Raw genomic sequence first — 89,296 nt, forward strand, 5'->3', positions numbered from 1 at the left:
CGATGGCGACGGCGGAGGTACGCAGCCCCTGGGACATGTCGTCGCGGACGGCCGCGGTGTCGCCGTCGTGCGCGGAACGCGCCAGGCGCGGCAGCAGCGCCGCCATCACGGAAACGGTGATGATCGCCTGCGGCATGTTCCAGATCAGCTGTGCGCTGGCGTAGGAGATGAAGCCGGTGCCCGGGTGGCCCTGATGGTCGGCGGTGTTGCCGGCCCAGGTGGAGAGCTGGGTGACGACGAGGACGCCTGCCTGGTTGGCGAGGACGAACAGAACAGTCCACTTGGCGAGCTTGGCGGCCTTGCCCAGACCGTGGCCGCGCCAGTCGAAGCGCAGCCGGAGCTTGAAGTCGGCGTCGCGCAGGTACGGGATCATCGCCAGCGCCTGGACCACAAGGCCGAGGAGGGTGCCGATGCCCAGCAGCCGGATGCCCTCGGAGGGGATGGTGGTGACGCCGATGTGCGACGTGCTGGCCGAGCCGTAGACCCAGATGAACAGGCCGAAGGTGGCGATCATGACGATGTTGTTGAGGACTGGGGTCCACATCATCGCGCCGAAGCGGCCGCGGGCGTTGAGGATCTGCCCCATCACGACGTGCAGACCCATGAAGAAGATCGTGGGCACGCAGTAGCGGGTGAACGCCACGGCGACCTCGTTGGCCGCCGGGTCGCGGGAGATGTCCAGGGAGACCAGCTTCACCAGGAGCGGCGCGGCGACCACCGCCACGACGGTCAGCGCTCCAAGGATCACGATGACGAGCGTGAGCAGGCGGTTGGCGTAGGCCTCGCCGCCGTCGTCGTCCTCCTTCATCGCGCGGACGAGCTGTGGGACGAACACGGAGTTCAGACCGCCGCCGATGGTCAGGATGAAGATCATCGTCGGCAGCTGGTAGGCGACCTGCCAGGAGTCACCGAGGACGGCACCGCCGAGCGCCGCGACGATCAGTGCGGAGCGGATGAAGCCCGTGAGCCGGGACACCATAGTGCCCGCGGCCATCACGGCGCTGGACTTGAGCAGGCCGGAGGCGCGGCCACCGGACTGTTTGCCGGCCTTCGCGGGAGTGGACTCCTGCGAAGGCGCGGACTGCTGCGGTACGGCCTCGGGCACCGGCGCCCCCGCTCCCCCGGCCGCGGCGGTTGCCGCCGGAGCCGGTGCGGGGCGCTGGGGGTCGTAGGGCTGCTGGTCCCGGAACAGATGCGCGAAGGCATCGGATTCCGGGCGCTCGTCGGAGGCCTGGGTGATCAAGTCGTCGACACCCACGAACTGCGCGGTCGCGGCGTCGTCGTACGGGAGATCGCGGTTCTGGCCCTCGGGTCCGGACGGCGGAGGCGCCGCCCAGAACTGCGGGTCCGGGGTGTGCTGAGCCGCAGGCGCCTGCCGGTGGAGAGGCTGAGTGGCCTGACCCGGAGGCGGCGGGTATGCGCCGCGGTTGTACGGCCCCTCGGCGACCGGACCCTGCGCCGTCGGGTGCTGCGCGTGGTGCGGGTCGTTGCGGTAGGCGTCCTGGACGTAGGGGCCGGGAGCTGCGGGCACCTGGGGCGTCGCAGGGACCGGCCCAGCGGGGTCGCCATGGGCGTCCCGGCTGCGGTCACCGTCGTACGGCGCGTTCATCGCTGCCCCATCTCATCCGTTGCGGGCCATCCGGCCCCGCTGCCTATCAACGGTCCACTTTCTCACCTGAGCCGGACCGGTCGGTGTTTTCCGAACCGGTGTCCGGCGCGGGGTCACTCGGCTGCTCGGGCTCGTCGCCGTCCGTGCCGCCGTTGTCGCCGTTCGTGCCGTCTTCGCCGTCCGGGCCTTCGCCGTCGGATCCGCCCTCGGCGGGGGCCGAGGCCATCCGCTTGCGCTGGAGGTAGATCCGCACGCCCGCAAGGACCAGGAGCAGCACACCGCCGGCGATGACGAGCATCACGGTCGCGGTGATCTCGGTGACGTTCACCTGGAACCTCATCGGCTCACCGTAGGGCCGTCCGTCCGCTGTGTAGAGCTGGGCGGTCACCCAGGCGCGGCCGTTGGCGTTCGCCGTGGTGTCGAACTTGAACGACTGGCTGTGCCCGCCGTCCACCTTGATCTCCTGCGGCTTCCCGACGTCCAGGCGGTTGGGCTGGGACGAGGTGAGCTTCAGCGTCATGCCCTCGACGCCCTGGACCAGGTTGTTCTGCACCGTCACCGGAATCGTCGCGCTGCGCCCGGAGAGTGTCGCATCCGACTTCTGGATCAGGTGCACCTTCTTGGTGAGGCCGTCGAGATAGCCGCGCACGGAGTTGCGGAAGGCACCGGCACCCGTGGGGTTGCCCCGCCACTCGGTCGACATCTCACGCATTATGGCCGTGCCGAACGGCGTCACCACACGCTCCGGCTGGGCCAGGATCACCTGGTAGTCGTCGAGTGCGGACTGGGTCTCCTGGATCTTGCGGAAGGCGCCGGCGGGGAGTTCTTCCCTGCGCAGCGAGCCCGGGTAGGCGGCGTCACTCGGAACGCGGCGGGTGGCCGCGGGGTCGGGCTTGGCGACGGTCGCGTCGCTGAGGTCCAGCGGCTCGGTCCAGCGCCCTTCCTCCAGGGCCCGCAGGGCGGTGGCCATCGCATGGGCCTGGGCGGCCGACGGCATGCGCTGCGGTGTCACGACGATGCTGCGCTGCCGGTCCGGGGCCTGGAGGTTGATCATCTGGGTCTGGGCGAGGAATTGCTGGACCGCGCGGGAGGCGTTGTCCGCCTTCGACATATCGCCCTCGAACGCCCGCGAGAGCCGTGCGTCCGCGACGATGGCGGTGTTGCCGCCGCCAATGGGCCGGGCCGCTGTCGGCGTGTAGGGCAGTCCGCCGGTCTCACGCAGGCTGTCGCTGCGGGTGATGACGTTGTGCGCGCCGGCCGAGGTGGCGACATCGACGATGGAGGAGTCGATGGCACCGTCGACGGGCCATGCGAAGTCCGTACGCGGTGTGACGCCCAGCACCGTGTCGACGGTCGTGGCGGCGAGGTCAGTGGCCGGACCGAGGTGACTGAGTGCGCTGGGCACGCTCTTGCCGTGGTGGGCGAGGGAGGCGAGGTCAGGGTCGGCGAACGGCAGGGCGATGACCTCGTGGGTCTTCACCGCCTTCTCGAGGTCGTTCAGCCACTGCTTGGCGACGGCCTGGTTCTTGCCCACTGGGCCGTCCGGACCGTCGACCTTGTACGTCCTCGTCATGGCATCGACGCTGGCCAGCAGATCGGGATCGATGACAAAGGTCACCGGCAGGTTCTTGGAGAGCGCCACCATCTGCTGCAGTCGGCCGCCGGGCGCGATCTCCGCGGCGAGGTCATCGTTGCGGAAGACCGGGGTCTGTGCGGCATCGGTCTCGGCGGTGAGATGCGTCGAGGAGATCAGCGGCCACAGGTAGGTGAGCTGCGTCTTCTTGCCGGCGTTCCCGTCCTGCCAGGGCAGGAGGGTCCGGTCGATGCCGAGTACGCGCTCGACCGGCGCGGCCTGGGTGCGCCCTGACAGGGAGATACCGAGCTGATACACCCCGTCGTCGCCGAGATCGAGGTCCTTCACCGGCACACTGAGGGAGAAGGAGCGGCGGGCGCCGGGATCCAGCTTGTCGATCTTCTCCTTGTGCCCCTTGACCTCCGGTCCGTCCACGCCGGGCACGTAGCCGGTGCGCTGGGCTGCGGTGTCGATGGAGCTACGGCCGCTGAGAGATGAGCCACGGTGCATTCCGACATGGGCGTCGGTGATCACGCTGCTGCCTTCGTTGCTCAGCGTGCCCGAGATCGTGACCGAATCCGCCTTCGTGGGAGCGGACGGCGTCATCGACTCGATGGTGACGTCGACGGTGCGAGAGCCCGTCGGGGCGGCCTGCGCGGAGGACGACTGCGGGACCAGGAGCAGGCCTGCGAGCAGGGGTGTTCCGGTGAACAGTGCCACGGTCCTGCGCAGCCATCGGCCGCGCGGCCGTTCAGTCCCCTGGAACCCTGCCGCCTCGGCCACGCGCTCGCCCGTCCCTCGTCGTCGTCAGTGGTCGTCGGAATGTGCGTCCACGAATGGTAACGAGGCCCGCAGCGTCGTAGTGCCGGGGACTGCTCCACATGATCGCCGGTACAACGGCCGGATATCGCGTCCCCTTATTAAGGTGACGCTTCCTCCAGCGCAGCCACGTACCCTGTTCTGTTGTGCCGAACGCCAACAATGACCTCCCCGCCCCGCCGGCCGAGCGGACGCCGCAGTCGACGAACGCGCTGAACCATGTCCAGCGCCGTGCCGTGAGCGAACTGCTGCGGGTGTCCCCCGTCGCGGATGACCTGGCCCGCCGATTCCAGGAGGCCGGGTTCACCCTCGCCCTGGTCGGCGGTTCAGTACGGGATGCGCTGCTCGGCCGGCTCGGCAACGATCTGGACTTCACCACCGATGCCCGCCCCGAGGACGTCCTGAAGATCGTCCGGCCGTGGGCGGACGCGGTATGGGAGGTCGGCATCGCCTTCGGCACGGTGGGCTGCAAGAAGAGCTCGTTCGACATCGAGATCACCACCTACCGCTCCGAGGCCTACGACCGCACCTCGCGCAAGCCCGAGGTGTCCTACGGCGAGTCCATCGAGCAGGATCTGGTCCGTCGGGACTTCACGGTGAACGCCATGGCGGTGCTGCTGCCGCAGAAGGAGTTCGTCGACCCGCACGGCGGGCTGGAGGACCTGGCTGCGCGGGTGCTGCGGACGCCGGGGACCCCGGAGGAGTCGTTCTCCGACGATCCGCTGCGCATGATGCGCGCGGCGCGCTTCGCGGCCCAGCTGGACTTCGAGGTCGCCCCCGAGGTGGTCGCCGCGATGAAGGCCATGTCGGAGCGGATCGAGATCGTCTCCGCGGAGCGGGTACGGGATGAGCTCAACAAGCTGATCCTGGGCGCGTACCCCCGCAAGGGACTGCGGCTGCTCGTCGATTCCGGGCTGGCGGACCGGGTGCTGCCCGAGCTTCCCGCGCTGCAGCTGGAGAGTGACGAGCATCACCGTCACAAGGATGTCTACGAGCACTCGCTGACCGTCCTCGAGCAGGCCATCGACCTCGAAGAGGACGGGCCCGATCTCGTGCTGCGCCTGGCAGCCCTGCTGCATGACATCGGCAAGCCCAAGACGCGGCGTTTCGAGTCGGACGGCAGGGTCTCCTTCCACCACCACGAGGTGGTGGGCGCCAAGATGACCAAGAAGCGGATGACCGCGCTCAAGTACTCGAACGACATGGTCAAGGACGTCTCGCGGCTGGTGGAGCTGCACCTGCGCTTCCACGGGTACGGGACGGGCGAATGGACGGACTCGGCGGTCCGCCGCTACGTAAGGGACGGCGGCCCGCTGCTGAACCGGCTGCACAAACTGACGCGCTCGGACTGCACCACCCGTAACAAGCGCAAGGCCAATGCCCTGTCGCGCGCGTACGACGGACTGGAGGAGCGCATTGCGCGGCTCCAGGAGCAGGAAGAGCTGGATGCGATCCGTCCGGACCTGGACGGGAACGACATCATGCAGATCCTGGGGATCGGTCCGGGGCCGGAGGTCGGCAAGGCCTACAAGCAGATGCTGGAGCTGAGGCTGGAGCGCGGTCCTCTGGAGCGTGAAGCGGCGATTGCCGCGCTGAAGGAGTGGTGGGCCGCGCAGGGCTGAAGGTTTCACGTGAAACATGCGGTCGATGAGTCGCGGTGTTTCACGTGAAACACGGGGCGGTGTTTCACGTGAAACACCGCCCCGATTGATGTGTGAAGTGCCCGCTGGGCTCTACTTCTCGCTCGTAAGGCAGAGCACAAACTTCGTGTCGGAACCCCTACGGCGGTGCTGGCTCTCCGCGTAGGCCGTGGTGCCGACGGGGCAGACGGACATATCGGTGGTGTCCGAGTGCACCTCCTTCACCTTGAACTTGGCCTCTGCGGTGCCGCAATCCACCACCTCAAGGTCGGGGTTGATCGTGCTGCCGTTGTTCTTCATGCAGTCGCCGACCTCGGCGGTGTCGGCATCGTTCCAACTGCTCACCCAGCCCACAGCGAGAACGATCAAGACGACGACAACGCCAATCGCCTTCAGGATCGCCTTGGGAGACCGGCGGGGACGTGCATACTGCGGCGGTACGGGAGCTCCGCCCTGCATGTAAGGCTGCTGCGGCGTGGGATAACCCGGCTGCGGCTGCTGCCCGTACGGAGCCTGCGGCTGCTGAGGGTAGGCGTAGCCGCCCTGGGGCTGGCCGTAGGGGGCCTGGGGCGCTTGCGGTGCCTGCGGATAAGGATTCTGGCCGTACGGATTCTGGCCCTGAGGCGGCGTGCTCATGGGATTCCCCCGATATTGATGTGTACAGGCTCGTGTAGGACGCCCGTAAGGTATCCGGTCCGGGCGCCTCGCTGCAGGGGCTGGGTCGCCATGAGGCGAGGGGGAGGGTGCCTAATGGTGGCCAAAGCGGATCATTGCCGCGGACACCATCGCGTAGAGCACGGTCACCACGCCGAGCAGGGTGGTTGACCTTCCGTCCGGCGGCAGCATGAGAGCCGCGACCGCGGCCGCTCCAACGAACGCGACGTTGAACAGAACGTCATAGATGGCGAAGATGCGGCCTCGGAAGGCATCGTCGACCGACGACTGGACGACTGTGTCTGTGGAGATTTTGGTCCCTTGTGTGCCGAGGCCGAGCACAAACGCTGCGGCAAGCATCGGCCCCGGCATGAAGAACAGGCCGAGAGCCGGCACCAATACCGCGCCCAACCCGGCGCAGCAGGCGATCCAGCCGAAGGGGCCGAGTCGCCCGACTGCCCAGGGCGTGATGAGCGCGGCCGCGAAGAAGCCGGCTCCGGACACCACCACGGTGATGCCGAGCAGGGCCAGGCCGTCGGATGTGGTGTCGGCCCATGAGTAGCGGCACAGCATCAGCACCATGACCAACAGAGCCCCGTAGCAGAAGCGGATCACCGTCATTGCCGACAGGGCGCGGACGGGGGTGCGCCGCTGCCTGAGGTGACGCAGGCCGTCGACCAGCCCTCGTGCCGTGCTCAACAGGGCTTCCTGCAGATGAGGTTGGAGCCGGGAAGGGTCCGGTCCGAGGAGTTCCGGTGCCATGCGCAGGGCGGTGAGGGACGAACAGAGGTAGAGGGCCGAGGCAAGCAGTATGACGAAGGCGTCGACATGCGGGCCGGCCAGTCGGACGGCGAATGCCAGCCCGCCACCGGCCGTCGCGGCGAGCGTTCCGGCCGTGGGTGCAAGGGAGTTGGCCATCACCAACTGCTGTTCGTTGTCGACCACGCGGGGCAGCGCGGCCGAAATGCCGGCCAGGACAAAGCGATTCACGGCTGTCACGGAGAGGGCCGAGGCATAGAAGAGCCAGTCAGGGACATGGAGCACGATCAATGCGGCCGTCGCGGCGGCCAGCAGGGTGCGCAGCAGATTTCCGTACAGCAGGACCTGGCGACGGCGCCAGCGGTCGAGCAGCACTCCGGTGAACGGACCGAGGAGGGAGTAGGGCAGCAGCAGGACGGCCATGGCGGAGGCGATGGCCGCGGGCGAGGTCTGTTTCTCGGGGGAGAAGACGACGTATGTGGCGAGCGCGACCTGGAAGACACCGTCGGCTGCCTGGGACAGGAGCCGCACGGCAAGGAGAGAACGGAAGTCGCGTAGCCGGAGTAATACGCGGAGATCGCGCACTGCATGCATGGCGCACAGCCTCACACAGCCCGCAGGCCCCCGGGTGGAATTCCCGGGGGCCTGCGAAGGAGGGTGTGGCGAACGTCTTAGCGCTCGACCTCGCCCTGGATGAACTTCTCGACGTTCTCCCGCGCCTCGTCGTCGAAGTACTGCACCGGCGGCGACTTCATGAAGTACGAGGACGCGGAGAGGATCGGGCCGCCGATGCCCCGGTCCTTGGCGATCTTCGCGGCGCGCAGGGCGTCGATGATGACACCCGCGGAGTTCGGGGAGTCCCAGACCTCGAGCTTGTACTCCAGGTTCAGCGGAACGTCACCGAAGGCACGGCCCTCGAGGCGGACGTAGGCCCACTTGCGGTCGTCCAGCCAGGCCACGTAGTCGGACGGACCGATGTGGACGTTGTCCTCGCCCATCTCGCGGTCCCTGATCTGGGAGGTGACGGCCTGTGTCTTGGAGATCTTCTTGGACTCCAGGCGCTCGCGCTCGAGCATGTTCTTGAAGTCCATGTTGCCGCCGACGTTCAGCTGCATCGTGCGGTCCAGGATGACGCCCCGGTCCTCGAAGAGCTTGGCCATCACGCGGTGCGTGATGGTGGCGCCGACCTGCGACTTGATGTCGTCACCGACGATCGGGACACCGGCCTCGGTGAACTTGTCCGCCCACTCCTTGGTGCCGGCGATGAAGACCGGGAGGGCGTTGACGAAGGCGACCTTGGCGTCGATGGCGCACTGGGCGTAGTACTTCGCGGCGTCCTCGGAGCCGACAGGGAGGTAGCAGACCAGAACGTCGACCTGCTTGTCCTTGAGGACCTGGACGATGTCGACCGGGGCCTCGGCGGACTCCTCGATGGTCTGGCGGTAGTACTTGCCCAGACCGTCGAGGGTGTGACCGCGCTGGACCGTCACGCCGGCGCGCGGCACATCGCAGATCTTGATGGTGTTGTTCTCGCTGGCGCCGATGGCGTCCGAGAGGTCGAGGCCGACCTTCTTGGCGTCGACGTCGAAGGCGGCCACGAACTCGATGTCACGCACGTGGTAGTCACCGAACTGCACGTGCATGAGGCCAGGCACGCGGCTCTCCGGGTCGGCGTCCTTGTAGTACTCGACGCCCTGTACCAGCGAGGCGGCGCAGTTGCCCACGCCGACGATGGCTACGCGAACCGAACCCATTCCGGTTGCTCCCTGTGTTCTCGATGAGGACCTGGCACCGCAGGTCCTCATGTGGTGGTGTCATCGGACGGATCCGGCCGGGAACCACCCCGGTGCCGGGGCAGGCCGTCCGCATCTTCTGACTTCTTGTCCTGCTCTACGGGATCCGGTGCGCGCTGATCGCGCCCGGTGCGCTCACTCTCGATGAGCTCGTTCAACCAACGGACTTCACGCTCCACGGACTCCATTCCGTGACGCTGCAGTTCGAGGGTGTAGTCGTCCAGCCGCTCGCGGGTCCTGGCAAGGGAAGTGCGCATCTTCTCGAGGCGCTCCTCCAGCCGGCTGCGGCGGCCTTCCAGCACGCGCATCCGAACGTCCCGTGATGTCTGACCGAAGAATGCGAAGCGGACGCCGAAGTGCTCGTCCTCCCACGCATCCGGTCCGGAGTGGGCGAGCAGCTCTTCGAAGTGCTCTTTGCCCGCTGCGGTCAATCGGTAGACGATCTTCGCTCGGCGCCCCGTCAGTGCCGTTGCGGGCGTGCCGTCGGGGGCATCGCCCGACTCCTCGATGAGCCAGCCGCTCGCGACCAGCGCTTTGAGGCAGGGGTAGAGGGTGCCATAGCTGAACGCACGGAAGACCCCGAGCGAGGTGTTGAGCCGTTTTCGCAGCTCATAGCCGTGCATCGGAGACTCGCGAAGCAGACCGAGGACGGCGAACTCGAGGATGCCGGATCGTCTGCTCATCCTCCGCCTCCTTGGCCTGGCGCGTTCTTTATCTCGTGCTGATGTATCGACTCGATACATCCAGACGATAGAACGGTGCCCCGAACGGAACAAGGGTGGGCACGGTGAACGGCGTCACATCATCAATTCGCACCACGCCGGCTGACTGATTTGGAGTGAATTTCAACACTGGGCAGGTTTTGGCGGTGCGTAGTCTGTGCGGCATGCAGACTGCCGGGAACCGCGGGCCGATATCTGACGTCCCCGTCCTCGGTGTAGTGCGGCCCACACCCGGGGAGCGGGCCGTGCATCGGGGGGACCTGAAGTCAATTGCCGCCTTCAGGCGACGAGAAAGCGCGCCTGCCCGAGGAGTAATCGTTCCATGAGCGAGCACCGTCGCAAACCGCCACAGCCGCAGGGTGGCGGACGGGCTGCGGCCCGACGTGCCGCGCAGCAGTCGACAGGGCGCCGTGCCGCGCCCTCACGTGGGTCTGCTGCCAGTCCTCCGCCCACCTCTGATCCGCATGGTCAGGAACAGTCGTACGGTGGGCGCGCCGAGGCTCGCCGGGCCGCACAGCGAGGAGGGCGTCGGCGGGCACCTGATCCCGCGGCGGCCGCCGGTGGTGGCGCCGGTGGCCGTGGCGGTGGAGGCCGCCGTGGTGGAGGTGGCGGAAACGGCCCCGAAGGGGGCCGAGGGCGCGGGCGCGGCGGCGGGCCGCCCGCCAAGAAGCGCTTCATTGATTATCCGCGTGCCAACCGCAGCGGCTGGCGCCGCTTTGTGCCGTCCTGGAAGCAGGTCGCCAGTCTGTGCGTCGGTTTCGCCGGTCTGGTCGTCGGAGCAGCCGGTGTGGCGCTGGCCGTGGTGACGGTCCCCAATGAAAATGACGCCGCCCGGGCGCAGAACAACGTCTATCTCTGGTCCGATGGCTCGGTCATGGCTCGCGACGGTGAGACGAACCGACAGAACGTCACGATAGACGAAATTCCCTATTCCATGCGTTATGCGGCGATCTCGGCGGAGAACGCCTCGTTCTACCAGGACTCGGGCGTCGACCCCATGGGAATCGCCCGCGCCCTGTTCAACATGGCCAGGGGCGGCGAGACCCAGGGCGGGTCAACCATCACCCAGCAGTACGTCAAGAACGCGATGCTCAACCAGGACCAGACTCTCGATCGCAAGTTCAAAGAGCTGTTCATCTCGATCAAAGTCGGCTGGCAGGTGGACAAGGACAAGATCCTCCAGGGATACCTGAACACCAGCTACTACGGGCGCGGTGCCTACGGAATCCAGGCAGCCGCCCAGGCGTACTACGGCAAGAATGCCAAGGAACTCAAGCCGGACGAGAGTGCGCTCCTGGCGACCGTGCTCAAGGGCGCCAATCTGTACGACCCGGCGGGCGGCACCGGCCCACAGGCCACCAAGGCGGAGAACACCAAGCGCGCCAAGGCGCGGTGGGCCTGGATCCTCGACCGGGAGGTCGCCAACCACCGCATGTCGAAGGCGGGCCGGGCCAAGTACCCGATGAGCAAGTTCCCCACGCCGGATCAGCCCAAGCCGGTGGCCAGCAAGAGCGGCCAGATCGGCTACTTGATGGACACCGCGAAGAAATACGTGCTGAAGCATGCGCAGGGCATGAACGAGCGGCAGTTCGACCAGGGCGGCTACACGATCCGTACGACCTTCGACAGGAAGAAGACCGAAGAGCTCACGGCTGCGGTGAAGAAGGTCAACAAGCGGTACATCGACCCGAAGAAGCGCGCCAAGGACCGATACGTCCAGTTCGGTGGCGCCTCCGTGGTACCGGGAGACGGAAAGATCGTCGCGCTCTATGGCGGCGAGGGCTACGACAAGGGTCACTTCAGCAACAACGCCGACACCTTTGGCGTGCCGGTCGGCTCGACGTGGAAGCCGTTCGTGCTCGCAGCAGCGATGAAGTACGGCACCAGCGAAAGCAACCAGCAGGGGATCTCGCAGGAGAGCCATTACAACGGCAATGACCATCTCAAGGTGAAGAAGGCGGATGGCACCTATGTCCTGAAGCAGGACGGCTCGCCCTTCTATCAGGAGAACGAGAGTAGCCACCGCTGGGGCTATATCCCCCTGACCAAGGCGATGGAGCAGTCCGTCAACACCCCGTTCGTCCAGCTCGCCATGGATGTCGGAATGGACAAGGTCAAGGAAACGGCACACAAGGCGGGTATCTCGCCGGAAAGCTTCGACAAGAACCTCAACCCGTCCTTCGCCCTCGGCACCTCCACACCGAGCGCGATCCGGATGGCCGACGCCTATGCGACCTTCGCCAACTCGGGGACCAAGTACGAGCCGTACTCGGTGACCAAGCTGATGTACAAGGGCGAGGACCAGCCAGGCTTCGAGAAGCCGACGCCGGAGTCGGCGATCGACTCCGACATCGCCAACAACGTGACCAGCGTGCTGGAGAACGTGATCAAGAACGGTACGGCGAAGTTGGCCAGCCGGCTCGGGATGCCGGCTGCGGGCAAGACCGGCACCACCGATGAGAACAAGTCGGCATGGTTTGTCGGCTACACCAAGAAGCTTTCGACCGCCATCACGATGTTCCGCGAAGATGCGCAGAACCCGCGGCAGCTTTCCATGAACGGTGTCGGTGGCTTCGACTCGATCCACGGTGGTGCGCTGCCCACCGAGGTATGGACCGAGTACATGCTGCAGGCGATGAAGGGCGTTCCATCCGAGCCGTTCCCGACTCCCGTAAAGATCGGTGAGCGAGTGGACGAGCCGGGCATGCCCGCTCCGACACCGACCCCCACGCCGTCGCAGGAGCCCTCGGACTCCCCGTCCGAGACGCCCAGCGAGTCCGCTTCCCCGAGCGAATCGCCGAGCCCCAGCCCCAGCGACACCTGCTCCAAGTGGGACATCGGCTGCGGCGGCACCGGCGGTGGTAACGGTAACGGTGGCGGCACCGGCGGGGGTCCGGGCGGCAGTACCGGGGGCGATACGACTCCGACGCCTGATCCCACCGACGGTGGCGGTATCTTCGGCGGCCCCCACGGGGGCTCATAGCGCCAATGACCGCGCAGTGTTTCACGTGAAACATCCAGCAGGTTTCACGTGAAACATGCACCCACGAAGCCCCCGACCCGCGTTGACCGGGCCGGGGGCTTCGCCGTATTCGGCCGTGGACCGTACGGCAGGATGGGGCCATGACGAGCGTGCGAAAGGACGAGCCGGTACGGCCGACGAAGCGGGATGAGGTGGCGGCGGCCGGGAGCGAGCTGATCGGAGGGCCGATCGGCCGGCGCGCGCTGCTCAAAGGGAACTGGCTGACGCCGGTGCGAGTCGTCGCGCTGGTCGCCATCGGCCTGTTCGCGCTCGGCATGGTGCAGAAGCTGCCGTGCTACAACGGCGGGTGGTTCTTCGGGGCCACGACCCAGTACACCCACGCCTGTTACTCCGACATTCCGCATCTCTATGTGGGGCGGGGGTTCGCCGATGGGCTGATCCCGTATTTCCAGCGGCTGCCCGGCGATATGGAGTATCTCGAGTACCCCGTGCTGACGGGTCTCTTCATGGAGGTCGCCTCGTGGATGACACCGCACCCGGGGTCGATCCAGGAGCGCGTCCCCAGCGAGCAGATCTACTGGCTGGTCAACGCCGGAATGCTGATGGTGTGCGCCGCCGTCATGGCGGTCTGCGTGGCCCGTACCCACCGCCGCCGTCCCTGGGATGGTCTCCTTGTCGCCCTGGCACCGGCCTTCGCTCTCACCGCCACCATCAACTGGGACCTGCTGGCGGTCGCGCTGACCGCCGCGGGGATGCTGATGTGGTCGCGCAGCCGCCCGCTGACGGCCGGCGTCCTGATCGGCCTGGCGACGGCGGCGAAGCTGTATCCGGTGCTGTTGCTGGGGCCGCTGCTGGTGCTGTGCTGGCGTGCGGGGGCCTGGCGGGCATACGGCAGAGCCCTGACCGGCGCCGTGGTGGCCTGGCTGGTGGTGAACCTGCCGGTGATGATCCAGCACGATGCGACCGGATTCCACATCCGGGAGGGCTGGGCGAAGTTCTACACCTTCAGCCAGGAACGGCCGGTCGACTTCGGTTCGCTCTGGCTGCTGATCTCGCAGCGCACCGGGAACCCCCTGGAGGACGCCAACACCTACGCCACGCTGCTGATGATCGTCGGCTGCGGCATCATCGGACTGCTGACGCTCTATGCGCCGCGTCGGCCGCGCTTCGCACAGCTCGCGTTCCTCGTCGTGGCGCTGTTCATCCTCACCAACAAGGTCTACTCGCCGCAGTACGTCCTCTGGCTCATCCCGCTTGCCGCGCTGGCCCGTCCACGCTGGCGGGACTTCCTGATCTGGCAGGGCTGCGAGGTCATGTACTACCTGGGGATCTGGATGTATCTCGCCTACACGAGCAACGGCGACAAGCATCAGGGGCTGCCGCCCGAGGGCTATCAGCTCGCGATCGTGCTGCACCTCCTGGGCACGCTGTACCTGTGCGCCGTGGTCGTACGGGACATCCTGATGCCGGAGCGCGATGTGGTGCGCAGGGACGGGGACGATGACCCGTCGGGTGGTGTGCTCGACCGGGCGCCCGATGTGTTCGTGCTCGGGCAGGCCGCACACGAGCCACGGCACGCAGCACACTTCGAAGGGGTGCCGTCGGTGCGCTGGGGCGCCGTACGGAAGTGAGCCGAGCACGGCGGATACGCAGCGGGCCCGGTGCCGCAGACCTCCTCTGCGGCACCGGGCCCGTGGCGTTACGGAGGCCGGTTCAGCGGTCCACGAGGCGGTCGAACTGAGTGGTGGTGTGCCGCAGGTGGGCCACCAGCTCCTCGCCGACCTGCGGCTCGGGTGCATCGCCCGGCACGAACAGAATGGACACCTGCATGTGCGGCGGCTCGGCGAACCAGCGCTGCTTACCGGCCCATACATAGGGCGCCAGATTGCGGTTGACGGTCGCCAGGCCCGCTCGGGCCACGCCCTTGGCACGGGGCATCACACCGTGCAGCGCCTTGGGGGACTCCAGGCCGACGCCGTGCGAGGTACCGCCGGCCACCACGACCAAGTAGCCGTCGGAGGCCGCCTTCTGCTGGCGGTAACCGAAGCGCTCCCCCTTCGCGACGCGGGTCACATCGAGCACCGAGCCGCGGTACTCGGTGGCCTCGTGGTCGCCGAGCCACAGCAGCGTGCCGATCCGCGCACGGAAGCGGGTCTGCGGGAACTGCTGCTGGAGCCGGGCGAGCTCCTGGGCCTTGAGGTGGCTCACGAACATGGTGTGCAGCGGAAGCCGGGCGGCCCGCAGCTGGTCCATCCAGCCGATGACCTCCTCGACCGCGTCGGACCCGTCGGCGCGGTCCAGCGGCAGATGGATCGCGAACCCTTCGAGCCGCACGTCCTCGATGCTCGCGGCCAGCTTCGGCAGGTCCTCCGGCCTGACGCCGTGCCGCTTCATGCTGCTCATGACCTCGATGACCACGCGGGCGCCGACCAGGCCGCCCACACCCTCGACGGAGGAGACCGAGCGGATCGCCCGGTCCGGCAGCGGCACCGGCTCCTCGCCGTGCCGGAACGGGGTCAGGACCAGCAGATCGCCACTGAAGAAGTCCTTGATGCGGGCCGCTTCGTAGGTCGTGCCGACAGCGAGGATGTCGGAACCGAGGAGCGTCGCCTCCTCGGCCAGGCGCTCATGGCCGAAGCCGTATCCGTTGCCTTTGCAGACCGGGACCATCCCGGGGAACTGCTGGAGCACGCTCTGCTGGTGTGCCCGCCAGCGCGCGGTGTCGACGTAGAGGGTGAGCGCCATGGCCGGGCCCGGGACCTTTCTCGTAGCTGGGTGTCTCAGGGTACGAACGGTGCGGTGGAGCTGTCGGCGATGCGCAGGCTATCCGCGGAGCGACATCGCGATGTCGAACGCCTTCTGAAGGACCTTGCTGAGCGGGAAGTCCCACTCGCCGAGGTACTCCGCCGCCTGCCCGCCCGTGCCGACCTTGAACTGGATCAGGCCGAAGAGATGGTCGTTCTCGTCAAGGGAGTCGCTGATGCCGCGGAGGTCGTAGACCGTGGCGTCGAGCTTGTAGGCGTCTTGCAGCATCTGCCACTGCATGGCGTTCGAGGGCCGGACCTCCCGGCCGATGTTGTCGGAGGCGCCGTAGGAGTACCAGACGTGCCCGCCGACGATCAGCATGGTCGCGGCGGAGAGGTTCACGCCGTTGTGCCGCGCGAAGTACAGCCGCATGCGGTTGGGGTCCTCGGAGTTGAGGCTCTTCCACATACGCTGGAAGTAACCCAGCGGCCGCGGCGTGAACCGGTCGCGCTCCGCGGTGATCTCGTACAGCCGCTGCCATTCGGCCAGGTCGTCGTAGCCGCCCTGGACGACCTCGACACCGGCCTTCTCGGCCTTCTTGATGTTGCGGCGCCACAACTGGTTGAAGCCCTTGTGGACCTCTTCGAGGGAACGATTGGCCAGCGGCACCTGGAAGACATAACGGGGCTGTACGTCGGCGAATCCGGCACCGCCCTCCTCGCCCTGCTGCCAGCCCATACGGCGCAGCTGGTCGGCCACCTCGAAGGCGCGCGGCTCGATATGGGTCGCTTCGACCTCGCGCAGACGCTTGACGTCCTGGTTCTGGATGCCGGCCTTGATCGCCGCGGCGTCCCAGCGGCGGATGACCACCGGCGGGCCCATCTTCACGGTGAAGGCGCCCTGCTTCTTGAGATGCGCCAGCATCGGCTCCAGCCAGTCCTTCAGGTTCGGCGTGAACCAGTTGATGACCGGGCCCTCGGGCAGGTACGCGAGATAACGCTTGACCTTGGGAACCTGGCGGTAGAGGACCAGGCCGGCGCCGACCAGCTCGCCGCTCGCGTCGAACCAGCCAAGGTTCTCCGACCGCCATTCGGCCTTGACATCCGCCCAGGCAGGGACCTGCATGTGGCTCGCCGCGGGCAGGCTCTGGATGTATGCCAGATGCTGCTCTCGACTGATGGTCCTCAGGGTCAGGGTCATGCGGGGCGCTCCTCGGCAGGTGTGTCCCCATTGTCGGGGCTCCGGCTCTCGCGCCGAAGCCTACTGTGACCGGGGAGCGCCCTCACTGGGCCGTACGGGCACGGGCCCGATGCGTCCTGATCCGTTGCGCTAACCGATGACGCCGCCGAAGAGGCCGCCATGGGCCAGGCCGAGGTAGAAGCCGAAGGCCGCCGCCCCGAGCCCGATGATCAACAGGAAGCGTTCACCCGTCGTCGACGAGATGAACTGGCCCCAGAGTCCGGTGCCGATACCGACCAGGCCGACCCAGGAGCTGAGCAGGTGCAGCCCTGGGGAAAGGGTGGAGAAGGCGGCGATCGCCCCGAGGACGATCGTCACGATGGCGAGGGTGTTCTCGACGGGATGCGCCTCACCGTCGCTGTTGAGCAGCGAGATGAGGCTGCGCTGGGTCCTTACTGCCTGTGCCATGCGGCACCTCCGATGACAGGGCGGCGCACTGTAACGCCGCTCACACCCGTTGTGTTCCAGATTGAGGGGTGTCCCGCTCGGATTTCAACCGGAAGGCTTGAGGAAGGTACTCTGTACGGTCTGCGCCTATGTCTGTCCGGATACTCCGGCCGGGCTCGGTGCGGAACGCATCATGACCCTCCTGCCACGGAACGACCGTGGCCGCTGAGTCCAAAGGAGGTGGGTTCTACATGCGTCACTACGAGGTGATGGTCATCCTCGACCCCGATCTCGAGGAGCGCGCTGTCTCCCCGCTGATCGAGAACTTCCTCTCCGTCGTCCGTGAGGGCAACGGAAAGGTCGAGAAGGTCGACACCTGGGGCCGTCGTCGTCTCTCGTACGAGATCAACAAGAAGCCCGAGGGCATCTACTCGGTCATTGACCTGCAGGCCGAGCCTGCGGTTGTCAAGGAGCTCGACCGTCAGATGAACCTGAATGAGTCGGTCCTCCGGACCAAGGTCCTCCGTCCCGAGACCCACTGAGCGCGCAAGCGTCCAGCGGTAACCGGGTTCGAGTAGCAGCAACACCAGCAGCCAGCAGCACACCCGCCGAGAGGTTCCCCTAATGGCAGGCGAGACCGTCATCACGGTTGTCGGCAATCTTGTCGACGACCCCGAGCTGCGCTTCACCCCGTCCGGTGCGGCGGTCGCGAAGTTCCGCGTCGCGTCCACTCCCCGCACCTTCGACCGCCAGACCAATGAGTGGAAGGACGGCGAGAGCCTGTTCCTGACCTGCTCGGTGTGGCGTCAGGCGGCGGAGAACGTCGCCGAGTCCCTGACGCGGGGTACCCGCGTGGTCGTTCAGGGCCGCCTCAAGCAGCGGTCGTACGAGGACCGCGAGGGCGTGAAGCGCACGGTCTACGAGCTCGACGTCGAGGAAGTGGGCGCGAGCCTGAAGAACGCCACGGCCAAGATCACCAAGACCGGCGGTCGCGGTGGTCAGGGCGGCGGCTTCGGCGGCGGCCAGCAGGGCGGTGGCCAGGGTGGCGGCGGCTGGGGCGGCGGCCCCGGCGGTGGCCAGCAGGGCGGTGGCGGTGCTCCCGCCGACGACCCGTGGGCGACCGGTGCCCCTGCAGGCGGCGGCCAGCAGGGTGGCGGCGGCGGTGGCTGGGGCGGCGGCTCCGGCGGCGGCTACTCGGACGAGCCGCCCTTCTAGTCCGTAATCCGGTGCGTCCGGCGCGGTGTTTCACGTGAAACACCGCCGTGGAACGACCGGGGCGGCCTTGAGGGCGTCAGCACAAACTTCTTGAACTCACTGGAGAGAGACAATGGCGAAGCCGCCTGCTCGCAAGCCTAAGAAGAAGGTTTGCGTGTTCTGCAAGGAGAAGATCTCCTACGTCGACTACAAGGACACGAACCTGCTGCGGAAGTTCATCTCCGACCGCGGCAAGATCCGTGCCCGCCGAGTCACCGGCAACTGCACCCAGCACCAGCGTGACGTCGCCACGGCCGTGAAGAACAGCCGTGAGATGGCGCTGCTGCCCTACACGTCCACCGCGCGATAAGGGAAGGGTGACCGACACATGAAGATCATCCTCACCCACGAGGTCTCCGGCCTCGGCACCGCCGGCGACGTCGTTGACGTCAAGGACGGGTACGCCCGCAACTACCTGGTCCCGCGTGGTTTCGCGATCCGCTGGACCAAGGGTGGCGAGAAGGACGTCGAGCAGATCCGCCGCGGTCGCAAGATCCGCGAGATCGCCACGATCGAGCAGGCCAACGAGGTCAAGGGCCAGCTCGAGGGCGTCAGCGTGAAGCTGGCCGTTCGCGCCGGCGACGCGGGCCGTCTGTTCGGCTCCGTCACGCCGGCCGACGTCGCCTCGGCGATCAAGGCTGCCGGTGGTCCGGACGTCGACAAGCGCCGTGTCGAGCTCGGTTCGCCGATCAAGACCCTGGGCGCGCACCAGGTCTCCGTGCGTCTGCACGCCGAGGTCGTTGCGAAGCTCGGTGTCGAGGTCGTTGCCGCGTAATCGCAGCATCACAGCACCACGCTGAAGGGCCGTACCCCATCACCGGGGTACGGCCCTTCGTGGTGTCCGGGGCACCGCAGACCGGGGGTCAGTCCACGTCCTGGGCGTGCTTGTACAGCTCGGCGACGTCGTCGTCGAAGTACGCGGCATAGGAGACGTCGTCCTCGTCGCCCCCGCCCTCGTGGCCGCCCAGCACGCCGATGACCGTTCCGGTGTGGCTCTTGGGGTCGTAGTCGGCCAGCCAGGGGCTGCCGCTGGTGCCGCCCTCGAAGTCGGTGCACTGGATGCGCAACTGGGTGTCGCTGAACTTTGTGGTGCGGTTCTGGCAGGAGATCGGGGTGTTGCGGCTGGTGGGATAGCCGGTGATCTTGACCTCGTTGTCGTAGCCGCGGTCGATGCCGAGGGTGTTGCCGCCCAGGACATCCTGGATCTGCTTGCCGTCCTTCTTGTCGAGAAGGAGGAAGGCCATATCGAGATCCTCGTCCTGCGACTTGGCCCAGCGCTTGTCGATGACCACCTTCTTGACCTTCCACAGGCCGCTGGGCTCCTTGCCGTTGCGGTAGTCGGGGGCGAAGACGAGATCGTTCACGGTGGTCCCCGCCTCGGCGTCGAAGGCGCAGTGTGCCGCGGTGATCAGCATGTTCCGGCCGGGGCTCTGGACGACGCTTGCGGTGCAGAAGTGATCGCCGCGGTCGTCCTTCTCGAAGACCACGCCGACCCGGGCGTTCTGCTCCGTTCTGCGCGGGGTGTACGCATTGCCGTCATCGGCCGGGGCCGACGCGGCAGGATCCTGGTCCTGGGGGTCCTGGCCCGCCTCGCCGGACTTGCCGAAACTGCTGCGGCCGCCTGCGCTGAAGCGGGTATCGGCCTCCTCCGTGGCGTAGCCCACCACAGCGGCAGCCACGATGACGATGAACGTCAAGGGCAGAACGGAATTCCTGGCGAACGCGCGCACACGGTCATTATCGACAGCCACTCGCGGTTACGGGACAGTTCAGCGGGAGGCCCCGGTCACAATCCACCGGCCCGAGCGGGTACGGAGCCAGAGCGTCAGCATCCGCACGGTCATCATCAGGGCCATCGCCCACCACAGGGCGACCAGTCCCCCGCCGAGGGCGGGTACTGCCAGTGCCACCGGCGCGAAGAGAGCCAGCGTCACGACCATCGCCCCGGCGAGATAGCGGCCGTCGCCCGCGCCCATCAGAACGCCGTCGAGTATGAAGACGATGCCGGATACCGGCTGGGTGAGCGCCACGACCAGGAGCGTGGTGGTCAGGGGGCGGTGGACCGCAGGGTCGGCGGTGAAGAGCGGGATGAACAGGGGCCGGGCGAGCGCAACCAGCACGCCGAGGACCAGTCCGGAGGCGATGCCCCACTGGACCATGCGGCGGCAGGCGGCCCGGGCGCCGTCGCGGTCGCCCGCACCGAGGTAGCGCCCGATGATGGCCTGGCCCGCTATGGCTATCGCGTCCAGGGCGAAGGCCAGCAGCGACCAGAGCGTGAGCACGATCTGGTGGGCGGCTATCTCGGCGTCGCCGAGCCGGGCGGCGACGGCGGTGGCGATCATCAGGACCGCGCGCAGCGAGAGGGTCCGGACCAGCAGCGGGGCGCCGGCCTGTGCACAGGCGCGTATCCCCGCCGCATCGGGGCGCAGCGAGGCGCCGTTGCGCCGTGCGCCGCGGATCACGACGGTGAGGTACGCGGCGGCCATACCGCACTGGGCGAGAACCGTGCCCCAGGCGGAGCCCGCGATCCCGAGGCCGGCGCCGTAGACCAGGAGGGCGTTGAGCGCGGCGTTGGCGGAGAAGCCGCCGACGGCCACGTACAGCGGGGTCCTGGTGTCCTGGAGGCCGCGGAGCACACCGGTGGCGGCCAGCACGACGAGCATCGCGGGGATACCGAGGGCGCTGATGCGAAGGTAGGTGGTGGCGTACGGGGCGGCGGTACCGGATGCGCCGAGGGCTTCGACGAGCCAGGGAGCGGTGGGCAGCACGGCCGCGATGACCGCGGCGCCGAGGAGAAGGGCGAGCCAGATGCCGTCCATGCCCTGGCGGATGGCAGCGGAGAGATCGCCGGCGCCGACTCTGCGGGCGACCGCGGCGGTGGTGGCGTACGCGAGGAAGACGAAGACGGAGACGGCCGTGGTCAGCAGCGCGGCGGCGACGCCGAGACCGGCCAGCTGCGGGGTGCCGAGGTGGCCGACGACGGCGCTGTCGACCATGACGAAGAGCGGTTCCGCGACCAGTGAGCCGAAGGCAGGCAGGGCGAGTGCGATGATCTCGCGGTCATGGCGGCGGGGGGCGCGCCGTGGCGTCGCGGGAGCCTGTGTCATGCGGGCAATCTAATCTTCCACAGGTAAGAGATGCAATAGCCATGTGATCCTTACTTTCCGCTGTGCGGAGTCGTCGTCCACGCGCCGTTTGTCGTGATCTTGAACAGGTCGCCGAAGTTTTTCTCCCCCACAGCCTATGGATGAGGAACGTGCAGGTCAGCGGCGTGTGGTGGAGCTGATTGTGTGCTTGTCCACAGTAGTTTCCCCCGGCCCGTGCACAGGATCAGGGGACTTCTCCACAGCTGGAGGCCCGTCATCCACACGGCCTGTGGATAACCAGATTGGCGGACGGTGCCCGCGGGCCTACCGTGGTCCGGCACCCGCCGCCTGTTCCGGCCTGAGACATCGTCCGAACTCGACGCGCCGTAACCGGAGTCGGGCGTCTCGATTGTCAGAGCTGTGCCGTAAGAAAGAAGAGCACAGCAAGGTCCGCGTCGCGGACGGGAGGAGGTGCCGGGGTGAGCATGCCCGAGCCCATGGACGACCCCTGGGCGGACTCCGGTCCGAGCGACCGGCTGCCGGCGCCCCGCTCCCGTCACAGCGAAGGAAAGGGCCGCGGCCGCGGCGAACGCCAGGACCGCGGCGAGGATGACGGCGGCTCCTGGGCCGGCGGCTTCGAGCGGGTCCCCCCGCAGGATCTGGACGCGGAGCAGTCGGTGCTCGGCGGCATGCTGCTGTCGAAGGACGCCATCGCCGACGTCGTCGAGGTCCTCAAGGGCGAAGACTTCTACCGCCCTGCCCATGAGCTGGTCTTCCAGGCGATCCTCGATCTCTACGCCAAGGGCGAGCCGGCCGACCCGATCACCATCGCCGCGGAGCTGACCAAGCGCGGTGAGATCGGCCGGGTCGGCGGTGCCTCGTATCTGCACACGCTCGTGCAGTCCGTCCCGACGGCCGCGAACGCCGAGTACTACGCGGAGATCGTCCACGAGCGTGCCGTGCTGCGCCGGCTGGTCGAGGCCGGCACCCGTATCACGCAGATGGGATATGCCGCGGACGGCGATGTCGACGAGATCGTCAACAAGGCCCAGGCGGAGATCTACGCCGTCACCGAGCAGCGGACCAGCGAGGACTATCTGCCGCTCGGCGACATCATGGAAGGCGCCCTCGACGAGATCGAGGCGATCGGCTCACGCCAGGGCCAGATGACGGGTGTGCCCACCGGCTTCACCGATCTCGATTCCCTGACGAACGGCCTGCACCCGGGCCAGATGATCGTCATCGCGGCCCGTCCGGCCATGGGTAAGTCGACCCTCGCGCTGGACTTCGCGCGGGCCTGCTCGATCAAGAGCAATCTGCCGAGCGTGATCTTCTCGCTGGAAATGGGGCGCAACGAGATCGCGATGCGCCTGCTGTCCGCCGAGGCACGGGTGGCGCTGCATCACATGCGGTCCGGCAGCATGACGGACGAGGACTGGACGCGACTGGCCCGGCGGATGCCCGATGTCTCGGCCGCGCCGCTGTACATCGACGACTCGCCCAACCTGTCGATGATGGAGATCCGCGCCAAGTGCCGCCGGCTCAAGCAGCGCAACGAGCTGAAGCTGGTGGTCATCGACTATCTCCAGCTGATGCAGTCCGGCGGCTCCAAGCGGGCCGAGAGCCGCCAGCAGGAGGTCTCGGACATGTCGCGAAACCTCAAGCTGCTGGCGAAGGAGCTGGAGCTTCCGGTCATCGCGCTCTCGCAGCTCAACCGTGGCCCCGAGCAGCGTACGGACAAGAAGCCGATGGTCTCCGACCTGCGTGAATCCGGCTCGATCGAGCAGGACGCCGACATGGTCATCCTGCTGCACCGCGAGGACGCCTACGAGAAGGAATCCCCCCGCGCCGGTGAGGCCGACCTGATCGTGGCGAAGCATCGTAACGGTCCTACGGCGACGATCACCGTGGCGTTCCAGGGGCACTATTCGCGGTTTGTGGACATGGCGCAGACGTGAGGTGGGGGCCGTGGGGAGCCTCATTTTCCGGGTCCGGCCTCGGAACTCCACGGCCGGTGCGGGGGCTCACCTCACGTGGCGCAGCCTCGTTCGATCTTGGCGCTTGAGGGCGCCTAACGGCAATTGCAGGTGTCGGGGTGAGATGCCCAGGCCGGAGCAGTCTCGTCTCGGCTGGCGAGTGTGGTCGGGCGTTCCGGCTGTCCTCCTGGAAGCCTTCGGTACTTGAGGTTTTTGGGCGCTGACGCCGTGTTGGAGCAGTCCCCGGCCGGCCCGAGTTTCGCGATCTTGTTGTCCAGCAGGCTGACTTCGAGCCACACCAGGAGGTTCCGGGAGGCCGTCGAGCAGTGCTGCGTCTGCTTGAGGGAGTACCTGCCGTCCTTGCCGGTGTGGACGGACTGGCTCTTGTGGATGCAGATTCTGTTGCGCTGGGCGTCGCGGGTGCAGTCGTCCGAGGGGCCTCCGGCATACGCCTCGGCGGCACCGGCGAAGGTCACGGCGAGGCCGCTCAGGATCCCTGAGACGACTGCGATCTTCTTCCGGCTGAACATGTGCTGCCTTCCTTGTGATCGACGCCCGGGCGCTGTGCACGGTGAACCGGCCCACGCCCGGGCCTCGCAGAGGGTCGGAAACGGGTCTCGGTGTCCGGGCCTGCGGCTCGGACACCGAGACACCCATGTCCGTTACGTACGTGGCTGCAGGTGCTTACCAGCCGCCGCCGTTGCAGCCCATGCTCGAGCCGACGCCGCCGAACTGGCCGCCAGGGCCGCCCTCGCCGTTGAGGATGTTGCCCGCGATGCCGTTGGCGATCCCGACCTGGCCGAGGACGTCGACGTTCAGGTCGTGCGACCTGCACCAGTTGCCGCCATGCCCGGCGGCGGAGGCGGTGCCTGCGCCGAGGAAGCTGACGCTGCCGAGGACGGTGGCCACGACGGCCGCCTTGCGAAGCTTGCCCATTTCTCCTCCATTGGTTGACCCGATGCGATCTGTAACAGATCCACTTCGTACAGTTACGAGACGATAATATGAAAAATGCCGCATCGCTCATCGAGGCGGCCATCCGGGGTCTCGGGGCTGGTGGGGCGGGGTGTGTGACGCGCGGGGTGCGGCTTCGCGGTCTTGCGGGGCGAGGGTGGTGCGGCAGTGTCGAGGCGATTCGCGGGCGGAGTCGAGTTCTTGACCTATGGGTCCAGAAAGGTGATACAGTTCCGATCATGGGAAGGCCTAAGCAGTTCGATCCGGATGCTGCCGTCGATCAGGCCATGGAGGTGTTCTGGCGCAAGGGGTACGCCGCCACCACGCCGCAGGACCTCGTCGATGCGCTCGGCATCGGCAAGGGCAGTCTCTACAACGCCTTCGGCAGCAAGCGCGCCCTGTTCGAGAAGGCGCTCTGCCGCTACCGCGACAGCCAGGCGCTGGCTCTGATCGAGATGCTCGAGGAGAAAGGGCCGGTGAAGGACCGGTTGCGCAAGGCGTTGCGGTTTCTTGCCGAGACGGACCTTGCCGACCCGGACCGTCGCGGCTGCATGGCGGTGAACACCGCAGCGGAGCTTGCAGGCACGGACGAGGCTGCCGCCGACCTGGTCCGACGCATGTTCGACCGCACCGAAGGCGCCTTTCGGGTGCTGGTCGAGGAGGGGCAGCGTGCGGGAGAGATCGCGCCCGGTCGCGATGCTCACGCCATCGGGAGTCTGCTGCTGAACGCCGTCGTCGGTCTGCGGCTCATGGCTCGCATTGCCGAAGGGCCCGACCGTCTTTCCAGGGTGATCGACGCGACCGTCGACGTTCTCTGACCTGCCGGCGGGCGTGTGCCTCACCGGGGCCTTCATCTGTCCTGATTTTGTACCTACGGTTCAAGAGCGGAGAATCATGAAGCTCAACCTCGATTCCAAGACCGCTGTTGTCACCGGCGCCAGCCGGGGCATCGGACTGGCCACCGTCAGGATGCTGATCGACGAGGGCGTCCGCGTTGTCGGCGCTGCCCGCACGATCACCCCCGAACTCAAGGAATCCGGAGCCCTCCCGGTGTCGGCCGACCTCAGCACCGCTGAGGGAGGGGTCACTCTCATGGAGAGTGCCTTCGCGGAGCTGGGCGGCATCGACCTGCTGGTGAACAACGTCGGTGCCGGCGATGCCGTCGAGCCGGTCGGGTTCCTCGACACCGATGACGCGCAGTGGGAGAGCATCTTCGACCTCAACCTGCTCAGCGCGGTCCGCATCAGCCGAGCCGCGCTTCCCAGCCTGATCGAGCGCCGCGGCGCCATCGTCAACGTCTCGTCCATCAACTCCCGGCTCCCGGCTGTCGGCCCGGTCGCCTACAGCGCGGCCAAGGCGGCACTTACTTCGCTCGGCAAGTCCCTCGCAGAGGAGTTCGGGCCGCAGGGCGTACGCGTCAACACCGTCTCGCCCGGTGTGGTGCGCACCGCCATTTGGGAGGACCCCAACGGCTTCGGCGGCAAGGTCGCAGCGGGCGCCGGCGCTGAGCATGCGGCGTTCCTCCAGCAGATCCCGGACGCGTTCGCCATCACGACCGGGCGGATCGCCGAACCCCAGGAGGTGGCATCCCTGATCACATTCCTTCTCTCCGACGTGGCCGGCAACATCACCGGTGCGGACTATGTCATCGACGGCGGCACGGTCAAGACGGTCTGACACGAGGGCCCCGTGGCCGTACGGCTCGGAGAGTGACGAGCGCTCGGTCGCCAGGTGCCTCTGAGGCACCCCTCCTCGGCTGCTGGATGGGCTACGAGGAGCGGGTTGCGGCACGGGGCTCTGCGGCCGGCAGACCAGCGGAATTCGGGGGCATCCATTTCCGGCCGACGAGGAGCCATATGCTGATCGCGGCCATCGGAATGGTGGGAAGCAGTGTGGTGACGAGGGCGCCCAGGCCGCCTCCGGTGCCCAGCAATTGTCCGGTGAGCAGGAACAGGACCATATTGTTTCCGGCGTGGGCCAGGCTTGCGACCCAGATGCTTCCACTGCGTATGTACAGCCAGGCCAGAATCGATTCCTGGAAGAGGAAGGACAGGGTCCAGGAGGCCAGCCCGGATATCACGTTCGGGAATGCGACATAGCCGGTAAAGGCCAAAGGGTAGTGCCAGACCGCCCAGATGAGACTGGTGGCGATGACGGACGGTACCGTACGGCCGTCGTAGAGGCGCGGACGGAGATAGCTTGTCCAGCCGAATTCCTCGCCGCAGTACACCGGTGTGAGCACGGGGACCACCAGCATCAGAAGGGCCACCGTAACCCAACCGGGTATGCCGGGAACAAGGCTGCTCAGCGGGGAAAGATCCGGTCGCCACAGGCCCAGGAGGGCCGCCAGGCCGCCGGTGGCGCCGGCTGTCAGCAGGGGGCCGAGCCATGCTGCCAGGTAATAGGGCCAACCGTCCTTCAGCCGCAGACGCAGCCCGGCGTCGGCGAACCCTTCCCTGGTTGCCCAGCGGCGGACGATCAGCGCGGCAATAGCCGGCATGCAGCAATAGGGCAGTTGGAGTAGGGGGTTGAGCGCCGATAAGTCGAGGCCGAAGTGCGCGATCAGCAGCCATAGCCATGATCCCGCGAACGTGATGGTGAGGAATGTGGCGAGTCCTTTGTTTTTTGGCGACATGGGGTTCCCGATCGATAGCAGGACGGTTGATATCCGGCGCAGTTAATGTCTCTTGCCTTGCCTTGCCTTGCCTTGCCTTGCCTTGCCTTGTGTTGTGTTGGGTATGGGGTGTTGGGTGTCGATCGGCGATATCTGATTCGTTTTCCATAAGCTCGCACGAAGTGCTGTGTGCGCGCATCGCTACGGCGAGGGGTTTTCGGTACCCCCGGAATCGGGAGGCCGGTCTGGCTCTTTCGGGGGAGGATTACGGCACGGTCCGCTGCCATCATCGGACCGTGCGCAAAATGAATCGCCCACGCTTCGGCAGGGCAGCCAAGCAAGGTATGTCCGATTGGGTTCACGCGTTCCTCGGCGCGATGCTGGGCATGGTGCCGCTGGTGACTGCGCTGTTGTGCGCGCCGCGGGTGTGGCCGACGGGGCTGCGGATCGCGGGCTTCATGCTCGCGCTCGCGGTGGTGATCACGGCGATGGGCTGTCCTCGCGCGGTGCGCCGGGGATCTGTGCGGCTGGCGAATGGTCTGCTGGGGACCGAACTGCCCGCTCCGCTGGAGTCGGCGTCGGAGGAACCCTCCAGGGGCCTGTGGATCAACCGGCTGCGTACGGCGGGGTGGTTGGTGCCGCATATGGCGTTGGGCATGATGGTGACAGCGCTGAGCTGCCTGTTGCTGCTCAGCGCTGTCACCTTCGCCTCGGTATGGCTGGGCGGCGGAGGAGCCGTCGACGCCTTCGGGCAGACCCTCAGGGTGAACTCCGGGCTGCCAGGGCTGTGGGCAGTGGCTGCGGCCGCCGGATGTCTGGCGGTGGCGGTGGCGGTGTGCGCCGGTGCGGCCGCTGTCCTCCGGCTGCTCGCTCCGGTTTTCCTTGACCACACCCCGGCAGAGCGGCTGGCCGCCGTCGAGGAGCAGATGCGTCAGCTGGCCCAGCGCAATCGGCTGGCGCAGGAGTTGCACGACTCCATCGGCCACACCCTTACGGCGTCCACCATCCAGGCCGCCGTCGCGGGCGAGCTGATGGAGCGGGACCCGGACGCGGCGCGCCGGGCCCTGAGCAGCATCGAGGAGACTTCCCGGGCGGCGATGGACGACCTCGACCATGTGCTCGGCGTCCTGAGGGAGGGGCAATCGCCCCGGACACCGCAGCCGACGCTCGGCGATATCGGCCTCTTGGTGGAGAGGGTCCGAAGGGCCGGGGCCGAGGTGAGCGTCGAGACCGTCGGCGCGCTGGACCGGATACCGGCCACCGCCTCCCGGCAGGCGTACCGGATCGTCCAGGAGGGGCTGACCAATGCGCTGCGGCACGGCACGAAAACGGGCATCGCGTTGAATGTCACCGCCCAGGACGGCTGGCTGAGCGTGGAGCTCACCAACCCTGTTGACGCGGCGGCCGGTTGCTTCCGGCCGGGTGAGCGGCGCGGGCAGGGGAACGGCCTGGCGGGAATTGCGGAGCGGGTGCGACTGCTGCGCGGCGAGGTGTCCACCGGGGTGACGGAGAGTGAGGGCGGCGCGGGAGAGGAGCGGAGCGGCAAACGCTGGCGCCTCGCTGCACGGATTCCGCTACGGTCGGCGCCATGAGCACCGCGGGCACCGCGCAGAGCGCGCAGGCCGTCCTGGCCACACCGGATACGTCTCCGGACACGCCGGTGAGTGTGCTCATCGCCGACGACGAGGAGCTCACCCGTACCGGGCTTCGGGCCCTGCTGTCCGCCCAACCCGATGTGGACGTGGTGGGTGAGGCCGCCGATGGCGCAGAGGTGCTCCCCCTGGTCATGCGGCTGAGGCCCGATGTGGTGCTGATGGATGTGCGGATGCCTCAGGTGGACGGAATCGAGGCCACCCGGCGCGTGCGTGCCGAGCTGTCCGATCCGCCCAAGGTCGTCGTGATCACCACGTTCGAGAACGACGAATACGTCTACGACGCGCTCCAGGCCGGGGCGAGCGGGTTCGTCCTCAAGCGCGCCCCGGCGCGGCAGATCGCGCATGCCATCCGGCTGGTCGCCACCAGTGACTCCGTGCTGTTCCCCGAGGTGGTCCGGCGGCTGGCCACGAGCCGGCCGGTGCGCCGCGAAGCCGCGCGCAGGCTGGCCGCACTCACCCAGCGTGAGACCGACATTCTGCGGCGGATGGCGAAGGGTCTGACGAACCAGGAGATCTCCGCCGAGCTGATCGTGAGCCTGGAGACCGTGAAGACGCATGTGGGCAATGTGCTGGCCAAGCTCGGTGCCCACAACCGCACCCAGGCGGTCATCCTGGCGTATGAGGCGGGGCTGGTGGGGCCCGGGGTGAGCGGTCTGTAACTCGGCGCCGGTGAGGCGTCCCACTGGTGCCGAAGCCTTTGACCTTCAGGTTGGTTGAAGCCCGACAATCCCGCTCATGGACGAGGAAGAGCTGTTGGGCATCGGCGCGTTCGCGCGACGGGTGGGGCTGGCGCCGAGCGCGTTGCGTTTCTACGACGACTGCGGGGTGCTGCGGCCGGCCCTGGTGGATGAGGCGACGGGGTACCGGTACTACGGCGCGGGGCAGGCGCCCCGCGGAGTGCGGTTGCGACGCCTGCGGGCTGCGGGGTTGCCGTTGGTGGATGTTGCGGTGGTGCTGGACGGTCCGGAGGAAGCGGCGCGGGGCGTGCTGCGCGCGTATCTGGAGCGGACACGGCGTACGGCGGACGAGGCGCAGGCCGTGGTGGAGGGCTTTCTGCGGGAGGTGTCGGGGGACCCGGGCGGCCGAGGGGTGCGGGCCCGGGTCGACGGTGCCGAGCTCGCCGGTGCGGTACGGCAGGTGATGTCCGCTGCGGCAGTGGGTGCGGAGCGCGAGGAATTTCCGGTGTTGGGGTGTGTGCTGCTGGAACTCATCGACGGCGAGGTGCGGTTGGTGGCCACGGACCGCTATCGGCTGGCCGTAAGGGTGCTGCGGGCCACGGACTTCGAGGGCGGGCCGCGCAAGGCGCTGATCGAGGCGCAGGCAGCACAGGACCTGGCGGAGTGGGCCGTACGGCAGATGGCGGTCGAGGTGGAGTGCGGTGGCGTGGTGGGGGACACCGCGGATTCGACGTATGCGGGAGGTACGACGGATGCGGCAGGGTTTCGGCTTCGGGGAGCCGGTGGAGGCGAGCGCTGGGAGCCACCGCAGGAGAAGGGCCGTCGTCAGAAGTGGGAGCAGGGCAGGCACCCGGGCCCGGCTCCCGAGGAGTTCCCGGACTACCGGCTGATCCTGGAGGGGCTTGAGGCAGGGAGAGACCGGATCATCGCCGACCGGAACGGGCTGCGGGACGCGGTCGCCGGGCGGGGCGGTGTGGTGTCGCTCGTCATGAGCGCGGGGCAGGACGGCGAGCCTGAGCTCGAGGTGACGGGTGGGGAGCGGGAGCCCGTGCGGCTGCGAGCGGTGTTTCACGTGAAACATGGGACGGTTCCACGGATCGCCTTTGATCCGGCGGTCCTTGTGCCCGCGCTGGAGGCCGGGGTGGGGCCCGATGCGCTGCTGGAGATTGCCTCGGCGGACCGGCCCGTTGTGGTCCGGTCCGCTGACCAGGGAAGTTTTACGACGCTGGCGATGCCGGTGAGCGAGCGGTCCGGTGCCCGTACGCCTGCGGGTCGTGCCGATGGCTGACGGGGGGAGCAGGGGGATGGATCCGGAGCTGCCGGTGGTGCGGCTGTGTGTGGCGGGGATGCAGGCGGAGGCGGAGGGGCGGTCCGACGCCGCGTACGAACTCTTTCAGCAGGCCTGGGACGCGGCCGGAGACGACTACGAGGCGTGTATCGCAGCGCACTACCTCGCGCGCCACCAGACCTCGCCCGAGGAGACGCTCCGTTGGAACCAGGAGTGTCTGGACCGGGCCGACCGCGTGGCGGACGACCGGGTGCGGGGGTTCTATCCCTCGCTGTACCTGAATATGGGCCAGGCGTACCGGCAGTTGGGGCAACCGACCGTGGCGTACGGGTATTTCGTACGGGCCGCCGAGCGGGTGGATGAGCTGCCCGAGGGGCAGTACGGCGACTGGAACCGGTTCGCCATCGCGGAGGGACTGCGTGAGACGGCGTCGGAGGCATCGGCTGCCGGGACGGAAGGCGACGCCCCACCGGTGCGGCGGGTCCTCGATGAGGGCGTCGATGCGCGTATCCGCGAACTGCTGTCGCGATGGTGTGCACGCGCCGATCTGACAGCGCTGGGACTGACGCTTCCGGCCTATCTCGGTTACCTGGGGACGGACGGGGACCGGCTGCGGCTGCGGTCCGCGCTGCATATGGTGCACGCGGCGCGTCGGCTGCCGCAGGACGAGCAGACGGCGCTCGGTGCGGTGATCGGGGCCGCCGCACTGGGGTGACCACGCGGTGGAGGGCGCAAAAACCTCGCGTGCGGGGCGGTCGTCGGGAGAGGGTGATCCGCGGCGGGCCAAAGCCTGCCGACCAGCCGTATCGGCCGTTGAGGAGCACCATGACCACAGCTGCGTCCACCGCGTCAAAGAAGCCTGAGCCACAGAAGCCCAGGCCCCGGCAGACCGAGGGCGACGATGCCGCTGCCCAGGAGGCCGAGGCTCTGCCGGAGCCGCGTGCGGGCGAGCCGGGTTCGGCGGCCGGCCGGGCGGGAACGGTCGACACCGGTGACGCCTATGCCGAGCTGCTGCCGGAGACACGGCGGGCGCTGCTGTGCCGGCTGGCGGTCGGCCAGGCCGAGGGGCGGGCGCCGTCGATGATGGGCGCGGTCGTCCGCGCTGGCCGGGCGGTGTGGACGGGTGCCCGGACGTCGGTTCCGGGGGAGGTGCCACACGGCGATGTGCAGTACCGGATCGGCTCACTCACCAAGACCTTTGTCGCGGTGATGGTGCTGCGGCTGCGGGACGAAGGGGTGTTGGGACTGGAGGACCCGGTTGGCAGGCACCTGGAAGGGACGCCGGTGCCCGAGGCGACGATCGCTCAACTACTGGCGCACACCTCTGGGTTGGCGGCAGAAGCACGAGGGCCGTGGTGGGAGCGCACCTCGGGACACCTGCGTCCCGAGCCGGCCGATCTCTTCGGTGAGCGGCCGCAGCGCCTCCCGGCCGGCCGCCGCCATCACTACTCCAACCCCGGCTACGCCCTGCTCGGCGCGCTCGTCGAACGGCTGCGGGACGGTGCGCCGTGGGACGAGATCCTGCGCCGCGAAGTACTGGAACCACTCGGCATGGCGCGTACGACGATGCGGCCCGAGATGCCGCACGCGGGCGGCTGGGCGGTGCACCCCTGGGCCGATGCGCTGCTGCCCGAACCGGCCCAGGACACCGGGCTGATGGGCCCGGCGGGCCAGCTGTGGTCCACGCTGGAGGATCTGTGCCGGTGGGCGGCGTTCCTGCTGCGGGGCGATGAGAGGGTGCTGAGCGCCTCGAGCGTGGCCGAGATGCGGGCCCCGGCGGTGCCGCCGGAGGGCGACGACGGGGCGGCGGGCTATGGCCTGGGACTGCAGCTCGTACGGACGGATCCGCGGCGGGCGGTCGGAGGCGAAGGCGCAGCGGGCGGGCGTCGGCTGGCCGGGCACACCGGCTCCATGCCGGGCTTTCTGGCGGCTCTGTGGGTGGATGCCGAGGAGGACCTCGCCGGGATCGCGCTGGCCAACTGCACGTCGGGGCCCGCAGTCGGGGGGATTGCGGCCGACCTCCTGGAGATCGTGGCCAACCGTGAGCCGAGGATTCCGGAGCCATGGCGTCCGGCGGCCGACCCGCTCGACAAGGAACTGCTGGCGCTGACCGGGCCGTGGTACTGGGGCGCGCGACCGTTCGTACTGCGGCTGAAGGCGGAGCGTGGGCTGGAACTGACACCGCTGTACGGTGCCGGGCGCGGTTCGCGATTCCGGCCGGAGGCGGACGGCAGTTGGACCGGTCTCGACGGCTACTACGTGGGCGAGACGCTGCGGGCGGTACACGCGGAGGACGGATCGGTAAGCCATCTGGACCTGGGGACCTTTGTCTTTACCCGCGGCCCGTACGAGCCCGCCGGGCCGGTGCCGGGCGGCATCGATGCGGAGGGCTGGCGGGTCTGAGGCACGCGGCGGGCCCGGCAGGGGCCCAAGGCCCGTACGGCGGTGGTGCAGCGGCCGGACGTACAGTCGAACGAGACGTCAGGAGCCGCCTGGACCGGGCGGCTCGCTACCGCTGGAAGGCCTTGTGACTGCCGTGTCTGACCCGACCGCGAACCCCGCTGCCCCGGATCTGCTCGACCTGCCGCCGCTCACCGCCGCACACTTCGCGCGGATCGAGGACAAGGTCGCCGCGCTGATGGGCACCCGCTGCGATGTGGTGGCGATGCAGGGCGAGGCGCTGCTGCCGCTGGAGGCCTGCATCCGCTCGGCCGTACGGCCCGGCAGCACCGCGCTCAACATCATCACCGGCCCGTACGGCGAGACCTTCGGCGGCTGGCTGCGCTCCTGCGGCGCCGAGGTCATCACCCTCACCGCGCCGTTCACCGGTGCGGTGAGCCCCCAGCAGGTGGCGGATGCGCTGCGGGAGCACCCCGAGATCGATTTTGTGAGCCTGGTGCACGCCGAGGCGGCGACCGGCAACACCAATCCGGTCGCCGAGATCGGTGCGGTGGTGCGCCGGCACGGGGCACTGCTGATGCTCGACGCGGTCGCCTCGGTCGGCGCCGAGCCGCTGCTCACCGATGAGTGGGGCGTGGACCTGTGTGTGATCGGCGGACAGAAGGCGCTGGCCGGACCGGCCGGGGTATCGGTGGCATCGGTCAGCGCCCGTGCCTGGGAGCGGATCGTGGCCAACGAGCAGGCACCGCGGCGCTCGTACCTCTCGCTGCGGGACTGGAAGGAGCGCTGGATCGACGGCGGCCGCACCGCCCTGCCGCATGCTCCGGCGCAGCTGGAGATGCTCGCCCTGGAGCAGGCGGTGGACCGTATCGCGGCCGAGGGGCTGGATGCGGTCATCGCGCGGCACCGGGCGGCGGCCGCGGCGGTACGGGCCGGTGTGCAGGCGCTGGGCGGCCCGGTGCCCTATGTGATCCGGGACGAGGACGCGGCGCCTGCCGCGACCACGCTGCGCGCACCGCAGGGCGTGGATGCCCGCGAGGTGGTGTCGGCAGCGCTTGCCGCCGATGGCTCGGTGCCGGTGCAGGCCGCCGCGGGTGCGCTGGCCAAGGAGATGATCCGGGTGAACCACTACGGCCGCGCCGCGGACCGGGGCGTGGTGCTGGCCTCTTTGGCGGCGCTGGCCGTCGGCCTGCGGGCGCTGGGCACGGAGGTCGACGAGGCCGCAGCAGCCGGGGCGGCGGGCACGGCATGGGATGAGGCAGTGGCCGCGCGGTGAGGGAGCCCGGGCGTTGCTGACGTTGGCTTGAGGACGGCGCAGGCCATGGGGTGGGTCCTGTTTCACGTGAAACGGGGTCCACCCTTTGCATACGGGTCCACACCTTGTACATGGGGCGTGTTTCACGTGAAACCGAGGGTTTCACGTGAAACACGCCCTCTTTGCGTGGGAGGCCCTGTCGTCGGCCCCCGGCGTGCCCCGGCGAGGCCCTCCGGCCCCCCTCTCAGCCCTCCCATAGAATCGGAACGAACGGCCCGGTTGGAATTCCGGGCGGGCTCGGCGATGGATCCGGGCGCTTCCAGGAGGCTTACGGATGGCGGACAACGGGTCGGCTCCCTCGCGCGCGGACGCCCGGCGCAATCGGGCACTGGTGCTCCAGGCGGCCCGATCCGCCTTCGAGGAACAGGGGTTGGGCGTACCGCTCGGCGAGATCGCGCGGCGGGCCGGCGTGGGGGCCGGGACGGTGTACCGCCATTTCCCTTCCAAAGAAGCCCTGTTCAGGGCATCGGTCGTGGACCGGATACAACTTTTCACGGACACCGCAAGGGACTTGGCCGATGCCGAGGACGCGGGAGGGGTGTTCTTTCGCTTCCTCTCCTCGGTGGTACGGCTCGCCGCGCAGAACAATGCGCTGTGCGATGCGCTGGAGGCGTCGGGCGAGACGGGTGAGGAGATGATGCCGGGCCCCGAGCGGGACTTCGCGGAAGCCCTCGGTGTGCTGCTGATGCGTGCCCAACACGCAGGCGCTGTAAGGCCAGACGTTGATTTGGGCGATGTCCGTGCGGTGTTGGTCGGGTGTATGTCGATGGAGCGGCGACGGTCCGGTGCGGGGGGTGCGGCGGGGGCGCCGGGCCGGATGACGGTGCTGATGTGCGACGGTCTGCGCGCAAGCCGAACCGTAACGAAACTGCCGACGGAGGCACCCGGCCGTAACGAAACCCGGTGCGAGGTGTGTGACGGGCCGGTCGCGGCGGCGCGTACCGGCCGGCCTGCGCGCTACTGCGGCGCCGCTTGCCGGCAGAAGGCGCACCGGGCACGGGAGCGCGCCCGCCGGGTCCCACAGGCGTCGGCCGGGACCGAAAGTGCCCGCCTGGAGGAAAGCGCCTGGCGCGCGTGACGGCCCGATGCGCCTGACGGCCTCAGAGCACGCGCTTGAAGCCCAGGTGAGAGGCCTCGAAACCGAGGCGCTCGTAGAAGCGGTGGGCGTCGACACGGGTCGCGTCGGAGGTGAGCTGGACCAGCGCGCAGCCGAGTACCCGGGATTCCGTGATCGCCCATTCGATGAGCTGAGTGCCCAGACCGCCGCCGCGCTCATCGGCGTGGACCCGTACGCCTTCGATGAGCGAGCGGGACGCGCCGCGGCGGGAGAGGCCGGGGATGACGGTGAGCTGGAGGGTGCCGACCGTACGGCCCTCGCGGACCGCGACGACCAGGTGCTGCTGTGGATCGGCGGCGATCGCCTCGTACGCGGCACGGTACGGCGGCAGGTCGTCCGGCGACTCACGGGTGGCGCCCAGGGGGTCGTCGGCCAGCATGGCGACGATGGCGGGCAGATCGGCCTCGGTCGCGCGGCGTATCTCGATATCGCTCATGTGCCGGACCCTACGCGCGACCGGGAGCCCTGGCCCCGCATCCGCGCTAAGCCGACGGCGCCAGCGTCTCCACGGCTGTGACCAGCGGCGCCAGCTCGGGGCGCTTCGCGGCGTCCTGCAGGGCGTCGCGCAGCGCGCTGTCGTGTGTCGGCCGGGCCTCTTCGAGGAGGGCGAGGCCGTCCGGAGTGACGTTGGTGTAGATGCCGCGCCGGTCGTCCGGGCAGAGATAGCGCTCCAGCAGCCCGCGCTCCTCGAGCCGGGTGACCAGCCGGGTGGTGGCGCTCTGGCTGAGCACCACGGCGTCGGCGACCTGGTGCATCCGCAGATGGCCGCCCGGTCCGCTGTGCTGCTCGCTGAGCACGTTGATGACAGAGAACTCACGGACGCTGAGGTCGTGCTTGGCCTGGAGCGCGCGCTCGATGTGCGACTCGATCCGGCCGTGCAGGGCGGAGAGCGCGCACCAGCCCTGGGCGAGCCCACGGCCGGGCGCCCCTGAGGCTGCTGCCTGCGGCGTCTCATGCGTCTGCTGCGTCATCGGAGACCTCCTCATGGGTCGTACGAACCAGGATAGGACACTTCCGAAATAGCCCGCGCTTGCAAGTAATGCGCGTCTGCAATTATTGTGGACGCTCGTTAGCGACGGACGCAATGAACGTCGCACAGGAACGACGCAATCCACGGACGCAATCTTTCGAAGGGATCCGTCATGCCTCTCGCACTCCTGGCGCTCGCCATCGGCGCCTTCGGGATCGGAACGACCGAGTTCGCGGTCATGGGCCTGCTGCCCGACATGGCGGACGGCTTCGGCGTCTCCATCCCGCTCGCCGGATACGCGACCACCCTCTACGCCATGGGCGTGGTGGTCGGGGCGCCGTTGATGACAGCGCTCGGCACGCGGTTCACCCGCAAGCAGATGCTGACGCTGCTGATGGGCCTGTTCATCGTGGGCAACCTGCTCACCGGCCTCGCACCGAACTTCGGTCTCATGCTGGCCGGGCGGATCGTCGCCGCCTTCACCCACGGCGCGTTCTTCGGCATCGGCGCCCTGGTGGCCGCCGACCTCGTCGCGCCCCACAAGCGCGCCACCGCCATCTCGCTGATGTTCAGCGGTCTCACGGTTGCCAATGTCGTGGGCGTTCCGGCGGGCACCCTGCTCGGCCAGCAGTTCGGCTGGCGGACGACGTTCTACGCCATCACCGCGCTCGGCGTGCTCGCCCTGCTGGGCGTCGTCAAGCTCGTCCCCGCGCAGCGGGCGAAGGCCGCCGCACGCATCGGCAGTGAGCTCGCGGTCTTCCGCAACCCCCAGGTCGGGCTCGCGATGCTGATGACGGTCCTCGGCTTCGGCGGCGTCTTCGCGGCCGTCACCTACCTCGCCTCGATGATGACCGAGGTCGCCGGCTTCGCACCGTCCTCCGTCATCTGGCTGACGGCTGTCTTCGGGCTCGGCATGGTCGGCGGCAACCTGATTTCCGGCCGCTTCACCGACCGCGCCATGATGCCGATGCTCTACGTGGCCCTGGGCGGTCTTGCGCTGGCGCTCGCCGCGTTCGCCTTCACCGCGCACAACAAGGCCGGCGCCACCCTCACCATCGCGCTGATCGGCTTCTTCGGCTTCGCGACCGTACCGCCGCTGCAGAAGCGGGTGATGGATCAGGCCGCCTCCGCCCCCACGCTCGCCTCGGCGGGCAATATCGCCGCCTTCAACTTCGGCAACGCGCTGGCCTCCTGGCTCGGCGGGCTCGTCATCTCGGCCGGACTCGGCTACGCCGCGCCCAACTGGGTCGGCGCGCTGATGACCGTCGCGGCGCTCGGTGTGGCGGTCTTCGCCTCCGCGCTGGAGCGGCGTACGGGGCGCCGTGGCCAGGTGGTGGCCGGCGGCGGGCCCGCCACGGTTGCCGATCAGCCGGTGGCCAACCAGGCGGCGTAGTGGGCGAAAACCTCCCAAGCCGCCTGATATCTGGGAGTCCCACACCCCGTTCGCCTCCCCCCCCGCAACCCATCAATCGCACGACCCCCCTCGCGCACACCCCCTCAAGGAGCACCACCCCCATGACCACCACCTCCGCCCCCACCCCCACCGTCCGCCCCCTGACCACCTGTGACGCCGAGGCGCTCATCGAGGCCGCCGTACGGGCAGCCGAGGGTCTCGGCGTACGGGGCAGCGTCACCGTGCTGGACGCGGGCGGCCACCTTCTCGGCTTCCGGCGCGATGACCAGGCCGTGCTGATCTCCGGGGAGACCAGCACCCGCAAGGCGTACACCGCGCTCCAGCTGGACGCGCCGACCGCCGACCTCGTCGATCTCGTACGGCCCGACGGGCTTTTCCACACGCTGCCCACCGCGCTGGACCGGCCGCTGCTCTTCATCGCCGGCGGGGTGCCGCTCCACCGGGACGGCCGGCTGATCGGCGCGATCGGCTTCGGCGGCGGCGCCCCGGAGCAGGACCACCGGATCGCCGCCACGGCGACGGCCGGGGCAGAGCTCGCCTGAGGGCGATGAGGCTCCACTAGGCCGACTGTGCCCGGCGGCGCAGTCGGCTGCCGCGTTTGGTGCGGCCCCAGGGCTTGAGCACGGACACCGCGGTGATGAAGAAGTACGTGGCGGTGGCGACGGCCGGTGCGATGAGGAGGCCGATGTCGGGTGCCGGTGTGCCCGCGGCGGCCTGTGCCGCCAGGCGATCGATGCCCGGCCGCAGTGAGAAGACCGACAGCAGCACGGTGACGAGGGTGAGCCAGAACTTCACGTAGACCCAGCGGTGGCGGGCCAGTCCCCATGCCGTACCGAGGGACAGCACCAGCCCGCTGACCAGCGCAATCAGCGCCACCGGGAGGACCAGCCAGTCAGCAAAGATCTTCATTGCCCGGTAGGCGACCGCCGCCGTATCGGGGGAGGCGGCGGTGTAACCCGTGATGCTCAGGGCGAGCAGCCCGAGCGTGAGCCCGAGCCAGCCGACGGAGACGGCGACATGGACGACAAGGACGGCCCGGCGGGCGGGGCGGCTGAGCTGAGGCATACGTCCCACGGTGGCGGGCGGCGCCGCGGCATACATCTGACGGCGGGAGTATCCGCGCGTACGCGGCCTTGAGTACGGGGGCGCGCACGGCGTTTGCGTACGGAGGGCGTGCGCAGCGCACCCCGCCGGAGCGAAGGGATGCCCCGACGAACTCCCGGCGTACTCCCGAGGCACTCCCGATGTGCGCCCGACGTACCCTCCGACGCATGACCAAGCTGCATCTGTTCGACATGGACGGAACCCTGCTGTACGGGTCCGCCGCCGCCGTCGAGATCTCCCGGCAGCTCGGGCTGGGCCGGGAGATGGCCGAGTTGGAGCGCGGCTTCGCCGCGGGCGAGCTGACACCGGCACGGTTCGCGCAGCTGGCGGCCGATCTGTGGGCCGCCGAGCTGACCGAATCTCATCTCGAGGCGGCGTTCGACAACGCACCCTGGCTGGCCGGGATCCGGGAGGTCTGGGCGGACATCCGTTCACATGGCGAACGGTGCGCGGTGATTTCCCTGTCCCCGGACTTCTTCGTCGAACGGCTGCTGCCCTGGGGCGCCGATGCGGCACATGGTTCGCGCTGGCCCGTGGTGCCGATCCGGCAGCCGGTGGAGCCGGCCGGCATTCTCACCTCGGCGGCGAAGGTGCGGATCGCGGATGAACTCTGTGTGCAGTACGGGCTGACCCGCGCCGACTGTGTGGCGTACGGCGACTCGATGTCGGACACCGACCTGTTCGCTGCGGTTCCGGCGTCGGTGGCCGTGAATGCGGACCACCATGTCCGTGACGTCGCCTCATATGCCTATGTGGGGCGTGATCTGCGTGAGGCGTACGAACTGGTGCGTACTCGCGGGTAATTCTGATCTTTCTACGGCGGCATTCGTCCAGGATATGTGCGGAAAACGCGCTCTGTGGGGAGTGTCACTGTTATCGAAGGGGGCGCGCTGAGTGCTCCCAGATCAGGGCTTGTGGTTTCAACCGGTGCCGGTATGGTCGAGTCCGGCTTGGCGGGGGTGAGGGCTTCCGCGAGCGCGCTCAGGGGCGAGCAAGTCCGCCAGGCTACCGGTGAAGCGGGTGCGACGACCGAACTTCCGGCTGTTTGTCCGATGTGCCGAGCCGGGATGGCATGCTGCTGAGTCGGCATCCGAGTTGATTGCTGCGAGGAAGTGAAAGTTGTCCGCTTTGGGGGGTGTTGCCGGAATAGCTTGAGTGGATTAAGAATTCCGGGGCAGGGCGGGGGGAATTCCGGGCAGTTCCGATCAACGGAAGTGCGAAGACGACCGAAAGACGTTCGAGGCGAGGCAGACCATGGACGCTCCGACCACCACATCGGCCGATAGCGGCTCTTCTGGCGGCAGCAGTGGCGATTGGGGTTGGTTCACTCCGCCGTCGAAAAAGTCTCCCGACGAGCAGCGGGACCAGCACCGAGGTCAGGACGGCCGAAGCGATCAGGGCGATCCACGTGGTCAGGGCGGTGCCCGTGGCCAGGAGGAGCAGGTCCGGGAACAGGACGGCCGGGAACGGATACCCAGCCGGCCGGTCAGTCCGATCAGACCCGTAGGCACGGCCGCCGAGCGTGAGCGCGTACCGGAGCCGCGGCCGGAGTCACAGCCGCATCAGGATCCCCAGCAGCTCTGGGGGTCTCATCCGTTTGGGGATCCCCAGCCGCGCCCGGATCCCCAGCCGCGCCAGGAGGCTCGCCCCAGGCAGGAGCCTCGCCCCCACCAGCAACCTCGCCCGCCCGAGGAGACCCGGCCGCGCCGGGAGCCCGAGCCCGTACACCAATCGGTGCGCGCCACGGGGGTAGCCGGCGGCCCCGTGCCCACGACGGCACCGGACGCCCAGCCCGCCCCCCGCCCCTTCTTCACTCCCCCCGAGCGCCAGGCGGAACGCCAGCCGGAGCGACAGGCCGAGCGTCAGGCGGAACGACAAGCAGCACCCCAGCCGGAGCGTCCGACAGGGCCCCGGCCCGAGCGTGAGACCGTCGTGCGCCATCCCGTAGCCGCGGAGCCCACCCTGGAGGCAGTGGAAGCAGCCGCCTCCAGTGCCCCGCCCGCCTCCCCCGACGCGATTCTCATCCGTCGCACCATGGCGGAGATCGAGCCGGTCGCCGACAAGGTGACCTCGTACTTCTACGCGCTGCTCTTCGTCCAGCACCCCGATCTGCGGGCGCTGTTCCCCGCGTCGATGGACACCCAGCGCGACCGGCTGTTCAAGGCGCTGCTCACCGCCGCCAAGCATGTCGACGACGCCGACATCCTCACCGAGTACCTCTCCCACCTCGGCCGCGGCCACCGTAAATACGGCACCATGCCCGACCACTACCCCGCAGTCGGCGAATGCCTGCTCAGCGCGCTCTCCCGGTATGCGACGTCCAGTTGGAGCAAGGAGACGGAGGAGGCCTGGGTACGTGCGTACACCGCGATCTCGCAGATCATGATCGACGCGGCCGCCGAGAACGAGGCGGTCGCCCCCGCCTGGTGGCAGGCCGAGATCGTCTCGCACGAGCTGCGGACGCCGGACATCGCGGTGGTGACGGTCCGCCCCGACCAGCCGTACCCGTTCCTTGCCGGCCAGTACACCAGTCTGGAAACCCCCTGGTGGCCGCGGGTCTGGCGGCACTACTCCTTCGCCTCGGCGCCGCGTTCGGACGGCCTGCTCTCGTTCCATGTGAAGGCGGTCCCGGCGGGCTGGGTCTCCAATGCGATGGTGCACCGCGCCCGCCCAGGTGACGTCATCCGCCTCGGTGCCCCGTCCGGCTCGATGACCGTCGACCACGCCACCCGCAACGGCCTGCTGTGCGTGGGCGGAGGTACCGGCATCGCGCCCATCAAGGCGCTGGTCGAGGATGTCGCCCAGCACGGCATCCGCCGCCCCGTCGATGTCTTCTACGGCGCCCGCAGCGATCACGACCTCTACGACATCGACACCATGCTGCGCCTCGAGCAGGAACACCCCTGGCTCTCGGTCCGCCCGGTGGTCGCCAACGGGCCGACGGGTCGCGGCGGGGCGAGCAGCGTGACCGGCCAACTACCCGACGCAGTACGTCAATACGGCCCATTCCGGGAATACGACGCCTATCTCTCCGGTCCGCCCGGACTGATCCGCAGCGGTGTGGACGCGTTGGTGGGGGTCGGCATCCCGGCCGACCGCATACGGCATGACTCCATAGAAGAGCTGGTCTCGGCAGGAGATTGAGGTCTTGGCAGTACAGGGTGATTTCGGTCGTACGGGGGGCGAACGGGGCATGCGCGGACAGCGCCCGGGGAGCGATGGCGAGCACTTGGTGCAGCAGAGACTCGGCACGACCCGGCGCGCCGACCGTTTCTACGACGACCAGGTTCTGGACCACCTCAACGTCCGGATGCGGGAGTTCGTGGCCCGGCAGGAGATGTTCTTCCTGGCCACGGCCGACCGGCACGGCGAATGCGACTCCTCCTTCCGCGCCGGTCCGCCCGGATTCGTCCAGGTGCTGGGGGAGCGGATGCTGGCCTACCCGGAGTACCGGGGCAATGGCGTCATGGCGTCCATCGGCAACCTCTCGGAGAACCCGCGGCTCGGCATTCTGATGATCGACTTCACCAGGGACCGCATCGGGCTGCACGTCAACGGCCGGGCCCGGGTGGTGCTGGACGAGGAGATGCGGGCCGACCGGCCCGATCTGCCGGTCGACCCGATACCCGGGCGGCGGGCGCAGCTGTGGGTGACGGTCGAGGTCGAAGAGGCGTACATCCACTGCGCCAAGCACATTCCGCATCTGCAGAAGGTCCCGGCACGCGAGCGCGGTGCGCGCGCCTGGGGTACGGACGACGTCAAGCGCAAGGGCGGCGACTTCTTCGGCGCCGCGGCGGAGGCGGCGGATCGCGCGCCTTTCCAGCGTACGGAGCGCAAGAACGAGGACCTGTGGGACGGGCTGGACGAGGAGACGCACGACCCGCACGGCGCCTATGGATCCGACGTGCGGCCGGCTGCGCCCATGCGGCGCAGTTTTGCGGAGCAGCTGAACGGGGAATTCCTCGACCGTGTCGAGCAGGTCCTCGCGCGGGCCCAGCCGCGGCGTCCGGTGGAGGAGGAGCCGGAGTTCCGAGGATGGTTCGTCTGAGGCATGCGCTTTGGCTGGTTCGCCGATGGCGAGAGAGTGAGCGGCCGACCGGAAGATGCCAGGGCCCGCCTCGCGGTCTCTACCCCTGACCGTCGGCTTCAGCCCAGGTCAGGTGCATGCATCGCCCGTACGCCCTCGATGTTGCCGTCGAGATAGTGCCGCAGCGAGAGCGGTACGACCTCGACGGAGGCGATCCCGACCCGGGTGAAGGGCACCCGCACGATCTCGTAATCCCCGCACGGCTCGTCGACCTCGGGGCCGTGCCGGCGTGAGGGATCCATCGAGTCCAGCCGGCAGACGAAGAAGTGCTGCACCTTCACACCGTCCACGCCGCCATCGCTGAAGTGCTCGACGGTGTCGACGAAGACCGGCACCACGTCCTTGACCTTCGCCCCCAGCTCTTCGTCCAGCTCACGGTGGAGCGCCTCGACGACGGTGGCGTCCCCGGGCTCCACGCCGCCGCCCGGAGTGATCCAGTACGGGGCCCGGCCCGGCTTGGTGCGCTTGATCAGTACGAGGTCCGCGTCGTCGAGCAGAATCGCGCGGGCGGTGCGTTTGACGACTGGCCGTACTGTCATAGGGGACAGATGCCGCAGTCATGGGCCGGTGAAACCCGTGCCGCAGGACGCGCTCTTCCTGAAGTTCCCCCGCGCACCAGCTCAGGGCCGTCCGCAGCCGCCACTCATGCGCAGCGAAGTCCGTCCTGTCGCCGGCGTGATGGGGCGCCGCCGATCGGCCAACTGGCCTTGTTGCAGCGGTTAGTTTCACGTGAAACACCGCACTGGTTGGTTTCACGTGAAACACCGGGTCCGGCGGGGTGGCGAGGGGAATATCCGCCGACCAGTTCCCTCGAGGGCTCCGGCAACTGGTCCGGTTCAGCCGATCTGCTGCGCCATATCCAGTGCCCGCACGACGTCCGCGATCAGATCCTCCGGCTCCTCGATCCCGACCGAGAAGCGGATGAACCCCTCGGCTACCGCGTCGCCGCCCCAGCGGGCGCGCCGCTCGGCGGTGGACCGTACGCCGCCGAAGCTTGTCGCGTCGTCCACCAAGGTCAGCGCGGCCAGGAACCGCTCCGCATGTGCCTTGTCGGGCAGCGTGAAGGAGACCACGGAGCCGAAGAGGCCGGGACGCATCTGCGCCGCGGCGAGCCGGTGGGACGGGTCGGAGGGCAGTCCGGGGTGGCGCAGGCCGGTGATCTCGGGGCGGCCGGCCAGTGCCTGGGCGAGGGCCAGCGCACCCGCCGCCTGCTGGCGGACGCGCAGCGCGAGGGTGGCCAGCGAGCGGTGCGCGAGCCAGCTCTCCATCGGGCCGGGGATCGCGCCGACCGTCTTGCGCCACAGCCGTACGGCATCGGCCAGCGCAGCGTCGCGGGTGCTGGCATATCCGAGCAGGACGTCGCCGTGTCCGGTGAGCGCCTTGGTGCCGCTGGCGACCGAGAAGTCGGCGCCGAGGTCCAGCGGGCGCTGGCCGAGCGGGGTGGCAAGGGTGTTGTCGACGGCGACCAGGGCACCGCGTGCATGCGCGGCGTCGGCCAGCCGCCGGATGTCACAGACGTCGAGGCCCGGGTTGGAGGGTGTCTCGATCCACAGCAGCCGGGCGCCGTCCAGCTCGTCGAGCTGCGCGTCGCCCGCGGTCGGTGCCGTGCGGACCTCGATGCCGTAGCTCTCCAGACGGTCGCGGACGGCCGGCAGCAGCTGGTAGCCGTCGTTGGGCAGCACCACCGCGTCACCGGCGCGCAGCTGGGAGAAGAGGACGGCGGTGATCGCCGCCATGCCGGAGGCGAAGGCGACGGTGTGCGCGGGCTCCTCCGGCGATTCGAGTTCGCCGATGGCCTGTTCCAGCCGGGACCAGGTGGGGTTGGCCTCGCGGCCGTAGGTGTACGGGCCGACGGCGTCGCCGGGGAGGTGGAAATGGGCCGCGAAGACCGGTCCGGGGAGGGACGGTTCGTAGGCCGCGGGCTCGGGCAGCCCGGCCCGTACGACGCGGGTGCCGTCGCCCGTCATGCGTGCTCCTTTGCCTCTGGCGTGGTGCTGAGGGAGAGGGACGTGTCCTGGGTGCCGGTGGCGACGGCGTCGCGGACCGCGTCCAGGAGGCCGTCACTGGCCTTCTCGATCATCTCCAGGCATTCCTCGAAGCCTTCGAATCCGCCGTAGTACGGATCCGGCACATCGAGACCGGGCTCTCCGTCGGGCGCCGCGTCGGCCGCGTACGAACGCAGCAGACGGAGCTTGGCGGTGTCCTCGCGGGTGGGGGCCAGCCGGCGCAGTGCGCGCAGATGACCGGAGTCGAGCGCGATCACCAGATCGCGGTCGGCGAACCAGGAGGCCTGGAACTGCCGGGCGGTGTGGGTGTGGTCGTAGCCGCCCGCGCGCAGTACGGCGACCGTGCGTGGGTCGGCTCCGTCGCCCTCGTGCCAGCCCCCGGTGCCCGCGCTGTCGACCTCGACCAGGCCGTCGAGCCCCTCTTCCGCGATACGGGAACGGAAGACGGACTCGGCCATCGGTGAGCGGCATATGTTGCCGGTGCAGACGAAGCAGATACGGAAGGGGGCGTTCACAGGGGCCAGTCCTTGTCGGGGCGGTTGTCGTCGTCGGAGGGTCCGGTGGTCGGCCGTTTGTTGGCCGTTCGTTGGCCGGTGGGGCCTGGGGCGGTCAGTCGTCCTCGGGGAGGATCATGTGCATCGCCCAGGAGACGATGGAGATGATCACGCCGCCGAGCACCGCGGTCCAGAAGCCGTCCACATGGAAGGCCAGGTCGAATTTTCCGGCGAGGAAGGACGTCAGCAGCAGCATCAGTGCGTTGACGACCAGGGTGATCAGGCCGAGGGTGAGGATGAACAGGGGGAAGGACAGCAGCTTCACCACCGGCTTGACGATGAAGTTGACCAGCCCGAAGATCAGCGCGACGAGGACCAGCGTGAGTATCTTGCGGCCGGTGTTGTCGCCGGTGAGCGTGATGTCCTTGAGCAGCCAGATGGCCACGGCAAGCGCCGCGGCGTTGGCGATCGTCTTGACCAGAAAATGCTTCATGGTGAGATCGTCGCAGACGACTCCGAATCCTCGAGGGGTGCGAACGGCATGAAGGCCTTCAGACTGGATGAGCTGGAAGCGGAGCGGGCTGCGAACGACGGCGCGTATCTGCAGTTCATCCGGGAGCGCAACATGTCGGTCGGGCTGTATGCGCTGGATGCGGGCAGCATCGATCCACAGCAGCCGCATGCCCAGGACGAGGTGTATCTGGTGGTCAGCGGGCGGGCGGCGATCACCGTCGGCGAGGAAACGCAGTCGGTGGCGCGCGGCAGCGTGGTCTATGTGCCGGCCGGGGTGCCGCACAAGTTCCACCACATCAGCGAGGACCTCCGGGTCATGGTGGTCTTTTCTCCCCCTGAGAGCTGAGAGACGGGCCCCGAACCCCTAAGGGTCGGATCAGGGAAGTACCAGGGCTGCGGAGTCCCCGCGGCAGGCTTCGGCGACCTAGCATCGTTGGTACAGGGGGACCGGAGACACGCCAGGCGGCGGTACGCGCGGCGTGCGGACGGTGCCATGGACGCGACAGACGATGACGCGAGACCGACCGAGACCGACAGAGAAGGCAGGGCAGAGCAGTGGCTGGTAAGGGGATATTCGCAGGGCTTCCGTGGTGGGTCACATGGGTTGTGGTGCCCGTCGTCGTGATCGTGGTGTTCGGCGGACTGATCGCCACGGCGGTCGGCATTCTGATCGGCCTGCTGTTCAAGATCCTCATAGCGGCCGCGCTGATCGCCGGAGTCATCTATCTCGTACGCAGGTTCAGCGGATCCTCGTCGTCCTCGTCGAAGAGCGACTGGTAGGTCAGGGGTCACCGGCCGTGCGGCTGGCACCGCCCGACCCGGCCGCCCCTTCGGTTGCCGTCCGTCTCCGCTCGACCCCCCGTCCGACCTCGCCCCGCTCCGGCCCTTGGAGCGGGGCGACGTTCGTTCACCGGGCGCGCTCACCGTCACGCGGCGCCGGATCCGATCACGACGTGCGCCAGGTGAGTTAACTCAAAGGCTTTCGCCCTGCCGCCCGCACCGCCGCAGCTAGAGTGCGGACCGCAGGCGTCTTCCGGACGATGATGTTCCGGAAAACTGCGGGTCCTGGGGGTGGCGTTGGCAGTCGGGAACGGCGAATCCGCTTCTCGCCCCACCCTGATCGGCTCGGTGCAGCGTGCGCTCCGCCTGCTGGAGGCGGTCGGCGCGCATGTCGGCGGAGCGCCCGCCAAGCAGCTCGCCAGAGAGACCGGACTGCCGCTTCCGACGACGTATCACCTGCTGCGGACCCTGACCCACGAGGGCTATCTGCGCAGGGAGAACGGCCTCTTCGTCTTCGGTGAAGCGGCCGAGGCCATCGGGCAGGCCGGGGCGCGGCGCCGACGGCGCACCCAGATCGCCGAGGCGCTCGCCATGGCCGGCCGCGAGCTGCGGGCTGCCGTCTACTTCGCCGTCTACCGGGAGGGTGAGGTGGAGGTGGTGGCCGTCTCCGACGACCCGGAACGACCGCCGGTCGAGGAGTGGGCGGACTTCCGTGCCACCGCGCACGCCCATGCCATCGGCCAGTGCCTGCTCGCACAGCTCGACGATGCGACCAGGAGGGAGCATCTGGCCCGCTACCCCGTCCAGTCCGTCACGCCGTTCTCGGTACGGACCGAGGACGACCTGCTGCATCGCCTGGACACGGTGCGTCGCGGACATGTCGCCTATGAACAACAGGAATATGCCTTGGGCACCGTGTGCTCCGCCATTCCCGTACAGGTCGGCTCGGCGGTCGCGGCGCTAGCGGTATCTCTCCCCGCCCACGAACTGCATCGATTGCGTAACGTGACAGACCGACTACGAACAATGGCGGAGGCGACACTAACGACACTCGCGTTCTCTATCAGTATCTGAAAACTCACTCCTTGTGATCTGCTTGCATGTGACAGACGATGGCGTCAATAGGGCTTGTGGGGATGTTTCCCGGCCATCTCCGATCAATTGCGGGGCAGTGGTTGATGACCGACACAGTTCAGGCAGAAGTGATCATGAGCTTCCTCGTTTCCGAGGAGCTCGCGTTCCGGATCCCGGTACAGCTGGATTTCGACATCGCGGATCCGTTTGCCGTCCGTTTCACTTTCGATCTCCCCGGCGATATGCCCGTGACCTGGGTCTTCAGTCGTGAGCTGCTGCTGGACGGGCTGAGCCGGCCGTCCGGCGAGGGGGATGTACGCATCGAGCCGTCGTCCGGGGAGCACCTCGGTGACGTCTTCATCAGCCTCCAAGTGGGCGCCGAACGGGCCCTGTTCCGGGCCGGCGCACCGCCGCTGGTCGCCTTCCTGGACCGTACGGACCGGCTGGTGCCGCTCGGCGAGGAAGAGGTGTGCGACACCCTGGAGGCCGTACTGGACCGGATTCTCGCGGAGGCTCCGGCCGGCTGACACGGGGCCGGGCTGTCCGCCGGTCCCGGCCGTCACCGCTTACGGCGTCGGCCGCGTGCACCACGCCGCCCGGCCCGGCCGCCCGCGTCGGCCGGGCCGGACGTATCCGCAGCGGACCCCGGCGTTCCCTGGTCCCGGCGGTCCGCCGAGACCACCAGCGCCGCCAGCAGCGTCGTCAGCGGCACCGATGCGACCAGCCCGATGCTGCCCACGAGCGTGCGCACGATCTCCTCCGCGACCACCTCGCTCGTGGCGACCGTACCGACGCTGCTCTGCGCGATCGAGAACAGCAGAAGCAGCGGCAGTGCCGCGCCCGCATAGGCCAGCACGAGGGTGTTCACGACGGACGCGATGTGATCCCGCCCGATGCGCATCGCCGCGCGGTACAGCTTGCGCCAACTCGCCGACGGATCCGCCTCCTTGAGCTCCCACACCGCCGCGGTCTGGGTCACCGTCACATCGTCGAGCACACCCAGCGATCCGATGATGATCCCCGCCAGCAGCAGACCGCGGATCTCGATGTCCGGGTAGAGGCCGTGCACCAGGCCGGTCGTGTCGTCCGTATTGCCGGTCAGCAGCGCCCATTCGATGAACACCGAGCCGAGCAGGCTGATCAGCAGCAGTGACGCGAGCGTGCCGAGCACCGCCACCGACGTACGGGCCGTCAGACCGTGGCACAGATAGAGCGCGATCAGCATGATGGCGCTGCCGCCGACGACCGCCACCACCAGCGGATTGGACCCCTGAAGGATGGCCGGCAGGATGAACAGCGTCAGGACGACAAAGCTGGCCGCCAGCGCCACCAGCGCGAGCACCCCACGCAGCCGCCCGACAATCACGACCGCAAACGCGAAAATGCCGGCCAGTACCCACATCGGGAGGGTCCGGTCGACATCGGTGACCGAGTACTGCAGATCCTTCGGGGCCTTGGGGGAGTACGCCACCACCACGCCCTGGCCGGTCGTGTAGTGCCGCAATGCGTCCGGCGTCACCACCGTCTGGAAGGTGCGCCCGGCGTTCTCCCCGGTGGTGACCCTGATCGTCGCCTGCTGGCAGTCCTTGCCCTTCGCCGCTCCCCCGGGCGGCGGCTGCCCCTGCGTTGCCGGTGGCTGCTGCTGCGGCTCGGCATGCACCTCCGCGCAGTCCACCTCCTCCACCTTGATCACCCGGGCCTGCTCCGTGGGCTGGTCGAAGCCGACCCCGGACGGCTTGTGCGGCGGTGCGCCGCCCGGCCACAGCACGACCAGACCGATCACCACCGCGGCGGCGAACGGGATCAGAATTGCCGCGATGACCTTGCGTAGATGACGGGAGACCGGCGCGGCCGGCCCATGACTGTGGGCGTGCGAATGTGCCACGGAGTGGTGATGGTGCTCGGAAGGGCTCACGGCCCGCATCATTGCAAGAACTCCTCGGCTCTCCGCCAAGAACTCCCGGGGCCCCCTGTTCACCCCGCCGCGTCGGCCGCTACCGTGGTGGCACCTTTGCAATCGCGGGAGCTCGGAGCACCGGGCTGAGAGGGCGCTGACCTTCGTCCCAGCGACGTTTCACGTGAAACGTCGGCGGACGGAAGCCGCTGCGTCGACCGCCGAACCTGTTACCGGGTAATGCCGGCGTAGGGAGTTGGGTCTTTATGACTCTGCAGGATGCACGCACGCCTGAAAACGCTCAGGACGGCAGCCAGAACGGTGCCGACGACAGCGGCCGGCCGCTGATCGGCTGGCACAAGGGCTATATCTCCGGTTCGCGGCCCGACCTTCGGGTCCCCGTCCGGAAGGTGCACCTCACCAACGGCAAGGACGTGACGCTCTACGACACGTCCGGGCCGTACACCGACCCGAACATCGACACCGACGTCCGCCGCGGCCTGGCGCCGCTGCGGGAGAACTGGATCATCGCCCGAGGCGACACCGAGGAATACGCGGGCCGGCCCATGCGGCCGGAGGACGACGGCATCAAGCACACCGCGCCGCGTGGTGGCCTCAGGAACCTCGACGCGGTCTTCCCCGGCCGCCCGCGCCAGCCGCGCCGCGGCCGGGGCGGCGCGGCGGTGACCCAGCTCGCCTACGCCCGGCGCGGCGAGATCACCGCGGAGATGGAGTACGTCGCCCTCCGCGAGAACGTCAGCCCCGAGTTCGTACGGGACGAGATCGCGGCCGGCCGCGCCGTACTGCCGGCCAACATCAACCACCCGGAGATCGAGCCGATGATCATCGGCAAGAACTTCCTGGTGAAGGTCAACGCCAACATCGGCAACTCCGCCGTCACCTCCTCCATCGAGGAGGAAGTGGACAAGATGACCTGGGCCACCAAGTGGGGCGCCGACACGGTCATGGACCTCTCCACCGGCCGCAACATCCACACCACCCGCGAGTGGGTGCTGCGCAACTCCCCCGTCCCCATCGGCACCGTCCCCCTCTACCAGGCCCTGGAGAAGGTCGACGGCAAGGCCGAGGAGCTGACCTGGGAGATCTACAAGGACACGGTCATCGAGCAGGCCGAGCAGGGCGTCGACTACATGACGGTGCACGCCGGTGTGCTGCTCCGCTATGTGCCGCTCACGGCCCGCCGTAAGACCGGCATCGTCTCCCGGGGCGGCTCGATCATGGCCGCCTGGTGCCTGGCGCATCACCAGGAGTCGTTCCTCTACACGCACTTCGAGGAGCTCTGCGAGATCCTCGCCTCCTACGACGTCACCTACTCGCTGGGCGACGGCCTGCGCCCCGGCTCCATCGCGGACGCCAACGACGAGGCCCAGTTCGCGGAGCTGCGCACGCTCGGTGAGCTGAACACCATCGCCAAGCGGCATGGCGTACAGACGATGATCGAGGGCCCGGGACACGTCCCGATGCACAAGATCAAGGAGAACATCGACCTCCAGCAGGAGATCTGCGAAGAGGCGCCGTTCTACACGCTCGGCCCGCTGACCACCGACATCGCGCCCGCCTACGACCACATCACCTCCGGTATCGGCGCCGCGATGATCGCCTGGTGGGGCACCGCGATGCTCTGCTACGTCACGCCCAAGGAACACCTGGGCCTGCCGGACCGCGACGACGTCAAGACGGGCGTCATCACCTACAAGATCGCGGCGCATGCGGCAGACCTCGCCAAGGGCCACCCGGGCGCGCAGGACTGGGACGATGCCCTTTCCGATGCCCGGTTCGAGTTCCGCTGGGAGGACCAGTTCAACCTGGCCCTCGACCCGGACACGGCGCGCTCCTTCCACGACGAGACCCTGCCCGCCGAACCGGCGAAGACGGCCCACTTCTGCTCGATGTGCGGCCCGAAGTTCTGCTCGATGAAGATCAGCCGGAGTATCACCGAGCAGTTCGGCGGCGAGGCGGACTCGACGCCCGAGGAGATCGAGGCCGGAATGCTGGAGAAGTCCAAGGAATTCGCGGCCAGCGGGAACCGGGTGTATCTGCCGCTGGCGGACTGACGCCTGCCGACGGATACGTGTCGCGGACACGGACCGGGAGCCGCCCGCACCGGCGCCGCCCCGAGGCTTCATGCCTCCGGGCGGCGCCACTGCGCGGGTGACGGAGAGAGCGGGACGGGCCCCTACTCCGACGTTCCGCCGCCTGATGCCGACCCCGCACCCGATCCCCCGTACTCCGGACTTGTGAAGTCCGGGCTGGAATATCGCGGACGCGACCCCGCCGAGCCGCTGTCCGGGCTCGAGAACTTGGGACGGGTATAGCCGAGGGTGGGCATGCGGTGCTGGGGGGCGGAGGCGGGGCGGGGGATGTAGGGCGTGGGGTCGGGGCTGGGGTCGGGGTCGCTGAGGGCCTCGCGGAGGAAGGGCAGGAGGCCGCGTTCGAGGAGGGCCTGTCGCCAGGCGTCGCGGGCGCGGTCGAGGTCTGCCATCCGGAGTTCTTCCGCTCTGGTGGCGCGGGAGGATGTCGAACCGTTGCGCAGAGCGGTGATGACGAGTCCGGCCATCGCGACGAGCGAGCCCGCCGCCGTCAGGGCCGCGAATATCCAGCCGACGCTGATCAGCGGCTGAGCCATGGCCTTGTCGGGGCTGACGGCCCGCAGAACGTAGCCGATGAGCAGGAAGAGGACGGCGGCGATGCCGGCGAGGACCGGGACCAGGACGGCGATCATGGCGGCCAGACCAGCGCCGGCCGTTTCCGTGGTCTCGTCCATGGGCGAGGCATCGCCCGTACCGGTGGCCAAACCTGTCGCCTCGTCGGCCGCGTCGTCCTCCGCCGCGCTGCCCGCACCGGCCCCCGACGGCGCCGCCGCAGGTGCGCGCAGGGCGGTGCGGAGCTGGACATAGCGTTGGTATTCGGCCGTCGCACAGGCGGCGATGGCGGTGGTGGCGCTGAGGGCCATCGTGCGCAACTGCTCGGTGCCGAGGGGCTTTCCCGCGGCGGAAGCGAGGCCGTCCGGGTGCTGTCCGGCGGTGCGCAGGGCCTCATCGAGGAGCCGCGCGAATTCCGCGCGGTCCTCGTTCAGCAGGTGCGGAGCGCTGTTCATGTGCATCCCCCGATGCTCCGTAGGGCCGTACCGGCCGGCTGGGCCGGGCAGTGGGCGGAAACGGAGGAGAGCCTGCTACGGATAGCCCGATGGTAGAGCGCCTCCGGCACGGGGTGACAGTGAGTTTGCGGAATTTGCGTAATGCCGCGACCGGAATCCGCCCCACCCGATGGCCCGCCGCCCGCCCATCGGCCTGGCGTACGTCTGCCCCGGGAGCGCTCAGCCCGTCAGGGGGAGTTGCACCACCAGCAGCTTTCCGGCCATCGTGACGCCGCCGTCCATCGCGATGGCGAGCCCGTCGGCGTAGACATGCGGGCCGTCGACGGCGATGCCGTCGCCCTCGCCGTCCTCGGTGCCGACCTCACCCAGCAGATACGGAATCGGGCTGTGGCCGTGCACCACGCGCTCGCCGCCGTAAGCGTTCAGGAGCTCGCGTACGGCCTGCGAGCCGGCCTCGTCGCGGAAGGCGAAGCGCTTGGTGAACTTGCGGAACAGATCCCAGACTTCGTCGGCGTCGCTGCGGGTCAGCACGTCGTGGACGGTGTCGTTGACGGCCTCGATCGAGTCGCCGTATTCGAGGTAGGCGGTGGTGTCGGAGTGCACGAGCAGATGCCCGTCCTCCTCCATCACGGCGTCCAGGCGGGCCATCCACTGCAGGTGGTGGTCCTCCAGGCGGTCCATGTCGGACTTCTGGCCGCCGTTGAGGAGCCAGGCGGCCTGGAAGGAGGCGGTGCCGGCCCCGGACTGGACGGGCGTGTCGCCGAATCGCTTGGCGCCCAGCAGCAGGAGTTCGTGGTTGCCCATCAGGGCCTTGCAGTAGCCGCCGGCCGCCGCGGCCTCGGCGGAGAGCTGCATGACGAGGTCGATGACGCCGATGCCGTCCGGACCGCGGTCGGTGAAGTCGCCGAGGAACCACAGGCGGGCGTTGCCGGCCGCCCAGTGGCCATCGGCGTCGATCAGCCCCTCGGCGGCGAGCGCCTCGCACAGCTCGTCGTAATACCCGTGGACGTCGCCCACGACGAAGAGCGGACCCATGCCCTCGGGCGCGTCCTGGTCGGCGGCGGTCTCGGTCGCCGGAAGGAAGTCCGCGGCCGGGCGGTCGATCAGGGTGTCGGTGCGGCCCGCGCCGATGACCGGGAGGTCGCGTGCGGTCGGCGTGTACTCCTCGGGCAGCTCGATGGGTGCGGCGGGGGGCGGCACCAGTGGCGGCGCGGTCGGGGGCCCGGCGGGCAGATGGACCGGCGGACCGACCGGCGGCATGGGAGGCGGGCCCGCGGGCGCGCCGGAGTGAGGTCCGGGCGGCACAGCAGACACCGGAGTTCGTCCCGCCATGGTCCACACCATGGGTCCCTGACTGGCCCCCTGAGTCATCGACCCCTCCACCGTCGCGCCGCCGTGCACCTCTCGGACCTTGCCTGGTCGACGGCGGTCCGCGGTGTCGTGCGCCCATCATAGGAATGCCGGTCGCAGGTTGTGACGCACCCGGGGTGATCAATCAGCTGCAGCCCGGCGTTCGCGGCTGATTTCTCCCGGGATCACCCCGTTTTTTCCTGACCGAAGGAGGCGCGTGGGCGGCGATGTTACGCGTGATTCGCCGTGTGACGGCACACGCCTCAGGCGCCGGCCGGTCCCCGTGGGGGGCTGACGGTGGTCCGCGCCGAGCGCCGCTGGGACGAGGTCCGCACGATCAGGTCGGTCGGTATCACCTGTTCGATGGGCAGGCCGTTGTCGAGACCTTCGATGGCGTCGATGAGGATCTGGACGACGGCGGTGCCGATGCGGCGGGGTTTGAGGGAGAGGGTGGTGATGGGCGGCTCGGTGCTGGCGTAGACGGTGGATTCGCTGCAGCAGACCAGCAGCAGATCCTCGGGAACGCGCAGGCCGTAGCGCCGGGCGGCGGCGAGCAGGTCGGTGCCGTTGGGGTCGAAGAGACCGTAGACGGCGTCGGGCCGGTCGGGGCGGGCCAGCAGCCGGTCGGCCGCGACGGCGCCCGCGCAGGGGTCGTGTGCCGGGTACGACTCGTACACCGGGTCCTGCCCGACCCGCTCGCACCAGTGCAGATAGGCGGTGGTCGACAGCCGGGTGTAGGTGTCGGTGGTGGTGCCGGTGAGCAGACCGATGCGGCGGGCGCCGGCGTCGGCGAGGTGGTCGAGCAGCCCGAGTACGGCGGCCTCGTGGTCGTTGTCGACCCAGCCGGTGACCGGCAGGGCACCGCCGGGGCGGCCGTCGGAGACGACGGGGATGCCGTGCCGGACGAGTTCGGTGACGACGGGGTCGCCGTCGGCGGGGTCGATGACGACGGTGCCGTCCAGCGCGACGTTGGACCACACGTCGTGGCGGGAGGTCGCGGGCAGGATGACCAGCGCATAGCCGCGGGCCAGCGCCGCGGAAGTGGCCGCTCTGGCCATCTCCGCGAAATACGCGAACTCGGTGAAGGTGAAAGGTTCATCCCCGTACGTGGTCACGGTCAGGCCGAGCAGTCCCGACTTGCCGGTACGGAGGGTGCGGGCGGCGGCGGACGGGCGGTAGCCCAGCCGGTCGGCCACCTCGCGGACATGGCTACGGGTGGCATCCGGAAGCCGGCCCTTGCCGTTGAGCGCGTCGGAGACAGTCGTGATGGACACACCGGCTGCGGCGGCCACGTCCCGGATGCCCGCCCGTCCCAGCCGGCGACCGGTCGACCGGCTCACCTGGTGCTTCCCTGCTGCTGTCATGGCGAGCCGATAGTAGGGCTCGGCAGGGCCATTCGCGGGGCCCTGCCGAGGCTTGTTAAAAGGTACGTTTCTGCATGGTGACTCTTCATCAATTTCCTTTGAAATCAAGGTAGTTGATGTCCAGGGTGATCATACGGGGGGACTTTCATGGTCCTTGCCTGTGGATCGGTCCAGGTCTCGAAGAGGTCTCAAGTCACCTTCACGGGTGATGCGCGCCAGGGCGCGAGCCACCGGCGCGCGGAAGAGTGGGGAGCGCTCCCCAGGGCCTGTGCGCGGGGTGCCGGGCGACGCCCTTGCGGCTTGGCCGGCGGGCTGGGGGCTGCCGCCGGACGGGGCAATCCTCATAAGGTGTGCAGTATTGGAGTCGAGCGGGACGGTCGAGGAGGACCTGCGGTGAGCGAGAAGACCCCGAAGCTGCGTGCTGCGCTGGACGGCATCCCCACCTACAAGCCGGGCCGGCCCGCGGCGGCCGACGGGCCCGTGGCCTACAAGCTGTCCTCCAACGAGAACCCTTATCCGCCGCTGCCGGGTGTCTTGGAGAGCGCGGTGACCGCCGCCGGCTCCTTCAACCGCTACCCGGACATGGCGTGTACGGGCCTGATGGCGGAGCTGGCCGAGCGCTTCTCGGTGCCGCTGTCGCATCTGGCGACCGGGACCGGCTCGGTGGGTGTGGCCCAGCAGCTGGTGCAGTCGACGGCCGGGCCGGGCGATGAAGTGATCTACGCCTGGCGGTCGTTCGAGGCGTACCCGATCGTCACCCAGGTCTCCGGCGCCACGCCCGTACAGGTGCCGTTGACCTCCGGCGAGGTGCACGACCTGGACGCGATGCTCGCCGCGGTCACCGACCGGACCCGGCTGATCTTCGTCTGCAACCCCAACAACCCCACCGGCACCGTCGTACGCCGTGCCGAGCTGGAGTCCTTCCTGGACCGGGTGCCGAGCGATGTCCTGGTGGTGCTGGACGAGGCGTACCGCGAATTCATCCGGGACGAGGAGGTGCCGGACGGCATCGAGCTCTACCGTGACCGGCCCAACGTGTGTGTGCTGCGGACCTTCTCCAAGGCGTACGGGCTGGCGGGCCTGCGGGTTGGATTTGCGATTGCGCACGAGCCGGTGGCCGCGGCGTTGCGCAAGACGGCGGTGCCGTTCGGGGTGAGCCAGCTGGCGCAGGAGGCGGCGGTGGCGTCGCTGCGCAGCGAGGCGGCGCTGCTGGAGCGCGTCGATGCGCTGGTGGCCGAGCGGGCGCGGGTGGTCGACGGGCTGGTCGGGCAGGGCTGGACGGTCCCCGAGACGCAGGCCAACTTCGTCTGGCTGCGGCTGGGGGACCGTACCGTCGATTTCGCGGCGGCGTGCGAGCGCGCCGGGGTGGTCGTGCGGCCGTTCCCCGGTGAGGGTGTGCGGGTGACCATCGGCGAGAGTGCGGCGATGGACCTGTTCCTGCAGGCCGCGGAGGAGTTCCGCAAGGCGCTGTAGGGCGTTGCGGGGTGCTGCATGGTGCAGCCGTTGTGCATTGAGGCCGTGGGTCGCTGACCCGCGGCCTCACGCTTTGCGTACGTGAATTGCTTCACCGGCGCGGACGGTGGCCAGTGCGCGAGGGTCGCCGTCGATGCGGCCCAGCACATTGCAGGGGGAGGCGAGCCGGGGTTCTTCGCCCCGGGATATCGGCGTGGGGCCGTACGGCAGCGCGAGGGCGTTGCCCTCGGTCCAGAAGGCGACCGTGCCGGCTTCGACGACCTGGCGGGCGTCGGCCTCCAGTGCGGGCGTGAGCCCGGTGTCGAAATAGACCTCTTCGCCCCAGGTGTGGGCGGTGCCGTCGATCGGCAGCGCCGCGAGCAGCGTCGCTGCGGTCGGTGTGTCGTCCAGGGTGGCGGTCACATGCCCTGCGGGCCAGGAGATACGGATCTTCATGGCGGCAAATTCAACAATATGTTGAAGGTGTAGGGAAGGGGCGTGCGCCGGTCGTGCAATAAGTACGGGATAAGGATTCGTACGCCATGGATTCCGGCGTGACCGCGGTCACGTACCCCCCTTATCGAAGGTCGGAGGGTCATGAGTAATAATGCTTGTGAATGTGAACGCGTTCACAAGCTCACATCCGGCAAGGAGGAAGCGACGTGGAACTGGCGTTGGCGCCAGAGACTCTGGCGCGATGGCAATTCGGCATCACGACCGTCTACCACTTCCTGTTCGTCCCCTTGACGATCTCCCTCGCCGCTCTGGTGGCCGGACTGGAGACCGCATGGGTGCGGACGGCGAAGCAGAAGTACCTCAAGGCGACCAAGTTCTGGGGCAAGCTGTTCCTGATCAACATCGCGATGGGTGTGGTCACCGGCATCGTCCAGGAGTTCCAGTTCGGCATGAACTGGTCCGACTACTCGCGGTTCGTCGGTGATGTCTTCGGCGCCCCGCTCGCCTTCGAGGCGCTCATCGCGTTCTTCTTCGAGTCCACCTTCATAGGACTGTGGATCTTCGGCTGGGACAAGCTGCCCAAGAAGATCCACTGCTTCTGCATGTGGATGGTCTCGATCGGCACCATCCTGTCCGCGTACTTCATCCTCGCCGCCAACTCCTGGATGCAGCACCCGGTCGGCTACAAGTACAACGCCGCCACCGGCCGCGCCGAGCTCACCGACTTCCTCAAGGTGCTCACCCAGGACACCACCCTGGTCGTCGCGTTCCACACGCTGACCGCCGCCTTCCTCACCGGCGCCGCGTTCATGGTGGGCATCTCCGCGTATCACCTGATGCGCAAGAGGCACATCAAGGTGATGCGGACGTCGCTGCGCCTCGGCCTGATCACCCTGGTCATCGCCGGTCTGCTCACTGCGGTCAGCGGTGACGAGCTCGGCAAGGTCATGTTCAAGCAGCAGCCGATGAAGATGGCCGCCGCCGAGGCGCTGTGGGACAAGGAAGAGCCGGCGCCGTTCTCGGTCTTCGCCTACGGCGATGTCGAGAAGGGCCACAACACCGTCGCCATCGAGGTTCCGGGCCTGCTCTCCTTCCTCGCGCACAACGACTTCACCTCGCCGGTCCCCGGCATCAACGACGTCAACAAGGCCGAGCAGCAGAAGTTCGGGCCCGGCGACTACCGGCCCAACATCCCGGTCGCCTACTGGGGCTTCCGCTGGATGATCGGCTTCGGGATGTCGTCGTTCGCCATCGGACTGGCCGGGCTCTGGCTGACCCGTAAGAAGTTCTGGCTGGCGCCGGGGCTGCGGACCGGCGACGAGGAACCACCCCGGCTCGCCGTCACGAAGAACAAGGAGCTCGGCGCCCGCCTGAGCAAGTGGTACTGGTCGCTCGCCTTCCTCACCCTCGGCTTCCCGCTGATCGCGAACTCCTGGGGCTGGGTCTTCACCGAGATGGGCCGCCAGCCGTGGGTCGTCTACGGCGTGCTGCGCACCTCCGACGCGGTGTCCCCGGGCGTCTCGCAGGGCGAGGTGATCACCTCCATGGTCGTCTTCACCGCGCTCTACGCGGTCCTCGCCGTGATCGAGGTCCGGCTGCTGGTGAAGTACGTCAAGGCCGGCCCCCAGGAACTGACCGACTCCGACCTCAATCCGCCCACCAAGATCGGCGGCGATCCCTCGGACGCCGACCGGCCGATGGCCTTCTCGTACTAGGAGGCGGCAGTGCAACTCCATGACATCTGGTTCGTCCTCATCGCCTTCCTCTGGACCGGGTACTTCTTCCTCGAAGGGTTCGACTTCGGGATCGGCGTGCTCACCAAGCTCCTCGCCCGCGACCGCAGCGAGAAGCGCGTACTGATCAACACCATCGGCCCGGTCTGGGACGGCAACGAGGTCTGGCTGCTCAGCGCGGGCGGCGCGACCTTCGCCGCCTTCCCCGAGTGGTACGCCACCCTGTTCTCCGGCTTCTACCTGCCGCTGCTGCTCATCCTGGTCTGTCTGATCGTGCGCGGTGTCGCCTTCGAGTACCGCGCCAAGCGGGCCGAGGAGAAGTGGCAGCGCAACTGGGAGACGGCGATCTTCTGGACCTCGCTGCTGCCCGCCGTCCTGTGGGGCGTCGTGTTCGGCAACATCGTGCACGGCGTGAAGATCGACGCGCACAAGGAGTACGTCGGCGGCGTCCTCGATCTGCTCAACCCGTACGCGATCCTCGGCGGACTGGCCACCCTGACGCTGTTCACCTTCCACGGGGCGGTGTTCGCCTCGCTCAAGACGGTGGGCGACATCCGGGAGCGGGCGCGCAGGACGGCGGCCGTCCTCGGGCTGCTGGCGGCCGTGGCCGCGGTCGCCTTCCTGGCCTGGACACAGGTCGACAAGGGTGACGGCAGCAGCCTGATCGCCATGATCGTCGCGGTGGTCGCCCTGCTCGCGGCGCTCGGCGCCAACCGGCTCGGCCGCGAGGGATGGGCGTTCGCGTTCTCCGGGATCACCATCGCGGCCGCGGTCGCCATGCTGTTCCTCACGCTGTTCCCCGACGTCATGCCGTCCACGCTGAACGAGAGCTGGAGCCTTACGGTCGGCAACGCGTCGTCCAGCCCCTACACCCTGAAGCTCATGACCTGGTGCGCCGGGATCGCCGCGCCCCTCGTGATGCTCTACCAGGGGTGGACGTACTGGGTGTTCCGCAAGCGGATCGGTACCCAGCACATCGCCGACGCGCACATTCCCGACACCCACGTCTCCGACACCCACGCTCCAACGCCTGCCAGCTGACGGAGGGTTTCACGTGAAACCGATCGACCCGCGCCTGCTCCGATACGCCCGCGCCACCCGCCTCTTCCTTGTCGCGGTGGTGGCCCTCGGGCTGGCCGGAGCGGGGCTGGTCGTCGGCCAGGCGATGCTGATCGCCGAGATCGTGGTCGGTGCCTTCCGGCACGGTCTCGCGCTCGGCGCCCTGACCACACCGGTCGCACTGCTCGCCGCGGTGTCCGTCGGCCGGGGACTGGTCTCCTGGCTCACCGAACTGGCCGCCCACCGCGCGAGCGCGGCGGTCAAGTCCGAGCTGCGGATGCGGCTGATCGAACGGGCGGCCCGGCTGGGGCCCGGCGCGGGCGCGCCGGCGATGCGTACCGGCGAACTCACCACCCTCGCCACCCGCGGCATCGACGCCCTCGACGACTACTTCGCCCGCTATCTCCCGCAGCTGGGGCTGGCGGTCGTCGTCCCCGTCGCCGTACTCGCCCGTATCGTCCTGGGCGACTGGATCTCGGCCGCGACGATCGTCGTCACCCTCCCGCTGATCCCGCTGTTCATGGTCCTCATCGGCTGGGCCACGCAGTCGCGGATGGACCGCCAGTGGCGGCTCCTTGCCCGCCTCTCCGGCCACTTCCTCGATGTCGTCGAGGGCCTGCCCACCCTCAAGGTCTTCGGCCGGGCAAAGGCCCAGGCCGCCGCCATCCGCGCCATCACCGGCGAATACCGCCGGGCGACGCTGCGCACCCTGCGGATCGCCTTCCTCTCCTCCTTCGCCCTTGAACTCCTCGCCACCATCTCCGTCGCCCTGGTCGCCGTCGGTATCGGCATGCGCCTGGTGCACGGTGAACTCGATCTCTACACCGGCCTGATGGTGCTGGTCCTCGCGCCCGAGGCGTATCTGCCGCTGCGGCAGGTGGGCGCGCAGTACCACGCCGCGGCCGAGGGGCTGTCGGCCGCGGAGGAGATCTTCGCGGTGCTGGAGACACCGCTGCCGGTGCCCGGCACGGCGCCCGCGCCCGAGGGCACCGCGCTCACCGTCGAGAACCTCGTTGTCCGCCACCCCGGCCGCACCGCCGACTCCCTCCCCGCGACCTCGTTCGAGGTCCGGCCCGGCGAGACCGTCGCCCTGGTCGGCCCCTCGGGCGCAGGCAAATCCACGCTGCTGAGCGTGCTGCTCGGCTTCACCGCACCCTCCGAGGGCCGGGCCCTGGCCGACGGACACGACATCGCGTCCCTCTCCCCCGAAAGCTGGCGGCAGCGGATCTCCTGGGTCCCGCAGCGCCCGCACCTCTTCGCCGGCAGCATCGCCGAGAACGTACGGCTGGCACGACCGGACGCGGACGACGCGGCGGTGCGGGCCGCCCTGCGCGACGCCGGGGCGCTGGATTTCGTCGATGCCCTCCCCCACGGCGCGGCCACCCGCCTCGGCGAACTGGGCTCGGGACTCTCCGCCGGCCAGCGCCAGCGCATCGCGCTCGCCCGTGCCTTCCTCGCCGACCGCCCGATCCTTCTGCTGGACGAGCCGACCGCGAACCTGGACGGCGAGACCGAGGAAGCCATCGTCGCCGCGGTCCGCCGCCTCGCGGTCGGCCGTACGGTCCTGCTGGTCGTCCACCGGCCCGCGCTGCTGGCGGTGGCGGACCGGGTGGTGCGGCTGGCCGGGCCGGCGCGGGTACCGGACCCGGAGCCCGAGGCGCGTACGGACGCCGGCGCCGAGACCCGCACCGAAGAGGGTCCGGCGACCGCGGCCGAGCCCAACAGCCTTGAGCGGACGGATGTTTCACGTGAAACCGACCGCCCCGCACCCGCCCTGACCCGCCTCCGCCGCCTGGCCCGGACCCGCTGGACCCGCTTTGCGCTGGCCCTGCTTCTCGGGAGCCTCGCACTGGGCAGCGCGGTCGGCCTGATGGCGACCTCCGGCTGGCTGATCTCGCGGGCCGCGCAGCAGCCTCCGGTGCTCTACCTGATGGTGGCGGTCACCGCGACCCGGGCGTTCGGCATCGGACGGGCCGTCTTCCGCTATGCCGAGCGGCTGGTCGCACATGACGCGGTGTTCCGGATGCTCGCCGACGTACGCGTCGCGGTCTTCCGGCGTCTGGAGCGGCTGGCGCCCGCGGGTCTCAAGGAGCGCAGCCGTGGCGATCTGCTCTCCCGGCTCGTCGCCGATGTCGATGCGGTGCAGGACCACTTTCTGCGCTGGCTGCTGCCCGTCGGTGCCGCGGTGCTGGTCGGCGCGGGTGCCGTCGGCTTCACCGGCTGGCTGCTGCCGGAGGCCGGCGCGATCCTCGCCGCCGGGCTGTTGCTCGCGGGTGCGGGGGTACCGCTGCTCTCGGGCGCGCTGGCCCGGCGGGCGGAGCGTCAGCTGGCGCCGGCCCGCGGGGTGCTGTCCACCCGCGTCGTCGATCTGCTCACCGGTACAGCCGAGTTGACCGTCGCCGGGGCTCTTGCGTCCCGTACGGATGCGGCCCGGCGCGCGGACCGCGAGCTGACCGGGATCGCCTCCCGCTCGGCCGCCGCGGCCGGTCTCGGCGCCGGGCTCTCGGCGCTGCTGTGCGGGCTCACCGTCGCCGCGGCTGCGGTGGCCGGTGTCCAGGCCGTGTACGCGGGCCGGCTGCACGGCGTGGCTCTGGCCGTCGTCATCCTCACCCCGCTGGCCGCGTTCGAGGCCGTGGCCGGGCTGCCGCTCGCCGTGCAGTACCGCCAGCGCACCCGGCGCGCCGCCGAGCGGGTCTTCGAGGTGCTGGACGCCCCGGCGCCGGTGCGGGAGCCGGCCACGCCCGCGACGGCCCCCGAGGCGCCGTTCCCGCTGGTCGTACGGGATCTGACCGCGCGCCATCCGGGGCAGACCGAGCCGGCGCTGGACGGTGTCGGCTTCACCCTGACGGCCGGGCGGCGGCTGGCCGTGGTCGGTCCGTCCGGCTCCGGCAAGACCACGCTGGCGCAGATGCTGCTGCGCTTCCTGGACCGGGAGGCCGGTGCGTACACGCTGGCCGGGACGGACGCCCAGGCCATGGACGGCGATGCGGTGCGGCGGCTGGTGGGGCTGTGCGCCCAGGACGCGCACATCTTTGACAGCTCACTGCGGGAGAACCTCAAGCTCGCGCGCCGGGGCGGCCCGGAGGCGGCGCACCCCGGCGACCGGGACCTGTGGGACGCGCTCGGCCGGGCGCGGCTGGCGGACTGGGTGCGGAGCCTGCCCGACGGTCTGGACACCATGGTCGGCGAGCACGGCGCCCGGCTGTCCGGTGGTCAGCGGCAGCGGCTGGCGCTGGCCCGAGCGCTCCTCGCGGACTTCCCGGTTCTCGTCCTGGACGAACCCGCCGAGCACCTCGACCTGGCCACCGCCGATGCGCTGACCGCCGATCTGCTGGCCGCGACCGAGGGCCGTACGACGGTCCTGATCACCCACCGGCTCACCGGCCTCGGCGCGGTCGACGAGGTGCTCGTCCTGGACCGCGGCCGTGCCGTCCAGCACGGCGGATACGCGGAGCTGGCGGCGGCGGACGGTCCGTTCCGGCGGATGCTGGAGCGCGAGCGGGCCGTCGATGCGGCGTACGGCGACGGCCGGGCACCGGTCCGCGTCCCCGCATAAGGCATGCATGCGTCATGCCTGCACCCCGCATAACTGAACTTTCCCCGGATATGGGCCCTTATTAGGCTCGGGGGCATGGCAGCCACGGCAGGACCCCCGGACCCGGCGGACAGCGGGCACACGGAGCGCGGGGAGACGGTCGCGCCCCCGGCCCGTGACGCCATGGCAGCGGCCACCGAGGCCACCCGCAGCCTGCAGGGGCTCTCGTCCGAGCTGACCTCCCGGATCCCGCAGCTGCTGGAGGCGATGCGGACGGTCGGCGCCGGGCTCGATTTGCACATCACCCTCGACCGGATCGTGGAGACGGCCGCGGAGCTCGCCGACGCCCGCTATGCCGCGATCGGGATCATCGACGAAGCCCGCGAGGGGCTGTCGGACTTTGTCACCTACGGCGTGACCGCGCAGCAGCACCGGCGGATCGGCGCGCTGCCCGACGGCCACAAAGGCCTGCTCGGCGCGCTGATCCATGACCCCAAGCCGTTGCGCCTCGCCGACCTCACCCAGGATCCGCGCTCGGCCGGATTCCCGCCGGAGCACCCCCCGATGCGGACGTTCCTGGGGGTGCCGGTCCGGGTCCAGGGCGAGATCTTCGGCAATCTCTATCTGACGGAGAAGCGCGGCGGCGGTCAGTTCAGCGAGGAGGACCTGCACATGGTGCGGGTGCTGGCCACCGAGGCCGGTATCGCGATCGGCAACGCCCGGCTGCACGCGGCGACCCGGCAGCGGGAGCGGTGGATCGAGGGCTCGGTGGCGGTGACCACCGAACTCCTCGCGGGCAATGTCGACGATGCGCTCACGGTGGTCGCCGAACAGGCGCGACGGCTGGCCGAGTCGGCGGCCGGCATCGTGCTGCTGCCCGACGACGAGGGCGGGCTGGAGATCGTCGCGGTGTCGGCGGACGACCCCGTCGGCATCATGGGCACACAGATTCCGCCGGACAGCCCGGTGGCGGAGCAACTGCTCGCCGGTGAAGCGGTGTTCGTGGACGATTCGGCCACCGATCCGCGGATGGTGACAGCCATCGCGCCGCGCTTCGGCCCGAGCATGATGCTGCCGCTCAGGAGCGGCGACCGGGTGCTGGGCACGCTGGCGACCCCGCGCCACCGGGGTGCCCGTCCGTTCACCGCCGCCGAGCGGACGCTGGCCACCCAGTTCGCGGCGCAGGCCGCGCTGGCGCTGGTGCTGGCCGAGGCCCAGCGTGACCGCGAGCGGCTGGCGGTCTTCGAGGACCGCGACCGGATCGCCCGGGACCTGCACGACCTGGTCATCCAGCGGCTGTTCGCGACCGGGATGATGCTGGAGAGCGCGCAGCGCAGATCGGTGGTGCCGGAGGTGCAGCGGGGCGTCGGCAAGGCCGTCGACGAACTGGACGTCACCATCCAGGAGATCCGGACCGCGATCTTCGCGCTCCAACAGGGCCCGGCCGAGGCACCGTCGGGGCTGCGGACCCGGGTACTGCGCGAGATCGGCACCGCTGCCGTCCCGCTGGGCTTCCAGCCGTCGGCGAACTTCATCGGGCCGGTGGACTCCCGGGTCGGCGAGCGGACCGGCAAGAACCTCATCGCCGCGCTGCGCGAGGCGCTCTCGAACGCCTATCGGCACGCCCAGGCCTCCCGGATCGAAGTCGTCGTCGACTCGACGATCACCCTGCCGGACGGGTCCGAGGGGGTGCGCCTGACGGTGGCCGACGACGGCATCGGCATTCCGGCGGGCGGGCGCCGCAGCGGCCTGAGGAATCTCGCCAGGCGTGCGGAGGCGCTCGGCGGTTCCAGTACGTACGGGCCCGGGCTGGGCGAGGGCGGCACCGGGACGAAAGTGACATGGGAGGCGCCGCTGTGAGGGGCGGGTGCTGCGCCGTTCGGGGCGTTGGGCGGGCCCTGGAGGCCTGAGGTACGGCGATTATGGGACATTTCGGGTCAATCTCAGGCTATGCGTTCATGGGCATGCTGGAAGAAACGGGGGGTAAAGCGGGCAGGGGCGAGCGTGGTGTGCGTGTTCGTCCTGGTGGTGTCGGCGGCCGTGGGGATCACCTCGCGGTACGCCCCGGTGGCGAGCGCGGCCGCCACGGGGCGGCACCCCATCAGTGACCGCCCCGTAGCCGGTCCGGGCACGACGGCCCGGCATTCGCCCCGGCGGCGGCTGGCCGATGTGAGCCTGGAGGTGATCCGGCTGGGCGAGGCGTCGCGCAGGGCGAGCCGTTCGTACGAGTCCAGGCGCCGTGCGGAGCTGGCACAGCGGGCCGAGCGCGACCGGCTGCGCAGGGCGCTGGACCGGGTCCGGCGGCTGGCCGAGACGCTGCGCCGCCGGGCAGGCGCGATCGCCGCCGCGCAGTACCGCACCGGCAGCCTCGTCGCATACACCCTGCGCACGGCGGCCACCGAGGGCCGGAAGCCGCTGTCCAGCGTGTACGAGGAGGTGCTGCGGCGGGAGCGGGCGCTGGTGGCGCGGATGGGCACCGTACAGCGCACCGGCCGGATGCTGGCGCGCAACAGCGCAACGGCGAGCGCCCGCGCTGCGGCGCTCGCGGCGGACCGGGACCGGCTCGACCACGAGCGGGAACGGGCCGGCCGAGGTCTGGATTCGGCCCGTGACACGCTGCGGCAGCTGGCCTCGCAGGCCTCCCGGAGCGGCAACTGCGGCACGCTGCCGAGCGAGGTGTCCACCGCCGCCAGGGCCGCCGCGCCGGTGGTCGCTCCGAACGCCTCCTGGATGCGCCCGGTGGAGCACTATGAGCTGTCCGCCCCCTTCGGCGGCTCGGGCTCCCACTGGGCCTCCGGGCATACGGGCCAGGACTTCGCGGTGCCCGTCGGAACGCCCGTACGGTCTGCCGGCGGGGGCCGTATCGAGGGTCTGACCTGCGGTGACGGCTTCGGGATCAGCATGGTCGTACGGCATCGCGACGGCCTGTACACCCAGTACGCGCATCTGTCCGCGGCGCTGGCGAGACCGGGACAGCGGGTCGCCCCGGGGGAGCGGATCGCGCTGTCGGGCGATACCGGCAACTCCACCGGCCCGCATCTGCACTTCGAGGTGCGGCGGACCCCCTACCTGGGGTCGAGCGTCGACCCGGTGTCCTGGCTGCGGCAGCACGGCGTCACGCTGTGAGGGCCGACGGCCGTGCGGACGCGGTGCTGCGGCGCTAGCGGGAGTGCAGGATCCGCTCGATGACGACTGCGACGCCGTCGTCGTTGTTGGATGCCGTGCGGCGGGTGGTGGCGGCGAGCACGTCGGGGTGGGCGTTGGCCATGGCGTAGGACGTCCCGGCCCAGGTCAGCATCTCTATGTCGTTGGGCATATCGCCGAACGCCACGACTTCCGCGGGCGAGATCTTGCGCTCCGCGCAGCAGCGGGCGAGGGTGCCGGCCTTGCTGACGCCGGGGCCGCTGATCTCCAGGAGGGCGGTGGGGCTGGAGCGCGTGAAGGACGCGAGGTGCCCCGCGGCCTTACGGGCCAGCGCCAGGAAGGCATCCGGGTCGAGGTCGGGGTGGTGGGCGAGAAGCTTGAGTACGGGCTGGGCGGCGCCGTCCGGGGCCGAAGAGGCGGCGAAGTCCTCGGCGAGGAGCTTTTCCGCCGGGGCGACCACGGCGGTGGGGTCGAGGTGGAGGGGCGGGTAGCCCGGCTCGTAATGGAAGCTGCCGGTGCGCTCGACCGCGAAGGAGGTACCGGGAGCGGCGCTGCGCAGTGCGGTCACCACGTTCAGCGCGACGGTGTGTTCCAGGGGGCTGACCTCGACGATGCGGCGGCCGCGGTGCAGATCCACGACGGCCGCGCCGTTCGCGCAGATCGCCAGGCCGTGGCCGTGTACATGGTCGCTGACCACGTCCATCCAGCGGGCCGGGCGGCCGGTGACGAAGAAGACCTCGATGCCGGCCTCCTCGGCGGCGGCGAGCGCGGCGATGGTGCGGTCGGAGACCGTCTTGTCGTCGCGCAGCAGCGTGCCGTCGAGGTCGGTGGCGATCAGCCGGGTCGGCCGGTACGGAACGACCGGCTCGGGCACCGAGGGCGGCGTGGCGGAGGCGTCAGTCACGGGGCCATCTTCGCCTACCGCCACGCACAGGTGTGCGCTGGGGCGAGCGCCTGAGCCCCCAGGGCGCCGGGGGCAAGCGCCCCCTTCCCCTCACCCGAGCTGCGCGGGCGCCTCGGTGGCGATCCGCTCGAACACCTTCTGGTCCGCTGCGAAGACGGAGTCCGGTATCGGCGCATGGATGACGATCTCGTGGAAACCGAGCGCGATATGCCGCCCCGCGAAGTCCACGAACGCGTCGAGGGACTCCAGAGGACGGCCGCCGTCCGGTGTGAAACCGGTGAGGAAGACCTTGTCCAGCTCGGCGATGTCCCGGCCGACCTCCACGCACTCCTTCTCCAGCTTCTCCAGCTGGCTCTGGACGGCGGCCAGCGAGTCCTCGGGCGTGCCCGTCGCAGAGACCTTGGGGTCGCCGGTCGTCACCCAGGCCTGGCCATGACGGGCGGCGAGCCTGAGTCCGCGCGGCCCGGTGGCGGCGATGGCGAAGGGAATACGGGGCCGCTGCACGCAGCCGGGTATGTTGCGCGCTTCCTCGGCCGAGTAGTAAGTGCCCTGGTGGGAAACCGCGTCCTCGGTGAGCAGCCGGTCGAGCAGCGGCACGAACTCGCCGAAGCGTGCCGTCCGCTCGCGCGGGGACCAGGGCTCCTGGGCGAGCGTGGTCGCATCGAAACCATTGCTGCCGGCACCGATGCCGAGGGTGATCCGGCCGCCGGAGATGTCGTCGAGGGTGATCAGTTCCTTGGCGAGGGTGACCGGGTGCCGGAAATTCGGCGAGGTCACCATCGTCCCCAGGCGCAGCCGCGAGGTGGCCGTCGCGGCGGCGGTCAGCGTGGGAAGGGCGCCGAACCATGCCTGGTCGCGGAAGGACCGCCAGGCCAGATGGTCGTAGGTGTAGGCGGCGTGGAAGCCGAGCTCTTCGGCGCGCTGCCACTGCTCGCGTCCGCCTTCGTGCCAGCGGCGGACGGGGAGGATCAGGGTGCTCAGACGGGGGGAAGCGCTCATGCCGTAGAGCGTACGGGGAGGTCCGTAAAGCCCGGAGTGACTTCGGTTACGGAGCCTCCGGGCCTCGCCCTGGCTCCCCGGTCGCAGATTTCCCGGGCGGTTTCCGCGCGGTGGCTTGCGGTGCTGTGTTTCACGTGAAACACAGCACTGGAGGCCCTTTACCCCGCATATAGCGATGAAGAGGGAGAATCGGGACAGCGGCGCAGTGTGCAGGGCGCGGCGTGCGACTCAGGCAGCGCGTGAAACGTCCGGCGGACTGCGCAAAGCGCGGTGCGTTGTGGAGGAGCCATGGCACAGACCCGATTCGCCCCCGACCGCGGGCTGACGTCCCGCATGGTCACGACGATGTTCTTCATCGGACTGCTGTACGTCGTGGTCGTCGGAGTGCTGGTGGTGCTGCTCAAGGGCTCCTGGGTAGTGGTGTTGATCATCGCGGGTGGCCTGTTCGTCGCGCAGTTCTGGTTCAGTGACCGGATCGCGGCGTTCAGCATGGGTGCGCACGAGGTCACACCGGAGCAGGCACCGGAGCTGCACGGTGCCGTGGACCGGCTGTGCGCGCTGGCCGATATGCCCAAACCGCGGGTCGCCATCGCGAATTCGGACGTGCCGAATGCGTTCGCGACCGGCCGTAATCAGAAGAACTCGATGGTGTGCGCCACGACGGGGCTGCTGCGGCGGCTGGAACCGGAGGAACTGGAGGGCGTGCTCGCCCACGAGCTCTCCCATGTCGCGCACCGCGATGTCGCCGTGATGACCATTGCCTCGTTCCTCGGCGTCCTGGCCGGGATCATCACCCGCGCCGCGCTGTGGAGCGGCGTCGGGCGCAACAACCGCGACCAGAACGCCGCCATCGCCGTACTGATCGTCACCGCCGTCAGCGCTGTGGTCTATGCCATCAGCTTCCTGCTGACCCGGCTGCTGTCCCGCTACCGTGAGCTGTCCGCGGACCGCGCCGCCGCGATGCTCACCGGCCGCCCGTCGGCGCTGGCATCCGCGCTGACCAAGGTCACCGGCCAGATGGCGAAGATTCCGACCGAGGATCTGCGCAAGGCCGAGCCGTTCAACGCGTTCTACTTCGCCCCGGCGTTCAACAAGGAGAGCTCCAGCAGGCTGCTGTCCTCGCACCCGACGCTGGAACAGCGGCTGGACCAGCTCGGCCGGATCGCGGCGCAGCTGGGGCGGCCATGAGGCGCTCCGCAGCGGAATGGGTCAGCGAGTGAAGGAGAGTAGCCACGCATGGGATTTCTGGACGCCATTCTGGGCCGCAGCAAGCCGGTACGCCCCGATCTCGACCAGCTTTTCGCGTTGCCGTCCGCCGCCGTCACGCTGCAGGCAGCGGCCGGTTTTCTGCCCACCGGCCTGGGCTCGGTGTGCTTTGCGAGCGTCGAGGGCGGAGCGTTCTCGCGGATCCAGGAGGAGGCCCGGGGGCTGCTGGACGGCTCGGTGGAGTTCACCCAGGACGCGTACGGCTATACCTGGCTGCTGGCGCGGCACCCACCGGAGGATGTGGCGGGCCTGGTCAACGACCTGCACGCGGTCAACACGTCCCTGGAGGAGGCGGGTTTCGGCCCGCAGCTGCTGTGCTCACTGATCGGTTTCCGTGACGGTCGGGACCGGCCGCTGGCCCTGGTCTACCTCTACAAACGCGGCACGTTCTATCCGTTCGCCCCGCAGCCGGGCGGTGGTGAGAAGCGGGACAACCCCCTGGAGCTTCAGGCCCGGGCGATGCTCAAGGACGATCTGACGATCGAGAAGGATCTGGCGCGGTGGTTCCCGGTGTGGGGAGCCCCTGGGCTGTGAGCTGGGGTTTCAGGGTTTCCTCAGCTCGGGAAGCGGAGGTATTCGGGCGGTACGCAGGCGGTGAGCCAGACACCGTTGGCGCTGACGTGGAAGACGTGGCCGGCCCGCTGCATCGCTGCCGCGTCAACCGTCAGCACGACGGCCTTGCCGCGCCGGGCGCCGACCCGCGTCGCGGTCTCACGGTCGGACGAGAGATGGACGGCGTGCCGGGACATCGGGCGGAGCCCCTGTGACCTGATGGCGGCGACGCTGCGGGCCACCGTGCCGTGGAAGAGGCACGCGGGCGGTTCGGCCGGGGGCAGATCGAGGTCGACGCGGATCGAATGGCCCTGGTTGGCGCGGATACGGTCGCCCTCGATGGCGTAACGCCGCTTGTCGTTCTCGGCGACCACGGTCTCCAACTCGGCCCGGGAGAACCGGAATCCGTGCCGTGCGGCTGCCTCGATCAGCTCCGGTACCGCTACCCAGCCCTGGGCGTCGAGGGTGATGCCGATCCGTTCCGGCTCATGCCGCAGATGCTTCGCCAGGTATTTGGAAATGCGCACGGAGCGCTGACTGCTCATGGCTCCAGGGTGCCGCGCAGTGCGTCCCCAGGCACCTGAATTCCGGCTCAGGCGTCCCCCTCGCTCTCCTTCCCGGTGCTCGCGGCCCTCTCCCTCACCCGCTCCCCCGCTGCCGTGGCCTTCGCGCGGCCGACTTCCTCGGCGGCCCAGCGGGCCCAGTCCTCCTGCATCGCCGTCTGGCGCAGGCCGTATTCGAGCGCCAGTTTCCCGTAGACCGAGATCATGTCGTCATCCCAGGGGGTGGCTTGGCCGAGCTGCTCCAGAGCCGCGTGTGCGCGGGATGCGGACTCGGCCCGCGACAAGAGGTACGTACGGGCCTCGAGCGGGGTGAGCACGCCGAGGAAGAAGACCCGCAACAGGCCGTCCAGGCGTGGGGGCCCGCTGGGCTCGATGTCGATGAGCCAGTGCCGCAGCTCGATCATGCCGTCGTCGGTGAGGGCGTATTCCTTACGGCCGCGGGGGCCCTCCGCGACGACCTCGACCATGCCCGCAGTGGTGAGCTTGGCCAGTTCTCCGTAGACCTGACTCTGCGTAGCGGGCCAGACGTTCGCGAGTGAGGCGTTGAACGTCTTCATCAGGTCGTAGCCGCTGGCGGGGGCCTCCGCCAGCAGGCCCAGTACGGCATGTCTCAGGCTCATGGCCAACAGATTACCTTCCACTGTTGACACGTCAAAGACTCACCTTCTATTTTTGACATGTCGAAGTTGGAACGTATCTCGAAGTTCGCGCGGCGGACTCCACGTACAGGCCGGACACAGCGGGCCGGCGGGCCGGAAACGGCCGGGAAAGAGGGGGATCATGGGCTACCTGCGGAGCTTCATTCCGTGGCTGGTGTTCGCGGGCGTGGCGACGCTCGGCTGGCAGTGGGGGGCGCTGGCGGCGCTCGTGGTCTCCGCGGTGCTGCTGTTCGCCGACCGAGCGGCCGGCCTTTCCCTGGAGTCCCGGCTGCTGGAGTACGGCACGATCGTGTTCTTCGCGGCCCTGGCGATTCTGGCCTTCGCCCAGCCCCACAGCGGCCTCCGGTTCTACGGCGGCACCCTCGCGATGGGCTGGCTGGCGCTCATAGCCTGGCTGTCCATCGCCGTCCGCCGCCCCTTCACGATGGCGATCGCACGCCGGGTGGCCCCGCCGGAGGTCTGGCGCACCCCGCTGTTCCGGCGCATCAATGTCGTGCTCACCGCCGCCTGGGCGCTGTCCTTCACTGTCGGTGCGGCCGCGCAGGCGGTCGTCACCCACTACGACCTGAGTCTGCTCGTCTCCATCCTCATCCAGGTCGCCGGATTCGTCCTTCCCGCCCGCTTCACCGCCTGGTACCCGGAGCGGGCCCGCGCCCGGTTCCTGCAGGACCAGGCCGGTGCGCGGCCCGGTCTGCAGGAGGCATGACGCCATGACCACCGCAAACCCGAGCACCGCATCCGAATCGTCCGCTCCCGCACCGCACCTGGCCGGCAACTTCGCGCCGGTGCGGGACGAGCTGACCGCCTACGACCTCCCGGTCACCGGCACCATCCCGCCGGAACTGACCGGCTGGTTCCTGCGCAACGGCCCCAACCCGCGCGACGTCGTCACCCCGCACTGGTTCTTCGGCGACGGCATGGTGCACGGCCTGCGTCTGGAGGACGGCCGCGCCGTCTCGTACCGCAACCGCTGGGTCCGGACCGCCACCTTCACCGACGGCGTACCCGTCGTGGACGAGCAGGGACGCCGCAATCTCCGGGCAGGGGTCGCCAACACCCACATCGTCCGGCACGCCGGCCGCACCCTGGCGCTGGTCGAGTCGTCGTTTCCGTACGAGATCGACTGCCGTCCCGGCCATGAGCTGGAGACCATCGGCGCCCATGATTTCGGGGGCCGGCTCACCACCGCCATGACGGCCCACCCCAAGACCTGCCCCACGACGGGCGAGCTCCACTTCTTCGGATACGGCGGTCCCCAGCCGCCCTATCTCACCTATCACCGTGCCGATGCGGCAGGGGAGTTGGAAGTCAGCCGCCCCATAGACGTCGCGGCGCCGACGATGATGCACGACTTCCATCTCACCGCCGCCCATGTCATCTTCATGGACCTCCCGGTCGTCCTTGATCTCAACCGCCGCGGCATGCCGTACGGCTGGGAGCCGGAGTACGGCGCCCGGCTGGGAGTGCTGCGGCGCGACGACCCGTACGGCGAGGTCCGCTGGCTGTCCATCGACCCCTGCTATGTCTTCCACAGCCTCAACGCCTATGACGACGGTGATCAGCGCATCGTCCTCCACGTGGCCCGCTACGCCGAGTACGGCGACAACAGCCCGGCCCACCTGTGGCGCTGGACCATCGACCTCGTGAGCGGCACGGTGGCGGAGGAACAGCTCGATGACCAGTTGTGCGAGTTCCCCCGGATAGACGACCGCCTCGCCGGGCTGCCCGCCCGTTTCGGCCACGGCATATCCGGTGAGTTCCCCGGCTCCGGCCCGGTACCCGGCGCACTGCTCCGCTATGACCTGCACTCCGGCACGGTGGCCCGGCACGACTTCGGCCCCGGCCGCACCCCGAGCGAGGCGGCCTTCGCCCCGGCGGACGGCCGTCCGGGCGGACCGGGCTGGCTGCTCAGCTACGTCTATGACGCATCCACCGACAGCAGCGATCTCGTCATCCTGGACGCGGAGGACATATCCGCCGCCCCCGTGGCGACGGTGCATCTTCCGCAGCGTGTGCCCTATGGCTTCCACGGCAACTGGCTTCCGGATCCGGCTGGATAGGGGGAGCTGCGGCTCGTCCGTCAGTGGCGAGGTCCACCGTCGCCGGCCGCCGCATCGCGTACGCCCGAGGCCGCCAGCGCATCCATGGTGCGCGCATGGACCTCGCGGTGGGCTGCGGCGGCGATGAAGGCGGCCGTGTTCTCGGGGCCGACCAGGTCCCGTACGGCCTGGACGATGTCGGCGGGGAGGGCCACCGGCTCCGGGCCGGTCGCGGGACGGGGGTCCGCGACCGGCCCGGGGGCGGCACCGGATTCCGGTACGGGGGCGGCGCCGGGCGTGGGGTTCGCGCGGCCGAGCCCGGATATGCGGCCGGGTACGGAGGCGCGACCTGCCCCCGATGCATGGGCAGGTCCCGAAGCGCAGCCATGGCCGGGTTCCGGTACGAAGGCGCCGCCGGCCCCGGCCACACGCTCGAGCACGTCCCCAGCCCCCGGCGCCGGCCCAGCGGCCGACGGAGCCGGGCCAGGGGCCGACGCCTCGGCGTGCGCTTCCCGGGACTCCCCCGGCAGCGACTCGGCGAGATGGCGGCGGAGGGAGCGCGTGGCCAAGGTGCGCATGGCGCGGGCGAGTTCGGCGTCGATGGTCTGCTGGGCCAGGGGCCGCAGGCGCCGTACGAGGGCGGCGGCCTCGGCGGCTTCGGAATCGGTGGGCGGGTGGTCCAGGAAGGGCCGGAAGATGTGCTCGGTGGTGAAGTCGACGAAGCGGGCGGCGATGTGCTCGACCTGGCCGCGTACCTCCCGCAGATGGCCGGAGATGGCCAGGAGCGGGACGCCCGCGGAGTGGAGTTCGGCGGCGACGGCGAGTTCCTGGGGACTGGGGACGAGGAACTCGTGGTCATGGCCCGGGATGCGTTCCAGGACGCCGAGCGCGACGGCCTCGGTCACCGCCGCCTCGTCGGAGGTGCCGCCGAAGGCGGTGTCCAGGTCGGCGCGGCTGATGCGGGATGACTTCTCGTCGGTCCACGGCCCGTCGATCTCGGCGACCAGCCCGAGGACCCCGCCGAGATCGAGGCCCGCGTCCCAGGCCTCGAGGAGTTCCTTGATGCTGGCCAGGGTGTAGCCCCGGTCGAGGAGGTCGGCGATCTGGCGCAGCCGGGCCAGGTGGGCATCGCCGTAGACATTGGCCCGGCCGCGGCGCTCGGGGCGGGGGAGCAGGCCGCGGTCCTGGTAGGCGCGGATCGTCCGGACCGTGGCGCCGCTGAGGTGGGCCAGCTCCTCGATACGGTATTCGGCCGGTTGGCCGTCGGCCGTCGGCGGCTGCTGACTCATTGCGGTGCTCCTCACGACATTGCCGCCGGTTCGCCGGACAGCCGCCCGGCTCATGGGCAGGGGCCGGTTCACCGGATGCCGCCCGGTTCGCCGTACAGCCCTCTACTCACCGGACAGCGGCCCGTCCACCGGACGTCCTCTTACTACGAGAGGGCCGCGCGGCCCACCGCACCCGCCGCGGCCCGTGCGGCCGGGGAGGTCGCCAGATAGGCGACGGCCGAGCGTAGCGACCCTTCCTGCGAGGGATGGTACGACCGCCGCAGATAGCGCGGTATCGCGGCGCCCAGCTCACGCCAGGTGGGCAGGAGCCCCTTGCGTACGGCGTGGTTGTGCTCGCGCAGCGAGTATCGGGAGCGGGTGGCGAGCTGCGGGTCATGACGGAGGAGGTAGGCCGCGCCCCAGCCCCAGAGATAGAGGAGGACGGGGGCCGTTACGGACATGCCGAGGATGCGGCGGAGGTAGCGGGCGGGTTCCTCGCCGCCGGTGTGCTCGTACATGTCGAAGGCGACGGCGCGGTGCTCGACCTCCTCGGCGCCGTGCCACCGCAGCAGATCGAGCATCACCGGGTCGGGGGTGGCGCGGTCGAGGCCGTCGGCGGCGAGCACCCAGTTGCCGAGCACCGCGGTGAACTGCTCGATGGCAGCGATCACGGAGAGACGGAAGCGCAGCCACTCCTGTTCGGGGAGCGGTACGCCGAAGGGGGGCTTGTCGCCCAGGAGGTACTCGAAGAGAAAGTCGACATGCCGGGTGTAGGGGGCGGTGTCCAGGCCTTGGCGGGCCAAGTGGTCGAGGACGTAGGCGTGCTGGACGCTGTGGGTGGCCTCCTGGCCCATGAAGCCCTTGACGTCCTTGAGGAGTTCCCCGTCCCGGACCTGCGGCAGGGCCTCCTTGAAGACCTTGACGAACCACCGTTCACCGGCCGGCAGCAGCAGATGCAGCACATTGATGACATGCGTGGCGGTGGGCTCGTCCGGTATCCAGTGCAGCGGTGTGTCACGCCAGTCGAACGAGACCCGGCGCGGAGCGATGGGATGGTGCTCCTGCGGGCGGGGTGAGTGCGGTGGACGTGGGGTGGGTGATGTGCTCATGCGCGGCTCCTGACGTGCGCAGATCTCTCCCGGGGCCAGAGGGACGGCTACAGCGGCGGTTCGATACGGGCGATGGCGCGCAGGGCGCGCGGGGTGAAGCGGGACATCAGATGGGCGCCGCGCGCCTCGGGGGTGACGGGGACGACCGCCTGGTTACGTACCACCGCGCGCAGAACGGCGTCGGCGACCTTCTCCGGCGGGTAATTGCGCATGCCGTACATCCGCGCGGCCTTGGCCTGGCGGCGTTTCTCTTCTTCGGCCGAGACTCCGGTGAAGCGCGAGGTGGTGGTGATGTTGGTGTTGACCAGCCCCGGACAGATGGCGGAAACCCCGATGCCCTGGCCCGCCAGCTCGGCGCGCAGGCACTCGCTGAGCATCAGGACGGCCGCCTTGGACGTGCTGTACGCGGGCAGGACTTTGGAGGGCTGGAAGGCGGCGGCCGAGGCGGTGTTGACGATATGGCCCCCTTGTCCGCGGTCCGCCATCCGCTTGCCGAAGATCCGGCAGCCGTGGATGACGCCCCACAGATTGACGTCCAGGACCTTCTTCCAGTCCTCGGTGGTGGTCTGGAGGAAGGAGCCGGAGAGGCCGATGCCGGCGTTGTTCACCAGGACATCGACGGTGCCGTATTCGGCGTCCACCTTGTCGGCGAGCTTCTCCATGGCCGCCTCGTCCGCTACGTCGACGACCTCCCCCCAGGCCTGCGGGGCGCCGATCAGCCGGGCCATGTCGGCGGTCCGTGCCGCGCCCTCGGCATCCCGGTCGACGGCGATGATCCGCGCGCCGGCCTCGGCGAAGGCGAACGCCGTGGCCCGCCCTATCCCGCTGGCCGCACCGGTCACCAGCACCAGCTGCCCGCCGAAGCGGTCGGCATACGGGCCGGCGGCCACCACCTTCTTCGCCGGGTCGCCCTCTTCCTGGGCGGTGACGAACTCGGTGATCCAGGAGGTCAGCTGGTCGGGCCGGGTGCGCGGCACCCAGTGCTTGGCCGGGAGCGTGCGGCGTACCAGCTGGGGCGCCCACTGCTCCAGGTCGTCGTACAGCCGCTGGGACAGGAAGGCATCGCCGGTCGGGGTGATCAGCTGGACCGGGCAGTGTGCATAGGCGTCGGTGCGCGGGCGGCGCAGCCGGGGGAGGACGTTGTCGCGGTAGAGCCAGGCGCCATGGGCAGCGTCGGTGGGCAGCGAAGGGGTCGGATAGCCGCCGGCGGGCACCTTTTCCACCCGCTGAAGGATCTTTGGCCAGCGCTTGCCGAGCGGGCCCTGCCACGCCAGTTCCGGCAGTTTGGGGGTGTGCAGCAGGTAGACGTACCAGGACTTGGCGCCCTGGTTGAGGAGCTGGGCGGCGCGCCGGGGGGTGGGCCGCGCCATCCGCTTCTTGATCCACTGGCCGAAGTGGTCGAGGGACGGGCCCGACATGGAGGTGAAGGACGCGATCAGGCCCTCCGTACGCCGGACCGTGGCGAATTCCCAGGCCTGTACGGAGCCCCAGTCATGGCCGACCAGGTGGACGGGCCGGCCGGGGCTGACGGCGTCCGCGACGGCAAGGAAGTCGTCGGTCAGCTTCTCCAGGGTGAAGCCGCCGCGCAGCGGCTTCGGGGCCGTGGACCGGCCGCAGCCACGGACGTCGTAGAGCACCACATGAAACCGCTCGGCCAGGCGCTGCGCGACCTCGGACCACACCTCTTTGCTGTCCGGGTAGCCGTGCACCAGCATCACCGTGGGCTGCGCGGCGTCCCCCAGCTCGGCGACACACAGCTCGACGCCGCCGGTGCGCACCCGGCGCTCCCGTGCCCCCTGGAGCCCCTGCCGCCGGCTCCGGTCCTGTCCCTGGCCTTCTTCACGTCCTGTGTTCACGCGGCCTTCTCCTCCTGCCAGCGCCGCACATGCGGCAGATCGTCATCCAGCCAAAAGGCGCTTTCCTGCGGGTCCTTGGAGTCCGTGACGACCAGGATTTCCTCGAACTTGGCGCCCGTACCGCGGAATCCGAGGTGGGGTTCGACCGCCCAGAGCCCCGGCTGCGGCGGGTGGTCGGAGAAGGTGTACGGGCTCCACAGCGGGGACCAGCCGTCCCGGTGGCCGTGCAGCGCATCGGAGGCGAGACCCTTGAGGGACTGGGTGCCGAATCCGAAGAGGGTGGGGGACCAGCGGCGCTCCCTGACCCGGTCGATCTTGTGGGCGATGACGCCGAAGGGGTAGGCGCGGTGGCGGTTGGCGTGGCCCTGCCGCACCATCAGCCGTTCCACGTCCTCGTAGATCTCGCGCAGCGGGCGCCGCTCCCGGACCTCGCGCAGGATCAGCTCCCGGTGCGCTTCGAGGTCGGCGAGCAGCCGGTCGTGTACGGGGTTGAGGCCGAGGCAGCCGGAGTAGCCGATGTCGGCGGTGTATCCCTTGTAGACCGGCGCCATGTCGAGGATGAAGGGCATGCCCGGTTCCAGCGCGCGGTTGGTGGGGAAGAACTGCAGCGGGATGCGGAAATTGACGAAGGCCGTGCGGTCGCCGAACCACGCGAACGGCAGGTGGAACCAGTCCCGTACGCCGCGCTCGCGCAGCCACTCGCGCTGCATCCGCGCCGCCGCGCGCTCGGTGATCCCGGGCTTGAGCTGGGCGGCCACCGCCTCTGCGCAGTCGTACGCGAGGCGCTGGACCTCTCTGAACCCCCGCAGTTCGGCGGTGAGTCCTGCGGTGTCTGCCGAGGTCGCTGAGCTGACTGAGGTGCCTGAGGCCATCGCCGACCGTCCGTCCGTAAGCGGTTCATCGCGGTACGCGCCCGTAACTTGACACTGATGAATGTGACAATGACCGGCGGCTGCGTCAAGGGGTGTGCACAAGGGCCGTGCACGAGGGGTGCGCCCGGGGCGTGGCAACGCGCAGGGCACCGGCACTGAGGCCAGGTGCTGAGCTCGGACCCTGAGGCCCGACCCTGACGTCAGGGCAACCCCAGGTATGACATCCCCTACGGGTCCCTCGTACCGGAGAGGTATGCGCGGGGTGGGCAGAGACCGTCGCCTGGGTTGACGACTGAGGCCGCGGGCGCTTCTACCGTCGAATACGTGACTGTGATTGTGACCGAAAGCCTGAGCAAGCGGTTCCCGCGGGTGACCGCCTTGGACCGGCTCTCCGTTGACATCGCCCCCGGCGTGACCGGCCTGGTGGGTGCCAACGGCGCCGGAAAGTCCACCCTGATCAAGATCCTTCTCGGCCTGGCCCCGGCCACCGAAGGGACCGCGCAGGTCCTCGGCCTGGACGTGACGCGGGACGGCGCGGCCATCCGCGAGCGGGTCGGCTATATGCCCGAACACGACTGCCTGCCGCCGGATGTCTCGGCCACCGAGTTCGTGGTGCACATGGCCCGGATGTCCGGCCTGCCGCCGACCGCCGCCCGCGAGCGCACCGCGGACACCCTGCGCCACGTCGGCCTCTACGAGGAGCGATACCGCCCCATGGGGGGCTATTCGACGGGCATGAAGCAGCGGGTGAAGCTGGCCCAGGCCCTCGTCCACGACCCGCAGCTGGTGTTCCTGGACGAGCCCACCAACGGCCTGGACCCTGTCGGCCGGGACGAGATGCTCGGCCTGATCCGCCGTGTGCACACCGACTTCGGGATCTCCGTCCTGGTGACCTCGCACCTCCTCGGCGAGCTGGAGCGCACCTGCGACCACGTCGTCGTCATCGACGGCGGCAAGCTGCTGCGCTCCTCGTCCACCGAAGAGTTCACACAGGCCACCACCTCGCTGGCGGTCGAGGTCACGGACACCGACCGCTGTCCGGACGGCACCGCGGCACTGCGCGCGGCGCTGGTCGCGGCCGGCGCCGTGGTGAGCGACGCCGCCGGCGCCGACGGCCTGAGCTCCTCGGGCCATGTGCTGTACGTCGAGGCATCGGGCGAGCAGACCCATGACCTGGTGCGCGACACCGTCGCCGGGCTCGGCCTCGGCCTGATCCGGATGGAACAGCGCCGGCACCACATAGCCGAGGTCTTCCGCGACGCGGACGCGGCTGCGGCCGCCGCCGCGCCGCCCGCCACCCCCGCCACCGCAGGCGCCCCGAGCGCGCCGCACACCACCCAGGACGGAGGCGCTCCCGATGCCGGCTGACTCCACGACCCCTGTCTCCACGACCCCCGTCTCCGCCGCCCCCGGCGGGGCCTCCATCCACAACATCGGCTACCGCCATTACGACGGCCCCCGTCTGGGCCGCGCCTACGCCCGCCGGTCGCTCTTCTCGCAGAGCCTGCGCGGCGCCTACGGACTCGGCCGCTCGGCCAAGAGCAAGGTGCTGCCGATGCTGCTCTTGGCGGTGATGTGCCTGCCCGCCGCGATCATGGTCGCGGTGGCGGTGGTCACCAAGGCCGGCAGCCTTCAGGTCGGTTACACCCGCTACGCCATCTACCTCCAGGCCGTCATCGGCCTCTACCTCGCCGCCCAGGCCCCGCAGTCCGTCTCCCGCGATCTGCGCTTCAAGTCCGTGCCGCTCTATTTCTCCCGCCCCATCGAGCGCGCCGACTATGTGGCGGCGAAGTTCGCGGCCATGGCGAGCGCCCTGTTCATCCTCACCGCGGCGCCGCTGCTGGTCCTCTACACCGGGGCGCTGCTGGCGAAGATGGATTTCCTCGAGCAGACCAAGGGGCTGGGCCAGGGCCTGGTCTCCGTCGCGCTGCTCTCGCTCGTCTTCGCCGGGATCGGCCTGGTCATCTCGGCGCTCACCCCGCGCCGCGGCTTCGGCGTCGCCGCCGTGATCGCCGTCCTCACCATCCCCTACGGTGCGGTCAGCGCCGTCCAGGGCATCGCCTCCGTCCAGGGCAGCGAGTCCGCCGTCGGCTGGCTGGGCCTCTTCTCCCCCATCACGCTCCTCGACGGGGTGCAGGCGAGCTTCCTCGGCGGGACGACCTCCTTCCCCGACAACCTGGCGCCGTCGACCGCCGCCGGGTTCGTCTATCTCCTCGTCGCGCTGACAGCCATCGCCGGTTCCTACGCCCTGCTGACGCTCCGCTACCGGAAGGCCGGCCTGTGACCACGCTCCACATCGACCATGTCTCCCGCTGGTTCGGAAACGTCGTTGCCGTCAACGACATCACCATGACCATCGGCCCCGGCGTCACCGGCCTGCTCGGCCCCAACGGCGCCGGAAAATCCACCCTCATCAACATGATGGGCGGCTTCCTCGCCCCCTCCAACGGCACCGTCACCCTCGACGGCACCACGATCTGGCGCAACGCCGGCAGCTACCGCCACATCGGCATCGTCCCCGAGCGCGAGGCGATGTACGACTTCCTCACCGGCCGCGAATTCGTCCTCGCCAACGCCGAGTTGCACGGCCTCGGCCGGGCCGAGGCGGCCAGGGCGCTGGCCACGGTGCAGATGGAGTACGCCCAGGACCGCAAGATCTCGACGTACAGCAAGGGCATGCGGCAGCGGGTGAAAATGGCGTCCGCGCTGGTCCACGACCCGTCCGTGCTGCTGCTGGACGAGCCGTTCAACGGCATGGACCCGCGGCAGCGGATGCAGCTGATGGAGCTGCTGAGGCGCATGGGGGACGACGGCCGCACGGTGCTGTTCTCCTCACACATCCTCGAAGAGGTCGAGCAGCTCGCCTCCCATATCGAGGTGGTGGTGGCCGGCCGGCATGCCGCGTCCGGTGACTTCCGCAAGATCCGCCGGCTGATGACCGATCGCCCGCACCGCTACCTCGTACGGTCCGACAACGACCGCGCGCTGGCCGGTGCGCTGATCGCCGACCCGTCCACGGCCGGCATCGAAGTGGACCTCGTCGAGGGCGCGCTGCGTATCCAGGCCATCGACTTCGGCCGGTTCACCGAACTCCTGCCGCGGGTCGCCCGTGACCACGGCATCCGGCTGCTGACGGTCTCGCCCTCCGACGAGTCGCTGGAATCCGTCTTCTCCTATCTCGTAGCGGCCTGAGGCCTGAAAGGAGCCCCGTCGCATGTCCACAACCCATCCGACGGCCCCGCCCGCGCCCGCCGGCGCGCCCCGGGCCTCGCTGTTCCACCCCACCGTCGCCCGGCTCACCTACCGCGCCCTGCTCGGCCGGCGCCGCGCGCTGATCCTCTTTGCGCTGCCGGCCCTCCTGGTGGTCATCGCCGTCGCCGTCCGTGCGCTGGCCGGCGCCGATGACTCCACCGCGAGCGGAATCCTGGGCGGTTTCGCGCTGGGCACGATGGTCCCGCTGATCGGCGTCATCGCCGGTACGGGCGCGATCGGTCCCGAGATCGACGACGGCTCGGTGGTCTATCTCCTGTCCAAGCCGGTGCCGCGGCCGACGATCATCTTCACCAAACTCCTCGTCGCGACGGGCGTCACGGTCGCCTTCTCCGCCGTTCCCGTCCTCCTCGCCGGCTTCCTGCTGAACGGCAACAGCCAGCAGATAGCTGTCGCTTACGCCGTGGCTGCGGCCGTCGCCTCGGTCGCCTACAGCGCGCTCTTCCTCCTCCTCGGCACCATCACCCGGCACGCCGTCGTGTTCGGCCTGGTCTACGCCCTGGTCTGGGAGGCGCTCTTCGGCACCCTCGTCCCCGGGGCCCGGACCCTCAGCGTCCAGCAGTGGGCGCTGGCGGTGGGCCAGAAGGTCGGCGCGGAGGGTGCGCTCACCTCCGACGTGCAACTGCCGCTTGCCATATGCCTGTTGACGGTATTGACGGCCGGTGCCACCTGGTATGCCGGGCGCCGCCTGAAGTCCCTGACCCTGACCGGAGAGGAGTGACGCACCTCCGCGGTTACGGCGCCCCCGGAGGCCCATGGGACCCTTGCGGCCCTTGGCGCCCCGGGAGGTTGTTCGCTCAGCCGCCCTGCGCCTGGCCGGTGCCGTCGCCGTCCTTCTGCCGCTTGTTGAACTCCCGGACGTTCTGCAGATGCTCCTGGTAGTCGGCGGTGAAGCGGGTGTCGCCCGGTTTGACGGTGACGAAGTACAGCCAGTCTCCCTTGGGCGGCGCGCCGGCAGCCTTCAGGGCGTCCGCCCCGGGGCTGTCGATCGGGGTGGGCGGCAGGCCCGCGCGCTTGTAGGTGTTGTACGGGCTGTCGAGCCTGGTGTCGGCGTGAGAGGTGTTGAGGGTGCTGCGGCCGAGCGCGTAGTTCAGGGTCGAATCCATCTGCAACGGCATGTTCCTGGCGAGCCGGTTGTCGATGACCCGGGCGACCTTGCCCATATCGGACGGGCGGTCCGCTTCGGCCTGCACGATGCTGGCGATCACCACCGTCCGGTAGGAGGCGATGCGGTCGTCGGCGAGCCGCTGGTTGGCCGTGTCGACCATGTAGGCGAGCAGGGACGCCGGGGTGGTCTCCTCGCGGATCGGATACGTGGCCGGGAAGAGGTAGCCCTCCGGGTTGCCCTTCGCCTCGTCCGGGAGCTTGAGGTGCGCGGTCCTGGCGGCCTTCGCGGTACTCCCCTTGGCCAGGTGCAGCGCCGTGTCGGCGGCGGCATAGATCTGCTCGGCCCGCTGTCCCTCCGGCACGGTCAGCTTCGCCTCGGGCTGCGGTCCGCGCAGCAGCCGCGACACGAACAGCACGGCAAGAATGACAAGTACACACAAAAGGGCAACGAGAAGAAGCCGGCCGCCACGGGACAGCCGCGGTCCGGACCGGCGAACGGTGCGCTGAACATCGCTCATGGGGGCACCGTAGGCCAGCCGACCGGATTACGGGGATGGCCTCCCCGGGATCACCACCGATGTCAGGCGGCGGATGCGGGTGGGATACCTGGGGTTCACCCGGACCGCGATGGCCGACGGGGCGGGGGCCAGGGGCCTGGTGGCCAGGTGCTCGGTGGCCCGGGGGTGGCGCGTCGCGCTGGGTGCGTCGGACGCGTTGGACGAGTAGGCCGAGTCGGTGCCGGTGTGATGGTCCGGCGCTCTCGCCGTTCGTCCCGGGGGAGCGGCCGAGGGCGTGTCGCGCCGCACCGAGGCGTCGTACGGGGATGGCCGACGGTGGCCGTACATCCCGACCGTACGGGGGCGGTGCCCGTCTGCCCGTCCGCCCACCGCCCGTCCGTACCGGCGTACGGCCGGACCCGTCGGCCCGGGCGCAGTGCCACGGCCTCGGCGATCGGGAGCGTGACGGAGGTCCGGCCTCCGGCGAAGCTGAGGGTTGACGACCGGCGTCGGGTCTCAGGTGTCGGCCTGCGCCGGGGCGGGCCCGGCCACCGTCGGACCGCTCGGGGGGGAGAGACGTGGCGGCCAGCCGTACGCCCTGACCACCCGCGAGCTCAACCGCCACTCGTGCGGGACCGCCCCAGGGAGCCCGTCCCCTGCGTCCGTCGCCTATGCCCCGTCCCCGATGCGCCGGTCGCGCCCCGCGCCCATGCCCAGCAGGGCGAGGCCCGCGCACACGCCGAGGAGCAGGAGGAGGGGAACGGTCCAGTCGCCCGTGGCCTGGTGGACGCCGCCGAGAGCGAGGGGGCCGGCCGCGGCGAGGAGGTAACCGCCGGTCTGGGCCATGCCGGAGAGCCGGGCGGCGGTGTGGGCGTCACCGGAGCGCAGGACCATCATCGTCAGGGCCAGCCCCAGGGCGCCCCCCTGGCCGGTGCCGAGGATCGCCGCCCACAGCCAGGCCCCGGCCACCGGGGCCACCAGCAGTCCGGCGACACCGCAGGCCATCAGCGCGGAAACGCCCACGCCCAGCAGCCGCTGACGGCGCATCCGGCCCGCGAGCATCGGCACCACGAACGATCCCACCATCTGCACCAGCGTGCTGAAGGCGAAGACCAGTCCCGCCTCGCTCTTGCCCATCCCGTGGTCGGTGAAGATCGTCGGCATCCAGGCGATGACCACATACGCGACCAGCGACTGCGAACCCATGAAGAGGGTGACCTGCCAGGCCAGTGGGGAGCGGCTGAGCTTCGGCCCGTTCTCGACGGTGTGGGCGGGCGTTGCCGCGCCCGTGCCCGTCCCTCTCCGGGCGATGACCGCTTGCGGGATCCAGACCACCGCGGCGACGGCGGCCAGCAGCGACCAGGAGACCAGGGATCCCCGCCAGCTGCCGAGGGCGTTCTCCAGCGGGACGGCGGAGGCGGCCGAGACCGTGGCGCCCAGGATCATGGCGGTCGAGTACAGCGCCGTCATGCTTGCCGCCCGCTCCGGGAAGTCCCGCTTGATCAGGCCCGGCATCAGGACGTTCAGCAGGGCTATGGAGGCACCGACCACCGCGCAGCCGGCGAACAGCGCGACCACGGGCGGCGCGATCCGCAGCACGATGCCGCCGCACAGCAGGACCAGCGCGCCGCACAGCACCGCCTCGGTCCCCCAACGGCGGGCCAGTTTCGGGGCGGCGAGGGAGCCGAGGCCCATGAAGATCAGCGGGATGGTCGTCACCAGGCTGCTGGCGGCCGCGGCGAGGTGGAAGTGCGCGCCGATCTCGCTGAGCAGCGGCGAGACACCGGCGAGCGCCGCCCGCATGTTGAGCGCGGCGAGGACGATTCCGGCCAGGAGGAGGGCGGGGTGGGTCCGTAGCCGAAGCCGGGCCGCGGTGACCGGTGGCGCCGCGACCAGGTCCTCCTCGGCGTCGATCAAGGGGGTTCCGGACAGGGGCCCTGACATGCGTGCGTACCTCGCCAAGGTTCGGGGTCGTACAAGGGGATGGGAAGGGGGAGAGGGGTGGGAAGTGGTGGGAGAGGGGTGGGAGGAAGGTGGTCGGCCGGGCCGTCACCGGGCGGCAAGCAGCGCTTCCACGGCGCGCTTCGGCCTCTCCAGCAACACGCGGGTGGCGCGCTCCGCGCCCTCCGGGTCGCCCATGGCGATGGCGTCGAGCACGGCGCGGTGATCGTCGTGCAGGATCTTGGGCATCTCGTGATCGTCGAGCGCGCGGACCAGCGCCTCCCGCACCGAGCTGCTGAACCATCCGTAGGTCGCGGTCAGCGCGGTGTTGTGCGCGGCCTCGACCACGGCCCTGTGGAAGGCGATGTCGTGATCGGCGTAGAGCTCGAGGCTGTCGGCGGCGGGCTGCCCCTCGGCGTCCGCCAGCTCGGCCTGGGCGTCCAGGGCCGCCTGCATCCGCTCCAGGTCGGCGGGTTCGCGCCGCAGCGCGGCCAGCCGGGCGGCCTCGGCCTCCAGCGCGATCCGCAGCTCCAGTACGTCGCGGATGCCCGCCCGCTGAATGCCGCGCATGATCTCGCCCGGGTCCGCCGTGGAGACGACGAAGGTGCCCTCGCCCTGCCGGGAGCGCAGCATTCCGGCGTGGACGAGTACCCGGATCGCCTCGCGGACGGTGTTACGGCCCACCTGGAGCTGTTCGGCCAGGGCGTGCTCCGTGGGGATACGGTCCCCCACCGGCCACTCGCCGGCGGTCAGCTGGGACCGCAGGTCCTCGACGACGGTGTCCACCAGCGATTGCCGTCCCGCCGCCTGCAGTGCCATGTCCGTCCGCTCGTCCCTTGCCGTGCCGTGGCCGTCCGTGAGTTGCCCGGTCATCCTACAACTTGTGCGTTCATCGTACATGTACCTGTGGCTGCGCCTGAAGCGTGAGCCGGGCGGCACCTGGGAGACGTCGGCGGGGCGGCGTCCCCTAGGGGTTGTTCGAACGGATCCCCTAGGGGATGGGTGCGCCCCTTGCAGGCCACAACGTGGCGCGGGCGGGTGGTATTCCCATGGGCGGCCGTATTTCCGTGGCCCGCAACGTAATTGACGCGACGTTGTCCGGCGGGGCAAGGGGCCCGGTGCGGCCGTCAGATGCACGGCTCAGGCCGACCGGCGCCAGATCAACCGGCGCCAGATCAACCGGCGCCAGATCAACCAGCGCCAGATCAACCGGCGCCAGATCAACCAGCGCTAGGCCAACCGAGGTCGGCCCAACCAGCACCAAGCCCACCAGCACCGAACCACCGGCCGGCCCCCAGCCAACCACCCCGGAGCCTCAACCCGGGACCCGAGCCCCGCCGCCGAGCCCCGCCCCTCACAACCCGACATCCCGCCCCTGGATGTCCGCCAGGGACTCCCGGCGGACCAGGAGGCGGGCGTGGCCGTCGGTGACCGCCACGACTGGTGGCCGGCCGACGAGGTTGTAGCCGGAGGCCATGGAGAGGTGGTACGCGCCCGCTACGGGGACGGCCAGGAGGTCGCCGGGGCGGATGTCGCCGGGGAGGGGGACATCGGAGGCGAGGACGTCGCCCGCCTCGCAGTGGCGGCCGACGACCGTGACCGCTTCCGGTGCGGCCGCCGAGCGGCGGCCGACCAGGCGGGGCGCATAGCGCACCCCGTAGAGGGCGGGCCGCGGGTTGTCGCTCATCCCGCCGTCCACGGCCACAAAGGTGTGCCCGCCGGTCTGTTTGACGGCCAGCACCCGGTAGAGGACGACACCGGCCGGTCCCACGATGGCGCGGCCCGGTTCGATGGCGAGGCGCGGCACCGGGAGTCCGGCCGCCGCGCAGCCGCCGGTCAGTTCGGCGCGGATCTTGGTGCCGAGGCCGACGATGTCGAGGGCGGGCTCCCCGGGGCGGTAGGCGACGCCGTGGCCGCCGCCGAGGTCCAGTTCCGGCAGCGTGATGCCGTGCTGCTCATGGATGCGGGCGAGCAGGCCGACCAGGCGTCGCACGGCCGACAGATACGGCTTGACGGTGGTGATCTGCGACCCCAAGTGGCAGTGCAGGCCGACCAGTTGGAGACGCGGCTGGCCCAGTACGCGGGTGACGGCGTGCAGCGCGGAACCGTCCGCCAGGGACAGCCCGAACTTCTGCCCGTCGGTCCCGGTCCGGATCTTGGCGTGACCGCCCGCGGCGATCCCCGGTACGACCCGGATCAGCACCTTCTGCCGGTTGCCCGCCGGGACCGCGGCCGCCAGCCGGGCGATCTCCGAGGTGCTGTCGATGACGATCCGCCCGACGCCGAGCCGCAGCGCGGTCCGCAGGTCGTCCGGGCTCTTGGCGTTGCCGTGCAGCACGATCCGCTCAGGCGGGAAGCCGGTGGTGACGGCCAGCTCCAGCTCGCCCGCCGAGCAGACGTCCAGGCCCAGGCCCTCCTCCTCGACCCAGTGCGCCATGGCGCGGCACAGGAAGGCCTTGGCCGCGTAGAGGACATCGGTGTCGGGGAAGGCCTGCAGATAGGCGCGGCAGCGGCGGCGCACCTCGTCCTCGTCCAGGACGTAGGCGGGCGTGCCGAAGCGGTCGGCGAGATCGGTGAGGGGCACGCCGCCGACGGCGAGGTCGTCGTCCGGCAGGGGGGCGGTGGAGCCGGGCCAGATGGCCAGTGCGGGGCTCCGGGGCGTGGCGGGTTCCGGTACGGCGGTCAGCGGGAGAACGCCGCGGCTGATGGTGTGGCTCATGATCGGTCGCCCTCCGTCAGACGGCCCGAAGGGCCTGCGTACGGGACGGGGGGCAGGGCAGCCTACGGGGCTGCGCAGGGGGGATGTCCGGGGTGAACCGGGGGTCGACGGTCAGGCCGGTCGCGCCGACCGGTTCGGCCAGTGCGCGCAGTGCGGGCTCGGAGAGGCGTACCCAGGGCTGGCCGCCGCCGAGGGCCGCGGTCAGCCGCTGGGCGGACGTGAAGGCGACGGCGGTGCGGCCGCCGAGCGGCGTGCGGAACAGACGGGCCGTGCAGCCCGCGGGGCCCGACCGGACGGGTACGAACAAAAGCCCGGCCGGGACCCGATCGGAGGGCTCGGGGTCTTCCGCGTACAAGAGAGGGGAGTGGGACACGGGTGGCTCCTCGAACAGCGCAGGGGCGGCCCCGGACCGGTGGGTGACGCAGCCGCCGGGGCTCGGCTCTGCCGACGCTATGCCCGGTGAACGGGGAACTTCCGCGGCCACTGACGCATCATTGACGGCTTGTGGACGGGACTTGACGCGATGCTGCCGTCGGATGGCCGGGCGAGGGGCGGTCGATGGCCGGTTGATGACCGACCGGGGCGTGCGGCCTCCTTCGGGGTACCGGCGGTGCTTGGCCTTGACGGCGGGCGGTAGGGGAGGCGGACCCACCCCGGGGCAGGCCGGTCCCCAGGCTGTATGGCCCCGTACGGTCGTACGCGGCCGTATGGCCCCGTACGGGTCGTCGCAGCCATACGAACCCATGTCGCAGCCATACGGCCCCATATAGCCGTCGCAGCCGTACGACCTCGTACGACCCCGTACGACCTCGTACGAGACCCCGTACGGACGTTCACCGCGCCCCGCCGCCGGGCCCCCGCCTACACCC

Annotated in this window: 81 protein-coding genes (1 of these 81 running past the window's edge); 42 read left to right on the top strand and 39 right to left on the bottom strand. The window is 69.6% G+C overall.

Features of this window, described 5'->3' with window-relative positions; genetic code table 11:
- On the bottom strand, positions 1-1,609 hold the 5' portion of the coding sequence (gene murJ, locus ADL29_RS07050) for a murein biosynthesis integral membrane protein MurJ (protein ID WP_053922864.1). It extends 602 nt beyond the left edge of the window; the window shows 1,609 of its 2,211 coding nt (coding positions 1-1,609); the start codon lies at positions 1,607-1,609; its stop codon lies beyond the left edge, outside the window.
- Between the two features lie 46 nt (positions 1,610-1,655).
- Positions 1,656-3,902, bottom strand: a complete 2,247-nt coding sequence (locus ADL29_RS07055; protein ID WP_053922865.1) for a DUF6049 family protein — start codon at positions 3,900-3,902, stop codon at positions 1,656-1,658.
- Between the two features lie 245 nt (positions 3,903-4,147).
- On the opposite strand from ADL29_RS07055, the gene ADL29_RS07060 reads away from it, so the two are divergent.
- Positions 4,148-5,623, top strand: a complete 1,476-nt coding sequence (locus tag ADL29_RS07060) for a CCA tRNA nucleotidyltransferase (RefSeq protein ID WP_053922866.1) — start codon at positions 4,148-4,150, stop codon at positions 5,621-5,623.
- A 111-nt stretch (positions 5,624-5,734) separates the two neighbouring features.
- Here ADL29_RS07060 and ADL29_RS43990 read toward each other — a convergent pair whose 3' ends face one another.
- From ADL29_RS43990 to ADL29_RS07080, 4 genes are all read right to left on the bottom strand, one after another.
- Positions 5,735-6,277, bottom strand: coding sequence for an LppU/SCO3897 family protein (locus ADL29_RS43990; RefSeq protein ID WP_063788404.1), 543 nt, complete (start codon positions 6,275-6,277; stop codon positions 5,735-5,737).
- 111 nt (positions 6,278-6,388) lie between these two features.
- Entirely contained in the window at positions 6,389-7,648 is a 1,260-nt protein-coding gene (locus ADL29_RS07070) for an MFS transporter (RefSeq protein WP_053922867.1), read from the bottom strand.
- 77 nt (positions 7,649-7,725) lie between these two features.
- On the bottom strand, positions 7,726-8,808 hold the full coding sequence (locus ADL29_RS07075) for an inositol-3-phosphate synthase (RefSeq protein WP_053922868.1): 1,083 nt from the start codon (positions 8,806-8,808) through the stop codon (positions 7,726-7,728).
- Positions 8,809-8,855: 47 nt separating this feature from the next.
- Complete coding sequence (locus tag ADL29_RS07080) at positions 8,856-9,530, bottom strand: PadR family transcriptional regulator (protein ID WP_053922869.1); 675 nt, start codon at positions 9,528-9,530, stop codon at positions 8,856-8,858.
- A 361-nt stretch (positions 9,531-9,891) separates the two neighbouring features.
- Between ADL29_RS07080 and ADL29_RS07085 the strand changes: the two genes are divergently transcribed.
- Positions 9,892-12,552 carry a transglycosylase domain-containing protein gene (locus tag ADL29_RS07085; RefSeq protein WP_211274261.1) on the top strand — a complete coding sequence of 887 codons (2,661 nt, stop codon included), beginning with the start codon at positions 9,892-9,894 and terminating at the stop codon, positions 12,550-12,552.
- Between the two features lie 140 nt (positions 12,553-12,692).
- Positions 12,693-14,183 (top strand): glycosyltransferase family 87 protein, encoded by a 1,491-nt coding sequence (locus tag ADL29_RS07090; protein ID WP_053922871.1) that lies wholly within the window; start codon positions 12,693-12,695, stop codon positions 14,181-14,183.
- Between the two features lie 82 nt (positions 14,184-14,265).
- Here the strand turns inward: ADL29_RS07090 and ADL29_RS07095 are convergent, their stop codons facing one another.
- The 3 genes from ADL29_RS07095 to ADL29_RS07105 form a co-directional block, all read right to left on the bottom strand.
- Positions 14,266-15,297, bottom strand: a complete 1,032-nt coding sequence (locus tag ADL29_RS07095) for an alanine racemase (protein ID WP_053922872.1) — start codon at positions 15,295-15,297, stop codon at positions 14,266-14,268.
- Positions 15,298-15,375: 78 nt separating this feature from the next.
- Positions 15,376-16,497, bottom strand: coding sequence for a lipid II:glycine glycyltransferase FemX (locus ADL29_RS07100; RefSeq protein WP_053922873.1), 1,122 nt, complete (start codon positions 16,495-16,497; stop codon positions 15,376-15,378).
- A gap of 129 nt (positions 16,498-16,626) precedes the next feature.
- On the bottom strand, positions 16,627-16,944 hold the full coding sequence (locus ADL29_RS07105; protein ID WP_053922874.1) for a hypothetical protein: 318 nt from the start codon (positions 16,942-16,944) through the stop codon (positions 16,627-16,629).
- A gap of 230 nt (positions 16,945-17,174) precedes the next feature.
- On the opposite strand from ADL29_RS07105, the gene rpsF reads away from it, so the two are divergent.
- The 4 genes from rpsF to rplI all read left to right on the top strand — a co-directional run bounded on the left by rpsF (position 17,175) and on the right by rplI (position 18,952).
- The gene (gene rpsF / locus ADL29_RS07110; RefSeq protein ID WP_003978891.1) at positions 17,175-17,465 is read left to right on the top strand and encodes a 30S ribosomal protein S6; all 291 of its coding nucleotides are present in this window, start codon (positions 17,175-17,177) and stop codon (positions 17,463-17,465) included.
- Between the two features lie 82 nt (positions 17,466-17,547).
- Positions 17,548-18,138 carry a single-stranded DNA-binding protein gene (locus ADL29_RS07115; protein WP_046927049.1) on the top strand — a complete coding sequence of 197 codons (591 nt, stop codon included), beginning with the start codon at positions 17,548-17,550 and terminating at the stop codon, positions 18,136-18,138.
- Positions 18,139-18,250: 112 nt separating this feature from the next.
- Complete coding sequence (gene rpsR, locus ADL29_RS07120) at positions 18,251-18,487, top strand: 30S ribosomal protein S18 (RefSeq protein ID WP_003978893.1); 237 nt, start codon at positions 18,251-18,253, stop codon at positions 18,485-18,487.
- Between the two features lie 18 nt (positions 18,488-18,505).
- Entirely contained in the window at positions 18,506-18,952 is a 447-nt protein-coding gene (gene rplI, locus ADL29_RS07125; protein WP_046927048.1) for a 50S ribosomal protein L9, read from the top strand.
- Positions 18,953-19,040: 88 nt separating this feature from the next.
- On the opposite strand, the gene ADL29_RS07130 is transcribed toward rplI, so the two are convergent.
- Both ADL29_RS07130 and ADL29_RS07135 read right to left on the bottom strand, forming a co-directional pair.
- Positions 19,041-19,907 carry a trypsin-like serine peptidase gene (locus tag ADL29_RS07130; RefSeq protein WP_046927047.1) on the bottom strand — a complete coding sequence of 289 codons (867 nt, stop codon included), beginning with the start codon at positions 19,905-19,907 and terminating at the stop codon, positions 19,041-19,043.
- 39 nt (positions 19,908-19,946) lie between these two features.
- On the bottom strand, positions 19,947-21,284 hold the full coding sequence (locus ADL29_RS07135) for an MATE family efflux transporter (RefSeq protein WP_053922875.1): 1,338 nt from the start codon (positions 21,282-21,284) through the stop codon (positions 19,947-19,949).
- Between the two features lie 476 nt (positions 21,285-21,760).
- On the opposite strand from ADL29_RS07135, the gene dnaB reads away from it, so the two are divergent.
- The gene (dnaB, locus tag ADL29_RS07140) at positions 21,761-23,221 is read left to right on the top strand and encodes a replicative DNA helicase (protein WP_053922923.1); all 1,461 of its coding nucleotides are present in this window, start codon (positions 21,761-21,763) and stop codon (positions 23,219-23,221) included.
- A gap of 113 nt (positions 23,222-23,334) precedes the next feature.
- Here the strand turns inward: dnaB and ADL29_RS07145 are convergent, their stop codons facing one another.
- Both ADL29_RS07145 and ADL29_RS07150 read right to left on the bottom strand, forming a co-directional pair.
- Positions 23,335-23,769 (bottom strand): hypothetical protein, encoded by a 435-nt coding sequence (locus tag ADL29_RS07145; RefSeq protein WP_053922876.1) that lies wholly within the window; start codon positions 23,767-23,769, stop codon positions 23,335-23,337.
- 154 nt (positions 23,770-23,923) lie between these two features.
- Complete coding sequence (locus ADL29_RS07150; protein ID WP_046927045.1) at positions 23,924-24,175, bottom strand: hypothetical protein; 252 nt, start codon at positions 24,173-24,175, stop codon at positions 23,924-23,926.
- Between the two features lie 257 nt (positions 24,176-24,432).
- On the opposite strand from ADL29_RS07150, the gene ADL29_RS07155 reads away from it, so the two are divergent.
- Both ADL29_RS07155 and ADL29_RS07160 read left to right on the top strand, forming a co-directional pair.
- Positions 24,433-25,011 (top strand): TetR/AcrR family transcriptional regulator, encoded by a 579-nt coding sequence (locus ADL29_RS07155; protein WP_053922877.1) that lies wholly within the window; start codon positions 24,433-24,435, stop codon positions 25,009-25,011.
- 76 nt (positions 25,012-25,087) lie between these two features.
- The gene (locus ADL29_RS07160) at positions 25,088-25,870 is read left to right on the top strand and encodes an oxidoreductase (RefSeq protein ID WP_053922878.1); all 783 of its coding nucleotides are present in this window, start codon (positions 25,088-25,090) and stop codon (positions 25,868-25,870) included.
- Positions 25,871-25,961: 91 nt separating this feature from the next.
- Here ADL29_RS07160 and ADL29_RS07165 read toward each other — a convergent pair whose 3' ends face one another.
- On the bottom strand, positions 25,962-26,828 hold the full coding sequence (locus tag ADL29_RS07165; RefSeq protein ID WP_053922879.1) for a CPBP family intramembrane glutamic endopeptidase: 867 nt from the start codon (positions 26,826-26,828) through the stop codon (positions 25,962-25,964).
- 323 nt (positions 26,829-27,151) lie between these two features.
- Here ADL29_RS07165 and ADL29_RS07170 point away from each other — a divergent pair, with 323 nt between their 5' ends.
- From ADL29_RS07170 to ADL29_RS07200, 7 genes are all read left to right on the top strand, one after another.
- Positions 27,152-28,399, top strand: a complete 1,248-nt coding sequence (locus tag ADL29_RS07170; protein WP_053922880.1) for a sensor histidine kinase — start codon at positions 27,152-27,154, stop codon at positions 28,397-28,399.
- Positions 28,396-29,121, top strand: coding sequence for a response regulator transcription factor (locus tag ADL29_RS07175; protein WP_078970813.1), 726 nt, complete (start codon positions 28,396-28,398; stop codon positions 29,119-29,121). Before ADL29_RS07170 ends, ADL29_RS07175 begins: the two co-directional genes overlap by 4 nt.
- A 76-nt stretch (positions 29,122-29,197) precedes the next feature.
- Entirely contained in the window at positions 29,198-30,427 is a 1,230-nt protein-coding gene (locus ADL29_RS07180) for a MerR family DNA-binding transcriptional regulator (protein ID WP_053922881.1), read from the top strand.
- A gap of 16 nt (positions 30,428-30,443) precedes the next feature.
- Entirely contained in the window at positions 30,444-31,142 is a 699-nt protein-coding gene (locus ADL29_RS07185; protein WP_053922882.1) for a hypothetical protein, read from the top strand.
- 110 nt (positions 31,143-31,252) lie between these two features.
- Positions 31,253-32,830, top strand: a complete 1,578-nt coding sequence (locus tag ADL29_RS07190) for a serine hydrolase domain-containing protein (RefSeq protein ID WP_078970814.1) — start codon at positions 31,253-31,255, stop codon at positions 32,828-32,830.
- A gap of 133 nt (positions 32,831-32,963) precedes the next feature.
- Positions 32,964-34,103, top strand: coding sequence for a pyridoxal-phosphate-dependent aminotransferase family protein (locus ADL29_RS07195; protein WP_425424207.1), 1,140 nt, complete (start codon positions 32,964-32,966; stop codon positions 34,101-34,103).
- Positions 34,104-34,416: 313 nt separating this feature from the next.
- The gene (locus ADL29_RS07200) at positions 34,417-35,220 is read left to right on the top strand and encodes a TetR/AcrR family transcriptional regulator (RefSeq protein ID WP_078970815.1); all 804 of its coding nucleotides are present in this window, start codon (positions 34,417-34,419) and stop codon (positions 35,218-35,220) included.
- Between the two features lie 22 nt (positions 35,221-35,242).
- On the opposite strand, the gene ADL29_RS07205 is transcribed toward ADL29_RS07200, so the two are convergent.
- Together ADL29_RS07205 and ADL29_RS07210 are read right to left on the bottom strand one after the other, a co-directional pair.
- On the bottom strand, positions 35,243-35,695 hold the full coding sequence (locus ADL29_RS07205; RefSeq protein WP_053922884.1) for a GNAT family N-acetyltransferase: 453 nt from the start codon (positions 35,693-35,695) through the stop codon (positions 35,243-35,245).
- Positions 35,696-35,741: 46 nt separating this feature from the next.
- Positions 35,742-36,230: a MarR family winged helix-turn-helix transcriptional regulator gene (locus ADL29_RS07210; RefSeq protein ID WP_053922885.1), complete on the bottom strand. Its 489-nt coding sequence runs from the start codon at positions 36,228-36,230 to the stop codon at positions 35,742-35,744.
- 171 nt (positions 36,231-36,401) lie between these two features.
- Between ADL29_RS07210 and ADL29_RS07215 the strand changes: the two genes are divergently transcribed.
- Together ADL29_RS07215 and ADL29_RS07220 are read left to right on the top strand one after the other, a co-directional pair.
- On the top strand, positions 36,402-37,622 hold the full coding sequence (locus ADL29_RS07215) for an MFS transporter (RefSeq protein ID WP_053922886.1): 1,221 nt from the start codon (positions 36,402-36,404) through the stop codon (positions 37,620-37,622).
- Between the two features lie 122 nt (positions 37,623-37,744).
- The gene (locus tag ADL29_RS07220; RefSeq protein WP_053922887.1) at positions 37,745-38,185 is read left to right on the top strand and encodes a GlcG/HbpS family heme-binding protein; all 441 of its coding nucleotides are present in this window, start codon (positions 37,745-37,747) and stop codon (positions 38,183-38,185) included.
- A 16-nt stretch (positions 38,186-38,201) separates the two neighbouring features.
- Here ADL29_RS07220 and ADL29_RS07225 read toward each other — a convergent pair whose 3' ends face one another.
- The gene (locus ADL29_RS07225) at positions 38,202-38,708 is read right to left on the bottom strand and encodes a hypothetical protein (RefSeq protein WP_046931013.1); all 507 of its coding nucleotides are present in this window, start codon (positions 38,706-38,708) and stop codon (positions 38,202-38,204) included.
- Between the two features lie 206 nt (positions 38,709-38,914).
- On the opposite strand from ADL29_RS07225, the gene ADL29_RS07230 reads away from it, so the two are divergent.
- From ADL29_RS07230 to ADL29_RS07240, 3 genes are all read left to right on the top strand, one after another.
- Complete coding sequence (locus tag ADL29_RS07230; RefSeq protein ID WP_053922888.1) at positions 38,915-39,550, top strand: HAD family hydrolase; 636 nt, start codon at positions 38,915-38,917, stop codon at positions 39,548-39,550.
- A gap of 451 nt (positions 39,551-40,001) precedes the next feature.
- Positions 40,002-41,891: a globin domain-containing protein gene (locus ADL29_RS07235; protein ID WP_053922889.1), complete on the top strand. Its 1,890-nt coding sequence runs from the start codon at positions 40,002-40,004 to the stop codon at positions 41,889-41,891.
- A gap of 88 nt (positions 41,892-41,979) precedes the next feature.
- Positions 41,980-42,795, top strand: a complete 816-nt coding sequence (locus ADL29_RS07240) for a pyridoxamine 5'-phosphate oxidase family protein (RefSeq protein ID WP_078970822.1) — start codon at positions 41,980-41,982, stop codon at positions 42,793-42,795.
- A gap of 98 nt (positions 42,796-42,893) precedes the next feature.
- Here ADL29_RS07240 and ADL29_RS07245 read toward each other — a convergent pair whose 3' ends face one another.
- From ADL29_RS07245 to ADL29_RS07260, 4 genes are all read right to left on the bottom strand, one after another.
- Positions 42,894-43,373: an NUDIX domain-containing protein gene (locus tag ADL29_RS07245; RefSeq protein ID WP_053922891.1), complete on the bottom strand. Its 480-nt coding sequence runs from the start codon at positions 43,371-43,373 to the stop codon at positions 42,894-42,896.
- A gap of 297 nt (positions 43,374-43,670) precedes the next feature.
- Positions 43,671-44,801: a cystathionine gamma-lyase gene (locus ADL29_RS07250; protein ID WP_053922892.1), complete on the bottom strand. Its 1,131-nt coding sequence runs from the start codon at positions 44,799-44,801 to the stop codon at positions 43,671-43,673.
- Positions 44,798-45,298 (bottom strand): low molecular weight protein-tyrosine-phosphatase, encoded by a 501-nt coding sequence (locus ADL29_RS07255; RefSeq protein ID WP_245689209.1) that lies wholly within the window; start codon positions 45,296-45,298, stop codon positions 44,798-44,800. The genes ADL29_RS07250 and ADL29_RS07255 overlap by 4 nt, the downstream gene beginning before the upstream one ends.
- Before the next feature lie 151 nt (positions 45,299-45,449).
- Positions 45,450-45,827, bottom strand: coding sequence for a phage holin family protein (locus tag ADL29_RS07260; protein WP_046927028.1), 378 nt, complete (start codon positions 45,825-45,827; stop codon positions 45,450-45,452).
- Between the two features lie 48 nt (positions 45,828-45,875).
- Here ADL29_RS07260 and ADL29_RS07265 point away from each other — a divergent pair, with 48 nt between their 5' ends.
- The 4 genes from ADL29_RS07265 (at position 45,876) to ADL29_RS07280 (ending at position 48,228) form a co-directional block, all read left to right on the top strand.
- Positions 45,876-46,193: a cupin domain-containing protein gene (locus ADL29_RS07265; RefSeq protein ID WP_046931011.1), complete on the top strand. Its 318-nt coding sequence runs from the start codon at positions 45,876-45,878 to the stop codon at positions 46,191-46,193.
- Between the two features lie 209 nt (positions 46,194-46,402).
- Positions 46,403-46,627 carry a DUF5326 family protein gene (locus ADL29_RS07270; protein WP_053922893.1) on the top strand — a complete coding sequence of 75 codons (225 nt, stop codon included), beginning with the start codon at positions 46,403-46,405 and terminating at the stop codon, positions 46,625-46,627.
- A gap of 297 nt (positions 46,628-46,924) precedes the next feature.
- Positions 46,925-47,701 (top strand): IclR family transcriptional regulator, encoded by a 777-nt coding sequence (locus tag ADL29_RS07275; protein WP_053922927.1) that lies wholly within the window; start codon positions 46,925-46,927, stop codon positions 47,699-47,701.
- 104 nt (positions 47,702-47,805) lie between these two features.
- Positions 47,806-48,228 carry an SsgA family sporulation/cell division regulator gene (locus ADL29_RS07280; protein WP_046927025.1) on the top strand — a complete coding sequence of 141 codons (423 nt, stop codon included), beginning with the start codon at positions 47,806-47,808 and terminating at the stop codon, positions 48,226-48,228.
- 32 nt (positions 48,229-48,260) lie between these two features.
- Here the strand turns inward: ADL29_RS07280 and ADL29_RS07285 are convergent, their stop codons facing one another.
- Positions 48,261-49,625, bottom strand: a complete 1,365-nt coding sequence (locus ADL29_RS07285) for a YibE/F family protein (protein ID WP_053922928.1) — start codon at positions 49,623-49,625, stop codon at positions 48,261-48,263.
- Between the two features lie 236 nt (positions 49,626-49,861).
- Between ADL29_RS07285 and thiC the strand changes: the two genes are divergently transcribed.
- Positions 49,862-51,670, top strand: coding sequence for a phosphomethylpyrimidine synthase ThiC (gene thiC, locus ADL29_RS07290; RefSeq protein WP_046927023.1), 1,809 nt, complete (start codon positions 49,862-49,864; stop codon positions 51,668-51,670).
- Positions 51,671-51,792: 122 nt separating this feature from the next.
- Here thiC and ADL29_RS07295 read toward each other — a convergent pair whose 3' ends face one another.
- The 3 genes from ADL29_RS07295 to ADL29_RS07305 all read right to left on the bottom strand — a co-directional run bounded on the left by ADL29_RS07295 (position 51,793) and on the right by ADL29_RS07305 (position 55,427).
- On the bottom strand, positions 51,793-52,719 hold the full coding sequence (locus tag ADL29_RS07295) for a G protein-coupled receptor family protein (RefSeq protein ID WP_053922894.1): 927 nt from the start codon (positions 52,717-52,719) through the stop codon (positions 51,793-51,795).
- 213 nt (positions 52,720-52,932) lie between these two features.
- Entirely contained in the window at positions 52,933-54,045 is a 1,113-nt protein-coding gene (locus tag ADL29_RS07300; RefSeq protein WP_425424208.1) for a metallophosphoesterase, read from the bottom strand.
- A gap of 281 nt (positions 54,046-54,326) precedes the next feature.
- Positions 54,327-55,427: a LacI family DNA-binding transcriptional regulator gene (locus tag ADL29_RS07305; protein WP_046927020.1), complete on the bottom strand. Its 1,101-nt coding sequence runs from the start codon at positions 55,425-55,427 to the stop codon at positions 54,327-54,329.
- A gap of 393 nt (positions 55,428-55,820) precedes the next feature.
- Between ADL29_RS07305 and hisC the strand changes: the two genes are divergently transcribed.
- Positions 55,821-56,900, top strand: a complete 1,080-nt coding sequence (hisC, locus tag ADL29_RS07310) for a histidinol-phosphate transaminase (RefSeq protein ID WP_046927019.1) — start codon at positions 55,821-55,823, stop codon at positions 56,898-56,900.
- A gap of 66 nt (positions 56,901-56,966) precedes the next feature.
- On the opposite strand, the gene ADL29_RS07315 is transcribed toward hisC, so the two are convergent.
- Positions 56,967-57,335, bottom strand: coding sequence for a cyclophilin-like fold protein (locus ADL29_RS07315; protein WP_053922896.1), 369 nt, complete (start codon positions 57,333-57,335; stop codon positions 56,967-56,969).
- A 206-nt stretch (positions 57,336-57,541) separates the two neighbouring features.
- Between ADL29_RS07315 and ADL29_RS07320 the strand changes: the two genes are divergently transcribed.
- From ADL29_RS07320 to ADL29_RS07340, 5 genes are all read left to right on the top strand, one after another.
- Positions 57,542-59,050, top strand: a complete 1,509-nt coding sequence (locus ADL29_RS07320; protein WP_053922897.1) for a cytochrome ubiquinol oxidase subunit I — start codon at positions 57,542-57,544, stop codon at positions 59,048-59,050.
- A 9-nt stretch (positions 59,051-59,059) separates the two neighbouring features.
- Entirely contained in the window at positions 59,060-60,109 is a 1,050-nt protein-coding gene (cydB, locus tag ADL29_RS07325) for a cytochrome d ubiquinol oxidase subunit II (protein WP_053922898.1), read from the top strand.
- A gap of 13 nt (positions 60,110-60,122) precedes the next feature.
- Positions 60,123-63,683, top strand: a complete 3,561-nt coding sequence (cydD, locus tag ADL29_RS07330) for a thiol reductant ABC exporter subunit CydD (RefSeq protein WP_053922899.1) — start codon at positions 60,123-60,125, stop codon at positions 63,681-63,683.
- Between the two features lie 162 nt (positions 63,684-63,845).
- Positions 63,846-65,522 carry a sensor histidine kinase gene (locus ADL29_RS07335; protein WP_053922900.1) on the top strand — a complete coding sequence of 559 codons (1,677 nt, stop codon included), beginning with the start codon at positions 63,846-63,848 and terminating at the stop codon, positions 65,520-65,522.
- A 144-nt stretch (positions 65,523-65,666) separates the two neighbouring features.
- Complete coding sequence (locus ADL29_RS07340; RefSeq protein WP_157878410.1) at positions 65,667-66,788, top strand: M23 family metallopeptidase; 1,122 nt, start codon at positions 65,667-65,669, stop codon at positions 66,786-66,788.
- Positions 66,789-66,822: 34 nt separating this feature from the next.
- On the opposite strand, the gene ADL29_RS07345 is transcribed toward ADL29_RS07340, so the two are convergent.
- Together ADL29_RS07345 and ADL29_RS07350 are read right to left on the bottom strand one after the other, a co-directional pair.
- Complete coding sequence (locus ADL29_RS07345) at positions 66,823-67,710, bottom strand: Cof-type HAD-IIB family hydrolase (RefSeq protein ID WP_053922902.1); 888 nt, start codon at positions 67,708-67,710, stop codon at positions 66,823-66,825.
- Between the two features lie 90 nt (positions 67,711-67,800).
- Positions 67,801-68,709, bottom strand: coding sequence for an LLM class flavin-dependent oxidoreductase (locus tag ADL29_RS07350; RefSeq protein ID WP_053922903.1), 909 nt, complete (start codon positions 68,707-68,709; stop codon positions 67,801-67,803).
- A 288-nt stretch (positions 68,710-68,997) separates the two neighbouring features.
- Here ADL29_RS07350 and htpX point away from each other — a divergent pair, with 288 nt between their 5' ends.
- On the top strand, positions 68,998-69,897 hold the full coding sequence (htpX, locus tag ADL29_RS07355) for a zinc metalloprotease HtpX (protein WP_053922904.1): 900 nt from the start codon (positions 68,998-69,000) through the stop codon (positions 69,895-69,897).
- Between the two features lie 48 nt (positions 69,898-69,945).
- Positions 69,946-70,509, top strand: a complete 564-nt coding sequence (gene pspAB / locus ADL29_RS07360) for a PspA-associated protein PspAB (RefSeq protein WP_053922905.1) — start codon at positions 69,946-69,948, stop codon at positions 70,507-70,509.
- 20 nt (positions 70,510-70,529) lie between these two features.
- On the opposite strand, the gene ADL29_RS07365 is transcribed toward pspAB, so the two are convergent.
- Together ADL29_RS07365 and ADL29_RS07370 are read right to left on the bottom strand one after the other, a co-directional pair.
- The gene (locus tag ADL29_RS07365; protein WP_053922906.1) at positions 70,530-71,072 is read right to left on the bottom strand and encodes an RNA 2'-phosphotransferase; all 543 of its coding nucleotides are present in this window, start codon (positions 71,070-71,072) and stop codon (positions 70,530-70,532) included.
- Positions 71,073-71,119: 47 nt separating this feature from the next.
- The gene (locus ADL29_RS07370) at positions 71,120-71,710 is read right to left on the bottom strand and encodes a PadR family transcriptional regulator (RefSeq protein ID WP_053922907.1); all 591 of its coding nucleotides are present in this window, start codon (positions 71,708-71,710) and stop codon (positions 71,120-71,122) included.
- Between the two features lie 160 nt (positions 71,711-71,870).
- On the opposite strand from ADL29_RS07370, the gene ADL29_RS07375 reads away from it, so the two are divergent.
- Both ADL29_RS07375 and ADL29_RS07380 read left to right on the top strand, forming a co-directional pair.
- On the top strand, positions 71,871-72,455 hold the full coding sequence (locus ADL29_RS07375) for a hypothetical protein (RefSeq protein WP_053922908.1): 585 nt from the start codon (positions 71,871-71,873) through the stop codon (positions 72,453-72,455).
- Between the two features lie 4 nt (positions 72,456-72,459).
- Positions 72,460-73,809 carry a carotenoid oxygenase family protein gene (locus tag ADL29_RS07380; protein WP_053922909.1) on the top strand — a complete coding sequence of 450 codons (1,350 nt, stop codon included), beginning with the start codon at positions 72,460-72,462 and terminating at the stop codon, positions 73,807-73,809.
- Positions 73,810-73,829: 20 nt separating this feature from the next.
- Here ADL29_RS07380 and ADL29_RS07385 read toward each other — a convergent pair whose 3' ends face one another.
- The 4 genes from ADL29_RS07385 to ADL29_RS07400 form a co-directional block, all read right to left on the bottom strand.
- Complete coding sequence (locus ADL29_RS07385) at positions 73,830-75,077, bottom strand: MerR family transcriptional regulator (protein ID WP_053922910.1); 1,248 nt, start codon at positions 75,075-75,077, stop codon at positions 73,830-73,832.
- 143 nt (positions 75,078-75,220) lie between these two features.
- On the bottom strand, positions 75,221-76,165 hold the full coding sequence (locus ADL29_RS07390; RefSeq protein WP_053922911.1) for a metal-dependent hydrolase: 945 nt from the start codon (positions 76,163-76,165) through the stop codon (positions 75,221-75,223).
- A gap of 47 nt (positions 76,166-76,212) precedes the next feature.
- Positions 76,213-78,021 carry an SDR family oxidoreductase gene (locus ADL29_RS07395; RefSeq protein WP_053922912.1) on the bottom strand — a complete coding sequence of 603 codons (1,809 nt, stop codon included), beginning with the start codon at positions 78,019-78,021 and terminating at the stop codon, positions 76,213-76,215.
- Positions 78,018-78,893, bottom strand: a complete 876-nt coding sequence (locus tag ADL29_RS07400) for a M24 family metallopeptidase (RefSeq protein ID WP_053922913.1) — start codon at positions 78,891-78,893, stop codon at positions 78,018-78,020. The genes ADL29_RS07395 and ADL29_RS07400 overlap by 4 nt, the downstream gene beginning before the upstream one ends.
- 330 nt (positions 78,894-79,223) lie before the next feature.
- On the opposite strand from ADL29_RS07400, the gene ADL29_RS07405 reads away from it, so the two are divergent.
- The 4 genes from ADL29_RS07405 (at position 79,224) to ADL29_RS07420 (ending at position 82,884) form a co-directional block, all read left to right on the top strand.
- Positions 79,224-80,261 (top strand): ABC transporter ATP-binding protein, encoded by a 1,038-nt coding sequence (locus ADL29_RS07405; protein WP_053922914.1) that lies wholly within the window; start codon positions 79,224-79,226, stop codon positions 80,259-80,261.
- A complete protein-coding gene (locus ADL29_RS07410) occupies positions 80,251-81,177 on the top strand; it encodes an ABC transporter permease subunit (protein ID WP_053922915.1) in 927 nt (308 codons plus the stop codon). The genes ADL29_RS07405 and ADL29_RS07410 overlap by 11 nt, the downstream gene beginning before the upstream one ends.
- A complete protein-coding gene (locus ADL29_RS07415) occupies positions 81,174-82,085 on the top strand; it encodes an ABC transporter ATP-binding protein (protein WP_053922916.1) in 912 nt (303 codons plus the stop codon). The genes ADL29_RS07410 and ADL29_RS07415 overlap by 4 nt, the downstream gene beginning before the upstream one ends.
- A gap of 79 nt (positions 82,086-82,164) precedes the next feature.
- Complete coding sequence (locus ADL29_RS07420) at positions 82,165-82,884, top strand: ABC transporter permease subunit (RefSeq protein WP_053922929.1); 720 nt, start codon at positions 82,165-82,167, stop codon at positions 82,882-82,884.
- 76 nt (positions 82,885-82,960) lie between these two features.
- Here the strand turns inward: ADL29_RS07420 and mltG are convergent, their stop codons facing one another.
- The 5 genes from mltG to ADL29_RS07445 form a co-directional block, all read right to left on the bottom strand.
- Positions 82,961-83,788, bottom strand: a complete 828-nt coding sequence (gene mltG / locus ADL29_RS07425; protein WP_078970821.1) for an endolytic transglycosylase MltG — start codon at positions 83,786-83,788, stop codon at positions 82,961-82,963.
- A 648-nt stretch (positions 83,789-84,436) separates the two neighbouring features.
- Entirely contained in the window at positions 84,437-85,711 is a 1,275-nt protein-coding gene (locus ADL29_RS07430; protein ID WP_053922918.1) for a CynX/NimT family MFS transporter, read from the bottom strand.
- A gap of 105 nt (positions 85,712-85,816) precedes the next feature.
- Positions 85,817-86,527: a FadR/GntR family transcriptional regulator gene (locus tag ADL29_RS07435; RefSeq protein ID WP_053922930.1), complete on the bottom strand. Its 711-nt coding sequence runs from the start codon at positions 86,525-86,527 to the stop codon at positions 85,817-85,819.
- 535 nt (positions 86,528-87,062) lie between these two features.
- Positions 87,063-88,427 (bottom strand): diaminopimelate decarboxylase, encoded by a 1,365-nt coding sequence (gene lysA, locus ADL29_RS07440; RefSeq protein ID WP_245689204.1) that lies wholly within the window; start codon positions 88,425-88,427, stop codon positions 87,063-87,065.
- Positions 88,428-88,443: 16 nt separating this feature from the next.
- Positions 88,444-88,800 (bottom strand): SAV_915 family protein, encoded by a 357-nt coding sequence (locus ADL29_RS07445; RefSeq protein WP_053922919.1) that lies wholly within the window; start codon positions 88,798-88,800, stop codon positions 88,444-88,446.
- Positions 88,801-89,106: 306 nt separating this feature from the next.
- On the opposite strand from ADL29_RS07445, the gene ADL29_RS44450 reads away from it, so the two are divergent.
- Positions 89,107-89,296, top strand: a 190-nt coding sequence (locus tag ADL29_RS44450; protein ID WP_211274262.1) for a hypothetical protein, incomplete at its 3' end; no start/stop codon positions are given.

It is taken from the genome of Streptomyces chattanoogensis, assembly GCF_001294335.1.
In the GTDB taxonomy this organism is placed as follows: domain Bacteria; phylum Actinomycetota; class Actinomycetes; order Streptomycetales; family Streptomycetaceae; genus Streptomyces; species Streptomyces chattanoogensis.

Coding starts and splice junctions, on each gene's coding strand:
- ADL29_RS43990 (WP_063788404.1), bottom strand. CDS start 6,277: ATGAGCACGCCGCCTCAGGGCCAGAATCCGTACGGCCAGAATCCTTAT.
- ADL29_RS07070 (WP_053922867.1), bottom strand. CDS start 7,648: ATGCATGCAGTGCGCGATCTCCGCGTATTACTCCGGCTACGCGACTTC.
- ADL29_RS07075 (WP_053922868.1), bottom strand. CDS start 8,808: ATGGGTTCGGTTCGCGTAGCCATCGTCGGCGTGGGCAACTGCGCCGCC.
- ADL29_RS07080 (WP_053922869.1), bottom strand. CDS start 9,530: ATGAGCAGACGATCCGGCATCCTCGAGTTCGCCGTCCTCGGTCTGCTT.
- ADL29_RS07085 (WP_211274261.1), top strand. CDS start 9,892: ATGAGCGAGCACCGTCGCAAACCGCCACAGCCGCAGGGTGGCGGACGG.
- ADL29_RS07090 (WP_053922871.1), top strand. CDS start 12,693: ATGACGAGCGTGCGAAAGGACGAGCCGGTACGGCCGACGAAGCGGGAT.
- ADL29_RS07095 (WP_053922872.1), bottom strand. CDS start 15,297: ATGGCGCTCACCCTCTACGTCGACACCGCGCGCTGGCGGGCACACCAG.
- ADL29_RS07100 (WP_053922873.1), bottom strand. CDS start 16,497: ATGACCCTGACCCTGAGGACCATCAGTCGAGAGCAGCATCTGGCATAC.
- ADL29_RS07105 (WP_053922874.1), bottom strand. CDS start 16,944: ATGGCACAGGCAGTAAGGACCCAGCGCAGCCTCATCTCGCTGCTCAAC.
- rpsF (WP_003978891.1), top strand. CDS start 17,175: ATGCGTCACTACGAGGTGATGGTCATCCTCGACCCCGATCTCGAGGAG.
- ADL29_RS07115 (WP_046927049.1), top strand. CDS start 17,548: ATGGCAGGCGAGACCGTCATCACGGTTGTCGGCAATCTTGTCGACGAC.
- rpsR (WP_003978893.1), top strand. CDS start 18,251: ATGGCGAAGCCGCCTGCTCGCAAGCCTAAGAAGAAGGTTTGCGTGTTC.
- rplI (WP_046927048.1), top strand. CDS start 18,506: ATGAAGATCATCCTCACCCACGAGGTCTCCGGCCTCGGCACCGCCGGC.
- ADL29_RS07135 (WP_053922875.1), bottom strand. CDS start 21,284: ATGACACAGGCTCCCGCGACGCCACGGCGCGCCCCCCGCCGCCATGAC.
- dnaB (WP_053922923.1), top strand. CDS start 21,761: ATGGACGACCCCTGGGCGGACTCCGGTCCGAGCGACCGGCTGCCGGCG.
- ADL29_RS07145 (WP_053922876.1), bottom strand. CDS start 23,769: ATGTTCAGCCGGAAGAAGATCGCAGTCGTCTCAGGGATCCTGAGCGGC.
- ADL29_RS07150 (WP_046927045.1), bottom strand. CDS start 24,175: ATGGGCAAGCTTCGCAAGGCGGCCGTCGTGGCCACCGTCCTCGGCAGC.
- ADL29_RS07155 (WP_053922877.1), top strand. CDS start 24,433: ATGGGAAGGCCTAAGCAGTTCGATCCGGATGCTGCCGTCGATCAGGCC.
- ADL29_RS07160 (WP_053922878.1), top strand. CDS start 25,088: ATGAAGCTCAACCTCGATTCCAAGACCGCTGTTGTCACCGGCGCCAGC.
- ADL29_RS07165 (WP_053922879.1), bottom strand. CDS start 26,828: ATGTCGCCAAAAAACAAAGGACTCGCCACATTCCTCACCATCACGTTC.
- ADL29_RS07170 (WP_053922880.1), top strand. CDS start 27,152: ATGTCCGATTGGGTTCACGCGTTCCTCGGCGCGATGCTGGGCATGGTG.
- ADL29_RS07175 (WP_078970813.1), top strand. CDS start 28,396: ATGAGCACCGCGGGCACCGCGCAGAGCGCGCAGGCCGTCCTGGCCACA.
- ADL29_RS07180 (WP_053922881.1), top strand. CDS start 29,198: ATGGACGAGGAAGAGCTGTTGGGCATCGGCGCGTTCGCGCGACGGGTG.
- ADL29_RS07185 (WP_053922882.1), top strand. CDS start 30,444: ATGGATCCGGAGCTGCCGGTGGTGCGGCTGTGTGTGGCGGGGATGCAG.
- ADL29_RS07190 (WP_078970814.1), top strand. CDS start 31,253: ATGACCACAGCTGCGTCCACCGCGTCAAAGAAGCCTGAGCCACAGAAG.
- ADL29_RS07200 (WP_078970815.1), top strand. CDS start 34,417: ATGGCGGACAACGGGTCGGCTCCCTCGCGCGCGGACGCCCGGCGCAAT.
- ADL29_RS07205 (WP_053922884.1), bottom strand. CDS start 35,695: ATGAGCGATATCGAGATACGCCGCGCGACCGAGGCCGATCTGCCCGCC.
- ADL29_RS07210 (WP_053922885.1), bottom strand. CDS start 36,230: ATGACGCAGCAGACGCATGAGACGCCGCAGGCAGCAGCCTCAGGGGCG.
- ADL29_RS07215 (WP_053922886.1), top strand. CDS start 36,402: ATGCCTCTCGCACTCCTGGCGCTCGCCATCGGCGCCTTCGGGATCGGA.
- ADL29_RS07220 (WP_053922887.1), top strand. CDS start 37,745: ATGACCACCACCTCCGCCCCCACCCCCACCGTCCGCCCCCTGACCACC.
- ADL29_RS07225 (WP_046931013.1), bottom strand. CDS start 38,708: ATGCCTCAGCTCAGCCGCCCCGCCCGCCGGGCCGTCCTTGTCGTCCAT.
- ADL29_RS07230 (WP_053922888.1), top strand. CDS start 38,915: ATGACCAAGCTGCATCTGTTCGACATGGACGGAACCCTGCTGTACGGG.
- ADL29_RS07235 (WP_053922889.1), top strand. CDS start 40,002: ATGGACGCTCCGACCACCACATCGGCCGATAGCGGCTCTTCTGGCGGC.
- ADL29_RS07245 (WP_053922891.1), bottom strand. CDS start 43,373: ATGACAGTACGGCCAGTCGTCAAACGCACCGCCCGCGCGATTCTGCTC.
- ADL29_RS07250 (WP_053922892.1), bottom strand. CDS start 44,801: ATGACGGGCGACGGCACCCGCGTCGTACGGGCCGGGCTGCCCGAGCCC.
- ADL29_RS07255 (WP_245689209.1), bottom strand. CDS start 45,298: ATGGCCGAGTCCGTCTTCCGTTCCCGTATCGCGGAAGAGGGGCTCGAC.
- ADL29_RS07260 (WP_046927028.1), bottom strand. CDS start 45,827: ATGAAGCATTTTCTGGTCAAGACGATCGCCAACGCCGCGGCGCTTGCC.
- ADL29_RS07265 (WP_046931011.1), top strand. CDS start 45,876: ATGAAGGCCTTCAGACTGGATGAGCTGGAAGCGGAGCGGGCTGCGAAC.
- ADL29_RS07280 (WP_046927025.1), top strand. CDS start 47,806: ATGACCGACACAGTTCAGGCAGAAGTGATCATGAGCTTCCTCGTTTCC.
- ADL29_RS07285 (WP_053922928.1), bottom strand. CDS start 49,625: ATGCGGGCCGTGAGCCCTTCCGAGCACCATCACCACTCCGTGGCACAT.
- thiC (WP_046927023.1), top strand. CDS start 49,862: ATGACTCTGCAGGATGCACGCACGCCTGAAAACGCTCAGGACGGCAGC.
- ADL29_RS07295 (WP_053922894.1), bottom strand. CDS start 52,719: ATGCACATGAACAGCGCTCCGCACCTGCTGAACGAGGACCGCGCGGAA.
- ADL29_RS07300 (WP_425424208.1), bottom strand. CDS start 54,045: ATGGCGGGACGAACTCCGGTGTCTGCTGTGCCGCCCGGACCTCACTCC.
- ADL29_RS07305 (WP_046927020.1), bottom strand. CDS start 55,427: ATGACAGCAGCAGGGAAGCACCAGGTGAGCCGGTCGACCGGTCGCCGG.
- ADL29_RS07315 (WP_053922896.1), bottom strand. CDS start 57,335: ATGAAGATCCGTATCTCCTGGCCCGCAGGGCATGTGACCGCCACCCTG.
- ADL29_RS07335 (WP_053922900.1), top strand. CDS start 63,846: ATGGCAGCGGCCACCGAGGCCACCCGCAGCCTGCAGGGGCTCTCGTCC.
- ADL29_RS07350 (WP_053922903.1), bottom strand. CDS start 68,709: ATGAGCGCTTCCCCCCGTCTGAGCACCCTGATCCTCCCCGTCCGCCGC.
- htpX (WP_053922904.1), top strand. CDS start 68,998: ATGGCACAGACCCGATTCGCCCCCGACCGCGGGCTGACGTCCCGCATG.
- pspAB (WP_053922905.1), top strand. CDS start 69,946: ATGGGATTTCTGGACGCCATTCTGGGCCGCAGCAAGCCGGTACGCCCC.
- ADL29_RS07365 (WP_053922906.1), bottom strand. CDS start 71,072: ATGAGCAGTCAGCGCTCCGTGCGCATTTCCAAATACCTGGCGAAGCAT.
- ADL29_RS07370 (WP_053922907.1), bottom strand. CDS start 71,710: ATGAGCCTGAGACATGCCGTACTGGGCCTGCTGGCGGAGGCCCCCGCC.
- ADL29_RS07375 (WP_053922908.1), top strand. CDS start 71,871: ATGGGCTACCTGCGGAGCTTCATTCCGTGGCTGGTGTTCGCGGGCGTG.
- ADL29_RS07380 (WP_053922909.1), top strand. CDS start 72,460: ATGACCACCGCAAACCCGAGCACCGCATCCGAATCGTCCGCTCCCGCA.
- ADL29_RS07385 (WP_053922910.1), bottom strand. CDS start 75,077: ATGAGTCAGCAGCCGCCGACGGCCGACGGCCAACCGGCCGAATACCGT.
- ADL29_RS07390 (WP_053922911.1), bottom strand. CDS start 76,165: ATGAGCACATCACCCACCCCACGTCCACCGCACTCACCCCGCCCGCAG.
- ADL29_RS07400 (WP_053922913.1), bottom strand. CDS start 78,893: ATGGCCTCAGGCACCTCAGTCAGCTCAGCGACCTCGGCAGACACCGCA.
- ADL29_RS07410 (WP_053922915.1), top strand. CDS start 80,251: ATGCCGGCTGACTCCACGACCCCTGTCTCCACGACCCCCGTCTCCGCC.
- mltG (WP_078970821.1), bottom strand. CDS start 83,788: ATGAGCGATGTTCAGCGCACCGTTCGCCGGTCCGGACCGCGGCTGTCC.
- ADL29_RS07430 (WP_053922918.1), bottom strand. CDS start 85,711: ATGTCAGGGCCCCTGTCCGGAACCCCCTTGATCGACGCCGAGGAGGAC.
- ADL29_RS07435 (WP_053922930.1), bottom strand. CDS start 86,527: ATGGCACTGCAGGCGGCGGGACGGCAATCGCTGGTGGACACCGTCGTC.
- lysA (WP_245689204.1), bottom strand. CDS start 88,427: ATGAGCCACACCATCAGCCGCGGCGTTCTCCCGCTGACCGCCGTACCG.